Origin of the sequence: Jidongwangia harbinensis (genome assembly GCF_020216025.1) — a bacterium.
Lineage (GTDB): Bacteria > Actinomycetota > Actinomycetes > Mycobacteriales > Micromonosporaceae > Actinoplanes > Actinoplanes harbinensis.
Genome location: NZ_JAIWNC010000021.1, coordinates 1 through 113,303 on the forward strand (window position 1 = coordinate 1; position 113,303 = coordinate 113,303).

Sequence of the window (113,303 nt, forward strand, 5' to 3'; positions counted from 1 at the left end):
GGCTCTCGGTCGCTACGGACCAGATGTAGTGGGGTGTCCCGGGGCTGTCCGGGCCCGGTCACACCGCCTCGTACTCGGCCGGGTTACTTGCCGAAGAAGACGTAGAGCGCCCCGTACCGGACCGAGGCCTTCTCGCCGTCGGTGCAGGCGCCGGTCGGTGCCAGACCGCCGGTGGTCTGCAGGCGCTGGATGTGGGTGGCCCGGGCCAGCTGGCCGCGCGGCGAACCGCTGTGCGAGGTGACCTCCAGCAGCAGCTCGGGGATCGCGCGGGCGCGCGTCTTCTTGGCGACCACCTTCGCGGTGACCAGCGAACCGTCCCGCTCGTGCTCCCAGGTCGGGCCGCCGTAGTGGTGGATCCGGCCGGCCGGTCCGGCGAGCCGTGCCTCCGGCACCGACGCGCCCTCGAACGAGCCGTTGGCGCAGGTGTACGTCTGGGTGCCGGTGACCACCCGGTAGTTGCCCACCGGGCGCAGGCCGGCCGGCGGCGCGATCGACGTGGGGGTGGGTGCCGGGGTGGCCGACGGCGCCGGGGCCGGCGCGGACGGGGTGGCACTGGGCGAGGCCACCGGGCGCGGCCGGCCGGGGCGCCGCGTCTGCTCGGCTGCCGACGCCTGGAACGTGACGGTGCCGAGGCCGACGACCACGGCGGCGGCGCCGACCGCGGAGATGGCGCGAAGCCGGGTACGGGTAGAGCGCATGGCGGTAACTCCTCGTAGCAGTGACTCTCGCTGTCGAGCGGCCATACGGAAACGCTCCCAGCAGCGGATGAACGCTCCGTGATCGAATGCCCGATCGTCCACCCGAGGCTGCCTCAACGGTCAGAACGTGAAACTTGCTCCCGATGCCTGGCCAGCCGAGGTACGGCCGTTGCGGGCGTACTCCCAGCTCACCACCACGGCGTACCGGTGTCCGCGGCGGACGGACACGGTGCGTGGCCCACAGGACCCGGTCTGGTTGCCCTCCGTGAACGACAGCCGGCACGTGTGCGGTCCGCCGACCGTGCGCCCGCCCTCCTGCACCGAGATCCGGACCGTGGCCCGGGCGCCGGCCGACGCGGTGAGTTCGGCGGACATCTGCACCCCGGTGCCGACCGCGTGGCAGGCCCGGACCAGAACCGGGTCGTCGAAGTCGAACTTCAGGCTGCGCCGGCACTCCTGCGGCCCGTACGGTCGCGCCTCCGGGACCGGCACCCGGCGGGACGGCGTGGCGGTGCCCGGTCCGGCGGACCGCCGGACCGGCCGGGCCGACGAGGTCCTGGGTGACGGGTCGGCCGCCCGGTCCGCCCGGCTGGCGGCGCCGCCGGTCCGGGCCCGGGATCGCGCCGGCGCCGACGCGCTCCGCGGGCTCGGCGCGACGGTCGTCGGGGCGGGCGTGACCGTGGCGGCGACGGCGGCGGCCACCTGCCGCGGTCCGTCGCCGGACCGGCCCAGATGCCAGGCGGCGGTGGCCACGCCCGAGGCCAGCATGGTCCCGGCCAGCACCACGAAGATGCCGCTCGGGCGGGCCCACCGCCAGCTGGGTGCGCGGTTGCGGGGATACGGGCGGCGCGGGCCGGGCACCATCAGCGACGGGTGTGACCGCCCGGCGGCGCGGGCGACGGGCGCGGCGTGCTCTGCCGGCGACACGACGGCCGGCGGCACGGCGACCGGCGGCGGGGCGACCGGCGACCCGGCGACCGGCGACACGACGGCGGGTGACACGACGGCGGGCGAGACGGCGGCGGGGCGGGGCAGCGCCGGGACCTCCGCGGTCTCCCGGGCCACCGTCTCCAGCTCGACCACGAGTTCGGCGGCGGCGGGGCGCAGTCGCGGCTTCTGCGCGAGGCAGGACGTGATCACCTCCCACAGCGCGTCCGGGATGCCCGGCCGTCGCTCCGGACCGCCCTCGAAGTGCCGGCGCATGAGGTCGGCGACGGTGTCGCTGTCGTAGGGCGGGCGGCCGGACACCATCTCGTAGAGCAGCACGCCCAGCGCGTACACGTCCGCGGCCGGGTTCGCGGCGGCACCGTGGAACGCCTCCGGTGACATGTAGTGCGGCGTGCCGACCACGCCGTTCGGGGTGGTCAGGGCGGGCGTGTTGAGCATCCGGGCGATGCCGAAGTCGGTCAGCCGGCTGTCCAGCCTGCCGTCCGTGATCTGCAGCAGGATGTTGTCCGGCTTCAGGTCGCGGTGCACCACCCCGAGGTCGTGTGCCTCGGCGAGCGCCGCGGCCACCTGGGCGGCCAGCCGGGCCGCCTCGGCGGGCGACAGCGTGTGGTGCTGGCGCAAATACTCCCGCAGGCTTCCGCCGGTGACCAGGTCCATCACCAGCCCGAGGGACTCGCCCACGCTGAACAGGTCGCGGACCCGCACCACGTTGCGGTGCCGGAGCATCAGCAGGATGGTCCGCTCCTGCACGAACCGGGTGACCAGCTTGGGCTGCTGCAGCAGGCTCTCGTGCAGCAGCTTGACCGCGACCTGTTCGCCGGAGGCGCGGTCGACGCCGCGCCAGACCGTGCCGGTCGCGCCCTGCCCGATGGGCCGGATCAGGATGTACGAACTGCCGACGCACCGCCCGCTCAGGTCGAGGGTCGACGCGCCGTCGGCATCCGCTCGTACGCCGCTGCTCGTGGGATCCTTGTCCACCGGTGGTCGTGTCCTTCCGCCGTCTGCCCGCCAGCCCGGAATGATGCTGTTTGTCCGGATCAATAGGCAAGCGTGGGCGTCCGAGTTCGCACCTGAGGTACGAGTGCCGCCGCACCCGTCACCGCCGCCGCCGGCCCTCGTTGCCGGCCCGGGGACCACCCGATCGGGGGTCCGGTTGGCCCGGTCCGGCGCACCTGACTACGGTCGGCCACCATGACCTCACCCTGGCCCGACGTGGACGACGAAGAGGACTACGACCTCATCGCCAAGGACGAGGACGCGCTGCGCCCCGGCGTACGGTCGCTGCTCGACGCGCTCGGCGTGCCCGCCCCGCCGCAGCGCTACCCCACCGGATCACTGCCGGTGTACGCGGCCGGCGACCGCGTGCTCAAGCTGTTCCCGCCGATCTACGCCGGCGAGCTACCGGTCGAAGCGGCGGTGCTGCGCGCGGTGCACGGGCGGTTGCCCACGCCCACCCCCGGCGTGCAGGCGTCCGGCGAACACCACGGCTGGGGGTACGTCCTGATGGACCGCCTCGACGGCCGCCCGCTCGCCGACGTCTGGGACGGGCCGGCCGGCCGGGACCGGATCGCCGACCGCCTCGGCGCCACGCTCGCCGCGCTGCACGCGGTACCGGCTCCGGACATCGCGGACTGGTGGCCGGACGACTGGGACGCCTTCGTCGCCGAACAGCGGGCCGGATGCGCGGGACGGCACCGGGCGCTGGGACTGCCGGACGAGTGGGCGGCGCAGATCCCGGCGTACCTCGACGGTGTCGACCTGGCCGGCGGCGAGCCGGTCCTGCTGCACACCGAGATCATGCGCCAGCATCTGCTGGTCGACGCGGACGGCGAGCTGTCCGGGCTGTTCGACTTCGAACCGGCCATCCGCGGCGCCCGCGAGTACGAGTTCGCCGCGGTGGGCGCGTTCGTCGCGGAGGGCGACGCCCGGTTCCTGGGCCGGCTGCTACGAGCCTACGGCTACCGCGACGACCAGCTCGACGCGGCACTGCGCCGGAGGCTGCTGGCCTGGCTGCTGCTGCACTACTACAGCAACCTGCCCGCCTACCTGGCGCGGTTGCCCGCACCGGCCGAGCCCACCCTGGAGTCGCTCGCCGACCGCTGGTTCGCCACCGTGTAACGGGTGGGACCGGGCTGGGCCGATCGGTTGCATTCCGCCGAACCGCCGGTCTGGGCCCGGGATTCCGCAGATCATGTCCGCATGGGTGTCATGGCTTACCCCCTCCGGTACGCGCTCGCCGACCTCGCCCTGGCGCTCAGCCGGGCCGCCGAGGACGCCGTCGAGGTCGGCATCACCGCGGCCCGCGCCGCCGCCGACATGATCGGTGACGGCGCCGGTGTGCAGTTGCTCGGCGACGACGGCAGGTATCGGACGATCACGTTCCATCACACCGACGACGAGCACGCCGAGGCGCTGACCCGGGTGCTCGACCGGGCCGGCGAACTGCCCGACGACGACTTCTCCACCGCGCTCGCGGCCAGCCGGCGCCCGGTGGTGCTGGCCGCCGAGCCGGGCGCGCCGCTCACCCGGATGGTGATCCACTCCGGCCAGGCTCCGGACGTGTACGCGTCGGTGCTCTGCCCGATCATCGTGGACAACACGTACGCCGGCTACCTGGTGCTGATCCGGACCTCGCCCGGGGCCGCGTACGCCACCGCCGAGGTGGAACTGGCCCGCGACATCGCCGGCGAACTCAGCCTCGCGCTGTCGTCGGCCCGCGCGCTGGAACGGTTGCGGGCCAGCGAGGAACGGTTCCGCCGGGTACTGGAGACCATCCCCGAGGGCGTGCTGCAACTCGACACCGAGGGCGTGGCGACGTACGCGAACGAGCCCATCGGTGTGGTCCTCGGCCTGCCCCGCAGCCAGCTCGTCGGGGTGTCCCTGCGCGGTTTCCTGGACGCGCAGGGCCAGCGTGAACTGGCCCGCCGGCTGACCGAGTGCAAGGCCGGGCGGTCCACCGTCGGCGCCACCCGGTTGCTGCGCGCGGACGGCTCGCACCGCAGCGTGCGGGTCAGCATGATGCCGCTCACCGACGAGCACGGCCAGTACAACGGCGTGCTGTGCATGGTCACCGACACCACCGACCACATCGACGCCCGCGGACTCAAACGCCAGCTCGACCACCTGCGCCGGCTGGACAGCCTGGGCCAGCTGATCGGCGGCATCTCGCACGACTTCAACAACCTGATGACCGTGGTCGCCGGGTCCGCCGACATGATCGCCTCGACCACCGCGGACGGCTCACCGCACCACCAGATGGCCCAGGACATCCTGACCGCGGTCACCACCGGCCGTACGCTCACCCACCAGCTGCTCGCGTTCGGCCGTACCGACGGCAACCGCCCCGAGATCATCCCCATCCCGGACCTGCTCACCGACGTGCAGAGCCTGTTCAGCCGGACCCTCGGCGAGCACATCGGCCTGGACCTGGCGTTCGGGCCGGACGTGTGGCCGGTCCGGGCCGAACGCGGCCCGCTCGAACAGGCCCTGGTGAACCTGGCCGCGAACGCCCGCGACGCGATGCTGCACGGCGGCATGCTGCGGGTCGCCGCCACCAACGAGGTGGTCGAACCGGGCCAGCTCGCCGAGGGCGCACCCACCGGCCGCCTGGTGCACATGGTGATCACCGACACCGGCGTCGGGATGAGCGACGAGACCCGCCAGCGCGCCCTGGAGCCGTTCTTCACCACCCGGCCCACCGCCGCCGGGCTGGGCCTGGCCACCGCCGCCGGCATCGTGCAGAGCTTCGGCGGCCACATCACGCTGGAGTCCGAACCCCGGATGGGCACCACCGTGCACCTCTACCTGCCGGCCGCCGAGGAACGCTCCCCGGGCGTCGACCGCGAGGCCACGCCGTCGGTGATCGGCCGCGTCCTGATCGTCGAGGACCAGCCCGAGGTGGCCCAGCTGGTGCAACGCATGATCGCCCCGGCCGGGTACGAGATCACCGTCGCCACCGACGCCCTGATGGCGGTCACCCAGGTGGCCGCCGGCGCCCGCCCCGACCTGCTGATCACCGACGTGGTGATGCCGACGATGACCGGCCCGGAACTGGCGTCCGCCCTGCGCACCCACCAGCCGGACCTGCCGGTGCTGTTCATGTCGGGCTACACGGCGGCGTCGCTGGGACCGCAGCTCAACCTGGACGACAACAGCATGCTGATCGAGAAGCCGTTCACCCGGTCCGCGATGCTGGGCGCCATCCGCCGCCTATGCGGCCCTCAGCCCCCACTCCCGACGACCTAGCTCTGACCTCCCGGCGGCGCCCGCCTCCGTGATCGCTCGTTGCCGGGCTGCGGCCACCTCCGGCGACGCCACGCCGGTCAGCGCCTGCGCGATCTTCCGCAACTCCGTCACCTGCTCGCGGGACAGTACGTCGAGGACCGCCGCCGCGCCTCGCGGACGTGACCGGGCGCCGCAGCCACCAGCGCCGCCACGCCCTCCTCGGTGAGCACCAGCTCGGTGACGCGCGACTCGCCGTTGGCCACCCTCCGCCGGACCGGTCCTTGCTGCTCCAGCCGGCTCACGGCGTGCGACAGCCGGGACAGCGTGTCCCCGACGAGCTGGGCCGGCCGGGTCCTCTGCAGGGCCTGGTTCGGCGGCACGGACAGCCGCGACAGCATCGAGTACTCGAAGAGATTCATGCCGGAATCGCGCTTGAGTTGTGCGTCGACCGCCGGTGGAACGCTCATCAGCATCGCCATCAGCGACATCCCGGCGGCCCGCTCGTCATGGGTCGGGCCACGGCGTGGGACTGGTCACAACGATCATCGTAACCGGCGACTTGAACATTCACGTTGTTCCTGGCACCCTCGACTTGAACGTTCAACACCGACGTAACCAGAGGATTCCACCCATGTCCGTCCTGCGTATCGACGCCAGCATCCAGGGCCCGCGCTCGGCCAGCAGCGAACTCGCCGACATCGCCGAGGCCGAGTGGTCCGCCACCCATCCCGGCACCACCTTCGTCCGCCGCCACCTCGGTGCCGAACCGTTGCCCGCCGACGCCTGGGCCGCCGCCGTCCACGGCGGATTCACCCCCGAACAGCAGCGCACGCCCGCCCAGCGCGACGCCATCGCTCTGGCCCGCACCCTGGCCGCCGAACTGCGCCAGGCCGACGGCGCGATCCTCGCCCTGCCGCTCTACAACTGGGGCGTCTCCCAGCACGTCAAGACCTGGATCGACCTGACCATCGCCGGCGGTGAGAACGGCGAGCGGCTGCTCGACGCCAAGCCGGCGATCGTGCTCACCACCCGCGGCGGTGGATACGGCCCCGGCACCCCGAGGGAGGGATGGGACCACAACACCGCGTTCCTGCGCCGCGTCGTCGCCGACGTGTGGGGCGCCAACCTCACCCTGATCGAGCGCGAACTCACGCTCGCCGGCGTCAACCCCGCCATGGACCCGTTCCGGGAGACCGCCGAGCTGATGCGCAAAGCCGCCCGAGAAGCCGCTTCGCACGCGGGCCGCACCGCGGCCGCGTACTAGAAGAGGCCGGAGGAAACCGTCATGACCATAACCCTCGGACTTGGCCGGGGCGCTTCCCCACTCCTTCGACCCGAAATGAGTCTGATGAGCCACATCGAGTTCGTTCAGCAATACAGCACGTTCATCGAATCCACGATGCTCGACGAGCAGGCGTTCCTCGCCAAGCTGCCGCACTACATCACCGATGAGTCCGTTCTGGTCGAACCCGACAGTCTTTTCGGCCGCCTCGTGGGAATCAACGGATGGAACCAGTGGCGCACGGCCGCGGCCGACATGGCGATGCGGACCGGTGTCCGGTTCGTGACCGGCGGATCACAGTTCTTCGAGAACGGCGACACCGTGCTGCACTACTACGAGATCGACTTCTCCGCACGCGAAGGCTATCCGGACGGCTGGCGCACATCGATTATCGAACGGTACGACTTCGCCGGCGGGAAAATCGCCACGCTGACTGCCTACTACGCCGACACGACAGCATTCCTCAGGTACTTCTCCTGACCACCGTCTCGCCGGTGGGTACGCGTTGGCCGACGTCCGGCGTCGACCTCGACGTGATCCGCGGCGGCGGGTCAGAGACGGTCGCGGGCCGCCGTGGCGAGCAGGTGAAACGCCTGCGCCTCCGCCGACGTGCCACTCCTGTCGAAGGACGGTGACCCGCACGCCCCCCGCACCCAGCCCGACCCGTCGACCCGGGCGGTCGCCGCGGCCAGCAGGTCCCGTCCCACCTGCGCGTACGACCGGGGCAGCCACCCGTCGGCCACGCCGGTGAGGGCCGCGTACGCGAACATCTGCGCCGCGTTGGTCTCCACGAACGTCGCCGGATCGTCCAGCACGTCGTGGAACAGCCCGTCCGGCCGGCGCAGCGCCAGGCAGGCGTCCAGCACCTCCCGGGCGTGCCCGGCCAGCGGCAGCGACGGCGCCGCCCGCAGCGCCCGGGCGATGCCGGCCACCACCCAGCCGTTGCCGCCGCCCCAGAGGTCGGCGCGGCGCAGCGAGCCGGTCTCCTCGGACCAGATCGCCGCATACCGCCCGTCCCGGCAGAGCCGCTGCCGGTGGCCCTCGACCTGCTGCACGGCGAGGTCGGTGCGGCCGGACCGGGCCAGGAACGGCACCACCATGTAGACCGTGTCGGCCCACATCTCGCGGCCGTCGAGCAGGTGGTAGAGCGTGCCGTCGGCGGCCCGGGGCGCGCCGTGGGCGAGCCAGTCGAGCTGGCGGCGGGCGGCGTCGGTGAAGCCGGCGCGCAGGACCGCCTCGCCGCAGGCGGCGCCGTTCACCGAGCCGGTCTCGTCCGCCACGGTGCCGAGCCGGCCGTCCGCGGACTGCCGGGTCACCGCGGCCTCGGCGAGCAGGGCGGCCAGGTCGGTGCGGCCCAGGTCGAGGGCGGCCTGCGCGGCCACGCCCTGCTCCCAGCTCTGCCGCTGCACCGCCAGCAGGGCGGTGAGCACCCGTTCGATCATGCGAAGAGCGCGCTGACGGATTCGCCGTTGTGGATCCGCCGCATCGCTTCGGCCAGGGCCGGGGCGACGGACAGCACGGTGAGTTTGTCGGTACGGGTGCCGAGTGGGATAGGCACCGTGTTCGTACAGACGATCTCCTCGATGTCCTTCTCGGCGGAGAGCCGAGCCACCGCGTCGTTGGAGAACAGCCCGTGCGTGCAGGCCACCCGGACACTGTTCACGTTGCGCTCGCGCAGCCGGGCCAGCAGCTCGAACACGGTGCTGCCCTTGGCGATCTCGTCGTCCAGCACGATCACGTCCCGGTCGGTGACCTCGCCGATGACCGAGCTGATCACCACGCGGTCGTCGGGGTACCGCTGCTTGGCGCCGGCCGCCACCTCGATGCCGAGGATCCGGGCGAACGCCGCGGCCTCCTTGGCGTTGCCCAGGTCGGGTGAGACCACGACGGTGTTGCTCAGGTCGTACCCGCGGAAGTGGTGGGCCAGCTCGCGCAGCGCGTGCAGATGGTCGACCGGGATGCTGAAGAACCCGTGCACCTGCGGCGAGTGCAGCGTCATGGCGAGAATCCGGTCGGCGCCGGCGGTGGCGAGCAGGTCGGCGACCAGGCGGCCGCCGATGGAGATGCGGGGCGCGTCCTTCTTGTCGCTGCGGGCGTACGCGTAGTGCGGCAGCACCACGGTGATCCGGCCGGCCGAGGCGCCCCGGGCGGCGTCCAGCATGAACAGCAGCTCGACCAGGTTCTCCTGCACCGGCGGGACGAGCGGCTGGATCAGGAACACGTCCCGTTCCCGGCAGTTGCCCTGCAGTTGCACCTCGATGCAGTCGTTGGCGAACCGGGAGACCCGGGTGGGGAGCAGGGGCACGCCGAGGTGGTCGCAGATTTCGGCGGCCAGCTCGGGGTGGGCACTTCCGGAGAAGACGGCGATGTCGCGCACGATGCCCACCCTAGGCGGCGACGGGCGTACCCGTCCGGGTGACCTATCCGGCCCGGGTCCAGGTCGCCTCGCCGTCCAGCAGGTGCAGTTCCCGGTCGCAGACCGCCGCGGCCTCGGGGTCGTGGGTGGCGAACACCACCGCCGCGCCCCGTTCCGCCTCGGCCCGCAGCAACTGCATCACCCGCTGCCGGTTGGCCGCGTCGAGTTCGCTGGTCACCTCGTCGGCCAGCACCACGTCGCCGCGCAGGGCCAGGCCGCGGGCGATCGCGGCGCGCTGCTGCTGGCCACCGGAGAGTTCCTCGATCAGCTGGTCGCCGTGCCCGGCGAGGCCGACCCGGTCCAGCGCCGCCACGGTCACCCGGCGCGCCTCGGCGGGCGTGCTGCCGGTCGCGATCAGCGCCACCGCGATGTTCTCGGCCGCGGTGAGCACCGCGGCCAGCCCGTTGTCCTGCGGGATGAGCACCACCCCGGAGGCCACCGCGCGGTCCCGGTCGCCCACCGGTTCGTCGTCCACCAGCACCCGGCCCGTCTCCGTGGGGAGCATCCCGGCCATGGCCGCGAGCAGGGTGGTCTTGCCGGCGCCCGAGGGGCCGGTGACGGCGACGATCTCGCCGGGCCGGGCGGTGACGGTCACGTCCCGCAGGACCGGCTCCCCGGTCCGGTAGCCGATCGAGGCCGACTCCACCGCCAACGTCCTCATCGGTTCTCCTTCCGGGTACGGATCATGGGAGACGGTACCGCGATCACAGCCAGCCGCGGCGCTTGAGATACCAGTAGAGCCCGCCGGCGGTGACCACGATCAGGACCAGGCTCACCACGAAACCGGACACCTTCTGGTATCCGGGATAGGGCACGTTCTGCCCGAAGTACCCGGTGAGCGCGGTCGGCACCGCGATGATCGCGGCCCAGGCGGCCAGCTTGCGGGTGACGTCGTTCAGCGCGTTGCTCTGTTCGCTGAGGTCCGCCTCGATCACGCCGTTGATCCGGTCCCGGGCGTGGTCGATGGTCTCGGTGGCGCGCCGGGCGTGGTCCTCGACGTCCCGGTAGTACGGCGCCAGCCGCTCGGTGACCAGGTGGTTGCCGGTCCGGGTGAGGTCGGCGAGCAGGTCCGGCATCGGCGCCACCGCCCGCCGCAGCACCGCCAGTTCCTTGCGCAGCGCGAACGCGTACCGGCGGGCGGCGACCGGCGCCCCGCCCTCGTCGAGCAGCTCGTCCTCGGTACGGTCCATCGCCTCGTCCAGGATGCGGACCGCGGCGAACTGACTGTCCATCACCACGTCGAGCAGCCCGTAGACGAGGAAGCCGACGCCCGCGGACGTGTCCAGCTCGGCGTCGGCGTCCCAGCGGTCGGTGAACGTCGCGACGTCCAGCGGCGACTTGCGCACCGTGATCAGGGCCCGGTCCGTGACGAACGCGCTCACCTCGGCCTTGCGGTGGGCCGGCTCGGGGCGGTCGCCGAGCATCTCGATCGCGTACACGTTCAGGAACAGGTGGTGCGGGTACCGGTCCAGCTTGGGGCGCTGGTGGTCGTGGACGGCGTCCTCCACGGCCAGCGGGTGCAGGCCGAACTCCTCGCGGATCGCCTGCAGGTCCGCGGTGTCCGGGTCGTAGAGGTCCAGCCAGAGCACCGCCTGCGGGTGTTCGCGGAGCTTCGCGCCGGCCTCCTCGGCCGGAAAGTCCTCGGCGACGACCTTTCCGCCGGCATAGAGGCGGGTGCGGGTGGGTCTGGGGATGGCTTCCACGGATCTCACTATGCCGGGCCGGGGCCGCGATCGGCCGGTGATCAGCAAACGAAGCAGTTCGTCGTCAACAGAAAGTGATGAGTTGCTCACGTAGCTGCTTGGCATCGATATTTGTTGATCATAGTGTCCCCACCAGGCAGCCGGCGTGACCCGTCCGGCGCGCGGGAGGAGACAGCATGTCGAGAAGTCCACATCGGAAACGCGTGGCCAGATCCCTGGTACACGCGGGGGTGGCGGCCATCGTCGCCGCCGCCGGGCTGGTCGCGAACGGTGCCGGCGCACAAGCCGCACCGGCCGCGCCGGCCAAGGACAAGATCCGCCCCGAACTGGGCGCGCAGATGGCGGCGAAGGGCAGCGCGGACTTCTGGATCCGATTCGGCGCCAGGCCGGACCTGGCCAAGGCCAGTGCGATCAAGGACTGGGCCGAGCGGGGTACGGCGGTCGCCGCCGTCCTGAAGAAGACCGCGACCGACACCCAGGCCGGGGTACGCGGTGAACTCGACCGGACCGGCACGAAGTACCAGGTGTTCTGGGCCACCAACGCGATCAAGGTGAGCGGTGGCTCGGTCGCGATGGCGCAGAGCTTCGCCGGGCGCGCCGAGGTCGCCGGCCTCTACGCCTCGTTCGACTACCAGCTCCCGAAGATCGCCGAAGGCACGGACGAGAAGACCGTCCAGTCCCTCGAGTGGGGCCTCGCGAACATCAACGCCGACGACGTGTGGTCGCAGTACGGCACCACCGGCGAGGGCATCACGATCGCGAACCTCGACTCCGGCGTGCAGTTCGACCACCCGGCGCTGGTCCGCTCGTACCGGGGCAACAACGGCGACGGGACGTTCGACCACGACTACAACTGGTTCGACGCGGCCGGCGACTGCTCCGGTGCGCCGTGCGACGGTGACGGCCACGGCACCCACACGATGGGCACGATGGCGGGCGCGGACGGCGCGAACCAGATCGGGGTCGCGCCGGGCGTCCGGTGGATCGCCGCGAACGGCTGCTGCCCCTCGGACACCGCGCTGATCGAATCCGCGCAGTGGTTCCTGGAGCCGACCGACTCGGCCGGCCTGAACCCGGACGCGAGCAAGCGCCCGCACATCATCAACAACTCCTGGGGCTCGCGGCTGCCCTCGAACGACCCGTTCCTCGAGGACGTCACGCTGGCCTGGGCCGCCTCCGGCATCTTCGGGGTCTGGGCCAACGGCAACAGCGGCTCGGCCTGCCGGACCAGCGGCTCCCCGGGCAGCCTGGCCAGCAACTACTCGACCGGCGCCTACGGCGTGGACAACGTGATCGGCGACTTCTCCGGCCGCGGCGTCGGCCAGAACAACGAGATCAAGCCGAACATCGCGGCCCCCGGCGTGAACGTCCGGTCGAGCGTGCCGGGCAACGGGTACCGCAGCCTGAACGGCACCTCGATGGCGGCACCGCACGTCGCCGGCGCGCTCGCCCTGCTGTGGTCCGCGGCGCCCGCGCTGGTCGGCGACGTGGCCGGCACCCGCGCGCTGCTGGACGGCACGGCCACCGACACCGACAACGCCCAGTGCGGCGGCACCACCGACGACAACAACGTCTTCGGCGAGGGCCGGCTGGACGCGCTGGCGCTGCTCGGTGCCGCGCCGATCGGTGACACCGGCACCCTGGCCGGCACGGTCACCGACGCGGCCTCCGGCAAGCCGGTCGCGAACGCCACGGTGGCGGTGACCGGGGCGGCCGAGCGCACCGTGACGACCGCCGCTGACGGCTCGTTCTCCCTCCTGCTGCCCGCGGGCGACTACCAGGTCGCGGTCTCCGGGTACGGCTACGAGAGCAGGACGGTGGCGGCGGCGATCACCCTCGGCGACACCACCACGCTGAACGTGGCGCTGACCGCGGTACCGACCGTCACGGTCGGCGGCACGGTCACCGACGGCTCTGGACACGGCTGGCCGTTGTACGCGAAGATCACCGTCGCCGGACCCGGCGGCGTGTCCGACTACACCAACCCGGTCAACGGCCGCTACAGCCTTGCGCTGCCGGCCGGTGCCACCTACAGCGTCACGGTCGACCCGCAGTACCCGGGCTACCAGACCGTCACCAAGGACGTGGTGGTCGGCACGCGCAACGTCACGCACAACGTGGCCGCGACCGTGCCGGAGAGCGACTGCACCACGGCGCCGGGATACGTCAACGGCTCCGACGGCGAGTACGAGACCTTCGACGGCACCGGCACCCCGGCCGGCTGGTCCGTGGTGGACCACGCGGGCAGCGGCCAGGTGTGGAAGTTCACCGACAGCGGCCGGCGCGGCAACCTGACCGGTGGCTCGGGCGGCTTCGCGATGATCGACAGTGACGCCTACGGCGCCGGCAACGCGCAGGACACCTCGCTGGTCAGCCCGGTGGTCGACCTGACCGGCGTGACCGCGCCGGTGATCCGGTTCCAGCAGGACTACCACTGGCTGGGCACCGACCGGGCCGACGTGGACCTGAGCATCGACGGCGGCACCACCTGGACCACCGTGCTGCACCAGGCGAGCAGCGTACGCGGACCGAAACGTACCGAGATCGCCATCCCGCAGGCGGCCGGCCAGAAGCAGGTGCAGGTCCGGTTCCACTACTACGACGCCACGTACGAATGGTGGTGGGAGGTCGACAACGTCCTGATCGGCAGCCGGGTCAACTGCGAGCCGACCGACGGCGGCCTGGTCGTCGGGCACGTCCGGGACGCCAACGACTCCAGCTACGTCAACGGCGCCACCGTCACCAGCGACGACGCGCCGGCCGACACGGCCACCACGGTCGCCACGCCGGACGACACCGACCTGCCGGACGGCTTCTACTGGATGCTGTCGACCAAGACCGGCAAGCACCGGTTCACCGCGAAGGCGGCCAACTACGTCCGCCAGCGCAAGCAGGTCGACGTACAGCCGGACGCGGCCACCGCGGCGAACTTCCAGCTCGCCGCCGGCCGGCTGGAGATCACTCCGGCCGAGGCCACCGCGGACGTGCCGATGCCGGCCGGCACGGCCACCCGGAAGTTCACCGTCACCAACACCGGCGCGGCGCCGGTCGAGGTGAAGTTCGGCGAGCGCGACAACGGGTTCACGATGCTCCGGGCCGACGGGTCCCGCAGCAGCCGGCACCAGATCCTCGGATCCGCCGGCGCACCGGCCCAGCGGCTGACCACGCCGACGTCGTTCGCGGCGAAGGCACCGGCGGGCGCACCCGCGGCAACGTCTCCCGCCACCGGCCCGCAGGCCGCGCCGTGGGCCGACATCGCCGCCTACCCGGCCGTCGTGATGGACAACCGGGTGGTCAACCTGGACGGCAAGGTCTATTCGATCGGCGGCGGTGACGGCTCCGAGTCGCGCACGTCGAACTTCGTCTACGACCCGGTCGCCCAGGCCTGGACGCCGATCGCCGACCTGCCCGAGGCACGCAACGCCATGACGGTCGGCGTGGTGGACGGCCGGATCATCGCCACCGGCGGCTGGGGCGACGCCGGCCCGTCCGCCCTGACCTGGTCGTACGACCCGGCCACGAACGCCTGGACCCGCAAGGCCGACAATCCCGCGCCGCGGGCCGCGGCCGGCCAGGCGGTGGCCGACGGCAAGCTGTACGCCGTCGGCGGCTGCACCACGGCGAACTGCGTACCGATGTCGAACGACGTGGTCCGCTACGACCCCGGCGCCGACGCCTGGGAGACCCTGCCCGACTACCCGAAGTCGGTGGCGTTCGGCGCCTGCGGCGGCGTGAGCGGCGTCGTCTACTGCTCCGGCGGCAACGACGGTGATGCGGCCGTCAAGTCCGGGTACGCCTTCGACCCGGGCGCCGGCTCGTGGACGGCCATCGCCGACTCCCCGGCCGACCACTGGGCGGCGTCGTTCGCCTCGGCGAACGGCAAGCTGCTCGTGGTGGGCGGCTCGCAGGGCGGCGCGATCACCAACGTCGGCTTCGCCTACGACCCGGGCACGAACTCGTGGGCGGCGCTGCCGAACGCCAACGCACCGCGCTACCGCGGCGCCGCGGCGTGCGGCTACTACAAGGTCGGCGGCGCCTCCGGCGGCTTCAACGCCACCGCGACCGGCGAGATGCTGCCCGGTCTGGAGGAATGCGCCGAGGGCGGCGACGTCAGCTGGATGACGATCGACACGACCGGAACCACCCTCGAACCGGGTGCCAAGGTCACGGTCAGCGTCGGCATGACCGCCGCCGTCGACCAGCCGGGCGCGTACACCGGTGCGGTCACGATCTCCGAGGACACCCCGTACACGGTGTCTCCGGTGGCGGTGACCATGAACGCCCAGCCCCCGAAGACGTGGGCGAAGCTGACCGGCACCATCACCAGCACCGCCTGTGGCGGCGGCGGCAGTCCGCTGCCCGGCGCGACCGTGCAGGTCGACTCGTGGGCGTCGTCGCTGACGTTCACCACGGACGCCGCCGGCCGGTACGCGCACTGGATCGACCGCCGGAACAACCCGCTCACGCTGATCGTCGCCAAGGACGGGTGGAAGCCGCAGACCCGGGCTTCGAAGGTCAGTCCCGCCGAGCCGAAGGTGGAGGACTTCGCACTGGCACCGACCCGCTGCTGACCAGCGGCCGACGGACCGGCCCGGCTGCTTCGGCAGGCGGGCCGGTCCCGTTTCCGGGATCAGAGTTCGGATCGCTGCTCTGCCGGGCCACGTGGCCGGCCATGCTCAGGGCCGAGCCCACATCGGCGATCCCGGTGTACGCCATCCTTGGAGCGAAACGGGCCCCAGGAGGGCGGCCCTCAGAAGGGCGCGCCGCCTCCAATATCTGCCCTTCCCTCCAAGCTGCCGGGGCGCTGCGCGTCGCCCGTGATGGTGGAAATGGATCGGTGGGGGTGCTGTCCCAACGGTTTTACCGAGTTGTTGGTGGGTGCGGCAGGGGCGGATGCTCTTGGCGATCGGACGCGGATCTTGAAGGCGCACGACAGATCTTGGAGGCTGACGCAGATCTTGGAGGCTCAGGCGGATCTTGGAGGCTCAGGCGGATCTTGGAGGCTCAGGCGGATCTTGGAGGCGAGATGCCCCTCTGGGGGCAGTGCGGCTCCAAGATTCGTGCAGGCCTCCAAGATCCGCCGGAATAAGGCCGCATACCGGGCGAAGCCGCCCGGCGGAAAGGTCAAAGCCGCCCGGCGGAAAGGTCAAAACCGCCCGGCGGAAAGGTCAAAACCGCCCGGCGGGAAGGCCGGGAGCCGGGGCAAGGCCGCATTCCGGACATGCTGGGGCCCCGCCGATCCGTCGAACCCGCGGCTTTAGGAGTAGCCCACCCGCAGCAAGCCGTTTCAACCGACAGGGAGCCGTTGCAGCCGCCTGAACCCGGGACCGCCGCCGGACGGTCACCCCATTTCGGACCAAATCTGCCGCAGCGCCGCTCGATGGGTCGAGCGCGCCGTTGTCTGCTCGCCGGGTTCGGGTGGCGCCGCGTGTGGTTTCCCGGTGCACAGCGCACCGCAACTCTGCACGCGACGCTCATCCAACAGGACCGTGTGGAACTACGGCGAGCAGCGCGCCACAACTCCGCACACGACGCACAGCCAACAAGGACGTGTGGAACCACGGCGAGCAGCGCACCGCAACTCTGCACGCGACGCTCATCCAACAGGACCGTGTGGAACCACGGCGAGCAGCGCGCCGCAACTCCGCACACGACGCACAGCCAACAGGGGCGGATGGGCCGCCAAGATCCACGGAAGGGCCGGTCCCCTTTGCCCGACGGCAGGGAACGCGATGTCACCGTGGTCGAGGAGACGCCGGACCCACCCGCGCGTGGGACGCCCCTCCGCCCCGGCGTCAGACCGGAGCGTTCAACCGGAAACCGACGCCCCGGATGGCGTGGATGGTCGCCTTCGCGTTCAACAGCGCGAGCTTGCTCCGCACCCGGCGCACCACCGAGTGGATGTCGGACCCGCGGCCCACGTGCTCGTTCCCCCAGACTTCGAGGTGCAGCCGCTGGTAGGTCCACACCCGGCCGGGCGCACCGGTCAGGCACCGCATGAAGTCGTGTTCCAGCGGGGTCAGCGGGATCTCGCGCTCCTGCCAGCGCAGCACCCGCCGGTCCGAGTCGACGGTCAGCCGGGGGCCGGGGGTCGCCGTCACCGGCTCGGGAAGCACCACCGGGGGTACGACGCCGGACCCCGCCAGGACCACCGGGGGGACCAGGTCGCCCGGTGCCGCGACCACGTTCAGGAACTGCCGGGCCTGATCGACGGTCGACACGATGAGGAAAGCGTCGGTGGCGCCGAGCAACTGGGCGAGTCGTTGGCGATCGTCCGGCGAGGAAGCGATGCCAATGGCCAAAGAGGCGACCGGGCTTGCCGTCATGTACCCACCCTTTCCGGATATCGTATGCCCTCGATCGGTACCTGACCCTAGTGGCGGTTTGTCACGGTCTCGTTAAAGGACTTCTCGAGTGCCCGGCGTCGGCGTTCCGGCCGCCGGCTCGGTGCCGGCCGGCGCAGCCGTCACCGACGGCGTGACCAGGGTGGACACTCCCGACGCTCTGTCCGGAAGCCTAGGTGGGGCGTGCGGGCGCCCACCGGAGCACCCGTGGCGATCTTGCGCCATGTCGTATTTACGCCACCGCAACCAATCCGCGACGGCACCCGGCAACCATTTCCTGGAACCGCTCCCACAATGGCACGAATCGTTGCCGGAATTCACCGGAAAGCGCGGGCCGCACCGATCATCATCAATGCTCGGCAGGGCACGTCAGCGGCGGTGGCCCAGTCCGGGCCGCGCCGGGCCGCCCAGCCGCGCCGACACCCGGTCGAGGACCGCCCAGTACGCCGAACCGTCCGGCATGACGTCCGGTTCGGTGGCCTCGTCGGCGACCTCGTCGGCCTCGTTCGCCCGGGTCGCCAGGTCGGTCGCGAGGCTCGCCCACTGCCGGCCGGTCAGCGTGACGGCCACCGGTCGGCCCGGACGCGCCGCGGCGTCGCGGATCTGTTTCCGGACGGCGGCGTCGATCTGTTCCGTCCGGCGGATCGCGTCCGCCTGATCCGGATCCAGGCCGTCGAGCCCGGGCTCGGTCGGCACGCGCTCGCCTCCGGGCCCGACCGCCACGACCTGGTGCACGGCCAGGACCCGGGCCTGGTCGCCGGCCGCGCGGAACGGCTTCCGGACGGCGCGCCACTGCCGGAGGGTCAGGGTGACGGTGTAGCGGCGGGCGGGGTCCAGCCCGAGTTCGCGTACCGCGTCCGCGTCCGCGCCCAGCCCGCGCAGGTCCGGCACGTCGGCCGCGACCGTGAACTCGCACCACGGCGACCATCCCGGCACGATCGCGCCGGCCGGGGTGCCGCGGACCCGCCACCGGTACGACTCGCCGGGCCCGAGGGGGTCCCCCTCGAAGTCGAGGGTGGCCGGGAGCGCGGCGGCGGTGGTGGTGACCCCGCTCGCCACCACCACCCCGTCCGACCCGCGCAGGGGTTCGTACTGGAAGGTCGCGTCCACCGGCAGGGCGGGCGGCACGGCGGCGAACGTCACCGACAGCGTCGGCGTCGTGGTGGCGACGACCGGCCGCCCCGGTCCGGTCACGCATCCGGCCCGGCCGCCGGTGGCCAGCGCCGCCGGTTCCGGCACCCGCAGCAGACCGGGAGACAACGCCACCGGAAGCGGCTCGGTGAGCGGATCGGACGGACTCACCACGCTGAACCCGGTCGGCGAACCCGCCCGCTGAGCGGCACGGACCACCACACAGTCGACCCGCATCCCGGCGCCCAGGTCCGCGTACCCGGCCTTGACGGACTCGCACTGGTCGACGATGGTCGGGAGCGCCGGGCCAGGAGCCGGATGCCCGGCGGGTGCCACGGCGGCGAGCGCGATCGCGGTGGCGGTGAGCGGCAGCCGCGCCCACCGACCGCGTGACGCGATCCGGACCATCTGATCCTCCTGGCAGGCCGGCCGCGGGTCACGCGACGAACGCCGGCCCGATCGGCACGGTTCCGGGCCACCTGAGACAACACACGTCGTGTTCACGACCACACGGCACGTGACGACGGGGTACGGTCGCCGCACCACCGACCGTGCCGGAGGAGCCATGACCACCACCAGCGCCGCAGCCGACGCCGCCGCAGTCGTTCGCGCGTTGCGGCCGCGGTTCGCCGACCGCCTGCTGACGCCGGACGACACCGGGTTCCCCGCCGCCCGGCAGGTCTGGAACGCCGCCGTGACCCGGCAGCCGTCGGTGATCGCCCGCTGTGCCGACGCGGCGGACGTCCGCGCCGCGGTACGGGTCGCCGCCGACGCCGGAATGCCGCTGTCGGTGCGGGCCGGCGGCCACGACTGGGCCGGACGGGCGCTGCGCGACGGCGGCCTGGTGGTCGATCTCACCGGCCTGCGCGAGGTCACCGTCGACCCGGTACGCCGGACCGCCACCGTCCAGGGTGGTGCGCTCGCCACCGACCTGATCGCCGCGACCGCGCCGCACGGGCTGGTCACCGCGACCGGCGTGGTCGGTTCCGTGGGCCTGGCCGGGCTGACCACCGTCGGCGGGTACGGGCCGCTGATCGGCCGGTACGGCCTGGCCCTGGACAACCTGCTCGGCGCCGAGGTGGTACTCGCGGACGGCACCACGGCCACCGCCGGCCCGGACGACGACGCCGAGCTGTGGTGGGCGTTGCGCGGTGGCGGCGGCAACTTCGGGGTCGTCACGAAGCTGCGCTACCGGCTGCACGACCTGCCGTCCGTCCTCGCCGGCATGCTGCTGTTCCGGTACCCGGAGGCCGGCGCGGTGCTGCGCGGCTACGCCGAGATCGTGGCCGGCGCGCCCGACGACCTGACCGTGATGACCGGGTTCCTGCCCGGCCCGGACGGCCGGCCGCTGGTGTTCCTCTGCCCGTTCTGGTCCGGCACCGATGCCGCCGCCGGCGAACGGGCCGTCGCGCGGCTGCGTTCCCTCGGGCATCCGGTGGTCGATCAGGTCGGTGCGATGCCGTACGCCGCCGCGCTGCGGATGTTCGACGCCAGCGTGGTCGACGGCAACCACTACCTGCTGCGGAGCCGGTGGCTGACCGACCTGTCGCCGGATGTCGCCGACGCCCTGGTGGCCGGCGCCGGGGCGGTCACGTCGCCGTACTCGGCGCTGATCGTGAACCGGTTCCACGGCGCCGCGGCCCGGGTCGACCCGGGTGCCACCGCGTTCGCCCAGCGGGTGCCGCACCAGGTGGTCGAGGTGATCGCGGCGTGGCCGCCCGGCGAGTCGCCCGATCCGCACCGGGCCTGGGCCGACTCGGTGGCCGCCGCGCTGGATCCGGTCGCGTTGCCCGGCGGGTACCCCAACCTGCTCGGCCCGGACGACGACGAGCGGGCGCGGGAGTCCTACGCCGGGAACCTCGGCCGGCTGCTGGCCGCCAAGCGCCGCTACGACCCGGGCAACGTCTTCGCCTCCGCGGCGCCGGCACTGGTCGACGTACCGCGGCAACCGATCTAGATTGCTCGATGTGGGGGTCACCGTCCGGAGAGGAAACACATCGTGGTGTCTGGCTCGTTACGACGTCTCGGCGGCGCGGCCGCCGTGGCGGTCCTGCTCGGCACGTTCGCCGTCGCCGCGCCCGCCCGGGCCGGATCCGGCACCGTCGACGCCCGGAAGCTGACCCGGTCGGTCACGCTGGGCGGGGTGCTGCGGCACCTCACCGCCTTCCAGGCGATCGCCTCCGCCAACGGCGGCAACCGGGCGTCCGGCCAGCCGGGGTTCGACCGCAGCGCCGACTACGTGGCGACGCTGCTGCGGCGGGCCGGGTACCAGGTCACCCGCCAGCCGTTCCAGTTCACCTTCTGCGAGGTCAGCGGCTCGTCCTTCGCGCAGACCGCACCCACCCCGACCACCTATGTCGACCAGGAGGACTACGACGTCCTGGACTGCTCCGGCGCGGGCACCGCGTCCGGCGCGGTGGTGCCGGTGGACCTGCAGCTGACCACGCCGAACACCAGCACCTCCGGGTGCCAGCCGGAGGACTTCACCGGCGTGGCGGGCGCGATCGCGCTGCTGCAGCGCGGCGGATGCCCGTTCGGACAGAAGGTGGCGAACGCCGAGGCCGCGGGCGCGACCGGGGCGATCCTGATGAACCAGGGCGACACGACCGCACCGGACCGGCAGGACCTGTTCTCCGGCACGCTGGGCGAGCCGGTCGGCATTCCGGCGGTGTCCGTCTCGTACCCGCAGGGCGTCGCGTTCGCCGGCACGCCGGGACTGACCGTCACCCTCACCACCGACACGATCGCCGAGGTACGCGACACCGAGAACGTCATCGCCGAGTCCCGCCACGGCAACCCGGACGAGGTGGTGATGGTGGGCGCCCACCTCGACTCCGAACCGGACACCGCGGGCATCAACGACAACGGCTCCGGCAGCGCCGGCATCCTCGAGGTGGCGCTGCAGATGCGTCACCTCCGGCCCACCAACAAGGTGCGCTTCGCGTGGTGGGGTGCCGAGGAGTCCAACCTGGTCGGGTCGACGTACTACGTGAACAACCTGTCCGAGGCGGACCACGCCAGGATCGCGCTGTACCTGAACTTCGACATGATCGGCTCGCCGAACTACTCCTTCGGCGTGTTCGACGGCGACGACTCGGCGGCCACCGGCGCCGGCCCCGGACCGGCCGGTTCGGCCCAGATCGAGGCGGTGTTCCAGGCGTTCTTCGCGTCCCGCGCGGAGGCCACCCGGGCGGCGGACTTCACCGGCCGGTCCGACTACGGTCCGTTCATCGCGGACGGCATCCCGGCCGGCGGGCTCTTCACCGGTTCCGACGTGCTCAAGACCGAGGCCGAGGCGGCGCTCTGGGGCGGCGTCGCCGGTGTCCCGTTCGACCCGTGCTACCACGAGCCCTGCGACAGCCTGGCGCCCGAGCGGAACGGCGCGGACGCCGCGGTCTACGCCCAGCTCCGCCGGGAGTACCGCCTGTTCGGCAACGTCAACAAGCACGCGATCGACACGAACGCCGACGCGGTGGCCACCGCGGTCGCCACCTTCGCCTCGGACACGTCCGCCATCCCGCCGCGCGGCCCGGCGGCGGCGTCGGCCCGATCGGCCGGGCCGGCCGCGGCACAGACCGCGCAGGGCGACTGGCTCCGCTGACGACCCGCCCCGCGACCCGGCCTATCCGGCCGGGTTGCGGGGCGGCACCGGGGTGGACACCACGAACGAGCTGGTGGTCTGGCCGTACAGCAGGAACTGGTCGAGTACCGCCTCCAGCGCGTCGATCGCCGGCACGTGCACCTTCAGCAGGAAGCAGTCGTCGCCGGAAATGCGGTGACACTCGCTGACCTCGGGAGTCCGCCGGGCCAGCTCGGCGATCCTGGGTAGCTGGCCCGGGCCGGGACGGACCCGGACCCACGCGGCGACCGGCAGGCCGATGGCGGCCGGATCGATGTCCAGGCGGTAGCCGCGGATGACGCCGGCCTCCTCCAGCCGGCTCACCCGCTCCCGGACCGCGGGCGCGGACATGCCGACCCGGCGGGCCAGTTCGGCGGCGCTGAGCCGCGGGTCGGCGCTGAGCGCCTCCAGCAGGCGCCGGTTGACCGGATCGAGCGGCGACCTTCCGTCCGGAAAGCCAGACCGCGATGGTACGGACGACGACGTCATATTCGGTGGCTCCCACCTTCGATCGCGCATGGTGATCCGCCGGGGACCTTTCGAGAATAGACACATGGTCTCCGGCCGCTCCCCCGCCCGCCGCCTGCCGCCGCACGCCTACTTCGTGGTGAGCGCCGTGTTCCACTACCTCGGTCCGGCGTTCGCCGTGCTGCTGTTCGCCCGGGTCGACGTGCTCGGCGTGGCGTGGCTGCGGATCGCCACCGCCGCCCTGGTCTTCGCGGTGTGGCGGCGCCCGTGGCGGCGGTGGCGGCAGCTCGACCGGCCCGCGGCCCGGGTACTGGTGGCCTGGGCGGCGGTGCTCGCGGCCATGAACAGCGTGTTCTACCTGGCCCTGGAACGCCTTCCGCTGGGCACCGTCGCGGCCGTCGAGTTCCTGCCGGTCGTCGCGCTCGCCGCGGTGGCCGCCCGCACCCGGCGCAACCTCGCCGCGCTGGTGTGCGCGGTCGCCGGGGTGTACCTGCTCACCGACGTGCGGCTGGTCGCCGAGCCGCTCGGCATCGGGTTCGCGGTCGCCAACGCCGTCCTGTTCGCGCTGTACATCGTGCTCGGGCACCGGGTCGCCCGGGACGGGCACCTTCCGGGCATCGACGGTCTCGCCCTGTCCATGCTGTTCGCCGCCGGGTTCGCCCTGCCGATCGGCGCCGGGGCGGCGCTACCCGCCTTCGCCGACGTGATCACGGTGGCCGCCGCCGTGGGGGTGGGCGTCTCGTCGTCCGTCATCCCGTACGTCAGCGACCAACTCGCCATGGCCCGCCTGCCGCGGGCCACCTACGCGCTGATGGTGTCGCTGCTGCCGGCCACGGCCACGGTGATCGGCGTCCTGGTGCTGGCCCAGATCCCCAGCGCCACGGAGATCGCCGGGGTGCTGCTCGTCGTCGCCGGTGTCGCGGTACACCGGGAACGCGTGGCACCCGCCCCGGCGGCGGACCCGGACCATACTGAGGGCATGACTGCCGGTCCGGCGCCCGTGCCGATGCTCCGCTGCCCCCGATGCGGGCACCTCACCCGTGCCGACCGCATGGTCAAGGGTTACGGGCGGGACTGCGCCACCCAGCTCGGGCTGGTCGGCCGGACGGTGGACACCGGGCACGCCGGACCCGACCTGCTCGACCTGCTCGACGAGGAACCGGACGACTCCTGCGACGGCGGGGACCGGCCCGCCGACCTGCGGTAGGCACCGGTCACCGGCCCGGCGGACCGGCCAGCCCGGTCTCGTAGGCGACGATGACCAGCTGGGCCCGGTCCCGGGCGTGCAGCTTCGCCAGCAACCGGCCGATGTGGGTCTTCACGGTGGCCATGCTGAGCCGCAGGTGCGCGGCGATCTCCTGGTTGGACAGGCCACCGGCGACCAGCGCCAGCACCTCGCACTCGCGTTCGGTCACCCCGTCCAGCGAGCCGGCCGGCCGGGTCGCCGGTTCGGGGCGGCCGGCGAAGTGGGTGATCAGCCGCCGGGTGACCGTGGGCGCGAGCAGCGCCTCGCCGGCCGCCACGATCCGGATCGCGGCGAGCAGGTCGTCCGGCAGCACGTCCTTGAGGACGAAGCCGCTGGCCCCGGCGCGCAGCGCGGCGAAGACGTACTCGTCGATGTCGAAGGTCGTCAGGATCAGAACCCGGCTGTCCGGTGTCTCCGGCGACCGGCAGATCTGCCGGGTGGCCTCGATGCCGTCGACGCCGGGCATCCGGATGTCCATCAGGATCACGTCCGGCCGTTCCCGCCGCGCCGCCGCCACCGCCTCGGCGCCGTCGCCGGCCTCGCCCACCGCGACCAGGTCCGGGGTGAGGTCGATGAGCAGCCGGAAGCTCGCCCGCAGCAGGGTCTGGTCGTCGGCGATCAGCACCCGGATCGGATCGGCCGGTGCGGTCATGCCGGCCGCTGGTAGGGCAGGGTGGCCAGGACGGTGAACCCGCCCCGGTCGCGCGGACCGGCGGCCAGCGTGCCGTGGTGCAGCGCCACCCGCTCGCGCATGCCGGACAGGCCGACGCTGCCGGCGGCCGCCGGCCGGGCCGGCGCGCCGTCGTTGGTCACCTCCACGCGCAGTTCGCCGGGGGTGCCGACGACCTCGACCCGGCAGGTGGTCGGCCCGGCGTGCTTGACCACGTTGGTGAGCGACTCCTGCACGATGCGGAACGCGGTGAGCGCCACGCCCTCCGGCACGTCGCACTCGCCGTGCACCTCGAGCCGGACCGCGACGCCGGCCTCGACGGCCCGGTCGGCGAGACCGCGCAACTCCGCCAGGCCGGGGGCCGGGGCGAAGTCCGCTTCGGTACGCAACGCGCCCACCGCCCGGCGCAACTCCGCCAGGGCACCGCGGCTGGCCGAGGCGATCACGTCCAGCGCCGCGCCCGCCTCCTCCGGCCGTTCCCGGGCCACGTGCCGGCCGACCGCGGCCTTGACCGCGATCAGGCTCAGGCTGTGCCCGACGATGTCGTGGATCTCCCGGGCGATGCGTAGCCGTTCCTCGGTGACGGCCTGCGCGGTGGCCTGCCCGGCCGCCCGGGCCGCGTACGCCCGGCGCTCGCGCAGCGTCACGCCGACCACCCAGCAGGCGCCGAGGACCAGGACCACGAACGCCACCTCGGTCGGCCCCGGCCCGGCACCTGAGTCGTCGCCGGCCAGCATCCCGGCCGCCACCGCGGTGATCGATCCGAGCAGGACCGCCGACCCGCGGCGACCGGCCACCGCCGCGCCGACCGTGTAGAGCGCCACGCCGGCCGCGACCAGTGGTCCGCTGGAGGCGTAGTCCGGGACGACGCCGGTGGCCAGGCAGGCGGCGGCGGCCACGGCGACGGCCACGGCCACCGCGGTCGGCCACCGCCGTCGGGCCGCGACCGGCGCGCCGAGGACCACTCCGGCGAGCACGGTCAGCCAGGCCGGTTCGTGCACCCCGGTGGCCGGGGGCAGCGGCGCCTCGGTGGCGGCATACCAGCACAGCAGCCCGGTCCCGGCGGCCAGGACGACGTCCACCGCCCACCGCCGCGCCCCATCGGACCACCAGCGCGGCCCACCGGCCCAACCGGCGACCCCGGACCCGGCGGCAGCACCGGGGCGGCGGCGCGGGATCGGCGGCAGGGCGGGCACGCATCGACCCTATTCGGCGCGCGTCGCCGTGACATCCGACCGCGGTCGGTCATCCCCCGGTATGACCGGCGGCCGGGCGTACCGCGCCGGGTGGAACGCACCGCCCGGCCCGGGGCCTGACGACAGATCGGCGCCGGACCGCGATCGTCGTCGGCATGACAGTCACCCTCCGCGACGTGCGGATGATCTACGGTACCGGCACCCGCCAGGTGCGCGCCCTCGACGACGTGACGGTGGACTTCCCGCCCGGGGCCTTCCACGCCGTGATGGGTCCGTCCGGGTCCGGCAAGTCGACGCTGCTGCACTGCGCCGCCGGCCTGGAGCGGCCGACCGCCGGTGCGGTGTCGGTCGGCGGCACCGATCTCGGCGGCCTGAACGAGACCGCGCTGACCCGGCTGCGGCGGGACCGGATCGGCTTCGTGTTCCAGGCGTTCAACCTGGTCTCGTCGTTGAGCGCGGCGCAGAACGTGGCGCTGCCGCTGCGGCTGGCCGGGCACCGGCCGACGCCCGAGCGGGTGGCCGGGGCCCTGGACGCGGTGGGTCTGGCCGACCGGGCCGGGCACCGCCCCAGCGAGCTTTCCGGCGGGCAGCAGCAACGGGTGGCGATCGCCCGCGCGCTGATCACCGCGCCGGCCGTGGTCTTCGCCGACGAGCCGACCGGCGCGCTGGACAACCGCAGCTCCCGCCAGGTGCTCCACCTGCTGCGCCGGCTCGCCGACGAGCACCGGCAGACGATCGTGATGGTCACCCACGATCCGGTCGCCGCGGCGGTCGCGGACCGGGTGCTGATGCTGGCCGACGGACGGTTGGTCGACGAGGTCGCCGACCTGGACGCCGTCGCCATCGCGGCCCGGGTCACCGAACTGGAGCTGGCATGCTGACCCGGGACCGGCTGGGCACGTTCGTCGCCGTGCTGCTCGGCACCGCCATCGTGGCCGCGACGCTGGTGCTGTTGACGTCGGCGCGCCCCCGCCTGCCGGACCGGTTCGCCGATCTGGCGGTGCTGGTGCAGAGCCCGGCGGCGGCGAACCGGCCGGACGCCTTCGCCGAGCCGGTGCCGTGGCCGGCCGGCACCGCGGAGCGACTGGCCGGACGGCTGCGCGCGGTGCCCGGCGTGCGCGCGGTGGTCGAGGACCGCCCGTTCTACGCCCAGCCGGTCCGGTCCGGCCGGCCGGTTCCCGGGCACACCGTCGGGTACGGCTGGAGCGACGTGACCGGCCGGCTGCTCGACGGCAGCCCGCCGGCCGGCGACCGGGACGTGGTGGTGGACCGGGCTCTCGGGGTGCCGGTGGGCGGGACGGTCACGCTGCTCACCGCGTCCGGGCCGGCGCCGTGGCGGGTCACCGGGCACGTCGGCACGGCGGCGGTGTTCGTGTCCGGGCCGGTCGCGGCGCGGCTGAGCCCGGGCGTGCGCGTGCTGGGGGTGGCCGGCCGCCCCGACCCGGCCGCCGTCCGGTCGGTCGTCGGGGGCGACGGCACCGTGCTCACCGGGGACCGCCGCGCCGAGGTGGAACCGCGCGCCGACGCCCGTACCCGATGGATCGGTCTTCAGGTGCTCACCGCGACCACCGCGCTGGCCGGCTTCGCCGGTGTCTTCCTCGCGGCCTCCACCTCGGCGTTCGCGGTCAGCCAGCGGCGCCGCGAGATCGGCCTGCTGCGGGCCGTCGGCGCGACGCCGCGCCAGGTCCGGGCCATGTTGTACCGCTCCGCGCTGCTGGTCGGCGCGGCGGCGTCCGCTCTCGGCGTCGGCCTCGGCGTGCTCGCCGCCCACCTGCTCGCCGGCCGGCTGGTGCACGCCGGGATCGAACCGGCGGGCTACACCGTGCGGTGGTGGACCTGGGCACCGGCCGCCGCCTTCGCCGCCGGTCCGCTGGTGGCGCTGCTCGGCACGGCCGCCGCGGCGCGCCGCGCGTCCCGGATCGGCCCGCTGGAGGCCATGCGCGCCGCCGAGGTGGAGAAACGCCCGATGACCCGGCTGCGCTGGCTGGCCGGGCTCGCCGCGGCCGCCGCCGGTACGGCCGCCGCCGTCGCCACCGCGGTCGCCTCGGACGTCTCCGACCTGGCCCAGTACTCCATGCTCGGCGCGATGGCGCTGGTCGTGGCGGCCACGCTGCTCGCCCCGGTGGTGATCCCGGCGCTGGTCGGGGTGCTGCTGCGCCCGGTCCGCGGGGTGCTCGGAATGCTGGTCCGGGAGAGCGCCCTGACCGCGGTCCGCCGAACCGCCTCGACCGCCGCCCCGGTGCTGCTCACGGTGGCCTTCGCGGTCTTCGTCACGGGCACCGTGCAGACGTCCACCGCCGCGTACGCGGCCCGGCGCGCGGCCACCGTGGACGCCGCCGCCGTCCTGGTCCCGGACGGCACCCCCGGCCTGCACGACGCCGCCGCCGGCCGGGCCACCCTGCGCACCCAGGTGTACGTGGCCGGAACGGCCGTACCGGCACTGGGTTCGGCGGACCTGCCGCCCGGCACCGCGCTGGCCGCACCGACCGGGGCCGGCCGGGTCACGGTCACCTACCCGGACGGGGTGGCGGAGACGCTGCGGGTCACGGGTCCCGCCCCGCCGGAGACCGAGCTGGTCCTGCCGCGCGCCTCGGTCCGCGCCCACGATCCGTCCGCGCTGGCACCCGCGGCGTTCCTGCCCGCCCGGCCGGCGGTCACCGCACCGGGCGCCGAGGTCGTCGACGCCGCCACGTACGCCGCCCGGACCGACACCGAGGACGACCGGCTGGTGTGGACGTTCACGCTGCTGCTGCTCGCCGTCTCGGCCGGCGCCGGCGCGCTCGCCGTGGCCAACACGCTGCTCATGTCGGCCCGGCAGCGGATCGGCGACTACCGGGTGCTGCGCCTGTCCGGGGCCACCCCGGGCCAGGTGGCGCTGACCGCGGCGCTCGAATCGGCGCTGGTCGTGGCGATCGGCTCGCTGCTCGGCATCGGCACCGCCCTGCTCGCGCTGATCGGATCGGCGCAGTCCCTGGCCGCGCAGTCCGGGCGGGCGGTCCCGGTGGTCGTTCCGTGGCCGCTGGTGGCGTGCGTGGTGGCCGGTTGCCTGGTGGTGGCGGTGGCGGCCGGCGCGCTGCCGGCCCGGGCGGCGCGTGGCTGAGGCGGCCGGCCGGGCCGCGTCAGGGCAACCGGCGCCGGCCGGCGAAGCCCAGGTCGCGCCGGTGGTACCAGCCGAGTTCCGGGTCGCCCTCCAGCCAGCACAGCAGCACCGGGACACCGTCCAGGTCGGCCGGAAAGTCGATCAGCAGCGGTGCGATGCCCTTGAGCTCGGCGCCGGTCTCCTGCACCTCGGTCATCATCTCGTTCAGCCGGGCCTCGGCGGCCTTCCACTCCGGCAGGCCGCCGAGCGCGGTCGGTGCGCCGCCGCCGTTCACCGCGGCGGCCAGTTCCACCACGTCGGCCCGCACGGCCACGATCTCGTCCAGCAGCGGCCGGAGCCGGGCCAGCTCCGTGCGCGCCTCCGCCGGTGTGAACAGCCCCATGGGAGCAGTCTGTCATCCCGGATGTGGCGGGTGACGGCGGCTCGACGGTGGACGTTCCCCGGCCGCCGCCACGAAGGGGATCGCCGGATGGGGGGTAGCGGCGGGGGTGACGTCGAGTGCACGCTTGATGCCCCCGGTGACGGCTCCCCTCGCGGAGCGTGACCAATATCGGATCAGTCTGGGTGACGATGACCTTCCAGGAACTGCCGGCTCCGCGTACCCGATCGCCCCGCGCGGTGGTGACGCTGGCGGTGGCGACGCTGGGCCTCGGGCTGAACCTGCGGGCCTCGATACTGCTCGGCCCGCACCTGCACGGACGCTTCAAGGTCGGGCTCGGGGCGTACGCCGTCCTGGTCGGACTGCCGCTGCTGGTCGCCGCGCTGGTGCGGCTGCCGGTCGGGGTGCTCACCGACCGGTACGGGGCGCGGGTGATGTTCCCCGCGGTCAGCCTGGCCGCGGCCGGGGCGGTGATCGCCTCCGGTCTGGCCGGTTCGCTGCCGGCGGTGATCGTGGCCGGCGCGGCGGCCGGCCTGGCGGGGTCCGCGTTCGTGGTCGGCGCGGCGCTGGTGTCCCGCACCCAGCCGTACGGGCGGCGCGGCCGGGCGCTGGGCACGTTCGGCCTCGGCGTGACGGTCGCGATGGGCCTGTCCGGCATGTCGCGGGGTCTCGATCCCGGCGGGCGGCTGGGTGCCCTGGTGCTCGGCGGGCTGCTCGTCGGCTTCGCCGTGCTGGCCGCGGTGGTGCTGCGGGACCCGGTGGGTACGCGGCGCACCACCTCGGTCGCCCGCACCTGCGCGGAGATGATCCGGGTGAGCGGGTCCACGTCGCTGTCGTTGCTGTACCTACTGGCGCTGGGCGGCATGGTGTCGATCGCGGTGTTCCTGCCGGTGTACCTGGTCGCGGCGTTCGGCACCGAGTGGTTCACCGCCCTGGCGATCACCGGTGTGGTGGTCGGCCTGGCCGCGGCCGGCCGGCTGGCCGGTGGCTGGTGGACGGACCGGCGGCCGACCGCACGGCTGCTGATGTTCTGCTACGGCGCCGCCGCGGTGCTCTGCCTCGCCGGCGCACTCCTGCCCCGGGCGTGGTGGCTGATGGCGCCGGTGATCGCCGGGATAGCCGTGTGCGACGGCATCGCCTCCGGTGCGCTGCTCGCGCTGATCGGCAAGAGCGCGCGGGCGGACCACGTCGGTGCGGTGATGGGGGTGACCGGTGCGGCGGCTTCGCTCGGGGCGCTGCTGCCCCCGTTGCTGCTGACCGGCGTGACCGGGCTGACCGGTTCGTACTCCGTGGCCTGGCTCCTGCTCGCCGCGCTGCTGCTCGCCGCGGCGCTCTATGTGCGCGCCCACGACCTGCACATCGGGCTGGGGCTCGCGGTGCGCTTCGAGCCGGAGCCCAGCCCCACCGCGATGACCATCGCCCTGGTCGGCGAGGCGGACACCCTGCTGGGCGCGGCGGCCGTCGTGGCACGGCTGGCCGAGCTGGCCACCAGCGACGAACTGGTCGTCGTGTACGGCGCCGACGAGCGGGCCCGGACCCGGACCGGGCCGCAGGCGATCGCGGCCGGGCTGCGCGGGCGGCTTCCCCGGCACAGCGTGGTGGCGGTCCGGGTCGGCCGGGACACCGCGGAACTCGGCCGGGACGCGCTGGAACTCGGCGAGTACGTCGATGCCGGCGCCCTGGCGATCGCCGTCACCCCGACCGCGCAGATGTCCATGGTCGCCGCCGACCTCTCCCTGTACCTGCAGGCCGACCGGGTGCTGCGGGTGTCCTACACGCCGGCCGAGGGTGCGGCGCTGCGTCCGCTCTGAGCCGGCCGATCAGTGCAGGAACGGCCGCCAGTCGCGGATCTGCGCCACGGTCACGCCCGGGGTCCGGAAGTACGGGTCGGCGGCGAGGAACTCCTCGACGTCCGCCCGGCTCGGCGCGTCGATGACGATGACGGCGCCGCCGTCGCCGGCCAGCGGCCCGGCCATCCGGACCAGGCCCTGCCGGTGCAGCTCGGCGAGGCGGTCGCGGTGCGCGGCCCGGGCGGCCAGGCGGGCCGGATCACCGGTGAAGTGCAGTTCCACCATCCACATGGCGGCAGGCTACGCAGACCCCGTGCGGCCGCGCTGTATCACTGGATACATGACGTCGTTGGGCTCCATCCCGGCGCTGCGGGTGCTGTCCGGGTCCGCGCTGGCGGCGGTCGAGCGGGACAGCCGGCCGGCCCGGTTTCCCGCGGGGGCGATGCTGCGGCCGTACGGTGAGCCGGCCCGCGCCGTCGTGCTGCTGTTGTCCGGCACGGTGGCGGCGGCGCACCTCGCCGCGTCCGGGGTGGAGGTGTGGCCGGAGCAGTGGACCGGCCCCGCGATCGCGGACAAACCGGCGGTCCTGGACGGCGGGGTGCCGCCGACCGGGCTGGTCGCCCTCACCGCGGCGACCGCGCGGCTGCTGCCCCGGCAGGATTTCCTGCGGTTGCTGGATCAGGAGCCGGCGCTGCGGGCGCATGTGTTCGGCCGCCTGGCCCGGGACGCGCTGACCGCCCGCCGGCGCCTCGCCCAGGCGACCACGTTGCCCGCGGTCGCGCGGCTGGCGGCCTGGCTGGACGCGCCGGAGCGACCACACCCGGTCGCCTGGTCCGGCACCCAGGAGCAGTTGGCCCGGATGCTGGGCCTGAGCCGGGTCAGTGTCAACCGCGCGCTCGCCAGGCTGGCCGGTTCCGGCGCCGTCCGGCGAACCGGTCAGGGCATCGTGGTGGCCGACCGGGCCACCCTCCGCGCCGTCGTTAATGATTACTCTGAGTAGTCGCCTCCTGACTTCTCAGCCTATCGGTCAGCGCAAGTCGGACTTATCCCCCTACAGGTTTCACGCTGAGTTACCTACCGTGAGTGACAGCAACACCCCTCCGGTAGGAAAGGCATCCCCATGCCGCTGCTCCCCCGCCGCCTCCTGGCGGCCGGCCTCGCCGCGCTCGTCCTCGTCGGCGGCTACCCGGCACCCGCCCAGGCGGCCGGTGCCGCCGCGACGTCCGCACAGACCACCGCGCTGGAGAAGCGGCGCGTCGACCGGATCGCCACCCCGAAACTGCGCTGGTACAAGTGCTACGACTGGGCCCAGTGCGCGACCGTACGCCTCCCGCTCGACTACGACCGCCCGTACGGCGCCACCACCGAGGTCGCCGTGCTGCGGGTCAAGGCGCGGAAGCCGAAGAAGCGCATCGGCAGCCTCTTCGTCAATCCGGGCGGGCCGGGCGGCTCCGCCACCACGCTGGCCCTGCTGAGCCCGCTGGTGCTCAGCGACTCGCTGCTCGACCGGTTCGACATCGTCGGCGTCGACCCCCGGGGCGTCGGTTTCAGCGAGAACGTGCGTTGCTTCTCCTCGGCCCGGGCGCAGACCGTCGCGCTGCGGCCGATGCTGACCGTGCCGTTCCCGGTCGGCGCGAAGCAGGAGAAGAGGTACGTGGCCGCCGCGAAGAAGCTCGGCAGGGCCTGTTCGACGACCGGCCGTCCGCTGACCGGGGCGGCGTCCACCGCGCAGACCGCCCGGGACATGGAGGTGCTGCGGCGCGCCGTCGGTGACCGGAAGTTGTCCTACCTCGGCTTCAGTTACGGCAGCGTCCTGGGCGAGGTGTACGCGAACATGTTCCCGGACCGTACCCGGGCCATCGCCATCGACGGCGTGATCAATCCGACCGCGTGGACCGGCACCGATGCCACCCGGAACCTGATCCTCGACGACCGGTTGCGCTCCGCGGACGGCGCGTACCGGGCACTGCGGGAGATCTTCCGCCGCTGCGACGCCGCGGGTCCGCGGTACTGCGCGGCGGCACCGCACTCGGCCGCCAAGTTCGGCCGGGTCGCGGCCCGGCTCAGGGCCCACCCGATCGTGATCGGGGACTTCCCGCCGTTCGGCACGCTGACCTACACCTACGCGGACTTCGTCGCGGAGACGCTCGGCGGCCTCTACGGCATGGGCGCCCCCGCGGACGTCACCAGCCTCACCGGCGCCCTGTGGACGCTGACCAGCGAGTCGGCCGGCGCCGCCGCCGTCGCCGCGGCCCGGCGGGTGGTGGCCGCCCAGCCCCGCCGCCGCGACTTCCTGTACGCCAACGACGTCGAGGCGTACAGCACGGTCACCTGCACCGACGCCCGGCACCCGGCGAACGCCGGGAACTGGCCCGCCCGGGTCGCGAAGGCCGACAAGCGGGCACCGTACTTCGGCCGGATCTGGGCCTGGTCCAGCGTCCAGTGCGCCCGCGACACCTGGACCGTGCGCGACGAGGACGCCTACCGCGGGCCGTTCAACCGCCGCACCAGCGCCACCGTCCTGGTGATCGGCAGCTTCCACGACCCGGCCACCGCCTACGCCGGGGCCCGGCAGACCGCCCGCAAGATGCCCAATAGCCGGCTGCTCTCCAGCGACAACTGGGGGCACACCGCCTACGGCACCAACGCCTGCGCGACCCACGCCATCGACCGCTACCTGCTGCGCCGGACCCTGCCGGCCAAGGGCACGGTGTGCCGCTCCCCCGAGCGACCGTTCACCGTCCCGCTCGACGACCCGGCCGACAAGGAACTGAGCGTCCGGGCCACCGGCACCAAGGAGGAGATCGCGGCCGGGGGCCTGCCCGCCCCGGGACAGCCCAAGCAGCTGCCGCCGATCTCGACCGGCCTGCCCGGGGTCGTCGTCCGCTGACCGCTGGTGACCTCCGGTGGTATCGATTATCTTGAATATATCGAGCCCACCGGAGGTATCACCATGTCAGCACGGGTCACCGTTCGCCGCGCCTCGCTCGCGAGGTTGCTCGCTCTGGCCGCGGCCGCACTGGCCGTCGTGGCCGTCACGGGCACGGCGCCGACCCCGGCGTACGCCCACGGCAACATCATCGACGCGCCGAGCCGCAACGTCGGCTGCTGGCTGCGATGGGGCAACGACTTCAACAATCCCGCCATGCAGACCCAGGACCCGATGTGCTGGCAGGCCTGGCGGGCCAACCCCAACACCATGTGGAACTGGATGGGCCTGTACCGCGACGGGATGGGCCGCAACTTCCAGTCCGCGGTGCCGGACGGGACGCTGTGCAGCATGAACCGCGCCCAGAACGGGCTCGGCACCTCGCTCGACGCGGTGGGCAACTGGCGGGCCAAGGACGTCGGCCGGAACTTCCGGCTGACCCTGCTCGACCAGGCCAGCCACGGCGCGGACTTCATCCGGGTGTACCTGACGAAGGCCGGCTTCGACCCCACCACGCAGCCGCTGGGCTGGGGCGACCTGGACCTGGTGACCACGGTCGGCAACACGCCCGCGTCGCAGTGGCAGCGGGTCACCACCCCGACCAGCGGGGTGCAGCTGTCGTTCGACGTCGCGGCGAACCACTCCGGCCGCGCCGTGGTGCTGACCATCTGGCAGGCCAGCCACAACGACCAGGCGTACTTCATGTGCAGTGACGTGAACATAGCCTGACCCACCGGCACACCCGCGGGTCGCGTCCGCCGGACGCGGCCCGCGGCTGGTCTCAGCCGGCGGCCACCCGGCCGACGAAGGCGTGCAGGTTGGCCATCGCCCGGTCGATCCGTTCCGGCAGGGTGAGCGTCTCCTCCGGCCGGACCAGGCGCATCTTCGGCTGCCGCTTGCCCCGCAGGTACTGCGAACACGCCAGGTCGGCGCAGAGGTACTCGCCGACCGAGTTGCCCTTGCGCCCGGCGGCACCGGCGAGCGGCGCGACGAACAGCGTCACCCCCGACGCCACGTGGTCGGTCAGGCAGACCCGGCACATGCTCGACCGCATGGCGCTGACCTTGCGGGCCTCGGGCCGGCGCAGGACCACCCCGGTCGGGCCGTCCGGGCCCGGCACCACCAGCAGGGCGCGTAACGGCGCCCCCGGGTCGGTCCAGCCGAGAAAGTCCAGGTCGGCCCACGGTACGCCGCCGGCGCTGAACGCCGCGGGCATCCTGATCCGGCTCGCCTCGCCCTTGCTGCAGTTCACGAAGCAGGCCCGGATCTCCTGCTCGCCCAGTGGTTCCATCTGCGCGAAGCTAGCCGACCGGCCCGGACTTCTCACCCGCATTTCGCTTCCCGGCGGTCGCCCGGCTCGCCGCGCCGGCACAGTTCCGGCTGGTCAGCGTGACCGAGTACTCCCGGTCGTCGGTGGTGATGCCGGACGGCGCACCGGCGAAGTGGGTCTCCACCTTCTCGCCGGCGCGGAGCTGCTCGTGGTGCAGGTGGGGCGCACCCGACTTGCCGGTACTGCCCACCTTGCCGATCTGATCCCCCTGCTCCACCCGCTGGCCCCGCCGCACCGACGGCGGCTCCAGCATGTGCAGGTAGAGCGTCTCCCACTTACCGCCATGATCGATCTTCACCCAGTAGCCACCGCTGGTGCCCCGGGGGCCGTCCGGATTCTGCGGGGTACGGCCACCCAGCGTCCCGCTGATGCCCGCCTCGACGACCGTGCCGGCGGCCGCCGCGAGCACCGGCCGGCCCCACGCCTGGCCCTTGTCCGGGAACAGGTCGATGTCGAAGTCGTCGTGGCCGGGATACGTGCCGACCTGCCACTTCTCGCCGCAGGCCACCGGCAGTTGGAAGGCCGGGCGCGGCCCCGGCGGACGCAGCACCGGAACGGCGTACACGCCGACGAGGAGAACGACGACGGCGACCACGCCGAGGCCGAGGACGGCGGCGACGACGCGGCGGCGGACCGGGGTGAGCTGTCGGGACGGCACCACCCCACGATGACAGACGGCCGCTCGCGGCCCGGTCAGCGTTTGCGGGCGATCCCGCCGATCATCGTGTAGTAGCTGTCCTTCTGTTCGGCCCCGGGCTCGTCGTCGGGCCGCCACTCGGCGAGCGGCACCAGTCCGGGTTCGATCATCTCGAAGTCACCGAAATACTGCTCGATCTCGGCACGGAGCCGCCAGCGGCCGGTGCCCAGGGTCTCGTTGAACACCCGCTCGGCGTCCTTCACCTTGACCGAGGTCTCCGGGTGCTCCTCGGCCGGGTCCCAGAAGTGGATCACCGCCAGGTGGCTGCCGGACGGCAGTGCGTCGCGCAGGGTCGCCGCGATCCGGCCGGGCTCCTCGGCGTCGTGCAGGTGGTGCAGGATCGACAGGAGGAGCAGGCCGACCGGCTGGCTGAAGTCCAGGTACTCGCGGACCACCCGGTGCTCGAGGATCTGCTCCGGCGAGCGGATGTCGGCATCGATGATCGTGGTGGTGTCCTTGTCGGAGAGCAGCGCGCGACCGTGCACGAGCACCATCGGGTCGTTGTCCACATACACCACCCGGGCCGTCGGATCGACGTCGTGCGCGACCTGGTGCACATTGGTCTGGGTGGGCAGGCCCGACCCGATGTCGAGGAACTGCCGGATGCCCGCCTCGGCGGCCAGGTAACGCACGGTGCGGCGGAGGAACGCGCGGCAGGCCCGGCCGGCCTCCTGCGCGTCCGGCATGATGGCGAGCGCCCGGTCAGCCGCCATCCGGTCCACCGCGAAGTTGTCCTTGCCGCCCACCATGAAGTCGTAGACGCGGGCGATGCTGGGCTTGGTGACGTCCACGCCCCGGGGGGCTACCTCGTCCTCGGCCACTTCGGCGAACCCTCTCCTGTGGACCCTGCACACGGATGATGCGGCAGCCTAATCGACGGCGGCACATCAGTCGATCGGGTGAACGGGAAGTTGGCGGCTTCCCGCAACATTCACCCGGTCCCGGGCGGCTGTCCCGGGCCGCCCAGCCGGAAGTGCCGGACGATGGTGGACGGCACGGCCCACGCCGCCGCGGCGGCCTCCGGGATCAGGCCGGGCAACGACCACGGCCACTGGTGCCAGCCGGTCACGGTCACGTCGGCCGGGGCCGGCGGCGCCGGCGGCAGGTCCGCACGCGACGCACCCGGCTCTTCGCAGCGCCGGACCTGCAGCCCGGCCGGGAGGGCCGCGCGCAGATGGTCGCCGGGCGTGTGCCGATGGTTGGGGACCAGACCGGGTTCGCCGTCCGGGCCGGGCGCCTGCGGCACGGAACCACGGAACGTGATCTCGTGGTGCACGTCGGAGACGGCCAGGTGACCACCCGGGCGCAGCACCCGGGCGAACTCGGCCATGACGGGCGCGAGCGCCGGCACGTGGCACAGGGCGAGGCCGGACACGACGAGATCGGCGGAGTCGTCCGGCAGGGGAAGCGCACCGAGGTTGCCGCGGAGGAACGTCCCGTCCGGTACCCGGACCCGCGCCCGGTCCAGCATGTCCGGTGAGCTGTCCACCCCGACCACCCGCTGACCGTGTCACGGCGTTCGACCGCGACGCCGTCGTGCCCGGCCAGCGCCCGGGCGTCGAGCAATCGGCGGACCTCGGCCAGGCGCCGGTCGATGAAGGCCGCGTCGAAGTCGCCGCCCCAGGCGCGCAACAGCGCGACACCCTCCAGCCCCAGCAGGTACGCCAGGGGATGCTGATAGATCAACGCGGTACGCCCTTCGATGGTCGGTCAGCCGTCGGCGCAGCAGGCATGCCGGCTCTCCGCCAGATAGTGCGGGTCCTGCCACCAGTACCCGTCGTCGGCGGCGTGCCGGAGCACGGTCACCGGAGACGCCGGCGCGGTCACCGGGCGCGGTCCGGCGAACGGGCGCAGCAGCTCCGCCACCGTCAGCATCTCGCCGTTGGTCATCACCTGCCGGACGTTCGCCGCCTGGCGGATGTCGGTGAGCGGGTCGCCGCCCAGGACGGCCAGGTCGGCGTACCGGCCCGGCGCGATGGTGCCGAGCGGCTCGCCCAGGTAGTCGCCGGCCGCGCGGGTGGCGGTGGTCAGCGCCTCGTACGGGGTCAGGCCGTAGGTGACCATCGCCCGGAGGTTGAGGTGGGTGCTGACCGCGTTCGGCGCGATCGGGGAGTCGGTGCCGGTCACCACCCGGCCGCCGCCCCGGACCAGCGTGCGGACGTGCGCGACCTGGCGGGCGAGGTTGGCGCGTACCGCGGTCTGGTCCGTGGTGGCGGCCGTGGTGCGCAGCGTCTGCAGGTTCGCGTACTCCCAGCTCGGGTACAGCGTGCGGACCCGCTCGTCGGTGACCAGGCTGTCGTCGTCGCCGAGCAGGGTGACCGCGTTGAACAGCGTCGGGGTCAGCGCCGCCCGGGTGGTGGTGAAGATGTCGGCGACGTCGCGGTAGACCGCGCCGATTCCGGTGACCGTGCGCGAGTAGCCGAGCCGGTTGGTCGCGCCGACGTGTTCCATGCCGTCGCCGCCGACCGCCAGGGCCGGGTGGTGGTAGTGCGAGGTGCTGGGGATGCCGTGCCGGTGCGACCAGGCGATGACGTGGCGCTGCCAGCTCGCGCGCAGCCGTACGTAGCACTTGGTCAGGTCGTAGTCGAGCGCCGCGGCCCGCTGGAGTTCGCGGGCCAGCTGGTGCTCGTCGTACGTGGGCCGCATGAAGTTGTAGAAGATCCGGGCGCCGTCGATCGCCTCGCCGGTGCCGAAGTACCGGGGCCCGGTCCGGGCTCCGGACTGGATCGCCTCGCGCTCCTCCACCATGTGGTACGCCGGGCTGCCCGGGGACCGGGTGGTGGTGACGCCGAGGGCGAGCCACAGCCGGCCCTGCCGGTCGCCGTACCCGTAGCCCTGCATCTCCCGGTGGTGGTGCATGTCGATCAGGCCGGGGGTGACCACCGCGTCGCGGGCGTCGATCCGGCGCCCGTCGCGTCCCGGGCGGTGCGGCTCGACGGCGACGATCCGGTGCCCCTCCACGACGATGTCCACGTCCTCGCGCAGCCGGGGCGCCACGCCGTCCCAGACCCGGCCGGCGTGGATCACGATGCGCCCGCGCGGCCGGGTGTTGGCCCAGGTCAGCGTCATCGGCACGGTCCGCGGCGGGCCGCCGGCGGCCGGGACCAGGCGCAGCCGTCCGTTGTTCAGGTAGAGCAGGGTGGTGGAGTCGCCGCTCCAGCTCGGCGCGTCGGTCACCTCGTCGGTGATCTGCCGGGGCGTGCCGGCGAAGCTGCCGTCGGGCCGCACGTCGACCACCCAGAGCACGCTGGCCAGCACGAACGCGAGCCGGGTGCCGTCCGGCGACCAGACCGGGCCGTCGTCGCCACGGGTCTGCAGGGACCGGTGCGGCAGCGGGTCGACGTAGCGGCCGGCGCCGGTGTTCCGGTCCACCAGCAGGATCTTGCTGAGCCCTTCCCGGAACCGGGCCGAGTACGGCACGATCGCGGCCAGCGCGATGGTGTTGCCGTCGGCGGACCAGGTGGGCCGCCCGGGCTCGAACGTCGCCGGATAGATCTGGCGCACCGCGCCGGTGGCGACCTCGACGGTGTACAGCGCGCCGGTCTGGTCGAGGAAGGCGAGGTGGCTGCCGTCGGCGGACCAGCTGCCGGAGACCGCGGCGGCACCGGGCAGCGCGGTCAGCTGACGGTCCGCCCCGGTACGCAGGTCGCGCAGCCAGATGTCCAGTTTGCCGCCGCGGTCGGTGGAGTAGGACAGGTACCGCCCGTCCGGGGACCACGCCGGGTCGGACTTCCACCACCGGTCCCGGGTGAGCGGCTCGGGACGGCCGCCGAGGGTCATCGTCCAGATGTCGTTGAGGGCACGGAACGCGATCCGGGTGCCGTCCGGCGAGAGGACCGGGCTGCCGATGCCGCGCACCGGCTTCGGGGTCACCGAGTCGAAGTCCCGCCGCCGCTTGCGGTAGCGGGCCGGGGTCACCGAGATCGGTGCGACGAACCCGATGCGCCCGGACGTGGTGCCGCCCAGGGTCCGGCGGCGGATCTCGCCGGTGGAGGTGTAGACGAAGTCGCGGCCGGTGCGCCAGGACACCCGGAACGGGAAGACGTCCTCGCCGGTGACCTCGGGTGTCCCGTTCCGCCACAGCTCGCTGCGACCGCCGGCGAGCAGGTGGTAGACCAGCTCGGTGCCGTCCGGCGTCCACTCGGGCGCGCGCAGGACCTGGCCGGCCGGCACGCTGACCGCGGTCTCCCGGGCGCCGCCGGCCACGTCCACCACGTCGATCCGGGTGCTGGTGACCACGAACGCGACCCGCCGCCCGTCCGGGGACCAGGCCGGCTCGTACTCCTGCTCGGCGGAGTCCGCGAGCGTGCTGACCGCGCCGCTCGCCAGGTCCAGCACCCGGATGCCGTAGCTGCCGGACTCGTCGGTGGAGTAGGCGATCCGGGTGCCGTCCGGCGAGAACCTGGGCTCCCGGTGGTCGAACGGGCCGCGGGTCAACCGCCGCAGCCGGGAACCGTCGGCGCGGACGGTCCAGAGATCGAAGACCCCGTCCCGGTACGCCTGGAAGACCAGTTCCGCCGAGTCCGGCGCCCAGTCCGGCTGGGCGATGTCGACGAAGTCACCGGTCAGCCGTCGCGCCGGGCCGCCCGCGGCCGGCAGGACCCAGAGCACGCCGGCCAGGTCCATGGCGATCCGCCGCCGGTCCGGCGACAACCGGGCGGCGAGGTGGGTGCCCTGCCGCAGGGGTACCCGGGCGGGTGCCGCCGCCGCGGGCGAGGCACGCAGGGCCGTCCCGCCGATGACCGCCGAACCCGCGACTCCCGCCATCAGTTCCCGCCGGCTGATTCCCGTCATCGCCCGTCCTCCCCCGCGTCGACCGCCCCACCATTGACTACCATAAATGTCAGCGGGCGGTGTTAACGTCCACCCGTGACCGATCGCGACATGCGGGCCGCCCGCCTCCACGGCGCCGGGGACATCCGGCTGCACACCGAGGACCGTCCTGGGCCGGCGGGTGCGGACGACCGGCTCGTCGAAGTGACCTCGGTCGGGGTGTGCGGCTCCGACCTGCACTGGTTCACCGAGGGCGGGATCGGCGACGCGGTCCTGGACCGGCCCCTGGTCCTCGGGCACGAGATGGCCGGCGTCATCCGCGGCGGGCCGGACGACGGCACCCGGGTGGCGATCGATCCGGCCATCCCGTGCGGCGCCTGCGAGCCGTGTGCGGATGGGCACCCCAACCTCTGCCCGAACGTGGTGTTCGCCGGGCACGGCACCTGCGACGGTGGCCTGCGCCAGTTCATGGTCTGGCCGGCGCACCGCCTGCACCCGCTGCCCGACGGGCTCTCCGACGACGACGGCGCGCTGCTCGAACCGCTGGGTGTCGCGCTGCACGCGATGGATCTGTCCCATCTCCGGATGGCCTCGACGGTGGCGGTGGTCGGCTGCGGCCCGATCGGCCTGCTGCTGATCCAACTGGCCCGCCGGCACGGCGCCACCCGGGTTCTCGCCGCCGAGCCGTTGCCGCACCGGATGGCGGCCGCGACCGCGTTCGGCGCCGAGCCGGCCGACGGGTCCGACACCGCGGACGTGGTCTTCGAGGTCTCCGGCTCGGACGCGGCGGTGGACACCGCGCTGCGACTGGCCCGGCCCGGCGCCCGGGTCGTGCTGGTCGGCATCCCGGACGGCGACCGCACCTCGTTCCGCGCGGGGCCGGCCCGCCGTAAGGGCCTGACGCTGGTGATGGTGCGCCGGATGGGCGAGGTCTACCCGCGGGCGATCGACCTGGCCGCGCGGGGTCTCGTCGATCTGGCACCGCTGGTCTCGGACGTCTTCCCGCTCGGCGAGGTGACCGCGGCGATGGCCACCGCGGCCGCCCGCACCGGGCTCAAGGTGGTCATCCGCCCGCGGTGACCGGCGGCGCCCCGGCCAGCACCGCGCGGACCGGGGTGGCCGCGCGGCCGAGGAGGTCCGCGAGCGCCGGCCCGGTGGTGGCGAACTCGCCGCGGCGCGCCGCGCGGAACATGCCGAGCAGCAGGTGCGCCCGGTCCGCGGGTACGCCGTGGCCGATCGCGGTGGCCGTCCACTCGTCGTCGTCCGCGACCACCCGGCGGACCGGCCGCCCGGTCAGCTCGGCGGCGACGGCCGCGACCTCGGCGAGGTCGAGCGTGTCCGGCGCGGTGAGCGGCGGGGTCGGCCCGTCGTACCGGCCCTCGTCGGCCAGGATGATCGCGGCTGCCTCGGCCAGGTCGGCGTGCGCGGTCCAGGACACCGGCCCGTCGGCCGGCGCGACGAGTTCGCCCGTCTCCAGCGCCCGGCCGAGCAGGTGCCGCAGGGTGCCGGCGTAGAAGCCGTTCCGCAGTGCGGTGTACGCCGTGCCGCTCGCCGACAGGTGGTCCTCGGTGGCGGCGTGGTCGGGCATCGGCGCGAACACCGAGTCCGCGGCGGCGCCCTGGTGGCTGGTGTAGAGGATGCGCCGGGCCCCGGCACGGCGGGCGGCGTCGATCGCCGCGACGTGCTGGGCGACCGCCGCGCGGCCGGTCTCGCTGGTCGAGACGACCAGCACCTGGGTGGCGCCGGCGAAGGCGTCCGCGAGGGATGGCGGGTCGGTGAAGTCGCCGCGCCGGACCCGCACGCCGCGGGCGGCGAGGCCGGCCGCGCGGCCGGTGTCGCGGACGCTCACGCCCACCCGGTCGGCCGGCACCCGGTCGAGCAGGCGGTCGACGATCTGGGAGCCGAGCTGACCGGTACCGCCGGTGACGATGATCATGGCAGATCCTCCTGCTAACAATGGAAGTACTTTGACGCTACCACAGTTAGCAACACCGTTAGCAAGAGTGCGGTATCGTCGGAAGCGTGGCAGAGCTGAGACCGGACAGTGCCAACCGGCACCGGACCCGGGTGAAGATCGTGGAGTGCGCGGCCCGGCTGCTCCGGGCCCAGGGCGCGGGCGCGGTCACCACCCGCGCGGTCGCGCAGGCGGCCGGCATGCAGGCGCCCACCATCTACCGGTTCTTCGAGGACAAGGAGGCGCTGCTCGACGCGGTCGCCGAGCACGTCTTCGCCACCTACGTGGCCGGCAAGTCGCTCGCCGACCCGAGCGGCGACCCGGTGGCCGACCTGCGGGCGGGCTGGGACACGCACATCGGCTTCGGCCTCGCCAACGCGGCGTTGTTCGGCCTGTTCGCCGACCCGGGCCGCGGCGCCCGGTCCGCGGCCACGACCGCCGGGCTCGACGTGCTGCGCGCCCGGGTGCACCGGGTGGCGGCGGCCGGCCGGCTGCGGGTCCCGGAGCGGCGCGCCGTCGAACTCCTCCACGCCGCCGGCACCGGCACCGTGCTGACCCTGCTGTCCGTCCCGCCGGAGCACCGGGATCCGGGCCTCGCCGACGCCATGTACGACGCGGTGATGCGGGCCGTTCTCACCGACGTGCCGACGCTGCCCGCGGACGACGCGACGGCGGCCGCGGTCGCGTTCCGGGCCGTCGCGCCCGACCTGACGGTGCTCAGCGACGCGGAACGGGCCCTGCTGTCCGAATGGCTGGGCCGGGCCGGGACCGGCGGAGACCGCGGTCAGCGCGACGCATGATCTCGGCCCTGTCCGGGTTCGCGCTCATCGGAATCATCGTGCTGGCCGGGTGGGCGACCGGCCGGTGGGGCCGGCTGCCGGAGAACGCGGAGGCCACCCTCGGGCGGCTGGTCTACTCGGTCCTGACACCGTGCCTGCTGTTCACCGGGGTGGCGGGCGCCGACCTGCGGGCCCTGCTCAGCGAGCCGCTGCTGGTCTCCACGACGGCCGCGCTGCTCTGCTTCGGACTGCACGCGCTGCTGATCCGCCGCCGCGACCGGGGCGCCCGGATCGTCGGCGCGCTCGCCGCCGGCTACACGAACGCCAACTACATCGGCATCCCGGTGGCCACGTACGTGCTGGGCGACGCCGCGCTCGTGGTGCCGATCGTCATGCTGCAACTGCTGATCGTCACGCCGGTCGCGCTCGCCCTGCTCGAGTCCGCCACCGCGGGACACGCGTCGGTGCGGTCCGCGGTCACCATGCCGCTGCGCAACCCGTTGATCATCGCGGTCGGGTCGGGCGCCCTGCTCGCGGCGACCGGCCTGCGGCTGCCCGCGCTGCTGGCCGACCCGGTCGCCACGGTCGGCGCCGCCGCGGTACCGGTGGTCCTCCTCGCGTTCGGCATGTCGCTGTCCCGTCGCCCGGTCCTCGAGCCCGGCACCGACCGGGTCGCCACCGTCGCCGCGGTCGCGCTCAAGACGACCGGCATGCCGGCGCTCGCGTTCCTGCTGGCACTCGCCCTGGGACTGCCGCGCGACGCGGCGTTCGCGGTGACGGTCCTGGCCGCCCTGCCGACCGCGCAGAACATCTTCCTGTACGCCCAGCGCTTCGACGCCGGGCTGCTCCTGGCCCGGGACGCCGTGTTCCTCTCCACCGTCCTCTGTGTACCCGTGCTCCTGGTGATCACCGTGCTGTTCACGCTCTGATGGAGATCCCGGATTTCCCGCCCAAACCGGCGCGGCTGACTCAATACTTTCGACGGCAGTATCAGTAGAAACGTCACCGGTGTCCGCCGGTGGCCTGATCGTCGGAAAGGCACTTGATGAGAGCCTCTGTCCGGTTCCTCGCGGGAAGCCTCAGCGGCCTGGTCCTCGCCGGGCTGACCGCCGTACCGATCGTGGCACTCGCCGCGGCCGCACCCGCCCCCACCGCTGCCGCGGCCGACCGCACCCGCGCCGACGAGGCGCGCCGCGTCGACCGCGTGCCGACCCCGAAGCTCGGCTGGTACCGCTGCTACGACTATGCCGAGTGCACCACCGCCCGCCTGCCGCTGGACTACGACCAGCCGAACGGGCCGCACACCGAGATCGCCCTCCTCCGGGTGAAGGCCCGCGACCAGGCGAACAAGGCCGGCAGCCTGTTCCTGAACCCGGGCGGGCCCGGCGGCCCCGGCACCGCCATCGCGCTGGCCGCACCGTTCTTCCTCAGCCCGGACGTGGTGCGGACGTTCGACCTGGTCGGCTTCGACCCGCGCGGCGTCGCCGCCAGCGACCAGGTGTCCTGCTTCCGCAACACCCGGGAGCAGACCGAGAAGCTGGCCGGCATGAACGTCTTCTTCCCGTACGGCGCGGCCGAGGAGAAGGCGTACGTGGCGGCCGCCCGCACGCTCGGCAGGGCCTGCTCGACCACCGGCAGGCCGCTGTCCGGTGCGATGTCCACCGCCCAGGCCGCCCGGGACATGGACGTGCTGCGGCGCGCCGTCGGCGACCCGAAACTGACCTTCCTGGGCTTCAGCTACGGCACCGCGCTCGGCCAGTACTACGCCAACATGTTCCCCGACCGGTTCCGGGCGATCGCCATCGACGGTGTGCTCAACCCGGTGAGCTGGACCGGCACCAAGCGGCCGAACGTGACCCTGGACGACCGGCTGCGCAGCGCGGACGGCGCGTACCGGGCACTCACCGAGATGTTCCGGCGGTGCGACGCCGCCGGCACCCGGCTGTGCCCGCTGGCCGGCCGGTTCGCCGCCGGCTTCGCCCTGGTAGCCGAGCGGCTGCGGGCCGCACCGGCCGAGCTGGAGGACGCGGCCGGGGTGTACTACTTCCGGTACTCGGACTTCATCGGTTACACGCTCAGCATCCTGTACGGCGCGGACGTCGCCGACTTCCTGGTCCTCGTGCTCCAGGACCTGCTCACGCTGACCGATCCGGAGACGCCGCCGGCCGGACGCGACGCGGCCCGGGAGCGGCTGGCGGACCGGCTGGCCGAACACGGCGAGCGCCCCGGGCGCGACTTCCCGTACTACAACCACGCCGAGGCGAACGCGGGCGTGGTCTGCACCGACGGCGCGCACCCGGCGAACGCCGCGGACTGGATCACGCTGACCGCCAAGGCGGACCGGCGGGCACCGTACTTCGGCCGGGCCTGGGGGTGGAGCGACGCGATGTGCGCCCGGAACACCTGGACCGTCCGGGACGAGGACGCCTACCGCGGACCGTTCACCCGGAACACCGCCGCGCCGGTGCTGGTGGTCGGCAACTACTGGGACCCGGCGACCAGCTACCGCGACGCGGTCAGTACGGCGGCGCTGCTGCCGAACAGCCGGCTGCTGTCCAGCGACAGCTGGGGGCACACCGCGTACGGGACCTCGGCGTGCGTGACCGGCGCCGTCGACCGGTACCTGCTGACCGGCGCCCTCCCGGCGAACGGCACGCTCTGCGTGGGCGACGCGCAGCCGTTCCGTCCACGGCCCCAGGAACCGCGCCGGGCCACCACGATCCGCACCGAGCGGGCACCGGCCGAACTGTCCGAGGTGGCCGAGCTGGGCAGGCCGTCCGACGGCGAGCCGAGGCTGCTGCCGCCGGTCCGGCCGCCGCGCTGAGCTGAGCGGGTCCCGGGACCACGCGCCTGCCGGACACCGGCGTCAGGTCAGCCCGTGGTCCCGGGCGTACAGCGCCGCCTGGGTCCGGTCCCGCAGGCCGAGCCGGCTCAGCAGGTGCGAGACGTGGTTCTTCACCGTGCCCTCGCTGACGAACAGTTGCGCCGCGATCTCCCGGTTGCTGGCACCGCGGGCGATCAGCCGGAGCACCGCGAACTCCCGGTCGGTCAGCTCCGGCCGCGCCCGCCCGGCCGGTGGGCTCCGGTCCAGCGCGGCGACCAGGCGCCGGATCGCCGCGGCGTCGTGCTGGTCCACGCCCGCGTGCGCCAGCCGCACCGCCTGCGCCAGCTCCCGGGCGGGCAGATCCTTGAGCAGGTAACCGCCCGCGCCGGCGCGCAGTGCGCTCACCACGTACTCCTCATCGTCGAATGTGGTCAGCATCAGCACCCGGCAGGACGGCAGCCGCTCGCGCAGCAGCCCGGCCGCCCGAATCCCGTCCAGCTGCGGCATCCGCACGTCCATCAGCACCACGTCCGGCCGGGTCTGCAGGGCCAGTTCCACCGCCGCCGCGCCGTCCGCCGCGGTGCCGACCACCGCCAGGCCCGGCTCGATGCTCAGCAACGACGCGATACCGTCCCGGATCAGGGCCTGATCGTCGACCACCAGCACACGCACCGGCTCGGGCTCCGCCATCACGACCCGCCCACGCGGGCCGTGACCCGGGTGCCGCGACCCGGCGCGGAGTCGATGGCGAGCCGGCCACCGAGCGCGGCCAGCCGCTCCCGCATGCCCGCCAGCCCGCTGCCGGTGACCTCGTGCGTCCGGAAGCCCCGCCCGTTGTCGGCCACCTCGAGCACCGCCGCGTCGGCGAACCGCAGCGCCACCCGGACCAGGTCCGCGCCGGCGTGCCGCCGGGCGTTGGTGAGTGCCTCCTGCGCCACCCGGTACAGCGCCTCCAGCCCGGCCCGGGGGTGCCCCGACTCGCTGCCGCTGCACTCCACCGACACCCGGAAATCCGCGTCGTCCAGCCCGCCGGCCAGCGCGGTGACCGCGGTGACCAGCGAGAAGGGCTCGGTACGCAGGGCGCTCACGGACTCGCGTACCTCCCTCAGAGCCCGGCTCGCCGCCTGGCTCGCGTCGCCCACCGCGCGGTCCGCGACGGCCGGGTCGCGGTCGCGGAACGCCTGCGCCTTCGCCAGCTGGACGCTGATCGCGGTCAGGTGGTGCCCGAAGCTGTCGTGCAGGTCCCGGGCCATCCGGTGGCGTTCGGCGGCCGCGCTCAACTCGGCCACCCGCCGCTGCGCCGCACTCAGCTCGGCGACCAGCCGTTCGGCGTGCATCCGGCTGCGGTGCTGCTCGACCGCGACCGCCGCGGTGGCCACCGTGATCACCATCCCGATGAAGAGCATCAGCAGGTCGGAGATCCGCTCCGGATCGGCCGACCAGCCCGGCGTGCCGGCCGTCCGCAGCACGCCCACCAGCAGGTAGGCCGCCGCGAGCCCGAGGCTCCAGCGGCGGCCCAGCGCGAAGTACGCGAAGAACGGCATCACGATGGCCAGCGCGCCGCCGAAGCCGGTCGCGTCGCAGGCCGCCACGATCCCGAGCAGCACCACCCGCGCCGCCAACCGGCGGACCCCCGGCCCGGGACGCGGGATCTGCTCAATCGCCAGCAGCCCGAGCAGGCCGGCCACGAAACCGCCCAGCGCGGCCGGCGACCAACCCGGCGCCAGACCGGCGGCCTGGTAGTAGAGCCCGGTCCCCAGAACCGCGGCGTACAGCGTCGACGCCATCCAGCGCAGCGGAGGCGCGGTACCGACCATGGCACTCAGGCTAGGCATCCGCGGCCCCGTTGCCCATCGCCGCGGCGACACTCTGGCCGGTCGTCATGTGTCGTCCGGCCTAGCCGGGCCGCCCGCATCCTGGTCCCGCGGCACTGTCCCGGCACGATCCGGCTCCGGCACGGTATCGGCACCACGAGAAAGGGGCCGCACATGTCCGACCGTCACCTCTACCGTCTCGCCGGCCTGGCCGGGCTGATCGGCGGTGGGCTCACCCTGCTGGCCGTCGCCCGCCGCGCCGGCCTGCTGCCGGACAACGGGCTGACCCACGCCCTGGCGCCGCCGGCCACCGCCCTGCTGCTGTTCACGCTGACCGCGTTCTTCCTGTGCCAGCGATCCCGGCTGGGCCGGCTCGGCCTGATCGGCTTCGGGCTCAACCACCTCGGCCTGAGCGGCCTGTTCGCGGTCGAGTTCCTGACCCACGCCGTCCTGCAGTACCAGGACGCGGCGACCCGGGAGCAGATCCTGACCGGGCCGGGCCGGCCGTACTTCCTGGTCGTGGCACTGGTCTTCCTGGCCGGGGTGGTGACCTTCGGCGCGGCGTCCTGGCGGCCCGGAATCCTCCCCCGCGGCGCGCTCGTGCTCTATGTGGCCGGTCTCGGCACGGCCGCGCTACGCACCGCGGTACCCGAGGCCGCGTACCTCGGCGGCCTGCTGGCCGGCACGGCCGGTGTGCTGTGGCTGGCCACGACGCTGCTCCGGCTCCCCGAGCCGGCCGGGACGCCGGCGCAGGAGGCGCTGCGCTGACCGTCAGCCGGTCCCGGCCGCGTACCGGAGGATCTCGTCGATCAGCGGGCCGGTCGACGGGTGGCGCAGCGAGTACGTCACCACCCGGCCCCGGCGGCGGCGGCGCACCAGTCCGGCGTCCAGGAGGGACCGCAGATGGTGCGCCACCGCGGTCGGGTGCACCGGCACCGCCCCGGCCAGCGCCGCCGGAGTGCACTCCCCGGCCCGCAGCAGCACGAGGATGTGCAGCCGGTGCTCGTACGCCATGCCCCGCAGGATCTCCACCGCCCGGCCCAGCAGCACGGCGTCCACGTCGGCGCTCACCGCACCGGTGGCCGAAGCCGGGTCAGCACCCAGGAGACCAGCAGCACGCCGGTGGCGAGCAGCGCGATGCTCGCGCCCGCGGCCACGTTCCAGCGGGCGGACGCGTACAGGCCACCCAGGCCGCTGGTCACGCCGAAGACGACCGCCAGCCCGGTGATCACCGAAAGCCGGCCGGACCACAGCCGGGCCGCCGCGGCCGGCGCGACGATCAGCGAGAGCGCGAGGATCGTGCCGACCGCCGGCACCACGGTCACCACGACCAGCTGGACGGTGAACAACAGCACCACGTCCCAGACGCCGGTGGACACGCCGGCCGCCGCGGCGGCACCGCGGTCGAAACCGGTGAACAACAGCGGGCGGGAGCACCACGCCAGGACGATTGCCACCACGCCCAGCACCGCGGCGGTGGCGACCAGATCCGGCCCGTCGACGGTCAGCACGGAGCCGACCAGGAACGCCGACAGGTCCCGGCTGAACCCGCTCTGCGTGGCGACCAGCGCGGTACCGAGCGCGAACCCGGCGGAGAGCAGCACCCCGGTGGCCGCCGCGGCGTCCTGTCCGCGCCGGCGGCTCAGCGCCGCCACCCCCAGCGCGACCACCGCACCCGCCGCGACGCCGCCGACCAGCAGGGGTACGCCGATGATCGAGGCCACCACCACGCCCGGGAAGGTCGCGTGGGTGAGCGCCATGGTGAAGAACGACAGGCGGCGCAGCACCACGTGCACGCCGATCAGCCCGGCCAGTGCCCCGGCCAGCACCACCTCGGCGGTGGCCCGGTGCAGGGCGTCATCCCACCAGTTCATGCGCGGAGTTCCGTTCCGTGGTCGGCGGCGCACCGGCCCGGCGGCCGGACCGCCGCAGGCGCACCGGAAGCAGCGCGAGGTACGCCAGCACGAGCAGCAGCACCACCGCGGACGCCGGGGTCAGCGCCGTGCCGTACCGCACCGACGCGTGCCAACTGGCCAGCAGCCCCGCATAGCCGGCCACCACGGTGAGCACCGTGCCCAGCGCCGCCATGCCGGCGAGCCGGCCGGTCACCAGGCGGGCCGCCGCGGCCGGCACGATCAGCAGCGCCACCACCAGGATGGTGCCGACCGCGCGCACCGCGGCCACCACCACCAGCGCGACGAGCAGGTTCAGCCACAGGTCCAGCCGGCCGATCCGGAAACCGGCCGCGGTCGCCCCCACCGGATCGAACGCCCGGAACAGCATCGCCCGCGCGCCGATCAGCAGCGCCACCAGGATGACCACCGCCAGCACGGCGGTCTCGGCGAGCTGCCGCGGGGTCACGGTCAGCAGCCGGCCGAACAGAAAGGACGTCAGATCGGAGGTGTACGACGACCGGCGCGACACCAGCACCACCCCGATCGAGAACATGGCGGTGAGCACGACGGCCGTGGCGGCGTCGTCGGACAGCCCACCGGCACGGGTCAGCACGGTCAGCGCGACCGCGGTCACCACGCCGGCCACCAGCGCGCCGAGGAACAGGCCGTCCAGACCGCCGGCCAGGAACCCGATCACCACGCCCGGGAAGACCGTGTGGGTCAGCGCGTCGGACACGAACGCCAGCCCGCGGACCAGGACGAAGACGCTGACCGGTCCGCAGATCAGGGCCAGCAGCGCGATCTCGGCGAGAGCCCGCGCCATGAACGGGACGGTGAACGGTTCGATCACGGCTCGATCAGCACCAGCCGGCCACCGGGCCCGTCGATCGCCTGACCGCCGTACGCCCGGCGCAGCGGTTCCGCGGTGAGCGTCTCGGCGGGCGGGCCGACCGCCCACTGCCGGCCGTTGAGCAGGCACACCAGGTCGGCCAGCTCGCGGGCGACGGTCAGGTCGTGGGTGCTCAGCACCAGCGCGGTACCGGCCCCGGTGAGGTCGCGCAGCACCCGCACGATCGCCTCCTGGCTGACCGCGTCGACACCGTTGAACGGCTCGTCGAGGAGCAGGAGCCGGGGTTCCGCGACGATCGCGCGGGCGAGCAGCACCCGCTGGCGCTGACCGCCGGAGAGCGTGCCGAAGCGGTGCCCGGCCCGGTCGGCCAGCCCGACCCGGTCCAGCGCCTCGGCCACCGCCCGCCGGTCGGCCGGCCGGGTCGGGCGCCACCAGCCGATCCGCCGGTACCGTCCCATCAGGACCACCTGGCGGGCGCTGACCGGGAACCCGGCGTCCGGCACGTCGTTCTGCGGTACGTACCCGGCCAGCCCACGGGCCGCGGCGGGACTCCGGCCGAGTACCGTGACGGCACCGTCGAGGACCTGCGCCAGCCCGAGTACCGACCTGATCAGGGTGGACTTCCCGGCACCGTTCGGTCCGACCAGCGCCAGCCGCTGCCCGGCCCGCAGCTCGAGGTCGACGTGGGTGAGCACCGGCCGGCCGTGGTAGCCGACGCTCACGCCGGCGTACCGCAGTGCGGCGTCGCCCATCTCAGCCACCCAGCGCGGACACGATGACGCGGGTGTTGTGCCGCTCGGCACCGAGGTACGTGCCCTCCGGGGTGCCCGGCGCGCCGAGGCTGTCGCCGAACAGGGCGTCGTCGCCACCGACCACCTTCACGCCGGCCTGCTGCGCGATGGCCTCGGCGGCCTTCGGTGGCAGCGAACTCTCCGTGAAGATCGCCCTGGTGCCGGTCGCCCGGATCTTCGCGACCAGGTCCCTCAGCTGCTGGGCGGACAGCTCTGCGGAGGTGTCCAGGCTGGGGATCACCGACCCGACGAACTGCAGCTGGTACCGCTGGACGTAGTACCCGAACGCGTCGTGGTTGGTGACCAGCTTGCGCTGCGCGGCCGGGATCCGGGCGAACGCCGCGGCGTTCTCCCGGTCCAGCCGGTCCACCTCGGCGGCGTAAGCGGCGAGGTTCTTCCCGAAGGTCGCGGCGCGCGCCGGGTCCGCCGCGGCGAGCGCCTTCTCGATGGTGCCGACCATGATCCGGACGTTGCGCGGGTCATGCCAGATGTGCGGGTCGTGCTCCTCGCCCTCGTGCTCCTCTCCGGCGCCGCCCTTCGCAGCGCCGCCCTTCGCAGCGCCGCCCTCCGCAGCGCCGCCCTCTTCGTGACCGGGCTCGCCATGGCCGGGCTCCTCGTGGCCGGGCTCCTCGTGGCCGGGCTCCTCCGCGTGGCCGCCCTCGCGCAGCGTCACACCCTTGCTGGCGTCCACCACGGTGCCGGTGAACCCGGCCGCCTCGATGGTGCGGTCGAACCACTCCTCGAGACCCACCCCGTTCTTCACGACGATCCTGGCGGTGGCGATCGCCTGGATGTCGGCGGGCGTGGGTTCGTAGTCGTGCGGGTCGACGTTCGGCTTGATGATCTGGGTGACCGCGACGTCCGGGCCGCCGATGTTGCGGGTGAGGTCGGCGATCTCCGGGGTGGTGGCCACCACCGGGATGGCGTTGCCGGCCGGCGCCCCGGCACGGCCCGCGCCGTCGCCCTCACCGTCGGATCCGCATCCCGCCAATACGGTGACGGCCGCGGCGATGGCGGCCGTCCAGAACGTGCGCTGCCGCTGATTCATGAGTTCCGCTCCTGTCACTGAGGAGCGAAACGATAATCGTTGTCGAAAACTATCGTCTAATTCTGAAATGACGATGTGTGCAGGTGATACCGGCTCATACCCGCCTCACCCACTCCCCCGGAAGCCGGGTTGCTCCGGGGCTGCGATGCATTGCGGCCCATGCCGTCGCCCGGATTGCGGGACACGGCGGGCGTCCCGGCCTGCGATGATGGGGTTATTGCGCGCATTTCAGGTGGCGGGTTCGAGTTTCGCATCATTGGTCTCGCGTCCGCCTCGACGGCGCCGCCGTTCCCCCAGCTCAGCCCGGCTCGCCACGACGCTGGAGCTGCTCGAGGAGGCGGGCGGGCTGGATGCTCTGGTCGCGCGGAAACCGGCACCGAGGCCTCCGCGAGATCTCTCGCTCGGGCGGCGCCCATCGGCAACCGTCCGGTGCGACAGTGTCCGGTTCGCCGGCTTCGCTGTCGACGCCCCCACCAGATGGAGGCTCCGCCGCTCCTCCGTCGAGGAGATCGGGTAGAGCTGGTTCGTACTACGGCCACAGTTATGCGACTTCGTCGCAGCGTGAGCGCGCTACCACCGGAGACGGTTCACGTGTGGATTCCCGGCACCCACCGCCCCGGAACTCCACACGCCCCAACGGCCGCCTCCAGACCGTGCGGATTTGCGGCACCCATCGCACCCCAACTCCACACCCCGACCGCGGCTCGCAGACCGTGTGAACTTACGGCACCCACCGCGCCGGAACTGCACACGCTCCGTGGTGGCCACGAGCTGTGCCGATCTGCGGCACCACCGCATCCGGCTCCATGCGCACCGACGGCGCCCGCAGACCGTGCGGCACCGCGGCCGCCCAGCACCGCGGCCGCCCAGCACCGCGGCCGCCCAGCACCGCGGCCGTGCAGCACCGCGGCAGCCGTGCGGGACTGCGACCGTGCGGGACTGCGACCGTGCGGGACTGCGACCGTGCGGGACTGCGACCGTGCGGGACTGCGACCGTGCGGGACTGCTGACTGCTGACTGCGGACTGCGCGAGCGGCGCGGACCTGCGACCGCCCGGGCTCAAAGTGCGAAAGTCGAGGTCGGCTCGTGGCGGGAATGCTCTGGGCCGCCGGCTCCAAGGTCCGATTCCTCCTCCAAGCTTCCGGGGCGCTGCGCATCGCCGCGATGGTGGAAATGATCGGCTGGATGCCGCCCGAGCCGAGTGGCGCATCAGGCGAGACCGGCCGTCGAGACAAGGTCGCATCTTGGGCGAACTTTGGTGGTAGGCAAGGCCGAGGAGCGGGGTCGAGGCGCATCTCGGGCGGCACGAGGCCGCCGATTCGTCGCGGTCCACGACCTCCGCGCCCCGAACGAGTCGCCCAGGAAGCCTCTGCCGGAGACCCCCCGCAGGAAGCCGAGTCAGCCACCCGAGCCCGGCACCCACACCGCCGGCCGGCCACCCCTTCGGACCAAGATCTGCCATGCCCTCCAAGCCACCGGGCGCTGCGCGTCGCCCGCGATGGTGGCTGACCCGGTCGCACCTTGTTGATCTTGGAGCTTGGCGGGGCCGATAGGGGTGGCGCCGTTCGGAGATCCACGATGACCGGTGAGCTGTTGGTAACTGGTGGACTCAAGCGCCGTGGCGTGGTTGCCGGAGCCCTGCCGAGGTGGCTCCGGCACCCGCCGTACCGGATGGATCCGGTCCCGGCCCTCGCCCCGCTAAGGCGTAACCGTGATCTCGACGAGGTCGACCGGGTAGGTCCGCGGCGTCTCCCAGGTGGCCGAGATGCCCACCGCCACGAAGATCTTCTCCTGGTCCTTGTTGGCGAAATTCCGCTGGAACTTGTACTTCGTCCAACCGGCCATCTCTTCGGTCTGGCCGATGATCGCCAGGTCCTGTTCGGCCTTGGGATCGTCCGGACCGGCGTAACCGACGACCGGCCAGGTGTTGATCGTGCCGGCGGTCATGCTCCGCAACCAGAACGACACGTCGACCCGGACGTCACCGGCCGGGATGTCGATGGTGCGTTCGATCCAGATGGTGCCGTCGTCGAACGTGCCGTCGAGGTAGTAGGAGAGCTGCCAGAAGCCGTCGACCGGCGGCACCATCGTCTGGATCGCGAGCTCCCGCTCGATGCTCCAGTCGCGGGCGTTGCCGTCGGTGTCGGGTTTCCACTCGCCGAAGCCGGTCTCGAAGCTCTCCCGGTAGGTGACCGAGGAGGACGCGACGACCGGCGCCGAGGTGGCGACGAGCGAGAGGGTGAGGCCGATAGTGAGCAGGAGGGCGCGCAGCAGCGCGCGAGGATGAGTCATGATTCCCCCGTCCGCTTGCATCGGAACAGACGCAGATTTTATCGCCGTCGATGCCGCCACGCTGTCCCGTACCGGACCGGACGCCGCGATCGCGGCCGCGTCGCCGGAGGCCCGCGTCGCCCGTCCGCGGGGCCGGGCCGGACCGGCTACCGTGACACCGGTGAACCCGGGCGACGCGGAGTGGGTGCGGCTGCAGACGCTGCGCGCCGAGGCGGAGTACGACTCGGTGAAGAAGGATCTCCGGGTGGCGTACGGACTGTGGTGCCTGGTCGGCATCCTCGGCGGCCACCGCTTCTACCTGGGCGACACCGGCCGGTCGATCGCCATGCTGTTCACCCTCGGCGGGCTGGGCCTGTGGACGCTGCTCGACGTGTTCCTGGTCGGCCGCCGGGTGCGCGCGGTCAACCGGTCCCGCCGCGCCGCGGTGATGGCGCGGTACGGGATCATCGACGGCCGGTCCTGACCCGCGACCGACGGGCCGCACGCCGGCGCGGGTTGCGTCCCGGCGGCCGAGTGGGTACAGATGCAGCGATGAAGACGATCGTGCGTGCGGTGTTCGCCGGCGGCCTGGCGCTCACCCTGGCCGCGTGCACCCCCGACGAGCCGGCCGCCACCGCGCCCGCCGACACCCCGGCGAGCGGGCCCGGGTCGCCGGGCGGCGCCTCGGCCGCGGTGCCGGCGCTGGCCGACACGGTGGTCCGCCCGCTCGACGGCACCGCGGCGGAGCCGTTCGACCGGACCCGGCGGCTGCAGGCACCGCCCGGCTGGACGGTCACCGTCTGGGCCCGGGTGCCCAGCGCCCGGCTGCTCGTCTGGAGCCCGGACCGGCGCCTGCTGGTGTCCCGCCCCAAGTACGGCGACGTCGTCGAGCTGGTGCCCGGCCGGGGCGGTGCCGCGCCGGCGCAGCGCACCCTGATCGGCGGCCTGAACCAGCCGCACGGGCTGGCCTTCGCCGGCAGCACGCTCTATGTGGCCGAGAGTGACCAGGTGGTCGCCTTCACCTACCGGGCCGGCGCGGTGTCCGGCAAGCGCGTGGTGATCGACGGCCTGCCCGACGCGAAGAGTCCCGAGCTGCGCGGTGCCTACGCGCACGCGCTGAAGAGCGTGGCGGTCGGCAAGGACGGCGCGCTGTACGTCTCGGTCGGCTCGACCGGCAACGTGTCGGCCGAGGACCGGGAGTCGGACCCGGAACGCGCCTCCGTTCTGCGGGCGCCGGCCGGGGGCGGGAAGCCGTCGGTGTTCGCCCGCGGCGTGCGCAACGGCACCGGGCTGGCGGTCGACCCGGACGGCGCGGTGTGGACCGCGGTCAACCACCGGGACAACGTCGAGTACCCGTACGACCGCGACTACGACGGCGACGGCTCGTCGGACCGCGGTCAGGTCCTCCAGGACTACGTGAACGACCATCCGTTCGAGCAGTTGTCCCGGCTGACCCAGGGCAGCGATCTCGGCTGGCCGTACTGCAACCCGGACCCCGACTTCGAGCCGGGCCGCAAGGACTCGCCGCTGACCTACACCCGCCGGCCGTACGTGCGCGACGTCGAGAACAACCCCGACGGCACGAAACTCGACTGCGCGGCACTGCCCCCGGTCGAGCAGGGCATGGGTGCGCACTCGGCGCCGCTGGGGCTGAGCTTCGCCACCTCACCGGGGCTCGCCGGACCGTACGGCGCGGGCGCCCTGGTGGGTATCCACGGCTCGTGGAACCGCAGACCGCCCCGGGCCCCGGAGGTGTCGTTCTTCGCCTGGCGCGGCGGCGCCCTCGGCCCGCAGCAGACGCTGCTGACCGGGTTCCAGGCCGAGGACGGCTCGCGCTGGGGCCGGCCGGTCATGGCCGTACAGGGCCCCGACCGTGCGCTGTACGTGAGCGACGACTTCGCCGGTGCCGTCTACCGCGTCACCGCCCCGTGAGGAGAGGACGACGAATGCGCGCCCGGAAGATGTTCTCGGCCGCCCTGGGCACGGCTGTCGCGTTGGCGCTCGCCACGGTGACCTGGTCGGCGGCGGCCGGCGCGGGCGGGCAGTCCGGCGTTCCGGCGCCGTCGGACGGTCCGTCCTGGCCCGGACACCCGATCCCCACGGGTACGGTCGAGCCGCCGCCCGCGCCGGTGGATCCGTCCCGGGTGCCGCCGTCGATGCCGGCGTACTCCCCCGATCCGGCGGACACGGACCCGCCCCGGCGCTGACCGGGCCGGCCGCGTCAGCCCTGTTCCACGTACCGCGTCGTGCCGTCCGCGTGCGCCCGCAGGACCTCGCTCATCAGGATTTCCTGGGCCGGCGGCAGCATCGGGCGCGCCTGCTCGGCCGTGACGAAGGCGTGCCCGGCCAGTTCGCCGGGGCTCAGCGTGATCGCCGCCCGCTGGTCGGCCGGCAGCACGCCGCCGTCGAAGACGAAGTAGAGCTTCGCCGGCGTCCACGCGGTCACCAGCAGCCGGCCGATCGGCGGGGTCAGGCCGAGTTCCTCGCGCACCTCCCGGACGCACGCCCGGAACGGCGTCTCGCCGTCGTCGACCCCGCCGCCCGGCAGGTTCCAGTACTCCTTGTAGGTCGGGTCGACCAGCAGCACGCGGCCCTCGTCGTCGAAGAACACCGCGCCGGCGGAGACCCGGGGCCGGGCCGGTTCAGGTCCGGTCAAGTTGCTGCTCCTGCGCGATCCGGGCGTACGAGCGGCTGACCGCGACGAGCCAGTCGAGTTCGCCGTCCACGGCGCCCGGGGCGGGCCCGGTACCGGCCGGCGGCGCGCCGTCCCGCCGGCTGCGCAGCGCCGCGATGATGGACCGGGCCTCGGCGTCGGCCCGGGCGGACAGTTCGTCGGTGGCGCCGGTCTCGTCGGCGTGCCGGTACGGCCGCAACGCCAGCTGCCCGTCCCAGATCTCCACCATCCGCCGGTAGAGCCGGTAGTCGAGGTCGCCGACCGCGGTGGTCCCGCCGGTGGCCGGGGTGTGCAGCGCGATGTCCGGGAACTCCGCGCGCAGCGCGGACCACAGCGGCTCGAGTGCCCGGTACGCGCCGATCTCGTCGACCCGGGTCTGCGGCCCCCAGCTCGGCATGGTCAGACCGGCCACGAAGACGACCTGGCCGAGGCCGGCGAACGGCATGGCGATGTCGACCAGCGCGTCGGCCCGGATGTCCGCGCCGAGCAGGATCAGGTAGCTGCCGCGGCAGGCGCAGTAGCCGAAGCTGAGGAGCGCGCCGGCGGTGGTCAGCCGCAGCCCGCGGCGCAGCCACGGCAACTGGCCGGCGAGCGCGGAGAACCGCCACGCGCGGTAGGCGATGGCCAGCAACCCGGTGCTGAGCGCCACCAGGAAGATCGTCAGGTACCAGAGCATCAGGCTCTCGCCGGCGTGGGTCTTCCAGAAGTGCACCGTGTACCGGTCGTGCACCGGCGCCAGCAGGATCAGCGCCGACATCGCCGCGACCACGACCAGGCCCAGTGCCATGACCGCGCGGGTCCGGCTCCGGGCCCGCCGCGCCGGCCACTCCCAGAACGCCAGCAACTGCAGCACGAAGACGCTGAACATGACCATCGACGAGTGGACCAGCAGTTTGGTCAGGTTCGGCACGCCGAGGGCCGCGTCGACCGGCTGGTAGACCGGGCCGAGGGTCAGCGTGAAGGCCACCGCGGAGAAGCCGAACGCCGCGCACATGGCCCGCAGCGCCGGGTTGGACCAGTCCCGGCGCAGGTGGTTCATCTTGTAGAGGAAGGCGATCCAGCTCGCCAGCGCACCGGCGCCATAGACCAGATCATGCATCGGTACGTCCTTCGCGGTGGTGCGGCGGCAGCAACGCCTGCGCCACCCGGGACGTGAGATCGGCGTGGCCGCCGGGGGCGGCGTACCGGCGGCTCAGCCGGCTCAGCAGCAGCGATGCCATGACTTCCGCCTCCTGTTCCTGATCGTCGGAGTAGTGACTGCGTTGCAGGAAGGCCCGGACCAGTCGGGGATCGAGGTCCGGGAACAGTGCCCGGGTGTCCAGCCGCGGCGCGCCGGCGAGGTTGGCGTGGCCGCAGATCAGGTGGGCGAGTTCGTGCGCGACGATGTGGTCCTGGTGCAGCCGGTTCGTGCCGGCCTCGTACGCGATGAGGTCCGCCTCGGGCAGCGCCAGCCAGACCCCGCACGGCCGTGCCTCGTGCAGCGGCATCGGCAGCAGACGGATCGGGCGGTCGCGCCGGCGGGCGACGTGTTCACACAGGACGGTGAGATCGGCCGTCGCCGGGAGGTCGAGCGATGCCAGCCGGGATGCACAGTGTCGTCGCAGTCGCCGGAATCGTCGCGACACCAGGACCATGGAAGTCAGCCTCGTCCCAGCCTGAGTGGTGACGGGAATGGGGTAACTGTGCCGGAAAAGATGTAGCCGGCTCCCACGGGGGAAGGAGTCGGCTACATCGGGTTTCACCGTACAGCAGGCATCCACGATGGACAATCACCCCTGCGACGCGCCGGCCCTATCGGGCACCCCCGTGTTGCCGATGCGGACCGGCACGCCGCAGGGGTGAGTTCGCCGCCGAGGGGCGGTGCAGGTGTCCGTCCACGTCAGTTGACGACTAAAGTCCACAATAGCGAGACGCATCCTCGTGTCAACTCAATGCTACGGTCCCCTGCAAGGGCGAGCGTCCACGACAGCGAACGCAGGGAGTCACCGTGGTGGCGGAAGCGAAGGGCGGTTCGCTGGCGCAGCGAATCGATCACCTGTTCAAGGCGGTCCAGCCGCACGGTCGCGAGTACAGCTACGACGAGGTCGCCCGCGGGTGCGAGGCCCTGACGGTCGGCACCTTCTCCAAGACGTACGTGTGGCAGCTGCGCACCGGCCAACGGGACAATCCGACCAAACGGCATCTGGAGGCGCTCGCCGCCTTCTTCGGGGTGCCCGCCGCGTACTTCTTCTCCGACGAGGTCGTCGACAGCGTCAACTCCCAGCTCGCGCTCGCCGCCGCGCTGCGCGACTCGGACGTCCGGGAGATCGCGCTGCGCGCGCTGCGGATGGACGACGCGACCCGCCGGTCGCTGGCCCGCATCGTGAACGAGATCAGCGAGATGCAGCGCGGCACCGCCGGGCCGGACGCCCGCCCGAACGGGTGACCGGTCAGCCCAGGATCGCCCGGACGACCGCTCTGCGCCCGTCCAGTTTCCGCAGGTGTACGGCGTACCCTCCGGGTTCGGGCCGGGATTGGGGTTCGTCGCATCCGAGCCGCCCGCCGCCGTCGGCGTGAAACTCCACAGTGCATCCGGGCCCGGCGAGGAAGCCGCCACCGCCGCCCAGGCCATTGGGTTTGGTCAGTCGCACCCGGACCCCGCCCTTCTCCACCGAGGCCGACACCGTGAACCCGCGGAGGGGGAAGGTGACCGAACCGGAGAACGACACGGTGCAGTCGCCGTCGGCACACTTCGGATATTTTGTGCCGCCTCCGCTCGGCGCCTTCGTCTTCCGTCGAGCTCGGGGCTTCCGTACCGTCTCCGCCTTCCGCGACTCGCGCACGCTGGGGGACGACGATGCGGAGGGCTCGGCGGCACGGGTTCGCGGGGTGGCCGGAGCGCGGGAGTCGGTCGCGGCAGGGGCGGCGTCCGGGCTCGACGGCACGGCATCGGCGGACGATGCCGCCGGCGAGTCGCAGCCGGCCATGGCCAGGACCAGGAGCGCGCCGATCGCGGTGCGTTTTGGGAAGGAAGGTGGGCAGTGCCGCATGCGCGGAGCTTAGCGACCCGGCCTTCCGGAGCTTCGGGTCGGGCACGCGGCGCCGGCCTCCGCCGGGAGTGCCCCGGAAGCGGCCGCGCCCGTCAGCACAGCCGGTGCCGCACCTCGTCCCACGCGGCCAGCTCGGCAGTCTGGTGGGGCGCGGTGGCGTGGTCGCGCAACCGGTTCGCCGCTTTCAGCAGTGCCCGGGTCAGCCGGGAGCGCCGGACGTCCTCGGGGGCGAGTTGCCGCCAGTCGGTCGGCAGGGCGCGCGCCCATTCGCGGGTGCCCGGCAGCGCGGCCAGGCAGCGGTCGATCAGCACGTCCGAGGGCGGCCGGCCGGGGCGGGCGGGCAGGGGAAAGAGGACGGCGTTGCCGGCGCACTGCGCGGACAGCAGGGCGTGCACCGGAGCGGACCAGACCCGAGCGGATTCGGCCTGGCCGACGAGCCAGTCGTGCAGCGCGACGGCCGGTTCCGTCCGCTCGGGATGCTCACCGACCACCATGTGGACGGCCGAATGGGCGAGCAGGAACCATTCCGGGTCGGGTTCCGGCTGATGTGCCGCCAGCCATCCCGCCCAGAACCGCTCGGGCCTGACCACGGCCTGGTAGACGGCACGGTGCACGGCGTTGAAGTCGTGCGTCCCGATGTCCGGGCCCAGCGGCAGCCAGTCTGATGCGGAGATCTTCGCGAGGTGGCCGCGTCGCCAGTTGCGGCCGGTGTCCTCGCCGTTCACGACGGCTCGCGATCCGGACGCGTCGACGCGGTAGAAGTGGTCCTCGAGGGTGGGCTGCGGCACCCGCGTGACCCGATACCCGAGCTTGCGTAGCTCTCTCGCGACGAGCGTCCACCTCAGCGGCTTGGGCATCCGGTGCAGCTGCCCCATCAGCAGCGTCCCGTGCCACGGCGCGTGGTCGTCGGCCCGCTCGTAGTACGCCTCGAGGAGACCCCAGTCGCGCACCAGGTTGCCGGAGAAGGTGGCGATCCCCTCGTCGGTGGGGCGGCCGAGCACCCGTTCGAGCTCGTCCGGCCGATGGTCCGCGGGCACTCCGGCGACCCGGCCGGTGGCCAGCAGCTCGAGGGTGAGTTCGATCGCCCGGCCCCGGTCGCGCGGTCGATAGCTCATGATCAATCAGGCTACGGCACGCACGTTTCCCGCACACCTCACCCCAATACATCGCTTTTCCGGTATCTCGTAGTGCCGCATAAATGCGCAGCAAGCCCGATTAAAAGCGATTGCCCATATCGTCCTGGGCGCGTCATACATTTGAACGATGAAATCTTTTCGAGCGCATGTCATTCCCGATGAAAAGAGCGTTGTTGATCTGTCCGGAGATTGACACAAACCTATGCCGTTTCGACGTTTCGATTTCTTCTGAGTGAGTCCTCGGTAACGGACCGTGGCACGCACTAGGGGGAACACATGCTCGCGATGAAGAGACGCCTCGTCGGCGCCGTCGTGGCTGCGACGGCAGCCGCCGTGGCCTTCGGCGGAGGTGCGGTCCAGGCCGCGCCGGACGGTGGCAAGGAGCCCGCACGCACCGCAGTCGCGCCGGGCCGCGCGCCGGACCAGGGCGCGAAGGCCGGCGTCGCCACATCATCCGCCGCACAGTCGGCCATCGCCACCCTGCAAGGGCGGATCGCCGACTACGTCGCGAAGCACGGCACGAAGCACACCTTCGGCAGCTACCTGGACCGCACCACCGGCAAGATCGTGCTGCTGACCGACGCACCGGCCGCCGTGGTCACCTCACTGACCGCCACGTCCGGCCTCAGCGCCGCGAAGGCACAGGCGCTGACCGGTGCGGAGGTACGCCGCAGCACGATCACCGACCGGGCCCGCCGCAGCGACACGGCTCCGTACTGGGGCGGCGCGGGGCTGCTCTCCGGCAACGGCCTGTGTTCCGCCGGGTACCCGGTGGTGAACTCCGCCGGCACCCGCTTCATGGTCACCGCCGGACACTGCTACGCCAACGGCGCCACGGTCTCGACCGAGACCGGCGGCCGTACCGTCGGCGTGGTCTCCAACCGGCGGCTGCCCACGGTCTCCGGGCACGCGGAGGACATGGAGCTGATCGGCGGGCAGTCCTACGGCACCCGGATCTTCACCGGTGGCGTGGACAGCAGCACCAGCCTGCCGGTGGTGGGCGCGGGCAGCGCGGTCGTCGGCTACACCGACTACTGCCACAGCGGCCGCACCACGGGTGAGAACTGCGGGCACACCGCGACCGCCCTGGACGGCCAGACGTGCACCCAGACCGGCTGCAAGTCGCCGGTGGTGGTGTTCACCGGCGGCACCCAGCCGGCCGGCGGCGACTCGGGCAGCCCGTTCTACGCCAAGACCACCACCAGCACCTGGATCCGCGGGCACGTGATCTCGGGTGACGGCACCACCAGCTTCGCCCAGGGCTGGCCGTCGGTGGCGGCCGCGTACGGCGTCAGCATCGTCACCGGCTGACCCACCGCCACGCACCATCGGGGCGTCTCCCGGGCACACCGGGAGACGCCCCGGACCCGGTCAGGTGATCTCAAACGGCCACGGCCCGGCCAGCGACGCGACGCCGGGACCGTCGTCCGGCGTGACCACCAGCCGGGTCCAGAGTTCGTACCGGCCGGGCGGCAGCGGCGCGCCGCCCGGCTCGCAGGAGACCAGCACGACATCGGCGGGCAGCCGTTCGGTGCCGCCGGGCGCGACCGCCCACCGCCGGCCGGACAGGTCCTGGGCCATCGGCATGCTCACCACCCGGCCGTCGCGGACCAGGAAGGCCTGGGCGCGCGGGCCGGCCACGCCGCGGACGGCGCGCTCGGCGGTCACCTCGACCGTGCCGGTCACCGTCCCGGCAGCGGCCGCGGCGGTGGCCGGAAAACGCGCGACCATGGTCAATTCTCCGCCGGCCGTTCCGCGGAACGGCCGGCCGCACGCGATGTCGTCAATGCCGGGCTTGGATGCCACGGTCGCCTCCCCGGTCGATTTCCCGTTATCCGGTGCGCCGCGCGAACCGGTGCCCGCACAACCCCCGGTCGCGAGCACGGCCAACGACACAAGAAACAATTTCCGTACGACCCGCATGACCACCTCCGAACGTCGTCACTTGGATGCGCCGAACGCCGACATCGTTCCACTCCGCGCGCAATTCCACCCGCCGATCGTGCCGGCGCCGGACCGGACCGTGACTCGACCGGGTGCGCACCGCCGGGCCCCCGGTGCGGACGGGCAGGGATACCGCCCGAAGGATCACGGTGCGCGGGCCCGGCGGCCACGAACCTCGCGCTGGTTGGCGGTGATTGATTAGCCTCCATCCGGTGAAAAAGTCATCTTTCCGGCGGCGACGATGGGCGACCGGCACGGTCGCCCTGATGCTCGGCCTGGCACCGCTGGCGGCACCGCCGCCGGCCGGCGCCGCGCCGGTCCGGGCCGACGTCGCAGCCGCCGTGCACGACCAGCTCAGCCGCGGTGGCCGGGCCCCGTTCTGGGTCCTCCTCGAGGATCGGCCGGCACTGCCCCGGAGCGGTTCGACGCCCGCCGCCGTACACCGGGCGCTCACCCGGCGTGCGGCCACCACTCAGGCCGGGCTGCACACGCTGCTCACCGCGCGGAACGCGGAGTTCGAGCCGTTCTGGATCGCCAACGCGATCCGGGTGACCGGCGATCGGGAACTGCTCGACGAGATCGCGCGCCGGCCGGAGGTGGCACGGATCGCCGCCGAACCGTCGGCTCCGGCGGTGTCCGCGCGGGCCGCCCGCGCCGCAGACGTGCCGCCCCCGGTCGACGGCGTGGAGTGGAACCTCCACCGGATCGGCGCCGACCGGGCATGGCGGGAGTCGGGCACCCGCGGTGAGGGCATCGTGGTGGCGAACATCGACAGCGGCGTGCTGGGCGGGCACCCGTCGCTGGCCGCCACCTACCGGGGCCGGCACAGCAGCGGCGCGGTCCAGCACGACTACCACTGGTACGACCCCACCGGCGTCTGCGCGGGACCGTGCGACGTGGACGGACACGGCACCCACGTGATGGGGCTGGAGGCCGGACGGGCCACGGACGGCGGCACCGAGATCGGCGTCGCACCCGGCGCCCGGTGGATCGCGGCGGTCAAGGGCTCCGAGCCCGCCGAGGCGCTCCGGGCGGCTCAGTGGATGCTCGCCCCGACCGACGCCGCGGGCGAGAACCCCCGCCCCGATCTCGCCCCGGACGTGGTCAACATCTCCTGGTACCTCAGTCGCGGCGGCCAGGAACTGTTCGGCGACATCCTGGACGCGTGGGTGGCCGCCGGGATCTTCCCGGTCGTCGCGGCGGGCAACAACGGCGACGGCGGCAGGTGCTCGACCAACACCTGGCCGGCGTCGTTCGAGTCCGCGTACGCGGTCGGCAACACCACCGAGGCGGACGTCGTGTCGCCGGAGTCCAGCCGCGGTCCGACCGCGGACGGGCGCACCACGCCGGACATCTCCGCGCCCGGCACCGCCATCCGCTCCAGCTTCATCGGGCCGGAGTTCGCCCTCCGGGACGGCACGTCGCAGGCGGCACCGCAGGTGGCGGGCGCGGTGGCGCTGCTCTGGTCGGCGGTGCCGGAACTGGACGGCGACGTCGCGGCGACCCGGAAGCTGCTGGACGACACCGCACGCGACATCGACGACACGACGTGCGGCGGCACCGCCGCCGACAACAGCGTCGCCGGCGAGGGTCTGCTCGACATCCCCGCCGCCCTGCGGGCGGCGCCGAAGAGCAAGGTCGGCGCGCTGTCCGGTACCGCGGTGCCGGACGCGGCCATCCAGCTCAGCGGGCCGAAGCTGAAGAACCTGACGGCGGACGCGGACGGCCGGTTCACCCTGGCCCGGATGGTGCCGGGCAGCTACACCTACACCGCCCGTGCCTTCGGTTACCGGGACGCCACCGGCACCGTCACCATCGAGCCGGACGGCACGACCACGCTGCCCATCGCCCTGCAGCCGGTGCCCGGCGCGACCGTGTCCGGTGTGGTGCGGTCCGCCGAGGGCCCGGTGGCCGGGGCGACCGTCACGGTGCAGGGCACCGCCGCCCGGGCCCGCACCGGTTCCGACGGCCGCTATCGGCTGACGCTGCCCACCGGCGGCAGCTACCGGCTGACCGCCGAGTCGCCGGGCCGATGCGCGGACCAGGCCGAGCAGCGCGTCGAGGTCACCGCCGACACGACGCTCGACATCGACCTGCCCGCGCGCACCGACCTCGGCGGGTACGGGCACACCTGCACCCGGCCGGTCACCGGCTACCAGGCCGGCACCACCAGGCTCGACCTCTCCGGCAGTGCCGGCGAGGTCGCCGAGATCCGGTTGCCGTTCCCGGTGAAGGTCTACGACACGTCGTCGACGACCGCGTGGATCAGCACGAACGGCGCGCTCAGCGTCGCCGGGCCGGTCCCGCCGCCGTTCTTCGACGTGCTTCTCCCGCTGCCCGACTCGTCGCTGCCGACCGCGGCGATCATGCCGTTCTACTCGGTGCTGAACGTCGACGACGCGGCCGGCGTCTACACCACGATCGGCGCCGACCAGGTCGTCGTCGAGTGGCGCAACGTCGAGGTGCTGCGGCCACTGAACCGGACGGCGGAGGGGCGGATCTCGGTCAGCCTGGTGCTGCGCCCGGACGGCTCGTTCACGGTCAACTACCGCGACGTGACGCCGAACTGGTACGTCCGCGGCGGCAACGCGCTGATCGGTCTGCAGAACGCCGACGGCACCGACGTGTTCGCGTACGGCAACCTCGAGCGCGTGGTGGAGGACGGTCTCGGGTTCACCATCCGGCCGCCCGCGGCGTAACGCGCCGTTCCGCCACCGCCGCGAGGCCGGCGGCGCTGGACGCAGTGCCGGGCCACCGGAAGGCCCGGCCGCGCGTCGGTTCCGGCCCCGACGGACCGGGTCCGGTCGCCGGAACGGCCGATCGCCCGCGCCGGATCGGACGGCCCGGGTGACCGCAGGGGCAGTCGGATCCACCCGACTCGATCGGGTGTCTTCCGGCCGGGCACCGCCCGGCCGGAAGACAATGCCGGAAGCATCCGACGACAAGGAGACTCCATGCGTTCGCTCGGCATCGTCACCACCCTGGCCGTCGCCCTCGGCGGCGCCGTGACCGCCGCGGCTCCGGCATCGGCCGCCGCCGTCCCGCCGCTGCGCTTCCACGGCGCCCAGTACGACTCGCCAGGCACGGACAACCGCAGCAACGCCAGCCGCAACGCCGAGTGGGTCTCCCTGATCAACAGCGGCAGCAGCAGCGTCAACCTCCGGGGGTGGACCGTCCGGGACGCCGCCGGTCACGTCTACACGTTCGGCTCGATCAGCATTCCCGGCCGGGGCGGCCGGCTCTGGCTACACACCGGCACCGGCACCACCAAGGCGCCCAACGCGCACTGGGGCAGCGGCAACTACATCTGGAACAACACCGGTGACACCGCCACCCTGCGCAACGCCGCCGGCCGGCAGATCGACACCTGCTCGTGGCGCAGCAAGGCGGGTCGTACCTGGGTCGGCTGCTGACCGGGCCGGCGTCAGGACGCGACGTCCACCAGCACCTTGCCCACCGTGCCCTGCTCGACCGCCCGATGCGCGTCGTCGGTGCGGTCGAGGGGGAACCGGACCAACGGCAGACCGTGCTCCTCCCCCACCGGCAGAGCGCCGTCGCGGACCGCGGCACTCACCTCCTCGGCCGCCGCGGTCAGCTTCGGGAAGCCCACCGTGTACAGCACCAGGAACTGGAACCGCGTGTTCAGCATCATGTTCTGCCGCACGTCCAGTTCGACCGGCCGGCCACCGTCGTTGGCATAGGTGGCGATCGTGCCGCGGGTGCGCAGCACCGCCAGATCCAGCGCCAGATTCGCGCCGAGTGCCACCTCGGCCACGATGTCGACGCCGTCCGGCGCGATCGCGCGGATCTCGGCGGCCGGATCACCCTCGCGGTAGTTGACCACGTGGTGGGCGCCCGCGGCGGTCGCCAGCCGGGCCTTCTCCGGACCGCTGATCGTGCTGATCACGGTGGCACCCGCCCACCGCGCCAGCTGGATGACCGCGTGCCCGACCGCACCGGCCCCGCCCGCCGCCAGCACCACCCGGCCGTCGAGCGCACCCGGTGCGAGCCGGCGCGGTCCGTCCTCGGACACGGTCAGCGCGCGGTGCGCGGTGAGCGCGGGCACGCCCAGTGACGCACCCACCTCGAACCCGGCCCCGTCGGGCAGCGGCACCGCCCGCTCGGCCGGCACCACGGTGAATTCCGCGGCCGTCCCGGTCGGCCGGCCGGCCGCGGCCATGAACACCCACACCCGCTCACCGACCCGGCCCTGGTCGACGCCCGCACCCACCGCGTCGATCACCCCGGCGCCGTCGAGGTGCGGGGTGACCTCGGGGAACTGCTTGGGATTGGTCGCACCGGACCGGGTCTTCCAATCCGTCGGGTTCACCCCCGACACCATGATCCGGACCCGGACCTCACCGGCGCCGGGCGCCGGCAGGTCCCGCTCGACCAGCTCCAGCACCTCCGGGCCGCCGTTGTCGCGGTAGATGATCGTCTGCATAGTCCGTCCTCAACGCCGGGTGGATAAGGGCCTGCCGACAAGCTACGCCGGGAGCTGACAGATTTCAATAATTGTCAGCCAGATAGCTTTCGTGGGCCCGGTGCCCTACGTTCGTCCTGAACGACACCGCGACAAGGAGGGCCGATGCGCGCCGAACCGCTCGACGCGGAGACGATCGTGTCCGCCACCGAGGAGGTGCTGCGCCGGTACGGACCGGAGAAGGCCACCGTGCTCGACGTCGCGCGGATGCTCGGCGTGAGCCACGGGAGCGTGTACCGGCATTTTCCGTCCAAGGTGGCGCTCCGCGAGGCGGTGATCCGGCGCTGGCTCGACCGGGTGCGCGAGGATCTCGCCGCGACCGCCGAGGACGCCCGCCTGACCCCGCCCGACCGGTTACGCCGCCTGCTCACCGCCATGTTCACGGCGAAATGGACGAAGGCCCGGGAGGACCCGGAACTGTTCGCCACGTTCCGGGTGCTGGCGCGGGAGCACAGCACCGTGTCCTCCGCGCACGTCGCCCACCTGCTCGATCAGATCCGGGCGATCGTCGCCGACGGCATCGCGAGTGGCGACTTCGCGCCCGGCGATCCCGCCGCGATCGCGCGCGGCGTCCTGCACGCGACCACCCGCTTCCACGACCCGGCACACGCAACGGCGTGGCACTCCCCCGAGGTCGACGCGGACGCCGAGAACGTCGTCTCGCTGCTCTTCCAGGGCCTCCGGGCCCGGTGACCGCACCGGACGGTCAGCCGGGTTGAAAGGCGCAGCCGCTGTCCGGGTCGTGGGAGATCGCGATCACCTCGTCGAGCCGGTCCCGGGCCCGGGTCAGCTCGGCGATCTGCGCCTCGATCCGGACCCGCTCGGCGATCAGGCGGGTCCGGGCCTCGGGCGTACTCGTGCCGGTCTCGACATGGACCATCAGCTCGGCGATGGTGCGGCCGGACAGGCCCGCGGCGAACAGATGCCGGATGAGCGCGACGCGCTCGGCCGCCGCCTCGGGATAGTGGCGTTGGCCGCCGCTGCTGCGTTCCGCGGTCAGCAGGCGCTGTTCCTCGTAGTAGCGCAGGGACCGCACGCTCACGCCGGTACGGGTGGCCAGTTCGCCGATGCGCATGATGACCTCCGCCACAACCCCTATATCTCACATCAATGTGAGGTTCTAGCGTAACCGGCATGCAGACTTCTGAAGCCGTCCCGGCGACCGTGCGCGCGGTCCGCTACGACGAATTCGGGCCGGCCGAGGTGCTGCGGGTGGTCGACCTGCCGGTGCCCCGGGTCGGGCCGGACGAGGTACTGGTCAAGGTCCGCGCGGCCGGCGTGGGCGGCGGGGAGGCGCCGATCCGCGCCGGCCGGCTCCGGCGGGTCATGCGGACCCGCCCGCCGGCGGGTGTCGGCAACGACTTCACCGGCCACGTCGCGGCCGTGGGGGCCGAGGTGCGGCGACTGCGGGTACGCGACGCGGTGTGGGGCCTCATGCCGCATCTGACGTTCGGCAGCACCGCCGAATACGTGGCCGTTCCCGAGCGCCTGGTGGCACCGGCCCCCGGCACCGTCGACCTGGTCGACGCCGCGGCGCTGCCGTCGGCGGGCACCACGGTGCTGACCGCGCTCACCGAGAAGGCGGAGTTGCGGCCGGGACAACGGCTGCTCGTCCGCGGCGGCAGTGGCGGCGTCGGCACCGTCGCGGTGCAGCTCGGCCGGAGCCTGGGCGCACACGTCACCGCGCTGGCCAGCGCCCGCAACCTGGCCTGGGTGCGGGACCTCGGTGCCGATGAGGCGGTGGACTACCGCGGAGACGCCGCCACCCGCCTCGCCCCGTTCGACGTCATCGTGGACACCGTCGGCACCGACCTGCCGGCCGTCCGCCGGATGCTGGCCAGGCGCGGCCGGATGGTGGCGCTCGCCGTCGATCCCGGACACCTGGCGGCGAACGTCCTCTTCCTGGCCCGCGGCACGCTCAGCCCCTCTCGCCGGGTGGTGGCCTTCAGCAACAACCCCGGCACGGAAAGGCTCGTGGAGCTGACCCGGTACGTCGAGGACGGCACGCTCCGGCCGGTGGTCGACACGGTGTTCCCGATGGACCGTACCGCCGAGGCGCACCGCCGCATCGAGGCCGGCGGCGTGCGCGGCAAGTACGTCATCGACGTGGCGCGCGGATGAGGGCCCGGCCCCCGGTCAGCGGCGCGGAGCCGCGCGTTTCTGCGGACCGGTCCCGGTCGCGGCCCGGGCCGCCGCCCACCACGTCTCCACCCGGCCCGCCGGCCGCGGCGCCGGCGTCGTCGGTCCCGCCCCGGCGCCCGCCCACGCCGCCGCGGCGACGGCCGACTGCCCGGGCCCGGCCGGCCGGTCCGCGCCGGGCCCGGGGCCGACGCCGCCGGTCTCGGACCGCGCCTCGTACCTGACCTCGACCGCCCAGTCGACCCGGATGCGGTCCGCCGGTGGCCCGGCCGGTGCGCGCCGGTCCGTCCCGCCGGACGTGCGGCCCAGCGACCGACGCGCCCACTGCCGGGCGGTGTCGAACAGTGCCGCCACCCGTCCCGGCCGGGGCCGCGGTTCGATCGCCTCGCGGCCCGCCGGAACGACCGGTGCCGTGACCGGTGCCGCGACCGGTGCCGCGACCGGTGACGGTGGATGCCGGGCGGGCGGCGGGGACGGCCGGCGGCGCGCCGCCCGTTCCGCGGCCAGCGCGTCGGCGAAGCGCCCGTAGTGCTGCTCGGTGTCCGCCCACACGGCCCGCACCACGGCCTCCGCGACGGCCTCCGGGACGGCGCCGCGCATCCGTTGCGCCTCCACGTACCCGTCGACCCGCTCCGCCATGGTCCTGGGCAGGGCGGCGTGGGCGGCCCGGCGGATCTCGCGATAGCCCAGGTCAGCCGGTTGCGTCATGCGCGGCAGAACGGAGGATCACCCGTCCCGGTTCACTCTGGGAGGTGGATCACTTGGCCGGCTCTGTCACGATCCATGGATGGGCGTCCGAGGCGAACCGGCGGCGCACCGGACGGCGACCAGCGGGATCGTCTGCGGACTGGTCACCGCCGGGGCGATCGGCGCGGTGCTGGGGCTCCTCGGCGAATACCAGGTGCACGACTTCGCCGACACGGACGCGACCTACGGAATCGCCGGCGGGCTGGTCGCATCGGTCGGTGCGGTCGCGGTCCTCGCCGCGGCGTGCGGGATCGCCCGGTGGCGGCGCGCGCCCTGGCCGGCCCCGCACGTCGTCGTGCCGCTGGTGCTGGTGCCCGCGGCGGTGCTGCCGCTGGTGACCGGGGCGGAACGCAACCGCCTGGAGGCCGGCCTGATCTGGGGTGCCGCCGCCGTCGCGGTGCACGTGCTGCTGGCGTACGCGATGGCCGGCGGCCGGTGGCGTCGTCGGACGGCCGTCGCCCTCGTGCTGCCCTGCGCCGTCGCCGGCCTGCTCACGTTCGCGTGCCAGCACCGCTGGCGGACGCAGAAGTTCGAGGCGGTGGGGCTCCCGCTGTACGTACCGCAGGCACCCGGATACCGGCTGACCGGCAGCTGGGCCGGTCGCTACAGCGTGAGCATGGCCCTGGCCGGTCCGTCCGGTGCACGGCTGTACGCGCGCATCGAGGGCCCGGACTCGCACGGCCTGGTCTGCACGGCGCCGATCGACCGGCCGCGGCTGTCCACCGAGGTCTGGTTCGACACCGAGAGCGCGCTGTTCTGCCTGCCCGGCGGCGCCGTACTGGCGCTGGTGCCGGGCGGCGACTCGGGCAGCGTCGCCGGCCTCCTGCCGTCCGTCACGCTGCGCGCGGTCGACGCCGCCGTGCTGGCGGACCACCCCGACAACTCGGCGATGGCCGAACCCGACTGACGGCACCTTCGGGCAATGCTGTCCACCGTGGCCGATCTCCCGGGCCCGAGGTGCCACCCCGGGCCCCTCCGGCTCCGTCTTCCCTACGACATGCCCACTTCCTGCCTGGGGGACGGATGCGACACCCAGTTCTGGCCGCGGTGGCGGCCACCAGTATCGGCGTTCTGACCGCCGTGGTCAGCCTGCCCGCCTGGGCCGACGAGCCGGCCACGATCGTGGTGAAGGACGGCGCCACCCAGCCGGTCTTCGACTACGCCAAGGCGATCAACGAGGAGATCTGGGTCGAGGTGCCGTTGGACACCGACGGGGACGGCACCAAAGACCGGGTACACCTGGACATCACCCGCCCGGGCGAGACGGAGACGGCCGGTCTCAAGGTCGGCTCGCTCATGATCGCCACGCCGTACATGGGTGACTTCGTGGATGCGCCGTACCACTCGGTCGATCCGGACCGGCTGCCGCAGGAGAAGGACGCGCCGGCCGCGCGCGCCCGCCGGGCGCTCGGCGACAGCCGCGCCGCGGACACCCGCGCCGAGGACGCCCGGGCCGGCGGGAAGGTGGGGGACGACGACGAGGCGGGCTACCCGGAGGAGGGCAACTGGGAGTATTTCGTCAGGCGCGGCTACGCCATGATCACGATGGAGAGCCTGGGCACCGCGCGTTCCACCGGCTGCCCGGACTCCGGCGGTCCGCACGAGGCGGCCGCGACCCGCGCGGTGATCGACTGGCTCGGCGGTTCCGGGCGGGCCTACGACGCCGCGGGGACGGTCGTCGCGGCGGACTGGTCGGCCCGGGCGGTCGGCATGTACGGCGTGTCCTACAACGGCACCCTGCCGCTCGCCGCCGCGGTGACCGGCCGGTCCGCGCTGAAAACCGTCATCCCGATGTCCGCGGTCTCCAACTGGTACGACGAGTACCGCGCCAACGGCCTGGTCGTGGCGCCGTACCAGTGGCAGGGCGAGGACGTCGACATCCACTCCCGGATCATCCTGTCCCGGGCGAACCCGGAGGTCTGCGCGGCCGCCATGGACCGGTTGACCCGGGAGCAGGACCGGGTCACCGGCGACTACTCGCCGTTCTGGGCGGAGCGGGACTACGCGTCGAAGGCCGCGCAGATCGAGGCCAGCGTCTTCATCGTGCAGGGCATGCGGGACTGGAACGTCAAGACCAAGCAGGGTATCCAGCTGTGGGAGGCGCTCGGCCGGCACGGCGTCGACCGCAAGCTGTGGCTCTACGACGGCGACCACGGTTCCGCGAGCGCGCCGTCGTTCTTCCCCACCATGCGCCGCTGGATCGACCACTACATCTACCAGGTGGACAGCGGCATCTCCGACGAGCCGCCGGTCATCCGGGAGGACTCCGCCGCCACCGTGGTGGAGAAGGGCCAGGCCTGGCCGGTTCCCGGTTCCGCCCCGGTCATGCTGCCGCTGGCGGAGGGCAGGAAGCGGACGGACACGTTCGTCGACAACGGCCGCGAGGTCGTCGCCGAGAAGCTGCTCGAGCCGGCCGGGAACTCCCTGGCCTACCGGACGCCCGCGCTGACCGCCCCGGTCCGGCTCAGCGGCACGCCCCGGGTCGCGCTCGACGTCAGCATCGACAACCGGACGGCCGCGAACCTGACCGCGCTGCTGGTCGACTACGGCCCCGCCGGCACCGAACCGGTGATCGTCACGCGCGGCTGGACCGACCCGCAGAACCGCACGTCGCTCACCCGGTCCGAGCCGGTCACGCCCGGCAGGTCCTACCGGTTGCGCTGGGACATGCAGCCGCAGGACCACACGTTCGCGGCCGGGCACCGGATCGGCGTGGTGGTGCTCTCCACCGACTACGACTACACGTTGCGGCCGCTGCCCGGCACCCAGGTCTCGGTACGGCCCACCGCCAGCACGGTCCAGCTGCCCCTGGTCGGTGGTCGCGGCGCCCTGAAGTTCTAGTCGAGGGCACGGGGGTCGGGCGGCATTCCGGCGTACTCGTCACCGGCTCGGCACACGCGACGGGTATTGACCTTGATCGAAGCAGCGTAGAGTTTCGCCCCGACTACACAATGTGGAGGTTCGGGATGTCTCTGCCCGCGTTGCCACTGCCCGACGAGGACCGTCAGCCGTTCGGCCCCCCACCCGAGTACGCCGCACTGCGCACCGCACCCCGGCTCACCCGGGTCACCTGCCCCACCGGGCTGGACGCGTGGCTGGTCTCCGACTACGCGGGCGTCCGCGAGGTGCTCGGCGACGGCCGTCGCTTCTCCACCCGGCCCGGCCAGGCCGCGCACGTGCTCGCCGCCTTCCGCGGTCCGGACTCGCCCGTCGAGGGTGGCTTCAGCCAGCTGGACGGGCCGGAGCACATCCGGATCCGGCGCAACTTCGCGCCACAGGTGTCGAATCCCCGCCGGCTGGCCGAACTTCAGCCGCTGGTCGAGCAGATCACCGACGAGGCGGTCACCCGGATGCTCGGCTCCCCGCAGCCCTTCCCGCTGCACAGCCAGTTCTCCACCGCGATCACCACCGCGGTGATCGCGGAGCTGATCGGCGTACCGCCCGACCGGCGTCACCTGCTGCACGAGGCGGCCACGGCGCTGTTCACCACGTCGACCACGCCGGACGGGCTGCGCCGGGCACTCGAGCCACTGTGGGCCTACCTGTACGAGCTGGTCGCCACCCGCCGGGCCCGGCCCGGCGACGACGTCCTCAGCCGGATGATCGAGCACAGCGCGGACAGCGAACGCCCGCTCACCGATGCCGAGCTGACCCAGATGAACGGCGCGCTGCTGATCGCCGGCTTCGACACCACCGCCTCGATGCTCACGTACGGCCTGGTCTGCCTGCTCAACACGCCCGGACAGTGGGCGAAGCTCTGCGCCCGCCCGGAGCTGGCCGCCTCGGCGGCCGAGGAGCTGGTGCGCTACCTGGGCGTCGGCATCGGGCTGCTGCGGCAGGCCACCGAGGACACGGCGATCCACGGGCAGCCGATCCGGGCGGGCGACTACGTGGTGGTGGCGGTGCAGTCCGGCAACCGGGACACCGCACTGCACCCGGACGCCGACAGGTTCGACGTGACCCGGCGGCCCGGCGCGCACCTCGGCTTCGGGCACGGCGCGCACGCCTGCGTCGGGCAGCAGATCGCCCGGATCGAGCTGACCACGGTGTTGCGCGCACTGGCCGAGCGGGTGCCCACGTTGCGGATCGAGGTGCCGCTCCACGAGATCGAGTGGAAGCGGGACTCGGTGGTCCGCGGCCCGGCCGAACTGCCGGTGGCGTGGTGATCCGGGTCGCCACCGACCGGGACCGGTGCATCGGCTCGGGGATGTGCGTCCTGATCGCGCCGGCCGTCTTCGATCAGGACCCGGACGACGCCGTCGTGGTGCTGCTCGACGAGTCGCCGCCGGAGACCGCACGACCGGCGGTGGAGCAGGCGGTCGACCGCTGCCCCGCCGCCGTCATCCGGCTGCTGCCCGAACCGGCGGACCGGGTTTGAGCAGGGACGCGGTGAGGATGGCGGCGGTGCGCTCCTGCCACTCCTCCGGCGTCCATCCGCAGACGTCGGTGAACTGCAGGTAGGTCTCGACGCTGGCGATGGTGAAGGCGATGTCGCGGGCCTGCTCGAGGTCCAGCCCCGGCCGGAGCGCATCCCGCGCGGCGAGCAACTCGACGAGCAGGCCGTAGGCGGCGCGGGCCTGCTGCTGGTGGGTCTGCCACTGGGCGGCCAGGTCCGGATCGGTGCCGGTGGCCCCCCGCATCACCCGCATCAGCGGGGCGGTCCGGTGCAGGATCTGGCGGCCGCTGGTCAGCCACAACTCGATGATCCGCCGCGGTTCGGGCTCCTGCTGGAGCCGGGTGAACCATGGGCGTTCGAGCAGGGGTACGGGTTCGTCGTCACCGACCGCCGCCACGTCCATGACGTGCCTGAGCAGCGTGCGCTTGTTCCCGAAGTGGAAGTACACCGTCTGCACGGCGACTCCGGCCTGGTCGGCCACCTGATCGAGCAGCGTCGCACCGTAGCCCCGCGCGACGAACTGCTCGGTGGCCGCCGCGACGATGCGCCGGCGGGTGGCGCGCGCCTGCTCGGCCCGGGTGACCCGGCGGCCCCGCTGCGCGCTGTCGAACTCCGTCGCCCGCTCGGCCCGGTCACTCATTCGCTAGAGCCTACTCTAGCCAGTCATTGGAGGTGTCTATAGTGGAGTCGTGTTCTGCAGGACGGCGCGGTGACCGGCCACCGACCCCGAGGAGGCATCACATGACCGAACCGACCTCTGCCCCGTCCCGCCCGGAACCGACCCGGTGGCAGACCGGCGGCGTTGAAGTCGCCTACACCGACACCGGCGGTGACGGGGAGGCCCTGTTGCTGATGCACGGCGGCGGACTCGCCGACTGGTGCACGCCGCTGGCGGCCGACCCGGCGCTGCGGCGCCACCGGGTGATCCGCATGGTGCGCGCCGGCTACACCGGTGCGCAGACGCCGGGCGGGCTGACCGTCGCCGACCACAGCGAGCACGCCGCCGCGCTGCTCCGGCACCTCGGCGCCACGCCCGCCCACGTGGTCGCGCACTCGGCCGGCAGCACCGTCGGGCTCCAGCTCACCATCGACCACCCCGCCCTGGTCCGTACGCTCAGCCTCTGCGAACCACCGCTGGTGGACACGCTCGCCGCCCCGGACGACCGTGAACTGCTGCGCGCGCTGTTCGCCCCGGCCGTCGGCACGGTGCTGGCGGCCACCGTCCGCGGCGACCTGCCCGCCGCGTTCGACACGTTCATGACGCTGGTGTGCGGAGCCGGCTATCGCCGCGTCATCACCGACGCTCTCGGGGCCGACGCGGTCGAGGAGGCGGTGCACCGCTGCCGGTACTTCTTCACCGACGAGACACCCGCGGTCCGCGCCTGGACCGTGGACCCGGCGGTCCTGGCCCGCCTGCCCCAACCGGTCCTGCTGGTCCAGGGCAGTGCCAGCCCGCCCCTGGTGCACCGGCTGGTCACCCACCTCGCCGGCCTTCTCCCGCACGCCACCGTGGCCACCGTGCCCGGCGGCGACCACCTGATGCCCCTGTCCCGGCCCGCCGAACTCGGCCGGCTGGTCGACGACTTCGTGTCCCGGGCCGGCGGCCCGGCGGTGGTCGAAGCGGGACAGCGTCGGCCGTAACTCCCCGTGCCGGCCCTCGCGCAGCGGATCGCCGCCGCACCGGACGTCCGGCAGGCCGCCGATGCCCGATGCCCGCCCTCAGCCGGGCCGGGGCTAGTTTGCTGGGATGAGTCTTCTCGATGACGTGGCGAAGCGTGACGGCTGGCGCTGCTGGGTGTGCGACGAGCCGGTCGACGCCGACATGTCGGTGAACGATCCCCGCGGCCCGAGCGTCGACAGCCGCACCGCCGACCGGAAAGCCAAGGTCACCGAGCGGCTGGCGCACCGTGCGTGCAACACCCGAAAGGGCGCGGTGAAGGTGGTGATCGCCTGGCCGGACCGCCTGCACGTGGTGGAGCCCGCGCCGCTGATCACCGTTGCCGAGCGCCTCGAACGCAAGGGCGGCCGCGAACTGGTCGCCCGCTGCCCGACCCGGAAGGACGCGCAGGAGGCGGCGGACTGGCTGGTCGACCGGTTCTCCCGGCTGGTGCCCGGACTCCCGGTGACCGCGAGCGTCGACGCCGGCGGTGGCCAGTTCCTGGTCGCCCTGACCACCGGTCGCCGCTGATCCGGCAACGCCGAGCCAACGAGGCGGTGTCCGTCGGCTCACCCGGGCAAGGACTGCGGTTGGAGGCGGTCAGGTACGGCGTGCAGACCGGCGCCATCTGCGGCAACGCCTATGTGCCGGACGTCGGCTGCAGGGCTGGTACTGCGGTGTCGACGGTGACTGCAACGCGGCGGGCGCCACCGGACAGAACAAGCGGATCGAGGCCGTGTCGTTCATGGTCCGGTGACCGAGCGGCGCACGAGTGAGCCGCGGAGTTCGGTGCTACTTGGCCGAACTCCGCGACCCGCCTAAGATCTCCGTCGCGTCGGTTGACCATCATGAATACCGGCGAAGCGGACCGGAGGTCTGGCATGGCACTGACGCCACGTGGTCTCACCGTGATCAGCCTCGTCGTCGGGGCGCTCGGCAATGCGCTCATGTGGGCGGCCGGCGCGGTCTTCCCGGTCTATCCGCCGCCGAACCTGGTGATCCTCACCGTGGGCGCGCTACTCGCCGGCCTGGTGCGGCGGAGCTGGGCGCCCGGCGTCGGCGCGTTCCTGGGCCTGGTGATCATGGTCGCGTTCGCCGTGGTCAGCCTGGTCAACGGCGCCGGGACCGGGCACCTGACCGGCACCGCGGGCGCCGTCGGCGTGGTCGGCACGGTCCTGCACCTGAGCGGCTCGGCCGCCGCCGCGGGCTCGGGCGCGGTCGCCACCGCCCTCGAGCGCCGGGCCGGCCGCTGAGCCCGCCGGTCCCCGGCGATCAGCGGTCCTCGTCGGCCACCACCTCGGCGCGCAGCCGGGTCCAGACCCGGTCGTGCATGCTCGGCTCGAACACCGCCTGACCTCCGCTACGCCGCGACTTGGCCCAGTACATGGCCGTGTCCGCGTCCCGGACCAGCGCCTCCGCGTCCGCCGCCGGCGTTTCGTGGGCCAGCGCGACACCGATGCTGGCGGTGACCACCAGTTGCTGCCCGGCCAGCCGGTGCGGGCGGTTGAGCGCGGACTGCAGCCGGTGCGCCATCGACACCGGGGTGTGGCCGTCGTCGAGCGCGTCCAGCAGCACCAGGAACTCGTCTCCGCCGAACCGTCCGGCGGTGCCGTGGCCGCCGAGCGCCGACCGCAGCCGCGCGGCGACCTCCACCAGGATCCGGTCGCCGACCGCGTGCCCGAACGTGTCGTTGATCAGCTTGAAGCCGTCCAGGTCGACGAAGAGCACGGCCACGTCCGGCCGGCGGTCCGGCCCGGGCGTCACCGCCGCGGCCAGCAACTGCAGGAAGTGCCCGCGGTTCGGCAGCCCGGTGAGATGGTCGTAGAGCGCGCTCTCGCGTAACTGCTCCTCCTGCTCGCGCAGGGTCTGCAGCACCGCCTGGTAATCCAGCGCGACGGTGAGCAGCGCCGCCCACTGATTGATCGGCTCGCGTCCGGTGGCCGCCTGCAGGTCCACCCGGTCGACCGTGGCGAGCAGCCCCCAGTCACGGTTGCGCACCCGCACCGGTACGACGAACGTCAGCAGGCCGGGCGCGGCGCGGGCGGCGTTGAGAATCTCCACCGGCGGGAACCCGCTGGCCCGCACCGGGGGCAGCGGGGTGGTGGCGCCGAGACCCGGCCGGGAGTGCGGCGCCCGGTGGAAGTGGCCGACCACGTCCAGGGTCTGGTCGCCGGAGCCGGGCGTCTCGGTCCACAGCCCGAGGCAGCCGGCCCGCGCCGAGGTACGGCGCAGCCAGCCCAGCTGCCGGGGGTCCTCCTCGTGGCTGCGCAAAAGGTCGAGGCTGATGTCGTACTGGTTGCTCAGCGCGCGCTGGAGCCGGGTGCGCTCACGGTACTGCGAGCGGCCCTCGGCGCGCAGTGCCTCGGGCGAGCGCACGGCGTCGGCCTCGCTGTCCGGGAACTCGGTCGCCGGGCAGCCGCACGACTCGCGTACCACCAGGTGCGTCGCCACCTGGTGCCGGACCGGCCCGGCGCCGGTGCCGTCGATCGCCGACAGCAGCACCTGGGCCGCGGTGGAGCCGACCTGGAAGAGCGACTGCCGCACGGTGGTCAGGCGCGGCTCGGAGAACGACGCGTCGGAGAGGTCGTCGAAACCGACGATGGCCTGGTCTTCCGGCAGCCGGCAGCCGGCGGCGGACAGCACCCGGATCATGCCGATCGCGTTGAGGTCGGTACCGGCCAGCACCGCGGTCGACGGCATGCCCGCGGTCAGCATCGCGTGGGCCGCGCCCTCGCCGCCGGCTTCCTGGTTGTCGACGGCCTCGAAGAGCAGGTCCGGATCGGGCGCGATGCCGTGCGCGAGCAGTGACTGACGGTACGTCTCGTAGCGTTCCCGCTGGTCCAGCGCGCCCATGAAGCCGGCGAACGCGATCCGCCGGTGCCCGTGCCGGATCAGGTGCTCGACCGCGGCCCGCGTCCCGACCCGGTTGTCCGGGAAGACCGTCGGGCAGTCGAGTTCGGGGTAGTCGTGGCTGATCACGACGACCGGCCGGCCGGTGGCCTGGATCTCGTGCAGGTACTTGGCGCTCGCCGCGTTCAGGATCACCACGAAGCCGGTGGCGTGCTCCCAGGCCAGCGGATGCGGCGGGTGCGGCGGGTCGATCAGCTCCAGCTGGTCGGTGCCGGCGTCCAGGGTCTGCACGGCCACCATCGCCGCGCCGGCATCCGCCGCGACCTGCGCGATCCCCTCGAGGAGACCGCCGAAATACCACCCACCGAGAAAGGGGGACAGCGCACCCAGGACGAGCCCACCACGGGAGCTTCCTCCACTGTCGACCATCGTCCCCCCTTCGCGAGCCGTGGCGGGCGCGCTGACGCACGGACACCCGTGCGGAGGAGACGATACCGTCATGGGCCCACGTAACGGACGGACCCGAGCCCGAGGATCTCCATCGATCTCGCATAGCGGAAGATCCGTGCCGGTATGATCCCGCCGATTCCATCAAGCACGGGGGGCTGCAGTGGACGGTCGTCGGCACCACACCTCACGACGGGCTCGGATCGCGGCCGCGCTGACGGTCACGCTGGTCGCCTCGGCCGCACTCGGCGGGGCCCATCCGGCGTACGGCGTCGCCGGTGGCACACCCGCCGCCGACGGCCAGTACGGGTTCGTCGCCCACCTCGCGATCGGCGAGCACGTGCGCGCCTGCACCGGTGCGCTGATCGACCCGGAGTGGGTGGTCACGGCGGCCGGCTGCTTCGCCGAGAACGGCCGGCCCGCGCCGGCCGGCCGCCCGCCGACGGCGACCACGGTGACCGTGGGCCGGGCGCAGCTCGCGTCGGCCTCCGGCGGCGCGGTACGCAGGGTCACCGAGCTGGTACCGCACGCCACCCGTGACGTGGTGCTGGCGAAACTGGACAGTCCGGTCATCGACGTGGTTCCGGTCGCGGTGGGCGCGACGGCACCGGCCACCGGCGAGGCGCTGCGGGTGGCCGGCTTCGGCCGTACCGCCACCGAGTGGACACCGGGCCGTCTGCACACCGCGGCGCTGGACGTCCAGGCGACCACCGACGCCACGATCGACCTGGCCGGTCCCGTCGCGGGCGCGGTCTGCAAGGGCGACGCGGGCGGCCCGACCTGGCGGGTTCGGGCGGACGGCGGCATCGACCTGGTCGGCGTGCACGCGGCGTCGAACCAGTCCGGCTGCCTCGGCGTCCCGGAGTCCGGCGCACCCGCCCGGGCCACCGACACCCGGCTCGACACCATCGCCGACTGGATCGGCCGGACCGTCCGGGGTGGATACTTCGTCCGCCTCCCGACCAGCACCGCGGTCCTGGACACCCGCAGTGGCCTCGGGACGAAGGCCGGGGTGCGCACCGCCGGCAGCGTCACCACGTTCCCGGTCGCCGGGGTCGGCGGCGTGCCGGCCACGGACGTCACCGCGGTGCTGATCGACGTCACCGCGATCACCAACACCTCGGACACCCACCTGACCGTGTTCCCGGACGGAACTCCCCGGCCGTCGCCGCTGACCATGGTCCACGCCCAGGCCGACCAGATCATCTCCAACAGCGCGCTGGTCAACGTCCCGGCGAGCGGCAAGCTGTCGGTGTGGACCGCGGAGAGCACGAACATCGCGGTCGACGTGCAGGGCTACTACACCCGGGCGGCGAACACCGGCGGCGGGTACGTACCGGTGACGCCCACCGCGCTGGTGGACACCCGCTCCGGCCTGGGCGGCAGCACCGGTCCCGTACCGGCCGGCGCGAGCCGGACGTTCACCCTCACCGGAGGTGTGCTCCCGGCCGGTGTCACGTCCGCGTACTTCAACCTGATCGCGGTCGGCGCCACCGCCCGGGGCTACCTCGGCACGAGCGCCACCGGCAGCACCACCCGCAGCGTGCTGAACTACGTGCCCGGCTACACGGCGCACGGCATCACCGCGCGGCTCGGCACGGACGGGCGCGCCACCTTCACCAACGGCGGCACCGAGCCGGTCAACCTGGTGCTCACGGCCAGCGGCTACTACAGCGCGGCGGTCACCGGCGGCGGGCAGCGGACGCTGTCCGCGCGGCGGGTCATGGACACCCGCTCGGCCGGCAACCGGACGCCGATCACGCCGAACGACACCCTGGACATCCCGGTCGGCCTGCCGCCGGGGACGGTCGCCGCGGTCAACCTCATCGTGGTCGGCAACGACACCTCCGGCTACCTGCGCGCCTGGCCGGCGGGCGGCGCGGAGACCACGACGTCGCTGGCCAACTTCCCGGCCCGGGGTACCGGCCCGCGCTCGGCGATGGCGATGGTGCCGGTGGGCGCCGGCGGCAAGATCCGCGTCCGGAACATCAGCGACGGGGCCACGCATCTCGTGGTCGACCTGCAGGGCTGGCAGGCGAGCCCGGTGGGCACCGGGGGGTGACGCCGCGCCGCGCGGCTCCGGCGCTCCGGAACGGAACGGCATCCCCGCGTCCGATACGGCCATGATCGGCGGCAATGGGCGGTTTGTCCGCCAGTGGGACCGCTTCGCCCCCTGAAGATCTCGGGATGGCCGGACGGGGGGCGGGTCGAGATGTCAGATTGGAATACCTGTCGGAATGGCCTGGACGTGGCAATTCGCGGATTGGTGATCCTCTATCTCGATGGCGGGTGCGGACCAGGGTGAGCGGCATGCTTGGGCGCTGCGGCGGATGAGCTTCATATGGTGCTAGGCGATCAGGCAACGGACGGCGCCGAGCGCACCGGTGGCTCCGGGGAACGCCGGACCATCGGGTACTTCGCGCCGAACGTCCACGGGTACTTCTTCGGCAGCACCCTCAGCGGGGTGCGGCAGGCCGCCGCGGCCCGCAACGCCCGGGTGGTGGCGCTCCAGACCCACGACGCCGGCATGCTCACGTTCCGGGACGAGCGGTTCACCGCGGCGATCGCGTGGGACCAGCTCGACGGCATCGTCGTGGGGCAGGCCGGCGTGGACGGCGCATACCTGCGGGACTTCGCCGCCAGCGGAAAGCCCGTGGTGACCGTGTACGAGACGCCGGAGGACTTCGTCTGCCCGACCGTGGTGCCGGACAACCGCCAGGCGATCGAGGCGGCCGTCGCGCACTTCGTCGAGCACGGCCACTCCCGGATCGCGTTCGTCGGGCGGGACCCGGCCAACGCCGACGACTGGCTGCGGTACGGGGCGTACCGGGACGCCCTGATCGCGCACGGCCTCGAACCGTGGGAGGCCGTCCTCGTACCGTGCCTGCTGAACGAGTTCTACCTCGGCGCGGCGGTCATCGAGTCGCTTCGCGCGGACGGTGCGATGCCGACGGCGATGGTGGCGTGCACCGACGCGACCGCGATGGCGCTGATCAACGCGCTCAGCGGGGCCGGCATCCGGGTGCCGGACGACGTCGCGGTCATCGGGTTCGACGACCTCACCGAGGCGGCCGTCTTCCATCCGCCGCTGACCACGGTGGCGCAGAGCTTCAGCCTGGCCGGCGCGCGGGCGGCCGGTCTGGTCTTCGACGCCCTTGACGGCGCCACCGTGGCGCCGGGTCTGTACTTCACGCCGGTGACGCTGGTGGTGCGTCAATCGTGCGGCTGCCAGGAGGTGGCCGACGACGAGATCTCGGTGCCGGCGGGCACCGACGCGGCCCGGGCACGGTTCGCCGCGGACCTGGACGCCCTTCTCCCGTCCCCGTCCGGCGAGCTGCTGCCGGCTCGCGAACGGGAACTGGCCGCCGTCGGACGGCAGCTCGCCAACCTGTTCGGAGCCGCCGTGCTCACCCCCGGGGCCGACCTCGGCGCCACGCTGGACCGGAGCTTCTCCGTACTGCGCCGGATCACCAGCAGCGCGCCGAACGTGTTGTCGGCGGTCGCCCCGGTACGGGCGCTGGCCCGGGACGTGGTCGAGCGGTTGCGCCCCGGCGATCCGCTGGTCGCGGCGCGGGCCGAGCGGGCCGTGTTCGACCTGGCCGTCCGGCTGTTCGAGCACCACCGGTGCGTGAGCGGCAAGGCCGTCGTCAACGTCGAACAGACCCGCCACTACCACACGATCAGCGCCGAAGTGGTCCGTCAGGACCTGGACCCCGCATCGTTGTCCTGGCTCGCGGACACCGAGGTACGCTCCGGCACGCTCGGGTTGTGGCGGTCCGGTCGTCAGATGACCGACGATCCGACGCTCCGCATCGTCGGGTCGTTCCCCTACCAGGACACCGGCGCGGGCCCGGAGACGGACCGGGACCCGTCGTCGAGCGGTGCGGTGTGCCCGCTGCGGTCGTTTCCGCCACGCGCGTTCCTCGACGAGGTCGACCGGCATCGGGGTGACCTGACCTTCCTGCTGCCGGTCCGGTTCAACGGCAGCGCCTGGGGGTTCCTGGCGCTGAACGGGTCGTTCGACGAGCTGGAGGAGGAGCCGTTCGAGCGGTTCAACCACTGGGCGGTGCTGCTGACCGTCGCGTTGGACCAGAGGCTCGCGCTGCGGGCCGAGCACGCGCTGCTGGAGGAGATCCGGGTCAGCGAGGAGCGGTACGCGATCGCGGCCGAAGCGGCCAACGACGGACTGTGGGACTGGAACCTCGACGCGGGCACCATCTACTACTCGCCCCGCTGGAAGGTGCTGCTCGGGCACACCGACGAGACCATCGGCGATTCGCCCTCCGAATGGTTCGGCCGCATCCACCCGGACGACCGCGCGGAGGTCGACCGGCTGATCGCCGCGCACCTGGCGAGCCGGTCCTCGACGATGGACTTCGAGTACCGGATCCAGGCCGCCGACGGCACGTACCGGTGGATGGTCTCGCAGGGCCGGTCCGTGCTGGACGAGAACGGGCGGGTGGCCCGGCTGGTGGGGTCGATGACCGACATCACCGAACGTCAGCGCCTCGAGGAGCAGCTCCGGCACGACGCCCACTTCGACGCCCTGACCGGATTGCCGAACCGGTCCCTCTACCTGGAACGGCTCACCCGGGCGGTCACCCGCGCCCAGCGGAGCGCGGAGGCGTCGTTCGCGGTCGTCTTCCTCGACCTCAACGACTTCAAGACCATCAACGACAGCCTCGGTCACCAGATCGGCGACGACGTGCTGGTCCAGGTGGCCGAGCGCCTCACCCGCCACATCCGCGCCGAGGACACGGTCGCGCGGTTCGGCGGTGACGAGTTCGTCCTGCTCATCGAGGATTTCGGCGAGGTACGCGACCTGCTCGGAGTGGTGCACCGGATCCTCGCCGAGGTGGCCGAGCCGCTCGTGCTCGGCGACCAGACGCGCTCGGTGAGCGTGGCGGCGGGCATCGCCGCGAGCGATCCCGCCGGCGAGACCGGCATCCGTTCCGCCGACGACTATCTCCGCGACGCCGACACCGCCATGTACCAGGCCAAGGGGCTGGGACGCGGCGCGGCGGTGCTGTTCGACGAGTCGATGCACGCGGACGCCATGGCCCGCCTCAGGCTGGAGTCAGACCTCGACCGGGCCGTCGCCGACCACGAGTTCGAGCTGTTCTACCAGCCGATCCTGCGCCTGGCCGGCCGGCAGCCGGTCGGCTTCGAGGCGCTGATCCGCTGGCGTCACCCGGAACGCGGCACCGTCGCGCCGAACGATTTCCTGCCGATCGCGGAGACGACCGGGCACACTCGGCCGATCGGGCGCTGGACGATCCGCGAGGCGTGCCGGCAGATCCGTACGTGGCTGGACGAGAACGCCGACTGCCTGGCCTTCACCGTCAGCGTGAACCTGTCCAACCGCCAGTTCTGGGATCCGGACCTGCTCGCCACCGTCCGGTCGGCCCTGGCCGACTACCGGGTGCCCGCCTCGATGCTGATCATCGAGGTCACCGAGCTCATCATCATGGACAACCAGTCCGCCGCGAACGGCGTCATGCACCAACTCGGCCAGCTCGGCGTGAAGCTGTACCTGGACGACTTCGGCACCGGATACTCGTCGCTGTCGGCGTTGCACACGTTCCCGATCCACGCCCTGAAGATCGACCGCTCGTTCGTGGTGGGCATGATGACCGACGCCCACCGCCGCGAACTGGTCCGCATGATGATCACGATAGGCGCGAATCTCGGCATCGCGGTGATCGCCGAAGGCATCGAAACCGAGGACGAGGCGGCGGTGCTGAGCGACCTCGGCTGCGAACTGGTGCAGGGTTACCTGTTCGCCCGCCCGTTGCCGGCCGGCCAGGCAAGCCTGTTCCTGCCGATCGACCACGAGGTATCCGCCTGACCGCCCGGCATCCGCCCGGTCACCCCTCCGGCTCGCCGTACGGCACGCCCCGGCCGGCCTGTTCCTCGAACACCAGCCAGGTGCGGGTGGCGCGTACCCCGGGGATGTCCTGGATGCGGTTCAGCACCACGTCCCGCAACGCGGTGTTGTCCGGCGCCCGGACCAGGGCCAGCACGTCGTGGTCGCCGCCGATCAGCGCGAAGTGCTCCACGTACGGGATCTCGCTGATCCCGGCGGCGACCAGGCGCCAGGCGGTCTGCTCGATGGTGATGGCGACGTAGGCGGTGGTGCCGAGGCCGACGCGCTGCGGGTTCAGCTGGGCGGTGAAACCGCGGATCGTGCCGTCCGCCACCATCCGGGCGACCCGCGTGTACGCGTTCGACCGGGAGATGTGGGTGCGCTCGGCCAGGGCCCGGACGGAGAGACGCCCGTCCCGCCGCAACTCGGCGAGCAGCGCGGCGTCGGTCGGGTCCAGCGGCCCGGCCGAACGTCCAGCCGGACCGGCTCCGGAAGTCGTATCCGAGGACACCCGCGTTCTCCCGCCCGCCGGTTTCAGCCATCCGTCCGCGATCATCCGGCACTCTTGACCGTACCTGCCGCCGAAACGAACGCTGATGGGACGGGCGTCTCCAGAAAGCGAGTGTCGCCATGCGGCTTGAGGATCTGCTGCCGTCTCCCGAACCGGTGCGGTTCGTCGCGGCGGACGGCACCGGAACGGCATCGCACGGCGCCTGTCCGCGGCCGGCGGACGACCGGCTCGTCGAGGGCTACCGGCGGATGGTGCTCGGCCGGCGCTTCGACACCCAGGCCACCGCGCTCACCCGGCAGGGCCGCCTCGCGGTGTACCCGTCCAGCCGCGGGCAGGAGGCGTGCCAGATCGGCGCGGTTCTGGCGCTGCGCGACGACGACTGGCTGTTCCCCACGTACCGGGACAGTGTCGCCCTGGTCGCCCGCGGTCTCGACCCGGCCGAGGTGCTGACCCTGCTGCGCGGCGACTGGCACTGCGGCTACGACCCGGTGGCCACCCGGGTCGCACCCCAGTGCACGCCGCTGGCCACCCAGACCATCCACGCGGTCGGGCTGGCCGAGGCGTTGCGCCGCAACGGCACCGACGGCGTGGTGCTGGCCCTGATCGGCGACGGCGGCACCAGCGAGGGCGACTTCCACGAGGCGCTCAACTTCGCCGCCGTACGGCGCGCGCCGGTCGTCTTCCTGATCCAGAACAACGGGTACGCGATCTCGGTACCGCTGGCCCGGCAGAGTGCGGCGCCCGCGCTCGCCTACAAGGGCATCGGGTACGGCATCGGCTCGGAGCAGGTCGACGGCAACGACCTGGTCGCGGTACTCGCCGTCCTGGACGCGGCCGTGGCGCACGCCCGGTCGGGTCACGGCCCCTACCTGGTGGAGGCGCACACCTACCGGATGGAGGCGCACACCAACGCGGACGACGCCACCCGGTACCGGGACGACGACGAGGTGACCCGGTGGGCCGCCGCGGATCCGCTCGCCCGGCTGCGGACGTACCTGAGCGATCGGGGCCTGATCGACGACGAGGCCGTGCGGACCGCCGAGGCCGGCGCCGAGGCGTTCGCCGCGCGGGTCCGCACGGCGCTGAACGCGGACGTGCCGGCCGACCCGCGCACCCTGTTCGACCACGTCTACGCCGAGCCGACCGCGCAGCTCGAGGAGCAGCGCGCCCAGCTGGTCGCCGAACTCGACGCCCGGGAGGCCTGAGATGAGCACGGCGACCGGACCGGGCGAGCTGAGCCTGGCACAGGCGTTGAACGCCGCACTGCGCGACGCGATGGGTGACGACGACCGGGTGCTGGTCTTCGGCGAGGACGTCGGTGCGCTCGGCGGCGTCTTCCGGATCACCGACGGCCTCACCGCCAAGTTCGGGGAGGAGCGGTGCTTCGACACGCCACTGGCCGAGGCCGGCATCGTCGGGCTGGCGGTGGGGCTGGCCATGGGCGGCCTGCGGCCGGTGGTCGAGATGCAGTTCGACGCGTTCGCGTACCCGGCGTTCGAGCAGATCGCCTCGCACGTGGCGAAGCTGCGCAACCGGACCCGCGGCGCTCTGCCGATGCCGATGGTGATCCGGGTGCCGTTCGCCGGCGGGATCGGCGGCGTGGAGCACCACTGCGACTCCAGCGAGGCGTACTACGCGCACACCCCCGGCCTGAAGGTCGTCACGCCGGCCACCGTGGAGGACGCCTACTGGCTGCTGCGCGATGCGATCGCCGACCCGGACCCGGTGGTGTTCCTGGAACCCAAGCGCCTGTACTGGAGCAGGGAGCGGGTCGATCTCACCACCCGGTCGGCCGGTCCGATGGGACGGGCCGCCGTCCGCCGGGCCGGCACGGACGCGACGCTGGCCGCCTACGGCCCGACCGTGCCGCTCGCCCTGCAGGCGGCGGAGGCCGCCGCGGCGGACGGGATCAGCCTGGAGGTGGTCGACCTGCGCACGATCGTGCCGTTCGACGACGAGACCCTGATGCGATCGGTACGCCGCACCGGCCGCTGCGTGGTCGTCCAGGAGGCGCAGGGTTTCGCCGGCGTCGCCGCGGAGATCGCCGCCCGGGTGCAGGAACGGTGTTTCCACTCGCTGGCCGCACCGGTGTTGCGGGTGACCGGGTTCGACATCCCGTACCCGCCGCCGAAACTGGAGCACGCCCACCTGCCCACCGTGGATCGGATCCTCGACGCCGTGGACCGTCTGCAGTTCGACGACGAGCCGGACCTGCGGCACACCGGGATGGCGGCATGAACGAGGAGTTCGTCTTCCGGCTGCCCGATCTGGGCGAGGGCCTCACCGAGGCGGAGGTCGTCGGGTGGCGGGTCGCGGTCGGTGACCCGGTCGCCGTCGACCAGGTGGTCGCGGAGGTGGAGACCGCCAAGGCGGTGGTCGAGGTGCCCGTCCCGTACGAGGGCACCGTCGCGGTCCTGCACGCCGAGGCCGGCGCGGTGGTCGCCGTGGGTGCGCCGCTGATCTCGGTCGCCGCGGTTCCCGGCCGCACCGAGCAGCACCGGACCGAGGAGCGGGCCGGATCGGGAAACGTCCTGATCGGGTACGGCACCGGCCGTCCACCGGCCGCCCGCCGCCGGGCCCGCCGGAGCCGGACTCCGGAGGCGGCGGCCGGTCCGGTCGCGCCCCGGGTCATCTCGCCGCTGGTACGCAAGCTGGCCCGCCGGCACGGACTGGACCTGGCCACGGTCGTACCCGGCGCGCGGGACGGGGTCATTCGGCGCAGCGACGTGGAACGGGCGATCGGCGCGCCCGCACCCGTGGCCGACACCGACACCGACGCCGACGTCGACGTCGTGCCGTTGCGGGGCGTGCGGCGGGCGATCGCCGACAAGCTGACCCGCAGCCGCACCGAGATCCCGGACGCGACCACCTGGGTGGACGCCGACGCGACCGGCCTGGTCGAGGCGAAGGACGCGCTCGCCGACCGCGGCGTCGGCCTGCTGGCGCTGCTCGCCCGGATCTGCGTCGCCGGCCTGCGGCGCTTTCCGGAGCTGAACTCGACCGTGGATGTGGCGGCGGGTGAGATCCGCCGGCTCGGGTACGTGAATCTCGGCTTCGCCGCGCAGACCGACCGGGGCCTGGTGGTGCCGGTGGTCCGGGGTGCCCACCGGATGAGCGCGGCCGAACTCGGCGCCGAGCTGAGCCGGCTCGCCGGGCTGGCCCGCGCCGGAACCCTGCCGCCCGGCGCGCTGACCGGCGGCACGTTCACCCTCAACAACTACGGCGTGTTCGGCGTGGACGGCTCGAACGCGATCATCAACCATCCGGAGGCCGGGATTCTCGGCATCGGCCGGATCGTCGACAAACCGTGGGTCGTCGACGGACAGCTCGCGGTCCGCAAGGTCACTCAGCTGTCCCTCACGTTCGACCACCGGGTGTGCGACGGCGGCGCGGCGGGCGGCTTCCTGCGCTACGTCGCGGACTGCGTGGAACGGCCCACGACCCTGCTCGCCGACCTCTGAACGCGGCCGGCCGCCCGAGTGTCACCAGGTGAAACGGCCCGGGTACGTGACGTCGGCGATGCGCTTCTGGCCTTCCGCGTTCGGGTGGAAGTAGTCGAGCTTGCTGACCAGATCCAGCTTGAACCGCACCGAGTGGACCGCGCCGCCGTCCCAGCGGCACCGTCGGCCGTAACTCTTGCAGGCCTGCTGCAGCTGCTTGTTGTAGGCGTCCAGCCGGTCGCGGACCCGCTTGCGGCGCTCGTCGTCGGCGTCCGCGGTCGAGGTGGGGTTGGCCAGCAGCGACTGGCACACCCCGCGGCGCCAGACCCGGACCGCGCGCTCGTTCTCCTTGCCCAGCTCCCACAGCCGGTAGACGTCCGGGACGCTGACCACCAGGATCCGCGACTTGGGCAGGCGCTTCTTGAGCCGGGCCAGGCCGGCGTCGATGTCGCCACGGAACGCGCGCACCGAGGTCATGTCGTCGACCCGGTCGGTGCAGGCGTCGTTGACCCCGATCATGACGGTCACGTACTTGGCCTTGGCTCGGACCGCGCGGTCGGCCTGCCCGGCCAGGGACTCGGCGCGGGCGCCGGGCACCGCGTAGTTGTCGTTGTTGCCCTTGATGCTGTTGTTGGCCGCCCGGATCCGGCGGTAGTGGCTGTCCACCGACGAGCCGGTGGACCAGGAGTTGCGGCTGCACGCGACCAGGGTCAGGCAACTGCCGATGCCGGCCGTGATCGAGTCACCGAGTGCGGCCATCGACGCCGGATAGCCCGGCTTGGGACGGCTGGTCCGGTCCGGCGTGGCGGCGCCACTGCCCTCGCAGGCCAGCGCCAGCGCCGCGAGCAGGGCGAAGCAGACCAGGTGCCAGCGACGCATACGAATCCTTCACGAACACAAAGGGCAACGACGGAACCACTGTAAGCCATTGCCTGCGTCTCGCGCTGACCCCTCGGACTGTCCTCTCTGGACCCCGCCTAGCGGCGCTCGTAGAACACGATCAGGACGCCGCCCCCTTGCAGCTGCGGATCGCTGCTCAGGAACCGGCCGGTGTTCAGGAAGTGGTACGGACCCGCCGCCCGCGCCTCGAACACCGGGATGAGCTGCCCGAACGCGCCGCAGTTCCGCACCACGATGTACTCGCCGTCGTTTGTGCGCAGCAGGTAGCGGGCGTCCAGCCGCGCGGTCGAGCCGATCAGCTGGTAGTCCGCGCCACCGGGCACGATGGTCCCCGCGACCCGCCCGCTCACCGTGCCGCCGGTGATCGGGATGACGTTCCGCGTACCCCGCTTGCTCGCACCCACCGACAACGATCCACCCAGCGTGACCGCCTCGCTGAACACGGTCGCACCCCGTGCGCCGGTTCCGGTCACACAGTCCCAGCTCTGGTGCGGCACGCCGGCCGGATCCGTGACGGTCACGGTCGGCCCGTCGGCCGGGACACCGGAGATGTCGTAGACCGCGAGCCGCACGGTGCCGCTCGCCGCGTCGACCGTCCGGACACCGGCGAACCGGCCCGTGTTGAGCCAGGCGTTGGCGCTGGAGTTGGCCACCTCGAAGTCCGGCACCACCACCGTCACGTCGCCGGCGGTCACCCCGCACGTCCGCAGATAGCCGATCGAGTTGTCGGCGAAACGGACCATGTGCAACTGCTCGATCTCGGTGGTGCCGGTGGCCAGCGTCAGCTCGTACTCCAGTCCGCCGGAGAGGACCGTGCCCGTGACCCGGTCACCGGCGAGCGTGCCCCCGCTGACGTCGAGCACCCGTCGGTAACCCGACGGCGTCACACCGACATCGTGCACGGCGCCGAGCCGCAGCGTGGCGGTGAGGACCGGGGTGCCCCGCTCCGGCCACGGGATGCCGGCCGGCATTCCGCAGCTCCACGACGCGTCCGGCACTGTCGTCTCCCCACTCGCCGCCGCGGCGCGGCCGGGCACCGGAGCGCCGGACACGGCCGCGAGGACGCCGGTCAGGCCGGCGATGAGGACCATTGTCAGCGGGTGCCGCGACTTCGTCATCCCCCCAGTCTGGAAAGGCGGCGAAGCACTGTCAATTGATGTACATCGATGGGTGGTGGGCGTTCGCGATACCGGAAGGGTGCTTCGCGAGCGGACGACGGAACCGGTGCGCGGTCAGTCACCCGGGGGCGTCGAATAGATCATGTGCAGGTAGTCGCCCACGGCGATCGCGGTGCAGGCCACGGCGCACACCCCGACCGCCACGCCGGCGGCGACCGCGGCGCGACCGCGCAACCACCCGGCCGCGGCGAGACCGGCTCCCCACGGCAGGGCGTACGTCAGGGTGAAGATGTGCGCGAAGCCGGTGCTGTCCGGGTACCCGGAAGGGTCCCACGCCACCGGCATCAGCACCGCCAGAGCGACTCCGGCGACGACGTACCCGGGGCGGGGCGGGCCCAGACCGCGCCAGCCGCCGGCCGGTTCGCGCCACGCCAGGGCGACGGCCGCCACGGCCGCGGCGGTTCCGGCGAGCACCACGGTTCCGGCGTACGCGTGCAGCTCCACCAGGTGGTACCGCTGCCCGTCCAGTCCGCCCAGGCCGTTGAAGGTGAACCAGTTGTGGATGGCCCGTATCCCGTTGCCGGCGACCTGGGCCGCCAGGATCGCGGCCACCACGGCCGCCGGGCGGAACCACCGGTGCCGCGTGGCCATCACCGTCCCGGCCGCCGCCAGCGCGAACGCCAACGGCAACAGCACCGGCGAGTAGTGGCCGTCCGGTCGCGGGGCGTACGTCTCGACCACCCGTTCCGGCGCCAGCACCGACACCACGGCGGCCACCGCACAGCCCACGACGAACACCCCACCCACCACCGCCGTCACCGGCCGCCGCGCCGGCATCACGGCCGCCGTGGTCCCGTCTGTCCGCAGATCGCTCACCGATGATCAACCCGGCCGCCGGCGAAATGGTCACGCACCCGGCCGGGCCGCCTCAGGGCCAGCGCGAAGTGCAGGCCGGCGAGGTGACCGCGATCTTGATTTTCCGGCCGGTCCGGCCCTACCATCGGGTAATGTTGAACACGTTCAAAAGTCGGCTGGGGGGATCGTGAAGATCGTCATTCCCGGCGGGACCGGGCAGGTCGGGACGATCCTGGATCGGGCGCTGACGGCGTACGGTCATGAGGTTGTGCTGTTGACCCGCTCCCCCGAAGGTGCGCGTCAGGTCCGCTGGGACGGGCGCACGCTGGGCGACTGGGCGGCGCAGATCGACGGCAGCGACGTGGTGGTCAACCTGGCGGGGCGCAGTGTGAGCTGCCGGTACACCGCGGCCAACCTCGAAGCCATGATGAGTTCCCGGGTGGACTCCGCGCGGGTGGTCGGCGAGGCCATCGCCGCGGCGGCCCGCCCACCCCGGTTGTGGCTGCAGATGAGCACCGCGACGATCTACGCGCACCGCTTCGACGCGGCCAACGACGAGTACGGCGGCCTGATCGGCGGCGGCGAGCGCGAGGTGCCGCGATACTGGGACTACAGCGTCGACATCGCCCGCAACTGGGAGGAGGCGCAGGAGAAGGCGCCGACCCCGGGCACCCGCAAGATCGCCCTGCGGTCCGCCATGGTGATGAGCCCCGATCGCAGCGGCGTGTTCGACGTGCTGAGCCGGCTGGCGCGGCTCGGCCTCGGCGGACCGGTCGCGGGCGGCGCGCAGTACGTCTCGTGGATTCACGACCGGGACTTCGTCCGCGCCATCCGGTTCCTGATCGAACACGACCACCTCGCCGGCCCGGTCAACCTGGCCGCACCCGGCCCGTTGCCGCAGCGGCGGTTCATGCGCGAGCTGCGTTCGGCCTGGCGCGTGCCGGTCGGCCTGCCGGCCACCCGGTGGATGGCCGAGATCGGTGCGTACGCGATCCGGTCGGACACCGAACTGCTGCTGAAGAGCCGGCGGGTCACCCCGGGCCGGCTGCTGGACGCCGGCTTCGCCTTCGACTTCCCGCAGTGGCCGAGCGCGGCCGCGGACCTGGCGGCCCGGCGGCGCCGGGCCTGACCGGATCTACTCGACGACGGCGCGGTCCAGGGTCACCCCGGTGCCGGTCGACGCGGGATTGCGGTTCCCGGTCACCCGGATTCGCAGGGTGTGGGTGCCGCGGGTCAGCGTCGGGCTGCTCCACAGGAGGACGTCCCCGGTCTTGGTCGCACGGTGCAGGTCGATCATGGTTTCCGGTCCGCCGTCGACCGACACGGCGGCGACGCCGTGGTGGCTCGCGGTGACGCCGTGGTACCTGACCCGGACGCCGGTGAACGTCAGCGTGGCGGTCCGCCCGGCCACCGCGCTCCAGCTCTGCGACCGTTCGTGGTAGGCCACCGGCGGCGCGGCCTCGTCGCAGTCCGTGCAGTGCGTCCACCCGTCGCTGTAGGTCCACCCCCCGGCCCCGACCACGGCGTCGTCCACCACGGTCGGCGTGTTCTTGGCGCGCATCCGCGCGGCCTCGGCGGCGAACACCGGGTACGCCGGGTCGGTCGGCCCGTTGATGCCGAATCCCTCGCCGTTGTCCGGCGGCCAGACGAAGGTGCCCGGATCGGCCGCGTCGTCGAGCGGGTGCGGCCGCGTCGGCTGCGGTTTCACCTTGCCCTCCAGCCGCCAGTAGAGCCAGCCGGCGCAGTCGTCGTTCGCGTGCACCGCGGCCAGCCAGGTGCGGTACAGCTCCGCACGGCTCCGCCGCGCGCCTTCGGTCGCCGCCGGGTACGCGAACTCCTGCAACAGGACCGGCTTCTGCGCCCGGCGCGCCGAGGCGCAATGCCGCTCGACCAGGTCGACGACGCCCGCGGGGGACACGTCGTGGTAGGTCGGGTAGGTGTGCCAGGTCTGGAAGTCGACGGCCGGAACCGCCAGCGGTTCGGTGTCCGGGTCGCTGCCCGCCCGGCCGTCGTAGAAGCCCTCGCTGCCGCTGCCCACCAGTTGCCGGGCACCCTGCGCCTTCAGGTGGACGGCCATCTCCTGCATCCAGCTCTGGGCGAGCGCGACGGAACTGACCTCCGGCTCGTTCATCAGGTCCCACGCGAAGATCGTCGGATCGTCGGCGTAACGGATGCCGGTCAGCGGGTTGACCCGGTTCAGGACATGCGCCGTCCAGTCCCGGTAGAACTGCCGGGCGCGCGGATCCTGGTAGAAGAAGGTGTACCGGCGCGGATCAGCGGCGGCGTCGTACCCGTCGAGATACCACGCGTTGACCTGCTGCGAACCGCCCGCCCACTGCCAGAAGTCCAGCATCGCGAGGTTCAGGCGCAGACCGAGCCGGCCGGCCCGGTAGATGACGTAGTCCCACCGGCCCAGGCCGTCGACCTCGCTGTCGTTGAAGGCGTACGTGTTCCGCGCCGGGTCCCAGTAGGCCAGGTAGGTGCCGTGCACCCCCATGTTGGACGAGTCGGCGGTGCTGCCGGGGTTCCACACGTGCCGCTTGACGGTCCCGTCCGGCGAGCCCTTGACCGAGTGCAGGATGCCGCGCACCACGTTGTACCCCGACGCCGCGGCCGACTCCAGCACCGAGTCGACCTCGGCGCGGGTACCCCAGCCGAGATAATGGTTGTTGGTCCCGGCGACGTAGAACGGCCGGCCGTCGAGGACGAACCGGGTGCCCTCCGCGGTCACATAGGACGTCCCGGCCGCGGCCGCCCGCACCGGCGCGACCAGCCCGACCAGCATCAGCAGCACGGCGACGAGCCGGACCGGCCTTCGCACGACGACGCCCATGGCACTCCCCCAGACCTCGTGCGCCGCGACGAGCCGACCCGGCACCCGCCGCCGACGATGCCGCTACCGAGTCGCCCGAGAAAGGCTCACGTCCGCAACCGGCCACGCACGGGGCGGCCGGGGCGAGGACGCTCTGCCGAGCAACGGATGCCGAATCGTGCGGCGACCTCGGCGTGAAAGGGCTACCCGGCCATCGCTTCCGCCGACTGCGTCTGGGTCAGAGACTGCCTGAACTCCAGGGCTTCCGGCAGATCCTCATACTGCAGAAGGTTCCCCGCCAGCTGCGACAGCAATGCCTTCGCTTGCGCGGGCGTCGCCGGCCCGGATGTTCGCCGCCCGATAGTCGACGTCCTGGATCGCGGCGTCAATCTGCGCCAGCCGCTCCTGCAACTGTTCAGCACCACCGGTATCGCCTTTGGCCTGCAACGCGACTAACGCGTTGAGGTAGTGAGCGCGCTCCTTGTCAAGGCGGGCCCGCTCTTTCTCGATCTCCGGATGTCCATCGTCTTGCCGAGCCGGGCAATCGCGGTCGCCACCTTTCCCAGCCGGTCGACGGCCGAGTCCAGCTTGTATGGCTTCATCCCGCGAACGAGGTTGTCGGCTTCCGCGTTGTAGGCACGCAGCATCAACTTCGAGAAGTCCCGGATCATCGTTCGGCCCTGCGCCTCCGAGCCGTTGACGGTCCATCCGCGCGCCGCCTGGACCGCCCCACCGTCGGCCCTCGCCATCCTCTTGATCCGGTCCTGGATGCGCGCCAGAGCCGCCTGGTAGGCAACGGCATCAGACAGCGGATGCCGGTACTCGTACACGCCGACTTCCTGCAGAATAGCCGTCTCCTCGGTGACAACTACCTGCTGCCGCACCTGCGCCAGCCGGGTGTGCGCCTCGGCTTCCTGCCGCATCAGCTCGCCCACTCGCGCCTGCGTCTGCGCAATCTGCTCGGCGAGTTGCGTTTTGCTGCGGGCCGCCTCGTCGGCAGTCTCCTGTCGGACCCGTTCCCGATATCGCTCCAGTTCCACCGCGGACAACACACCGAGACGCTGCATGTCCGCGTGCAGACCGTTGAGCTCCGCCGTAAGCCGTTCGACCTCGCCGGCAAGTTCCCGGGCTTTGCCTCTCGCACCGAAGAATCCGATGCCCGACTCCGCCGGAGCGGATCCGGGTGGATCCGGTACCGGGGGCGGAACCACAGGTGGTGCCGGGGTATTCATCCCCGGTACCACCGGCGGCAGGGGGGCAGATGAAGCAGGAGCTTCCATCACGTCCGGCACCCAGAATTGCCAGCCCTCCGGCGCCGGCCCCCACATCGGATCGGGCTTCCATCCCTCAGGAGGCACCCACCCCGCGGGCGGTCTGGGCCAGTTCCGATGACGAGCCAGGGTGCTCCAGACGGTACGGATCGGGTGATGCGGGTACGCCTACAAGAATGCGTGGACACGATCTGCTTCCGTCGTCGCAAGGAGAAGGCATGCAGCACCGCATCGGCGAGATCACGCTGACCGTGCTCGGACCGGACCACCGGCCGCTGGCCGACCGGGTCGTCACGGTCGAGCAGCGGCGCCACGCGTTCGCGTTCGGCAACATCGGTTTTGACTTCGTCCACCTGGTCGGCGGGCCGAACCCGGCCGAGGAGGGCCGGGAGCAGAACTTCGGCGGCGCGACGGACATCGACCTCGACCAGTTCGCCCGGGACTGGCTGGGTCTGTTCAACACGGCCACGCTGCCGTTCTACTGGGGCAGCTACGAGCCGACCCGCGGAGCACCCGACACCGCCCGCCTTCTGCGGACGGCACGATGGCTCACCGAACGCGGCGTGGTCGTCAAGGGGCATCCGCTGGTGTGGCACACCGTCCAGCCCCGGTGGTTGCTCGGTCTCGAACTGGACGAGGTGGAACGACTGCTCCGGGAGCGCATCCGGCACCTCGTCGACGGCTTCGCCGGCCTCATCGACACCTGGGACGCGATCAACGAAGCGGTGATCATGCCGGTCTTCGCCAACGGCGACAACGCGGTGACTCCGCTGGCCCGCGCCCGCGGGCGGATCGCGATGGTACGGCTGGCGTTCGAGCAGGCGCGGGCGGCCAACCCGGGTGCGACGCTGGTGCTCAACGACTTCGACCTCAGCTCGGCGTACGAATGCCTGATCGAAGGTGTTCTCGAGGCCGGCATCCCGATCGACGCGATCGGCCTGCAGACCCACATGCACAAGGGCTACCGCGGCGAGGAGTACATGAACGCCATGCTGGACCGGTTCGCCCGCTACGGACTGCCGCTGCACCTGACCGAGAGCACGCTGGTCTCCGGGCACCTCATGCCCCGTGACATCGAGGACCTCAACGACTACCAGGTTCCCGACTGGCCGACGACGCCCGAGGGCGAGGCACGCCAGGCGGACGAGATCGTCCGGCACTACCGGTCGCTGGTCGCCCACCCGGCGGTTCAGGCGATCAACTACTGGGGGCTGACGGACCGGGGCTCCTGGCTCGGCGCACCGGTCGGCCTGATCCGCGCCGACGGCACCCGCAAGCCGTCGTACGACGCCCTGTCCGCCCTGATCAAGGGCGAGTGGTGGCTCCCGCCGACGGAGCAGCGCACCGGCGCCGACGGGACACTGACGGTACGGGGCTTCCACGGTGACTACGCGGTCGCCGGTGCACCGTTCCGGATCGGCCCGGAGCAGCAGAGCACCACGGTGACCGTCGACCCGGTGGCGCGGTAGCCGGCGGAACGCGGGATCCCGGGCGGGCGACGGTTGCGCTTCGCCCGCCCGCGATGATTGCATGTGCCGCGGCTGTCCCTCCGGCGCCGGTCAGGAGGACGTCATGCTCGCCGCGCTAGGTCGTACCGTCTACCTCCGGCGCCACGCCGTCATCGCGGTGTGGGTGGTGGTCGCGCTGGCCGGTGCCGTGTTCGGTGGCACCGTCTACGATCGCACCCGGTCGATCGACACCCTGCCTCCCGGCGCGCCGTCCACCGTCGCGCAGGACCGTCTGGATGCGCTGTCCCCCGAGGGCGAACGCCTGGTAGCCGTGATCTCCGGCCGCGATGTCGGCGCGATCGAACTGGTCAACAGCGTCAGCCGGATCGCCTTCGAGATCCGCGACATCCCCGGGGTGGCCGAGGTCGAGGACTCCTACACCTCGGCGGCGCGGCAGATCTCCAGCGACAACCGCAGCTCCCTGGTCACGGTGGAGTTCAAGCCGGGCCTCAGCGACGCCGAGGCGTTGCGGGTCGCCGACCGGGTGAGCGCGGCCCTGCGCCGCATCGACGCCCCCGAGATCCTGATCGGCGGCGAGCTGCGGGCCGAACAGGAGTTCGGCGACCAGGCCGTCCGGGATGCGGCCGTGGGCGAGTCCGTCGCCCTGGTCTGCGTGGCGCTCCTGCTGATCGTGCTGCTGGGCGGCCTGGTGGCCGGCCTGCTGCCGTTGGCGGCCGCGCTCGGCGCGGTCGCCGCCACGCTGCTGACGCTGACCGGTCTGGCCCGCCTCCTGCCGGTCAGCGAGTACGCGGTCAACGTGGTCACCCTGCTCGGCATCGGGCTGGCGGTCGACTACAGCCTCCTGCTGATCGCCCGGTTCCAGGAGGAACGGGCCGCCGACCCGCGGGCGCCACTGGCCGACCTGACGGCCCGCACGGTGGCGACCGCCGGCCGGGCGGTGCTGGTCTCCGGCTCCGCCGTCACCGCGGCGCTGGTGGGCCTGTTCGCCTTCGGGGACCCGCTGCTGTCCGCGATGGCGATGGGCGGAGCGCTGGTCGTCGTTCTGGCGACGGTGACCGGGCTGACGCTCGTACCCGCGTTGATCGGAACCGCCCACCGGCGCATCCCGGCGACCGGCGGGTGGCGCCGGACCCGGCGGGTTTCCGGGCCGGGGCCGAACCCCGGCCTGCTGGCGCGGCTCGCCGGGTTCGCTCAGCGCCGGCCGGGCCCGGTTGCGCTGGCGGCGACGGCCGGGCTGCTGGTGTTGAGCGCGCCGCTGTTCTTCGTGGAGTTCGCCAACTCGGATGTCCGCGCGCTGCCGCGGAGCAGCGAGGCCCGCCAGACGTACGAGGCGGTGCAGGGCCGGTTCACCGACCCGCCGAAGCAGCCGCTGACCGTGGTGATCGAGGTGGATCCGGCCGCGCCCGGCCTGACCGACCTGTACGACAGCATGCAGCGGCTACCGGGCGTGTCCGATGTCTACCCGCGATCCAGCCTGCCGCCCGGGGTGAGCGTCGCCGACGTGGTGCCGAGCGGAACCGAGGACGGCCCGTCGGCCCAGCGACTGGTGGCGAGCCTGCGGGCACTCGACGCGCCCGCCCCGGTGCTGGTCGCCGGTCCCGCCGCGGAACTGGTCGACGCGAAACGCTCGGTGGCCGAGCGCCTGCCGGTCGCCCTGGCGATCATCGTCGTGGCGACCGGGGCGCTGCTGTTCGCGCTCACCCGCTCGGTGGTCGTACCCGTCAAGGCCATCGCGATGAACCTGCTGACGCTGCTGGCGACCATGGGGGTGCTGGTCGCGGTCTTCCAGTGGGGCTGGGGTGCCGGCCTGCTGGGCTTCGACCCGTGGGGTGCGCTCGACCTGACCACCCCGTTGTTGCTGTTCGTCTTCGCGTTCGGCCTCTCGATGGACTACGAGGTATTCCTGCTGGCCCGGATCAAGGAAGAATGGGACCGGCGGACGGCCACCGACCGCGCGGCCAACGACCGCGCCGTCCTGGCCGGAATCACCGCCACCGGTCCGGTGGTCACCACGGCCGCACTGGCGATCGGCATCGTCTTCCTCGGCTTCGTCCTCGGCGACCTGGTCGCGGTGAAGGAGATCGGTATCGGCATGGCCGTGGCGGTCCTGCTGGACGTCACGGTGGTCCGCGGCCTCCTGCTCCCGGCGACGATGTCACTGCTCGGACGCTGGAACTGGTGGCGGCCGGGCGCCACCACCGGCGCCGAGGCCGGCGAGCCGACCCGTACGCTGGCGCGATGATCGATTTTCGCGCCGCGGTCGAGGCACGCGATCCCGACGCCATCGCCGCGACCCTGGCCGACAACGTGGTGTTCCGCAGCCCGGTGGCGTTCAAGCCCTATCCGGGCAAGGCCATCACCGCGGCGATCCTGCGCGGCGTGCTGCGGGTGTTCGAGGACTTCCGGTACGTCCGCGAGCTGAGCGGCGACGGCGGCCGCGACCACGCGCTGGTCTTCGCGGCCAGGATCGGCGACGTCGCCGTCGAGGGCTGCGATTTCGTGCACCTGGACGAGAATGGCCTGATCGACGAGTTCACGGTCATGGTCCGCCCGTTGTCCGCGGCACAGGCGCTGGCCGCCGCGATGGCCGCCCAGTTCGAACAGATCCAGCGCGAGGCCACCGCCGGCTAAGGCCTGTTTCGGAACCCGGCGGCGCGGCCGGTGACGGTTCCGGTGCCGTGGCGCGTGACAGCCGGTTCGGCGTGCGAGGCTGGCGGGTACGGCCGCGAAGCGTCGCTCGTGGCGGGTGCGCGGGGCCCGTGCCGGCTGACGGTGGAGGTAGCGCGGTGGAGTTCACACGGCTGGGTCGGACCGGGCTGAGGGTGAGTCGTATCGGGCTCGGGTGCATGAGCTTCGGAGAAGCCGCGGCCGGTATGCACCGGTGGACACTCGACGAGGATGCCGCGGCGCCGTTCTTCCGGCAGGCCGTCTAGCTGGGTGTGACGTTCTGCGACACCGCGAACGCCTGTCGATGAGCGGGACATGATCCCGATGTGCCGTGATCAGGGTCGCCGCGCTGGAGGCCCCCTACCGGCCGCAGGACAACTACTGGTGGTGAGCGCGGGCACCCGGCCCGACGGATTCCCACACCGGCATCCCGGGCTCGTCGTTGTGCACGATGATGTCGACGTGCTCGGCCGGGCGCACCGTGGCGAAGTAGAACCGTTGGGCGGGGAGGTACCGCTCGCGCCAGCGCCGTTCGACGGCGGCCCGGGCGGACACCCGGCTCTCCCGGATCACGGCGCGATCCACCGTCTTCTCCGGCGCCGCCGACACGAGGACACGCAGGTCCCACCGGCCGATCAGTTCCGGGCGCATGAGGAAGACGCCGTCGAAGACCAACACGGCGTCGGCGGCGGCGGTCGTGACCGGCGGGGACGTCGCGGTGTCCGTGGCGTGGTCGTAGACCGCGGTTCGGTGGCGCCGGTCTCCGCCCGGGCCGAGCGGATCGAGCAGCACCCGGTTCAGCGCGTCGTGGTCATGGGCGTCGAGGTAGCAGCCTTCGGCCGAGTATTCGCCGCGCGGGTAGCGCTGCGCCCGGGGGACGAGGAAGTCGTCGATCGTCGCGCGGATGACCTCGCGCCCCCGGGTACGCAGGACGGCGGCCAGCTCGTCGGCCAGGGTGGTCTTGCCCGCGGCGGGCGGTCCGTCGACGGCGACCCGCACCGGATGCGGGACGGTGACCGACCCGACCGCCCCGGCCAGGCGGCGAGCACCTCCGCCCGGGTGCCTCGGCCCATGTCCTACCCCGTTCTGGTCTCGCGCACGATCGGAGCCTAGGCGACAGCGCGCCCGGATGCTGCCCGCCACCATGCGGCCGGTCGGGGTCCACGGACAGCCGATCGCCTACGTCTCGGCCAGGGCCGCAGCGTCGCCGCGGTCAGAACGTGGCGATCGGGTTGACCGGGCTACCGGACGTACCGGCGAGGCGGACCGGCGCGACGGCCAGGTGGAAGTCCCACTGGCCCAGCTCGGCGGCCGTCGACGCGCACGCCTCCAGGTCGCAGTTGTCGAGCATCCACAGCCCCATCGCGACGAGACTCACGGCGTGTACCGGCATCAGCACGTCCGCGTACCCGGACGGTTGCACGTCCTGTGGGGTGTCCGCGCCGATCAGCGCGACCTCCCGCTCCCGCAGCCACGGCAGGCAGGACGCGTGCCAGCCGGCCTGCGTGAAGCCGCCGGCCGGGCCGCTCTCGTGCCGGGCACGGCCGTAGCCGGTCCGCAGGAGTACCGCGTCGCCGGGTCGCACCCGCACACCCTGGCGACGCTCGGCCTCCTCGAGATCGTCGGGGAACACGCCTTGCCCGGGCTCCAGCCACGGCACGTCGCGGACCCGGGCGATGTCCAGCAGAACACCGCGGGTGACGATGCCGTTCGCCGCGGCCGTGACGGCGGCCCACGCCGAGCCGGTGCCGGCGCCGACCGACGAGTGCGACCGCCCGTTGTACATCGTGCCGTCCCAGAAGATGTGGCAGGGCGAGTCGAGGTGGGTGACGGTGTTGCCGTGGAACGTGATGCCGAGCCGCTCGGACGAGAAGCCCCAGCGCCGGTCGGCGTGGAACCCGGGCACCGGCATGTTCTCCCCGCCCGGCATGTCGGCCGCGCACGGGCACGTCGTCGTCGACCGCTCCATGTCCCGCGGTACGGCGACCTCCCAGGCGCACGACACGCCCCTGCCGTGCCGCACGGCCCGGGCCGCCGCCAGCCGGACGTCGTCGGTGATGTGGTTCAGCGTCCCGAGTTCGTCGTCGTCGCCCCACCGGCCCCAGTTCGACAGCGTCCGGAAATACCCGAGCACGTCGTCCTGCGTCGGCATCGCCCGCCCCGCCGTCATCCCAGCATCGACTCCTCCGGTCCCGCGGTCGAGGCGCCGCGCGCGACGTGACCTGGCAGGACGCTACCTCACCGGGCCGGCGCGCGGCGGCGCCGGCAGTCACTCGGTCGTGGCCGACGACGTCCGGGTCCCGTTCGCGCGCATCGCGCCGGCGGGCAAGTCCATGACCCGCCCGACCTCAGGACTGGCGGAGGCGACCATGCTGGCGCGGGCCGGAACGATCGACGCGAACGGGCTACGGGCGCTCACTCACCGGCGTGGCCTGAGGGCCCACCTGGTGCGCCTGATCGTCGTGGGCCCGGTCAGCGGCGATCGACGAGCGCGGCCTCCAGCCGCAGCCCGAGCCCGGTGATCACCAGAAGACCCGCGACGACGTAGCCCTCGGCGGGCGTGTCGTCGGCAACCAGCCCGAAGACCGCGACCAGGAGGCCGACCACCACGGCGATGGTGCCCAGTATCCGCGCCGCATAGACCCGTCGTCCCCGATCGTCCACGGCGAAGACCATACGGTGCCGATCCGCCCGGCACAGTCCCCTGTCGAGGGCGGCGCGGAGCCGTGGACCGTCGAAGCTCGTCGGTGGTGGAGCCGATCGGATGCCGGCGGGTCAGCGGAAGTCCCGGATCGGCCAGAGACGGACCGCGCCGTCGGCGTAGGTGGCCGCGAGCATCACGCCGTTCCGGTCGTAGGCGATCGTGTCCGCCGGGTCGGCGCTGCCGATGAGGGTGTGCACGTGCAGGCCGGTGCTGGCGTCGAAGATCTGGACCGTTCCGTCCCGCGGGGCGGCCGCGAGGCTGTTCCGGATCAACGGGTTGAACGCCAGCGAGCCGGCCCCACGCGGAATCCGGACCGGGCGGACCGGGCGCCCGTCGCTGGAGTCCCAGACCCGGATCGCGGCTCCGGTCTCGCCGGTGACGAGGGTGTTGCGGGTCAGGGGGTCGAAGGCGAGCGCGGTCACGTGGCGGAAGGAGCCCTGCAGCCGGCGGACCGGCTGCCCGTTGCTGGTGTCGAAGACGGTGACCGGGCCGTCCCGGCCGGCCACGGCCAGGGTGTGGCGGGTGAGCGGGTCGAAGGCGAGCGCGGTGACCGGCGCGGCCGGCCCGCCCAGCGTGCGGATCCGCCGGCCCGTGTCGATGTCCCAGAACGTCACCGGGCGTCCGGTGACGGCGGCCACCAGCACGTTGCGGTCGTGCGGGTCGAAGGCGAGCACCGCCTTGTCGCCCGGGCCGGCGCCGGGCAGCGTCCGCAGCGGGCTGCCGTCGGTGTGGTCCCAGAGCCGGATCAGGCCGTCCGGCCCGGTGGTGGCGAGAACCTCCCGGTTCAGCGGGTCGAAGGCGACCAGCGTCGGCTGCGGATCCCCGGTGTCGATCGTCCGGGTCACCTCGCCGGCGGCGGTGTCCCAGATCCGGACGACGCCGGCCGCGTCCGCCGTGGCCAGCCGGTCCGCGAAGAACCGGGGGAAGCTCAGCGTCACCGGCCCGGAGGGATGTCCCGGGGTCAGCAGCCGCGGGTCGTCCGGATCCCCCGAGGTCGCCTTCCGGACGACGAACAGCGTGGCTGCCCCGCCGGCCAGGACCGCACCGCCGGCCAGGACCGCACCGCCGGTGATCACGGCACGCCGGGACAGCCGCCCTCCGGCGTCCGCCGCGCCGAGGTCCGCCTTCAGCCGTTCCCATCGGCCGCGCCATTCCTCGACGTTGCCGTCACAGGCCTGCACATAGGCCTCGACGGTCGGCCACTTGGGCAGGTGCCGGCCACTGGCGGCATCGGACAGAGCCGTGGTCGACCGGTCGGTGCGGGCCGCCATGGTGCTGTACTTGGGGGAACCGGCGGCCACCCGGAGCGCACGCAGTGCGGCGGCGAACTCGGCGAGCGGGCCGTCCGCTGGATCAAGGGGACGCTCCGGACGTGGCATGTGGCTCAGCGTCACAGTCGTCCGCCGACCGGCGCAAGAGACCGTCGGATGTCCGCCGGGGAGCCGCGTTGTCCGCCGCAGGACCACATTGTCCGCCCGGGCACCGACGGCTACCGCAATCGGCTACGACGGATACCGGCCCGGTGTTCCGCCGGGTGACTCCCCACTCGGAGGTCTGGCGAGATGACCACGGAAAATCCGGATGACCCGACGGCCGCCGATCCGTCGGCAGAACCGAAGCATCGCCGGCCGGAGGACCCCGCGCCTCCGGAGCCCCCGCCCGTGCCCGAGCAGGCGCGTGCTGCCCGGCAGGCACCGGCCACGGCGGACGTACCCGAGCAGGTCCGTGCGGCCGGCCAGGCGCCGGCCGCGGTGGACGTACCCGAGCAGGTAACCGCGCTGCCGGACCAGGCTGGCGGCGGCCCGGAGAGCCGGGCCGGCCGCAGTGCCGTGGAGAAGGTTCAAGCCTGGAGCGCCGTCGTGTCCGCGGTGCTCTCGGTGGCCGCGATCGTGCTGTCCACGATGGCGTTCGCGGATCAGCGCGGCCGGCAGCAGAAGCAGATTGCGGCACGCGTCTCGATCGTCGAGGGCCTGTTGCCCACCCGGGTGGAAGGACAGCTCGGCGCACCCGGGATCGTGATCCGGAACCGGGCGCCGTCACCGATCTTCAAATCATGGCTCCTGGTCGACCGGGCCGGCCGGACCGGACTCTTCTACCTCGACGCGATTCCACCCTGCGTCGTACTCGGGCTCCCGAAGGAGATCTTCACCGGCAAGCCGGTCCCGGACCGCAAGGTGGTCGTGGCGTTGTGGTTCGCCGACGACGAGGGACGCGGCTGGCAACGGCTGGCCGGCGGGGAACTCGATCCGTTCGCGGTACCGATCTACCAGGGCGCGGCGACGGCACTCCCGGGTGGCCGGGGCCTGCCGCCGGCCACGGCCATCGACGCGACTCTGAACTCCGAGCCGGCCCGGCTGGCCCGCGGGATGGTGATCCGGGACGCGTCGGACTGCAGCGAGGCGAACTGACGCCTCGCCCGCGTGCCGCCCCGTGGCCGGGATGCTGCCGCTCTGCGCCTGGCGATCTACCACCCGGTGAAGGGGACGCCGGAGGCCAGCGCCTGGCTCAACTACTCGCGCGTGCCTGGCCGGACGGCGCCGTTGCCTTCCGCAGTTCGCTCAGCCACTCGATGCCGAGCCGGCGGCCGTCCGGGAACTGGTCGTCGCGGTCCCAGCGCCACGCTGTGATCATCGCCAGCACGAGGGTCCGGCAGTCCCGGAGCAGCTGGTGATCGATGCCCGGGTAGTGGTCTTCAACCCCGTCGGGTGCGTGCGCCAGGTCGAACTCGATCGGCCCCCGGCAGCACGTCTCGAAATCGATGAAGAGCGGGCCGGTCCCGGTCGGGAGCAGGTTGCCCGGATGGGGTTCGCCGTGCAGGAACTGCTCGGGCCGGCCGCTCTCGCTGACCGCTCGGCGCAGGCGGTCCACCATGCCGGCGAGAAAGACCCGGTCCGCGTCCGCCAGTTCCGGCGTCCGGACGTGGTCGGCCACGAGCGTCCGGGCCTCGGCGACCCGGTCCGTGAAGTGCGGGGAGGGCAGGTCGACCCGGCGCATTCCGGCGTGCAGAGATGCGAGCGCTGCCGCGTAGTCCGCGTGGGGTATCGCGGGAGAGGTGACCGGTTCGTAGTAGGCCCACAGGGTGACCTCGTAGTCGCCCCGCACAAAGACCTCGGGCACGTGCAGCGCGGCCACCGGGCTCCCGGCCTCGGCCAACCGCTGAGCGACATCGACTTCGAACTGGGCGCACCGGCTCGTCACCGGCGCCACCCGGGCCAGCACGTCACAGGGCTGCAGACGGAGGGTCAACTTGTTCGAGTTGTGCAGCACGGCGGCGTCATGGACGGTCAGGCCCAGCGATGCGGCGCTCGAGATGGCTGCCTGGGTTGCCCGCTGAGCCTCGTACTCCTGCATCGCAGCACCGTAGCTCAGCGTTCGTGGCGCGGCCGCCGCATTTCGGTCTCCTGCGCTCGGATATTCTCCGGGAGGTGGATGCACCGGCGATACCGACCCTGCTGATCGACACCTCAACGCTGTTGCGGCTCCAACTGGACCGGTTCTCCCCGGGTCGGCGCACCACCGCACGAGAGGCCGCCGCCCTCGAATGTCTGGTGCTTTTCGACCGCGTTCTGCTGGACGGGCCGACCATCCGCGCAAACCGCGACAGGCTGCTGTGGACCACCGACATCGGCGCGGGAGTGGAAATACTTGATCTTGAGCCGCCGAACGTAGCCGGCCTCTATGTGCGCGGTGCCGAGTTGTTCGCCCAGATGCGCCGCGGGTCCCTGGGAGGTGTCCTGCCGCGTGGGCAGATTCCGCCGGAACTCTCCCGCGAGTTTCCCCCGGCCCACTTCAACCCATCCACCGATTGGCAGGACGTCGCCGCTTTCCTGGAGGGGAATCCGGAGACGCGGCCCGTTCTGCACGCATTCGTTTCGGCGCACGGGGAGCGGCCGCGACACGTCAGTCGTGGACCCCTGATGTTGATGCGACTCTTCTATTACCTCGCGCTCCAGGAGAGCGCAGCCTCGGCACTCCTGCTCGATCCGGCCAAGGCCTACGACGAGGCTCCGCGGTACGGCCAGGCTTCTCGCCTGCTCGACGTCTTCAGCACCGAAGTGCGGACCGGCTACCAGCAGCGTAAGCAGAGGTGGCTCGGAGTGCCCCAGCCGTCGATGCCGACCCCGCTGCTCACCACCTTCGTCAAGGCAACCGCCGAAGAGCGGGACTGGAGTACGGGACGCGTCGTCGCGTGGCTGCGCGAGCAGCCCGAAGTTTTCTCCTTCCGCGCCGGCATGGCTGCCCTGCTCGACGCCGCCGAGCAGGGCGACGCCCACGCCACGGACGCGATCATGGGGGAACTCGAAGAGGCGGCCGCGCAGTGGAGCTCGCGGCTCGGCACACCGGTAAACCGCCGAACCATCCCCATCACCGTGGCGCTCCCCTTTCTGGAGGGTAAGTTCGAGGTTCCCTTACCGGCACTGTCGCGCACACCGGGCGCCAAGCTTCTCGTATTCATCGACATGCTGCTAGGCAAAGAGCATCGCCAGCCCCCGACTTGACCTCCAGGGATGTCGGCCCTCCTCTGCAGGCGGTATCGGCCCGCCCGGCGTCCTGGACTGCCGTGCGGACGTCGACCGACGCGAGACCCGAGTCCGGCCGACGCTGATTGCGGGTGTCCTGATCTCGTATCGTCTGCTCGTGCAGGTTGCTGAGATCCGTCGATACCCGGTGAAGTCGATGCTGGGCGAGGTGGTGCCGGCGGTCGAGGTCGGTCATCGCGGCTTGGCCGGAGACCGGTTGTGGGCCGTGCGCGACGCGGATGGCAAGTTCGGCAGCGGCAAGAGCACCCGCCGATTCCGGCGGATGCCGGGTCTATTCCAGTTCCGCGCGTACGCGTCCGAGCCGGTCCCTGTGGTGGAGTTGCCCGACGGTCGCCGTTTCCCTGCCGACGATGCCATCGGGCACCGGGCAGTCAGTGCAGCGCTCGGGCGCACGGTGACTCTCGCTCGGGAAGCGGCTGTCCCGCATCACGACGAGGGCCCGGTCAGCCTGCTGACGACGGCCTCGATGCGCGCCCTGACAAGGCTTGCCGGCGGGGAAAGGGGCGCGGCGGAAATCGATCCGTTGCGGTTTCGGGCCAACCTTCTGATCGATCTGCCGGGGAGCGGCTTTGCGGAGGACAACTGGCCGGGGCGTCGGCTGCGGGTGGGGACGGAAGTCGTTCTGCGGATAGTCCGACCGCTCACCCGGTGCGTCATGATCGATATGGCGCAGGAGGGGGCCGGCGAACGGAAGGACCTGCTCAAGGCTCTTGCTGAGCATCACGAGACGACGTTCGGCGTCTTCGCCACGGTGGAACAGCAGGGTCGGGTCGCTGCTGGCGACAGGTGCTCGTGGGTGTGAGCTCTCGATCGTTTCCTCGACGGAGATGTCGGCGTGACACCGACCGGATGAGCCTTCGCACGCTCGTGCCGAAATGAGCGGGCTGGGAAGCCGGCCCGGCGACAAGCCCGATGCCGGCTTCCTGAGCCCGATCAGCGTCCGTCAGGAGCGGCGGCACTGAATCATTTGTCGACGACGTGCGCCGCGAAGATGCGCTCGAAGATGGCGTCGATGACGTCGTTCTTGGCCATGGTGTAGTCGTCGTCACCCGCCTCGCGGGCCAGGCGCCGCTTGGTCGAGGCGTAGAGTTCGCGATCCTCGGCGTGGGTACGAAGCCAGTCACGCAGAAGCAGGTGCCGGGTGATCTCCGGCGCGCCCTGCGGCCAGACGTGCAGGTGGACGTCCTCGCCGGCGTCGATGAGCATGCGGTGCCCGTGCCACCAGGGCTCGCGCAGGATCAGGACGTACCCCAGCTTCTCGAGAATCGGGATGTACCGCGACTCGTCGTCGGTGTCGGCCAGGGTGAGATCGATGTCCACGATGGGCTTGGCCGCCAGCCCGGGCACCGAGGTGGACCCGACGTGCTCCAGCCCCAGGGCCCGATCACCCAGCGCACCGAGCAGCGCGGCAGCAGCGATTTCGTAGCGGTCAGCCCATGCGGGGTCGTAGTCCTCGATGACGACCGGCCGCCAGCCGTTGGGCGGGTCCCGCACAATGCGCGACGCATCCTGTTCCGGCGTACCCAGCAGCCGCTGACGGACATCCTGCGAGAACTCGGGCATCGTTCCACCTCCTGGTCGAAACAAAGTCCACCAGGATACGGCGTAATCTGTTCCGGTGCTTGGTGAGCCGGCGATTCGCATGGCGGACCAGATTCGCTCCGGCGCATGGAGCGCGTCGGATGTGGTCGAGCAGGCGCTGGACGCGGTGGCGAGGCTGGACCCGATACTGCACTTCATCGATCAGCTCGATGCGGTGTCCGCCCGGGAAGCGGCTCGCCGGCTGGTGCCTTCGGGGCGGTTGGCCGGGGTGCCGTTTCTCATCAAGGCGCGTACGCCGGCGCACGCCCCGATCGTCACCCGGCTGGTCGCGGCCGGAGCGATTCCGATCGGAACCTCGACCCGAGCCCGGGTCGGCGCCCAGGCGCAGACCTACGGGTGGAACGGCAGTGACTACACCCGCAACCCTTGGGACCCGACACGGTCGCCGGGTGGGTCGTCGGCGGGTTCGGCAGCCGCCGTCGCGGCCGGCGTCGTTCCGTTGGCCACCGGAGGAGACACCGGTGGATCCCTCCGGATCCCCGCGGCGTTCTGCGGCGTCGTCGGGTTCAAGGGCAGCTACGGCCGGGTTCCGCGCACCGGGCGGTCGCTGGGAGGTCTGACCACCGCCGGGATCATCGGCGCCGATCTGCACGACGTGGTGGCGGCGACGAGCATCGTGAGCGGCCCGGATCGGCGGGATCCGTGCGCGTTACCGCATTGGCCGACACCGGACCTCCGGGACAGGCAATGGCGGGTCACCTATCAAGCGGGTCTTTGCGGTAGCTTCGCCGAGCCCGGTGTCGATCGGGTCGTCCGTGACCGGCTCGTCGCCAGCGGTCTCACCGTGGTGGACGCGCCGGTCGAGCTTCAGGCCGTGGACGCGGCGTGGGAGACGTTGTGGGCGCTGGACACCGGCCGGGGCGTGGACGGCGCCGCGATTTCCCACGCCACCGAGGTACGCAACCACAACGACACCGTCCTTGCCGACCTTCTGCACGAGGTCGACGCGCTGGTCACCCCCACCACCCTCACCGTGGCGCACGGGTACGACCGATACGAGGAGTCGATCGTGGTCGGGGACTTGTGCTGGGGATTCAACGTCACCGGACATCCCGCCGTCACGGTCCCGGTGGGACTTCTGGACGGCCTGCCCGTCGGCGCGCAGGTGGTGGCCGCCCACGGCCGCGACGATATCGCCGTCTCCATCGCCTCGCAGCTGGAGGTGGGACTGCCGCCGGCACCGGTCCACGCCGGACGCCACTCGTCGTTGAGTCCGGACGCGGGCGACGAACGCAGATCCGTCTGACCAGGTCAGCCCTCGGCACCTTGCTCGGCCGGCAGGGTGTGCCAGATGTCGAATGCCGCCGACGCGGCTCCCTGCACGTCTCCGGCCGCGATCAGTTCGATGAGTTGCGTGTGCAGCTCGACGGACGCGTGGCCGTCCATGCTGAAGCGCAGCCGCTCGGCGCGGCGTACCAGGGGATCGAACTGGTCGAGCACGGCCTCCAGGGCGTGATTGCCCAGCGCGGTGACCGGGATCCGGTGTATCTCCTCGTCGGCGTCCAGTGCCGCACCGATGTCACCCGCGTCCACCGCCTCGGCGAAACGGCGATTGGCGTCCCGCATGCGTTCGAGGTCGTCGTGGCCGAGCCGGCCCGTCGTCTGTCGTACGGCCAGTTCGTGCATGGCCGCGATGACGTCGCGGGCGTCCCGCACGGCCGGCGCGTCGACGGTGCTGACCCTGGTCGATCGGCCGGGTAGTGCCACCACCAGTCCGCTGCTCCCGAGGCGCAGCAGGGCTTCGCGTACCGGAGTACGGCTCACTCCGAGCCATTCCGCCAGCTCGCCGTCCTTGAGCTGCTCCCCGGGCAGGAACGTGCCGTCGACGATGGCGTCGCGCAGGCGCCGGTAGACGTCGTCGCGGAGGAGCGAGCGGTCTACGGCGGAGCGGTCCGAGGGAATCGGCATGCAACATATTGCACACAGTTCGGGCGTTGCGACAAATCACCGTAGCTTGCTGGCATCTTCTACATGCAATATATTGCACATCAGAGCGGCGGATCGCCCGCTCACCGAGGACTCGCCCCGGGGACACCGGCGCGACGACGGAAGGAAGAGCCTCATGAGCACCGGCCGAGAGATCAAGAACGTCGTTCTGGTACACGGTGCGTTCGCTGACGGTTCGAGCTGGCGCGGCGTGTACGACAAGCTCACGGCCCTGGGCTACCGGGTCACCATCGTGCAGAATCCGCTCACCTCGCTGGCGGACGACGTCGCGGCGACCACCCGGGTGCTCGACCTGCAGGACGGCCCGACGATCCTGGTCGGTCACTCCTGGGGCGGCACGGTCATCACCGAGGCCGGTGTGCACCCGAACGTCGCCGGACTGGTCTATGTGTCGGCACTGGCGCCCGATGCCGGCGAGACCACCGCCCAGCAGTACGCGGGCTTCGCCCCGACGCCCGACTTCGTCATCGACGTCGTCGAGGGCGGATACGGCTTCCTCCGTCACGACAAGTTCCAGGCGGGGTTCGCCGCGGACGCCGACGCCGCCGACGCCGCCTTCCTCCGCGACGCGCAGGTGCCCATCAACATGGCGGTGTTCGAGACGCCGGTGAAGGCGGCCGCCTGGCGCGACAAGCCGAGCTGGGCCGTCATCGCGACCGAGGACAAGGCGTTCGACCAGGCGATGCTCCAGCACATGGCCGAGCGCATCGGCGCGAGGATCACCAACGTCTCGGCCAGCCACGCCCTGTACCTGACCCGGTCGGGCGTCGTCTCCGACGTCATCGTCACCGCCGCGCGGAACGCCGCCGGCAGCGCTCGCTGACCCGCGACCACGTCACCCCGGGCCGGCTCGCACACGTCACGTGAGCCGGCCCCGAGCTCCCCGGAGTGTGGACCGGATGTCCGTCCCGCCGTTCCAGGTGACGCTG

At 72.8% G+C, this 113,303-nt stretch carries 101 protein-coding genes and 2 pseudogenes; 51 read left to right on the forward strand and 52 right to left on the reverse strand.

All coding sequences use genetic code 11. From position 1 onward, the window contains the following. Positions 1-83: 83 nt before the first annotated feature. Both LDL48_RS24165 and LDL48_RS24170 read right to left on the reverse strand, forming a co-directional pair. A complete protein-coding gene (locus tag LDL48_RS24165; protein WP_225257498.1) occupies positions 84-698 on the reverse strand; it encodes a DUF3455 domain-containing protein in 615 nt (204 codons plus the stop codon). A 120-nt stretch (positions 699-818) separates the two neighbouring features. After that, positions 819-2,624 carry a serine/threonine-protein kinase gene (locus LDL48_RS24170; protein ID WP_225257499.1) on the reverse strand — a complete coding sequence of 602 codons (1,806 nt, stop codon included), beginning with the start codon at positions 2,622-2,624 and terminating at the stop codon, positions 819-821. 213 nt (positions 2,625-2,837) lie between these two features. Here LDL48_RS24170 and LDL48_RS24175 point away from each other — a divergent pair, with 213 nt between their 5' ends. Together LDL48_RS24175 and LDL48_RS24180 are read left to right on the forward strand one after the other, a co-directional pair. Then, entirely contained in the window at positions 2,838-3,764 is a 927-nt protein-coding gene (locus LDL48_RS24175) for an aminoglycoside phosphotransferase family protein (protein ID WP_225257500.1), read from the forward strand. Positions 3,765-3,854: 90 nt separating this feature from the next. After that, the gene (locus tag LDL48_RS24180) at positions 3,855-5,891 is read left to right on the forward strand and encodes a response regulator (RefSeq protein WP_225257501.1); all 2,037 of its coding nucleotides are present in this window, start codon (positions 3,855-3,857) and stop codon (positions 5,889-5,891) included. Positions 5,892-5,998: 107 nt separating this feature from the next. Here the strand turns inward: LDL48_RS24180 and LDL48_RS24185 are convergent, their stop codons facing one another. Further along, positions 5,999-6,337 carry a winged helix DNA-binding protein gene (locus LDL48_RS24185; RefSeq protein WP_225257502.1) on the reverse strand — a complete coding sequence of 113 codons (339 nt, stop codon included), beginning with the start codon at positions 6,335-6,337 and terminating at the stop codon, positions 5,999-6,001. Positions 6,338-6,501: 164 nt separating this feature from the next. On the opposite strand from LDL48_RS24185, the gene LDL48_RS24190 reads away from it, so the two are divergent. Further along, positions 6,502-7,134 carry an FMN-dependent NADH-azoreductase gene (locus LDL48_RS24190; protein ID WP_225257503.1) on the forward strand — a complete coding sequence of 211 codons (633 nt, stop codon included), beginning with the start codon at positions 6,502-6,504 and terminating at the stop codon, positions 7,132-7,134. An 84-nt stretch (positions 7,135-7,218) separates the two neighbouring features. Then, a complete protein-coding gene (locus tag LDL48_RS24195) occupies positions 7,219-7,632 on the forward strand; it encodes a hypothetical protein (protein WP_225257504.1) in 414 nt (137 codons plus the stop codon). Between the two features lie 71 nt (positions 7,633-7,703). Here the strand turns inward: LDL48_RS24195 and LDL48_RS24200 are convergent, their stop codons facing one another. Genes LDL48_RS24200 through LDL48_RS24215 form a run of 4 tightly spaced genes read right to left on the reverse strand, consistent with a single transcriptional unit; the run spans position 7,704 to position 11,271 of the window. Next, positions 7,704-8,594, reverse strand: a complete 891-nt coding sequence (locus tag LDL48_RS24200; RefSeq protein WP_225257505.1) for a glycoside hydrolase family 88 protein — start codon at positions 8,592-8,594, stop codon at positions 7,704-7,706. Continuing rightward, positions 8,591-9,529 carry a ribose-phosphate diphosphokinase gene (locus tag LDL48_RS24205; protein ID WP_225257506.1) on the reverse strand — a complete coding sequence of 313 codons (939 nt, stop codon included), beginning with the start codon at positions 9,527-9,529 and terminating at the stop codon, positions 8,591-8,593. The genes LDL48_RS24200 and LDL48_RS24205 overlap by 4 nt, the downstream gene beginning before the upstream one ends. A gap of 43 nt (positions 9,530-9,572) precedes the next feature. Continuing rightward, the gene (locus LDL48_RS24210; RefSeq protein ID WP_225257507.1) at positions 9,573-10,229 is read right to left on the reverse strand and encodes an ABC transporter ATP-binding protein; all 657 of its coding nucleotides are present in this window, start codon (positions 10,227-10,229) and stop codon (positions 9,573-9,575) included. A 43-nt stretch (positions 10,230-10,272) separates the two neighbouring features. Further along, positions 10,273-11,271, reverse strand: coding sequence for a magnesium transporter CorA family protein (locus tag LDL48_RS24215; protein WP_225257508.1), 999 nt, complete (start codon positions 11,269-11,271; stop codon positions 10,273-10,275). 203 nt (positions 11,272-11,474) lie between these two features. Between LDL48_RS24215 and LDL48_RS24220 the strand changes: the two genes are divergently transcribed. After that, the gene (locus LDL48_RS24220; protein ID WP_225257509.1) at positions 11,475-15,842 is read left to right on the forward strand and encodes a S8 family serine peptidase; all 4,368 of its coding nucleotides are present in this window, start codon (positions 11,475-11,477) and stop codon (positions 15,840-15,842) included. A gap of 1,224 nt (positions 15,843-17,066) precedes the next feature. On the opposite strand, the gene LDL48_RS24225 is transcribed toward LDL48_RS24220, so the two are convergent. Together LDL48_RS24225 and LDL48_RS24230 are read right to left on the reverse strand one after the other, a co-directional pair. Further along, complete coding sequence (locus LDL48_RS24225; RefSeq protein ID WP_225257510.1) at positions 17,067-17,597, reverse strand: winged helix-turn-helix domain-containing protein; 531 nt, start codon at positions 17,595-17,597, stop codon at positions 17,067-17,069. Between the two features lie 387 nt (positions 17,598-17,984). Further along, the gene (locus tag LDL48_RS24230) at positions 17,985-19,154 is read right to left on the reverse strand and encodes a hypothetical protein (RefSeq protein WP_225257511.1); all 1,170 of its coding nucleotides are present in this window, start codon (positions 19,152-19,154) and stop codon (positions 17,985-17,987) included. Positions 19,155-19,311: 157 nt separating this feature from the next. Between LDL48_RS24230 and LDL48_RS24235 the strand changes: the two genes are divergently transcribed. Continuing rightward, on the forward strand, positions 19,312-20,703 hold the full coding sequence (locus LDL48_RS24235) for an FAD-binding oxidoreductase (RefSeq protein WP_225257512.1): 1,392 nt from the start codon (positions 19,312-19,314) through the stop codon (positions 20,701-20,703). A gap of 42 nt (positions 20,704-20,745) precedes the next feature. Then, the gene (locus LDL48_RS24240) at positions 20,746-22,347 is read left to right on the forward strand and encodes a M28 family peptidase (protein WP_225257513.1); all 1,602 of its coding nucleotides are present in this window, start codon (positions 20,746-20,748) and stop codon (positions 22,345-22,347) included. A 21-nt stretch (positions 22,348-22,368) separates the two neighbouring features. Here LDL48_RS24240 and LDL48_RS24245 read toward each other — a convergent pair whose 3' ends face one another. Continuing rightward, complete coding sequence (locus LDL48_RS24245; protein WP_225257514.1) at positions 22,369-22,854, reverse strand: Lrp/AsnC family transcriptional regulator; 486 nt, start codon at positions 22,852-22,854, stop codon at positions 22,369-22,371. A gap of 64 nt (positions 22,855-22,918) precedes the next feature. On the opposite strand from LDL48_RS24245, the pseudogene LDL48_RS24250 reads away from it, so the two are divergent. Next, a pseudogene (locus tag LDL48_RS24250) lies at positions 22,919-23,770 on the forward strand (EamA family transporter); the annotation flags it as partial. A gap of 277 nt (positions 23,771-24,047) precedes the next feature. Here the strand turns inward: LDL48_RS24250 and LDL48_RS24255 are convergent. Continuing rightward, the gene (locus LDL48_RS24255; RefSeq protein ID WP_225257515.1) at positions 24,048-24,731 is read right to left on the reverse strand and encodes a response regulator; all 684 of its coding nucleotides are present in this window, start codon (positions 24,729-24,731) and stop codon (positions 24,048-24,050) included. Then, positions 24,728-25,945 carry a sensor histidine kinase gene (locus LDL48_RS24260; protein ID WP_225257516.1) on the reverse strand — a complete coding sequence of 406 codons (1,218 nt, stop codon included), beginning with the start codon at positions 25,943-25,945 and terminating at the stop codon, positions 24,728-24,730. The genes LDL48_RS24255 and LDL48_RS24260 overlap by 4 nt, the downstream gene beginning before the upstream one ends. A 155-nt stretch (positions 25,946-26,100) precedes the next feature. Between LDL48_RS24260 and LDL48_RS24265 the strand changes: the two genes are divergently transcribed. Together LDL48_RS24265 and LDL48_RS24270 are read left to right on the forward strand one after the other, a co-directional pair. Further along, on the forward strand, positions 26,101-26,826 hold the full coding sequence (locus tag LDL48_RS24265; protein WP_225257517.1) for an ABC transporter ATP-binding protein: 726 nt from the start codon (positions 26,101-26,103) through the stop codon (positions 26,824-26,826). Beyond that, positions 26,820-29,045, forward strand: coding sequence for an ABC transporter permease (locus LDL48_RS24270; RefSeq protein WP_225257518.1), 2,226 nt, complete (start codon positions 26,820-26,822; stop codon positions 29,043-29,045). The genes LDL48_RS24265 and LDL48_RS24270 overlap by 7 nt, the downstream gene beginning before the upstream one ends. Before the next feature lie 19 nt (positions 29,046-29,064). Here the strand turns inward: LDL48_RS24270 and LDL48_RS24275 are convergent, their stop codons facing one another. Continuing rightward, on the reverse strand, positions 29,065-29,427 hold the full coding sequence (locus LDL48_RS24275; protein ID WP_225257519.1) for a DUF2203 domain-containing protein: 363 nt from the start codon (positions 29,425-29,427) through the stop codon (positions 29,065-29,067). Positions 29,428-29,615: 188 nt separating this feature from the next. On the opposite strand from LDL48_RS24275, the gene LDL48_RS24280 reads away from it, so the two are divergent. After that, a complete protein-coding gene (locus LDL48_RS24280; protein WP_225257520.1) occupies positions 29,616-31,235 on the forward strand; it encodes an MFS transporter in 1,620 nt (539 codons plus the stop codon). A gap of 9 nt (positions 31,236-31,244) precedes the next feature. On the opposite strand, the gene LDL48_RS24285 is transcribed toward LDL48_RS24280, so the two are convergent. Beyond that, the gene (locus tag LDL48_RS24285; protein ID WP_225257521.1) at positions 31,245-31,505 is read right to left on the reverse strand and encodes a YciI family protein; all 261 of its coding nucleotides are present in this window, start codon (positions 31,503-31,505) and stop codon (positions 31,245-31,247) included. Positions 31,506-31,554: 49 nt separating this feature from the next. Between LDL48_RS24285 and LDL48_RS24290 the strand changes: the two genes are divergently transcribed. The 3 genes from LDL48_RS24290 (at position 31,555) to LDL48_RS24310 (ending at position 34,872) form a co-directional block, all read left to right on the forward strand. Next, positions 31,555-32,214 carry a Crp/Fnr family transcriptional regulator gene (locus tag LDL48_RS24290; RefSeq protein WP_225257522.1) on the forward strand — a complete coding sequence of 220 codons (660 nt, stop codon included), beginning with the start codon at positions 31,555-31,557 and terminating at the stop codon, positions 32,212-32,214. Between the two features lie 120 nt (positions 32,215-32,334). Continuing rightward, positions 32,335-34,104, forward strand: coding sequence for an alpha/beta hydrolase (locus LDL48_RS44230; RefSeq protein ID WP_272493089.1), 1,770 nt, complete (start codon positions 32,335-32,337; stop codon positions 34,102-34,104). Between the two features lie 63 nt (positions 34,105-34,167). After that, positions 34,168-34,872: a lytic polysaccharide monooxygenase gene (locus tag LDL48_RS24310; RefSeq protein ID WP_225257523.1), complete on the forward strand. Its 705-nt coding sequence runs from the start codon at positions 34,168-34,170 to the stop codon at positions 34,870-34,872. A 52-nt stretch (positions 34,873-34,924) separates the two neighbouring features. On the opposite strand, the gene LDL48_RS24315 is transcribed toward LDL48_RS24310, so the two are convergent. From LDL48_RS24315 to LDL48_RS24335, 5 genes are all read right to left on the reverse strand, one after another. Further along, entirely contained in the window at positions 34,925-35,434 is a 510-nt protein-coding gene (locus LDL48_RS24315; RefSeq protein ID WP_225257524.1) for an FBP domain-containing protein, read from the reverse strand. A gap of 10 nt (positions 35,435-35,444) precedes the next feature. After that, positions 35,445-36,131, reverse strand: coding sequence for a M23 family metallopeptidase (locus LDL48_RS44645; RefSeq protein WP_225257525.1), 687 nt, complete (start codon positions 36,129-36,131; stop codon positions 35,445-35,447). A gap of 35 nt (positions 36,132-36,166) precedes the next feature. Then, the gene (locus LDL48_RS24325; RefSeq protein WP_225257526.1) at positions 36,167-36,991 is read right to left on the reverse strand and encodes an SAM-dependent methyltransferase; all 825 of its coding nucleotides are present in this window, start codon (positions 36,989-36,991) and stop codon (positions 36,167-36,169) included. Positions 36,992-37,101: 110 nt separating this feature from the next. Further along, positions 37,102-37,668: a class I SAM-dependent methyltransferase gene (locus LDL48_RS24330; protein WP_225257527.1), complete on the reverse strand. Its 567-nt coding sequence runs from the start codon at positions 37,666-37,668 to the stop codon at positions 37,102-37,104. 212 nt (positions 37,669-37,880) lie between these two features. Further along, positions 37,881-40,964, reverse strand: coding sequence for an amidohydrolase family protein (locus tag LDL48_RS24335; protein ID WP_225257528.1), 3,084 nt, complete (start codon positions 40,962-40,964; stop codon positions 37,881-37,883). Between the two features lie 75 nt (positions 40,965-41,039). On the opposite strand from LDL48_RS24335, the gene LDL48_RS24340 reads away from it, so the two are divergent. After that, the gene (locus LDL48_RS24340) at positions 41,040-42,023 is read left to right on the forward strand and encodes a zinc-dependent alcohol dehydrogenase (RefSeq protein WP_225257529.1); all 984 of its coding nucleotides are present in this window, start codon (positions 41,040-41,042) and stop codon (positions 42,021-42,023) included. Here the strand turns inward: LDL48_RS24340 and LDL48_RS24345 are convergent. Continuing rightward, positions 42,007-42,879 (reverse strand): NmrA family NAD(P)-binding protein, encoded by an 873-nt coding sequence (locus LDL48_RS24345; protein ID WP_225257530.1) that lies wholly within the window; start codon positions 42,877-42,879, stop codon positions 42,007-42,009. The two genes, LDL48_RS24340 and LDL48_RS24345, sit on opposite strands and share 17 nt — an antisense overlap. Before the next feature lie 86 nt (positions 42,880-42,965). Here LDL48_RS24345 and LDL48_RS24350 point away from each other — a divergent pair, with 86 nt between their 5' ends. The 3 genes from LDL48_RS24350 to LDL48_RS24360 all read left to right on the forward strand — a co-directional run bounded on the left by LDL48_RS24350 (position 42,966) and on the right by LDL48_RS24360 (position 46,500). After that, positions 42,966-43,697 (forward strand): TetR/AcrR family transcriptional regulator, encoded by a 732-nt coding sequence (locus tag LDL48_RS24350; protein WP_225257531.1) that lies wholly within the window; start codon positions 42,966-42,968, stop codon positions 43,695-43,697. Beyond that, complete coding sequence (locus tag LDL48_RS24355) at positions 43,694-44,605, forward strand: AEC family transporter (RefSeq protein WP_225257532.1); 912 nt, start codon at positions 43,694-43,696, stop codon at positions 44,603-44,605. Before LDL48_RS24350 ends, LDL48_RS24355 begins: the two co-directional genes overlap by 4 nt. A gap of 116 nt (positions 44,606-44,721) precedes the next feature. Beyond that, positions 44,722-46,500: an alpha/beta hydrolase gene (locus LDL48_RS24360; protein WP_225257533.1), complete on the forward strand. Its 1,779-nt coding sequence runs from the start codon at positions 44,722-44,724 to the stop codon at positions 46,498-46,500. 42 nt (positions 46,501-46,542) lie between these two features. Here the strand turns inward: LDL48_RS24360 and LDL48_RS24365 are convergent, their stop codons facing one another. Beyond that, positions 46,543-47,190, reverse strand: a complete 648-nt coding sequence (locus LDL48_RS24365; RefSeq protein WP_225257534.1) for a response regulator — start codon at positions 47,188-47,190, stop codon at positions 46,543-46,545. After that, a complete protein-coding gene (locus LDL48_RS24370) occupies positions 47,190-48,317 on the reverse strand; it encodes a sensor histidine kinase (RefSeq protein WP_225257535.1) in 1,128 nt (375 codons plus the stop codon). Before LDL48_RS24370 ends, LDL48_RS24365 begins: the two co-directional genes overlap by 1 nt. Before the next feature lie 171 nt (positions 48,318-48,488). On the opposite strand from LDL48_RS24370, the gene LDL48_RS24375 reads away from it, so the two are divergent. Further along, entirely contained in the window at positions 48,489-49,082 is a 594-nt protein-coding gene (locus LDL48_RS24375) for a hypothetical protein (protein ID WP_225257536.1), read from the forward strand. A gap of 3 nt (positions 49,083-49,085) precedes the next feature. Here the strand turns inward: LDL48_RS24375 and LDL48_RS24380 are convergent, their stop codons facing one another. The 6 genes from LDL48_RS24380 to LDL48_RS24405 all read right to left on the reverse strand — a co-directional run bounded on the left by LDL48_RS24380 (position 49,086) and on the right by LDL48_RS24405 (position 55,190). Continuing rightward, on the reverse strand, positions 49,086-49,385 hold the full coding sequence (locus tag LDL48_RS24380; RefSeq protein ID WP_225257537.1) for an ArsR/SmtB family transcription factor: 300 nt from the start codon (positions 49,383-49,385) through the stop codon (positions 49,086-49,088). Beyond that, entirely contained in the window at positions 49,382-50,188 is an 807-nt protein-coding gene (locus tag LDL48_RS24385; RefSeq protein WP_225257538.1) for a metal ABC transporter permease, read from the reverse strand. The genes LDL48_RS24380 and LDL48_RS24385 overlap by 4 nt, the downstream gene beginning before the upstream one ends. Continuing rightward, positions 50,172-51,059 (reverse strand): metal ABC transporter permease, encoded by an 888-nt coding sequence (locus tag LDL48_RS24390; RefSeq protein WP_225257539.1) that lies wholly within the window; start codon positions 51,057-51,059, stop codon positions 50,172-50,174. The genes LDL48_RS24385 and LDL48_RS24390 overlap by 17 nt, the downstream gene beginning before the upstream one ends. Continuing rightward, positions 51,056-51,811 (reverse strand): metal ABC transporter ATP-binding protein, encoded by a 756-nt coding sequence (locus LDL48_RS24395; protein WP_225257540.1) that lies wholly within the window; start codon positions 51,809-51,811, stop codon positions 51,056-51,058. The genes LDL48_RS24390 and LDL48_RS24395 overlap by 4 nt, the downstream gene beginning before the upstream one ends. A gap of 1 nt (position 51,812) precedes the next feature. After that, complete coding sequence (locus tag LDL48_RS24400; protein WP_225257541.1) at positions 51,813-52,898, reverse strand: metal ABC transporter substrate-binding protein; 1,086 nt, start codon at positions 52,896-52,898, stop codon at positions 51,813-51,815. 1,698 nt (positions 52,899-54,596) lie between these two features. Continuing rightward, on the reverse strand, positions 54,597-55,190 hold the full coding sequence (locus LDL48_RS24405) for a hypothetical protein (RefSeq protein WP_225257542.1): 594 nt from the start codon (positions 55,188-55,190) through the stop codon (positions 54,597-54,599). Here LDL48_RS24405 and LDL48_RS24410 point away from each other — a divergent pair. The 3 genes from LDL48_RS24410 (at position 55,189) to LDL48_RS24420 (ending at position 57,376) form a co-directional block, all read left to right on the forward strand. Continuing rightward, positions 55,189-55,653: a TM2 domain-containing protein gene (locus LDL48_RS24410; RefSeq protein ID WP_225257543.1), complete on the forward strand. Its 465-nt coding sequence runs from the start codon at positions 55,189-55,191 to the stop codon at positions 55,651-55,653. The genes LDL48_RS24405 and LDL48_RS24410 overlap by 2 nt on opposite strands. Before the next feature lie 68 nt (positions 55,654-55,721). Next, positions 55,722-57,101: a PQQ-dependent sugar dehydrogenase gene (locus LDL48_RS24415; RefSeq protein WP_225257544.1), complete on the forward strand. Its 1,380-nt coding sequence runs from the start codon at positions 55,722-55,724 to the stop codon at positions 57,099-57,101. A 14-nt stretch (positions 57,102-57,115) separates the two neighbouring features. Further along, a complete protein-coding gene (locus LDL48_RS24420; protein WP_225257545.1) occupies positions 57,116-57,376 on the forward strand; it encodes a hypothetical protein in 261 nt (86 codons plus the stop codon). Between the two features lie 14 nt (positions 57,377-57,390). Here LDL48_RS24420 and LDL48_RS24425 read toward each other — a convergent pair whose 3' ends face one another. Genes LDL48_RS24425 through LDL48_RS24435 form a run of 3 tightly spaced genes read right to left on the reverse strand, consistent with a single transcriptional unit; the run spans position 57,391 to position 59,468 of the window. Further along, positions 57,391-57,825, reverse strand: a complete 435-nt coding sequence (locus LDL48_RS24425) for an NUDIX domain-containing protein (RefSeq protein WP_225257546.1) — start codon at positions 57,823-57,825, stop codon at positions 57,391-57,393. Continuing rightward, positions 57,812-58,942, reverse strand: a complete 1,131-nt coding sequence (locus LDL48_RS24430) for an MAB_1171c family putative transporter (protein ID WP_225257547.1) — start codon at positions 58,940-58,942, stop codon at positions 57,812-57,814. The genes LDL48_RS24425 and LDL48_RS24430 overlap by 14 nt, the downstream gene beginning before the upstream one ends. Continuing rightward, entirely contained in the window at positions 58,935-59,468 is a 534-nt protein-coding gene (locus LDL48_RS24435) for a hypothetical protein (protein ID WP_225257548.1), read from the reverse strand. Before LDL48_RS24435 ends, LDL48_RS24430 begins: the two co-directional genes overlap by 8 nt. 362 nt (positions 59,469-59,830) lie before the next feature. On the opposite strand from LDL48_RS24435, the gene LDL48_RS24440 reads away from it, so the two are divergent. Both LDL48_RS24440 and LDL48_RS24445 read left to right on the forward strand, forming a co-directional pair. Further along, positions 59,831-60,268 (forward strand): helix-turn-helix domain-containing protein, encoded by a 438-nt coding sequence (locus LDL48_RS24440; protein WP_225257549.1) that lies wholly within the window; start codon positions 59,831-59,833, stop codon positions 60,266-60,268. Positions 60,269-60,528: 260 nt separating this feature from the next. Beyond that, positions 60,529-60,885, forward strand: a complete 357-nt coding sequence (locus LDL48_RS24445) for a hypothetical protein (RefSeq protein WP_225257550.1) — start codon at positions 60,529-60,531, stop codon at positions 60,883-60,885. Between the two features lie 79 nt (positions 60,886-60,964). Here the strand turns inward: LDL48_RS24445 and LDL48_RS24450 are convergent, their stop codons facing one another. Further along, complete coding sequence (locus tag LDL48_RS24450; protein ID WP_225257551.1) at positions 60,965-61,987, reverse strand: hypothetical protein; 1,023 nt, start codon at positions 61,985-61,987, stop codon at positions 60,965-60,967. A gap of 306 nt (positions 61,988-62,293) precedes the next feature. On the opposite strand from LDL48_RS24450, the gene LDL48_RS24455 reads away from it, so the two are divergent. After that, positions 62,294-63,319: a chymotrypsin family serine protease gene (locus LDL48_RS24455; RefSeq protein ID WP_225257552.1), complete on the forward strand. Its 1,026-nt coding sequence runs from the start codon at positions 62,294-62,296 to the stop codon at positions 63,317-63,319. 60 nt (positions 63,320-63,379) lie between these two features. Here the strand turns inward: LDL48_RS24455 and LDL48_RS24460 are convergent, their stop codons facing one another. Further along, complete coding sequence (locus LDL48_RS24460; protein ID WP_225257553.1) at positions 63,380-63,814, reverse strand: hypothetical protein; 435 nt, start codon at positions 63,812-63,814, stop codon at positions 63,380-63,382. A gap of 350 nt (positions 63,815-64,164) precedes the next feature. Between LDL48_RS24460 and LDL48_RS24465 the strand changes: the two genes are divergently transcribed. Further along, positions 64,165-66,651: a S8 family serine peptidase gene (locus LDL48_RS24465; RefSeq protein ID WP_225257554.1), complete on the forward strand. Its 2,487-nt coding sequence runs from the start codon at positions 64,165-64,167 to the stop codon at positions 66,649-66,651. Positions 66,652-66,906: 255 nt separating this feature from the next. Continuing rightward, positions 66,907-67,365 (forward strand): lamin tail domain-containing protein, encoded by a 459-nt coding sequence (locus tag LDL48_RS24470; protein WP_225257555.1) that lies wholly within the window; start codon positions 66,907-66,909, stop codon positions 67,363-67,365. Positions 67,366-67,376: 11 nt separating this feature from the next. Here LDL48_RS24470 and LDL48_RS24475 read toward each other — a convergent pair whose 3' ends face one another. Continuing rightward, positions 67,377-68,396 carry an NADPH:quinone reductase gene (locus LDL48_RS24475; protein WP_225257556.1) on the reverse strand — a complete coding sequence of 340 codons (1,020 nt, stop codon included), beginning with the start codon at positions 68,394-68,396 and terminating at the stop codon, positions 67,377-67,379. Between the two features lie 144 nt (positions 68,397-68,540). Here LDL48_RS24475 and LDL48_RS24480 point away from each other — a divergent pair, with 144 nt between their 5' ends. Continuing rightward, positions 68,541-69,128, forward strand: coding sequence for a TetR/AcrR family transcriptional regulator (locus LDL48_RS24480; RefSeq protein ID WP_225257557.1), 588 nt, complete (start codon positions 68,541-68,543; stop codon positions 69,126-69,128). 13 nt (positions 69,129-69,141) lie between these two features. Here LDL48_RS24480 and LDL48_RS24485 read toward each other — a convergent pair whose 3' ends face one another. Continuing rightward, positions 69,142-69,510 (reverse strand): MerR family transcriptional regulator, encoded by a 369-nt coding sequence (locus tag LDL48_RS24485; protein WP_225257558.1) that lies wholly within the window; start codon positions 69,508-69,510, stop codon positions 69,142-69,144. 59 nt (positions 69,511-69,569) lie between these two features. Here LDL48_RS24485 and LDL48_RS24490 point away from each other — a divergent pair, with 59 nt between their 5' ends. After that, positions 69,570-70,556 carry an NAD(P)-dependent alcohol dehydrogenase gene (locus LDL48_RS24490; protein ID WP_225257559.1) on the forward strand — a complete coding sequence of 329 codons (987 nt, stop codon included), beginning with the start codon at positions 69,570-69,572 and terminating at the stop codon, positions 70,554-70,556. Between the two features lie 15 nt (positions 70,557-70,571). Here the strand turns inward: LDL48_RS24490 and LDL48_RS24495 are convergent, their stop codons facing one another. Beyond that, on the reverse strand, positions 70,572-71,282 hold the full coding sequence (locus LDL48_RS24495; RefSeq protein ID WP_225257560.1) for a hypothetical protein: 711 nt from the start codon (positions 71,280-71,282) through the stop codon (positions 70,572-70,574). A gap of 79 nt (positions 71,283-71,361) precedes the next feature. Between LDL48_RS24495 and LDL48_RS24500 the strand changes: the two genes are divergently transcribed. From LDL48_RS24500 to LDL48_RS24515, 4 genes are all read left to right on the forward strand, one after another. Next, the gene (locus tag LDL48_RS24500) at positions 71,362-72,228 is read left to right on the forward strand and encodes a hypothetical protein (protein ID WP_225257561.1); all 867 of its coding nucleotides are present in this window, start codon (positions 71,362-71,364) and stop codon (positions 72,226-72,228) included. 116 nt (positions 72,229-72,344) lie between these two features. Next, positions 72,345-74,162 (forward strand): CocE/NonD family hydrolase, encoded by a 1,818-nt coding sequence (locus tag LDL48_RS24505; RefSeq protein ID WP_225257562.1) that lies wholly within the window; start codon positions 72,345-72,347, stop codon positions 74,160-74,162. A 125-nt stretch (positions 74,163-74,287) separates the two neighbouring features. Beyond that, entirely contained in the window at positions 74,288-75,487 is a 1,200-nt protein-coding gene (locus tag LDL48_RS24510) for a cytochrome P450 (RefSeq protein WP_225257563.1), read from the forward strand. Beyond that, positions 75,484-75,699 carry a ferredoxin gene (locus LDL48_RS24515; RefSeq protein ID WP_225257564.1) on the forward strand — a complete coding sequence of 72 codons (216 nt, stop codon included), beginning with the start codon at positions 75,484-75,486 and terminating at the stop codon, positions 75,697-75,699. Before LDL48_RS24510 ends, LDL48_RS24515 begins: the two co-directional genes overlap by 4 nt. On the opposite strand, the gene LDL48_RS24520 is transcribed toward LDL48_RS24515, so the two are convergent. Further along, complete coding sequence (locus LDL48_RS24520) at positions 75,662-76,357, reverse strand: TetR/AcrR family transcriptional regulator (protein WP_225257565.1); 696 nt, start codon at positions 76,355-76,357, stop codon at positions 75,662-75,664. The genes LDL48_RS24515 and LDL48_RS24520 overlap by 38 nt on opposite strands. Before the next feature lie 101 nt (positions 76,358-76,458). Here LDL48_RS24520 and LDL48_RS24525 point away from each other — a divergent pair, with 101 nt between their 5' ends. From LDL48_RS24525 to LDL48_RS24535, 3 genes are all read left to right on the forward strand, one after another. Beyond that, positions 76,459-77,358: an alpha/beta fold hydrolase gene (locus LDL48_RS24525; RefSeq protein ID WP_225257566.1), complete on the forward strand. Its 900-nt coding sequence runs from the start codon at positions 76,459-76,461 to the stop codon at positions 77,356-77,358. A gap of 106 nt (positions 77,359-77,464) precedes the next feature. Then, the gene (locus LDL48_RS24530) at positions 77,465-77,905 is read left to right on the forward strand and encodes a hypothetical protein (RefSeq protein WP_225257567.1); all 441 of its coding nucleotides are present in this window, start codon (positions 77,465-77,467) and stop codon (positions 77,903-77,905) included. A gap of 350 nt (positions 77,906-78,255) precedes the next feature. Further along, positions 78,256-78,627 carry a hypothetical protein gene (locus tag LDL48_RS24535; protein WP_225257568.1) on the forward strand — a complete coding sequence of 124 codons (372 nt, stop codon included), beginning with the start codon at positions 78,256-78,258 and terminating at the stop codon, positions 78,625-78,627. A 19-nt stretch (positions 78,628-78,646) separates the two neighbouring features. Here the strand turns inward: LDL48_RS24535 and LDL48_RS24540 are convergent, their stop codons facing one another. Continuing rightward, on the reverse strand, positions 78,647-80,653 hold the full coding sequence (locus LDL48_RS24540; RefSeq protein WP_225257569.1) for a diguanylate cyclase domain-containing protein: 2,007 nt from the start codon (positions 80,651-80,653) through the stop codon (positions 78,647-78,649). Positions 80,654-80,834: 181 nt separating this feature from the next. Here LDL48_RS24540 and LDL48_RS24545 point away from each other — a divergent pair, with 181 nt between their 5' ends. Both LDL48_RS24545 and LDL48_RS24550 read left to right on the forward strand, forming a co-directional pair. Next, on the forward strand, positions 80,835-82,733 hold the full coding sequence (locus LDL48_RS24545; protein WP_225257570.1) for a trypsin-like serine protease: 1,899 nt from the start codon (positions 80,835-80,837) through the stop codon (positions 82,731-82,733). 279 nt (positions 82,734-83,012) lie between these two features. Continuing rightward, complete coding sequence (locus tag LDL48_RS24550; RefSeq protein WP_225257571.1) at positions 83,013-86,519, forward strand: EAL domain-containing protein; 3,507 nt, start codon at positions 83,013-83,015, stop codon at positions 86,517-86,519. Positions 86,520-86,538: 19 nt separating this feature from the next. On the opposite strand, the gene LDL48_RS24555 is transcribed toward LDL48_RS24550, so the two are convergent. Then, the gene (locus LDL48_RS24555) at positions 86,539-87,093 is read right to left on the reverse strand and encodes an Lrp/AsnC family transcriptional regulator (protein WP_372472192.1); all 555 of its coding nucleotides are present in this window, start codon (positions 87,091-87,093) and stop codon (positions 86,539-86,541) included. A gap of 74 nt (positions 87,094-87,167) precedes the next feature. Here LDL48_RS24555 and pdhA point away from each other — a divergent pair, with 74 nt between their 5' ends. Genes pdhA through LDL48_RS24570 form a run of 3 tightly spaced genes read left to right on the forward strand, consistent with a single transcriptional unit; the run spans position 87,168 to position 90,509 of the window. Beyond that, complete coding sequence (pdhA, locus tag LDL48_RS24560) at positions 87,168-88,253, forward strand: pyruvate dehydrogenase (acetyl-transferring) E1 component subunit alpha (protein WP_308016488.1); 1,086 nt, start codon at positions 87,168-87,170, stop codon at positions 88,251-88,253. A 1-nt stretch (position 88,254) separates the two neighbouring features. Continuing rightward, positions 88,255-89,286 carry an alpha-ketoacid dehydrogenase subunit beta gene (locus LDL48_RS24565; RefSeq protein WP_225257573.1) on the forward strand — a complete coding sequence of 344 codons (1,032 nt, stop codon included), beginning with the start codon at positions 88,255-88,257 and terminating at the stop codon, positions 89,284-89,286. Then, a complete protein-coding gene (locus LDL48_RS24570) occupies positions 89,283-90,509 on the forward strand; it encodes a dihydrolipoamide acetyltransferase family protein (RefSeq protein ID WP_225257574.1) in 1,227 nt (408 codons plus the stop codon). The genes LDL48_RS24565 and LDL48_RS24570 overlap by 4 nt, the downstream gene beginning before the upstream one ends. Before the next feature lie 21 nt (positions 90,510-90,530). Here LDL48_RS24570 and LDL48_RS24575 read toward each other — a convergent pair whose 3' ends face one another. The 3 genes from LDL48_RS24575 to LDL48_RS24585 all read right to left on the reverse strand — a co-directional run bounded on the left by LDL48_RS24575 (position 90,531) and on the right by LDL48_RS24585 (position 93,382). After that, positions 90,531-91,367, reverse strand: coding sequence for an SGNH/GDSL hydrolase family protein (locus tag LDL48_RS24575; RefSeq protein WP_225257575.1), 837 nt, complete (start codon positions 91,365-91,367; stop codon positions 90,531-90,533). A 98-nt stretch (positions 91,368-91,465) separates the two neighbouring features. Next, positions 91,466-92,506 (reverse strand): DUF3237 domain-containing protein, encoded by a 1,041-nt coding sequence (locus tag LDL48_RS24580; RefSeq protein ID WP_225257576.1) that lies wholly within the window; start codon positions 92,504-92,506, stop codon positions 91,466-91,468. 114 nt (positions 92,507-92,620) lie between these two features. Continuing rightward, a complete protein-coding gene (locus tag LDL48_RS24585; RefSeq protein ID WP_225257577.1) occupies positions 92,621-93,382 on the reverse strand; it encodes a hypothetical protein in 762 nt (253 codons plus the stop codon). 2 nt (positions 93,383-93,384) lie between these two features. On the opposite strand from LDL48_RS24585, the gene LDL48_RS24590 reads away from it, so the two are divergent. Beyond that, a complete protein-coding gene (locus tag LDL48_RS24590) occupies positions 93,385-93,552 on the forward strand; it encodes a hypothetical protein (protein WP_225257578.1) in 168 nt (55 codons plus the stop codon). Continuing rightward, positions 93,549-94,490, forward strand: coding sequence for an epimerase (locus tag LDL48_RS24595; RefSeq protein WP_225257579.1), 942 nt, complete (start codon positions 93,549-93,551; stop codon positions 94,488-94,490). The genes LDL48_RS24590 and LDL48_RS24595 overlap by 4 nt, the downstream gene beginning before the upstream one ends. A 6-nt stretch (positions 94,491-94,496) precedes the next feature. On the opposite strand, the gene LDL48_RS24600 is transcribed toward LDL48_RS24595, so the two are convergent. The 3 genes from LDL48_RS24600 to LDL48_RS24610 form a co-directional block, all read right to left on the reverse strand. Next, entirely contained in the window at positions 94,497-96,194 is a 1,698-nt protein-coding gene (locus LDL48_RS24600; RefSeq protein ID WP_225257580.1) for a glycoside hydrolase 5 family protein, read from the reverse strand. Between the two features lie 255 nt (positions 96,195-96,449). Further along, positions 96,450-96,620: a hypothetical protein gene (locus LDL48_RS24605; protein ID WP_225257581.1), complete on the reverse strand. Its 171-nt coding sequence runs from the start codon at positions 96,618-96,620 to the stop codon at positions 96,450-96,452. Between the two features lie 5 nt (positions 96,621-96,625). After that, on the reverse strand, positions 96,626-97,240 hold the full coding sequence (locus tag LDL48_RS24610; protein WP_225257582.1) for an SNIPE associated domain-containing protein: 615 nt from the start codon (positions 97,238-97,240) through the stop codon (positions 96,626-96,628). A gap of 422 nt (positions 97,241-97,662) precedes the next feature. Here LDL48_RS24610 and LDL48_RS24615 point away from each other — a divergent pair, with 422 nt between their 5' ends. The 3 genes from LDL48_RS24615 to LDL48_RS24625 all read left to right on the forward strand — a co-directional run bounded on the left by LDL48_RS24615 (position 97,663) and on the right by LDL48_RS24625 (position 101,544). After that, a complete protein-coding gene (locus tag LDL48_RS24615; protein ID WP_225257583.1) occupies positions 97,663-98,913 on the forward strand; it encodes an endo-1,4-beta-xylanase in 1,251 nt (416 codons plus the stop codon). Positions 98,914-99,016: 103 nt separating this feature from the next. Continuing rightward, the gene (locus LDL48_RS24620) at positions 99,017-101,155 is read left to right on the forward strand and encodes an MMPL family transporter (protein WP_225257584.1); all 2,139 of its coding nucleotides are present in this window, start codon (positions 99,017-99,019) and stop codon (positions 101,153-101,155) included. After that, entirely contained in the window at positions 101,152-101,544 is a 393-nt protein-coding gene (locus LDL48_RS24625; protein ID WP_225257585.1) for a nuclear transport factor 2 family protein, read from the forward strand. The genes LDL48_RS24620 and LDL48_RS24625 overlap by 4 nt, the downstream gene beginning before the upstream one ends. A 414-nt stretch (positions 101,545-101,958) precedes the next feature. On the opposite strand, the pseudogene LDL48_RS24630 reads toward LDL48_RS24625, so the two are convergent. From LDL48_RS24630 to LDL48_RS24645, 4 genes and pseudogenes are all read right to left on the reverse strand, one after another. Next, positions 101,959-102,653: pseudogene (locus LDL48_RS24630) on the reverse strand (cytidylate kinase family protein). A gap of 140 nt (positions 102,654-102,793) precedes the next feature. Next, on the reverse strand, positions 102,794-103,732 hold the full coding sequence (locus tag LDL48_RS24635) for a cyclase family protein (protein WP_225257587.1): 939 nt from the start codon (positions 103,730-103,732) through the stop codon (positions 102,794-102,796). 320 nt (positions 103,733-104,052) lie between these two features. Further along, complete coding sequence (locus LDL48_RS24640; protein WP_225257588.1) at positions 104,053-104,244, reverse strand: hypothetical protein; 192 nt, start codon at positions 104,242-104,244, stop codon at positions 104,053-104,055. Positions 104,245-104,355: 111 nt separating this feature from the next. Next, a complete protein-coding gene (locus LDL48_RS24645) occupies positions 104,356-105,663 on the reverse strand; it encodes a WD40 repeat domain-containing protein (protein WP_225257589.1) in 1,308 nt (435 codons plus the stop codon). A 282-nt stretch (positions 105,664-105,945) separates the two neighbouring features. Between LDL48_RS24645 and LDL48_RS24650 the strand changes: the two genes are divergently transcribed. Continuing rightward, a complete protein-coding gene (locus LDL48_RS24650) occupies positions 105,946-106,692 on the forward strand; it encodes a hypothetical protein (protein WP_225257590.1) in 747 nt (248 codons plus the stop codon). Between the two features lie 97 nt (positions 106,693-106,789). Here the strand turns inward: LDL48_RS24650 and LDL48_RS24655 are convergent, their stop codons facing one another. Further along, a complete protein-coding gene (locus LDL48_RS24655) occupies positions 106,790-107,635 on the reverse strand; it encodes an aminoglycoside phosphotransferase family protein (protein ID WP_225257591.1) in 846 nt (281 codons plus the stop codon). A gap of 23 nt (positions 107,636-107,658) precedes the next feature. Here LDL48_RS24655 and LDL48_RS24660 point away from each other — a divergent pair, with 23 nt between their 5' ends. Both LDL48_RS24660 and LDL48_RS24665 read left to right on the forward strand, forming a co-directional pair. Next, on the forward strand, positions 107,659-108,783 hold the full coding sequence (locus tag LDL48_RS24660) for a hypothetical protein (RefSeq protein WP_225257592.1): 1,125 nt from the start codon (positions 107,659-107,661) through the stop codon (positions 108,781-108,783). Positions 108,784-108,922: 139 nt separating this feature from the next. Beyond that, positions 108,923-109,627 (forward strand): MOSC domain-containing protein, encoded by a 705-nt coding sequence (locus tag LDL48_RS24665; protein ID WP_225257593.1) that lies wholly within the window; start codon positions 108,923-108,925, stop codon positions 109,625-109,627. A 161-nt stretch (positions 109,628-109,788) separates the two neighbouring features. Here LDL48_RS24665 and LDL48_RS24670 read toward each other — a convergent pair whose 3' ends face one another. Beyond that, positions 109,789-110,388 carry a GrpB family protein gene (locus tag LDL48_RS24670; RefSeq protein ID WP_225257594.1) on the reverse strand — a complete coding sequence of 200 codons (600 nt, stop codon included), beginning with the start codon at positions 110,386-110,388 and terminating at the stop codon, positions 109,789-109,791. Between the two features lie 79 nt (positions 110,389-110,467). On the opposite strand from LDL48_RS24670, the gene LDL48_RS24675 reads away from it, so the two are divergent. Continuing rightward, positions 110,468-111,673, forward strand: a complete 1,206-nt coding sequence (locus tag LDL48_RS24675) for an amidase (RefSeq protein ID WP_225257595.1) — start codon at positions 110,468-110,470, stop codon at positions 111,671-111,673. Positions 111,674-111,678: 5 nt separating this feature from the next. Here the strand turns inward: LDL48_RS24675 and LDL48_RS24680 are convergent, their stop codons facing one another. After that, complete coding sequence (locus LDL48_RS24680; RefSeq protein ID WP_225257596.1) at positions 111,679-112,335, reverse strand: GntR family transcriptional regulator; 657 nt, start codon at positions 112,333-112,335, stop codon at positions 111,679-111,681. Between the two features lie 154 nt (positions 112,336-112,489). On the opposite strand from LDL48_RS24680, the gene LDL48_RS24685 reads away from it, so the two are divergent. After that, on the forward strand, positions 112,490-113,197 hold the full coding sequence (locus tag LDL48_RS24685) for an alpha/beta fold hydrolase (RefSeq protein WP_225257597.1): 708 nt from the start codon (positions 112,490-112,492) through the stop codon (positions 113,195-113,197). Positions 113,198-113,303: the final 106 nt, after the last annotated feature.

What these genes read in the sequence shown, in the direction of transcription:
- LDL48_RS24565 (WP_225257573.1), top strand. Translation starts at nt 88,255, where the DNA reads ATGAGCACGGCGACCGGACCGGGCGAGCTGAGCCTGGCACAGGCGTTG.
- LDL48_RS24190 (WP_225257503.1), top strand. Translation starts at nt 6,502, where the DNA reads ATGTCCGTCCTGCGTATCGACGCCAGCATCCAGGGCCCGCGCTCGGCC.
- LDL48_RS24670 (WP_225257594.1), bottom strand. Translation starts at nt 110,388, where the DNA reads ATGCCCGAGTTCTCGCAGGATGTCCGTCAGCGGCTGCTGGGTACGCCG.
- LDL48_RS24210 (WP_225257507.1), bottom strand. Translation starts at nt 10,229, where the DNA reads ATGAGGACGTTGGCGGTGGAGTCGGCCTCGATCGGCTACCGGACCGGG.
- LDL48_RS24430 (WP_225257547.1), bottom strand. Translation starts at nt 58,942, where the DNA reads ATGCATGATCTGGTCTATGGCGCCGGTGCGCTGGCGAGCTGGATCGCC.
- LDL48_RS24375 (WP_225257536.1), top strand. Translation starts at nt 48,489, where the DNA reads ATGTCCGACCGTCACCTCTACCGTCTCGCCGGCCTGGCCGGGCTGATC.
- LDL48_RS24530 (WP_225257567.1), top strand. Translation starts at nt 77,465, where the DNA reads ATGAGTCTTCTCGATGACGTGGCGAAGCGTGACGGCTGGCGCTGCTGG.
- LDL48_RS24335 (WP_225257528.1), bottom strand. Translation starts at nt 40,964, where the DNA reads ATGACGGGAATCAGCCGGCGGGAACTGATGGCGGGAGTCGCGGGTTCG.
- LDL48_RS24365 (WP_225257534.1), bottom strand. Translation starts at nt 47,190, where the DNA reads ATGGCGGAGCCCGAGCCGGTGCGTGTGCTGGTGGTCGACGATCAGGCC.
- LDL48_RS24255 (WP_225257515.1), bottom strand. Translation starts at nt 24,731, where the DNA reads ATGACCGCACCGGCCGATCCGATCCGGGTGCTGATCGCCGACGACCAG.
- LDL48_RS24500 (WP_225257561.1), top strand. Translation starts at nt 71,362, where the DNA reads ATGGGCGTCCGAGGCGAACCGGCGGCGCACCGGACGGCGACCAGCGGG.
- LDL48_RS24395 (WP_225257540.1), bottom strand. Translation starts at nt 51,811, where the DNA reads ATGGGCGACGCCGCACTGCGGTACGCCGGCGTGAGCGTCGGCTACCAC.
- LDL48_RS24200 (WP_225257505.1), bottom strand. Translation starts at nt 8,594, where the DNA reads ATGATCGAACGGGTGCTCACCGCCCTGCTGGCGGTGCAGCGGCAGAGC.
- LDL48_RS24620 (WP_225257584.1), top strand. Translation starts at nt 99,017, where the DNA reads ATGCTCGCCGCGCTAGGTCGTACCGTCTACCTCCGGCGCCACGCCGTC.
- LDL48_RS24555 (WP_372472192.1), bottom strand. Translation starts at nt 87,093, where the DNA reads ATGATCGCGGACGGATGGCTGAAACCGGCGGGCGGGAGAACGCGGGTG.
- LDL48_RS24185 (WP_225257502.1), bottom strand. Translation starts at nt 6,337, where the DNA reads ATGAGCGTTCCACCGGCGGTCGACGCACAACTCAAGCGCGATTCCGGC.
- LDL48_RS24175 (WP_225257500.1), top strand. Translation starts at nt 2,838, where the DNA reads ATGACCTCACCCTGGCCCGACGTGGACGACGAAGAGGACTACGACCTC.
- LDL48_RS24535 (WP_225257568.1), top strand. Translation starts at nt 78,256, where the DNA reads ATGGCACTGACGCCACGTGGTCTCACCGTGATCAGCCTCGTCGTCGGG.
- LDL48_RS24575 (WP_225257575.1), bottom strand. Translation starts at nt 91,367, where the DNA reads ATGCGTCGCTGGCACCTGGTCTGCTTCGCCCTGCTCGCGGCGCTGGCG.
- LDL48_RS24370 (WP_225257535.1), bottom strand. Translation starts at nt 48,317, where the DNA reads ATGGTCGGTACCGCGCCTCCGCTGCGCTGGATGGCGTCGACGCTGTAC.
- LDL48_RS24610 (WP_225257582.1), bottom strand. Translation starts at nt 97,240, where the DNA reads ATGCAGCGTCTCGGTGTGTTGTCCGCGGTGGAACTGGAGCGATATCGG.
- LDL48_RS24400 (WP_225257541.1), bottom strand. Translation starts at nt 52,898, where the DNA reads ATGAATCAGCGGCAGCGCACGTTCTGGACGGCCGCCATCGCCGCGGCC.
- LDL48_RS24495 (WP_225257560.1), bottom strand. Translation starts at nt 71,282, where the DNA reads ATGACGCAACCGGCTGACCTGGGCTATCGCGAGATCCGCCGGGCCGCC.
- LDL48_RS24285 (WP_225257521.1), bottom strand. Translation starts at nt 31,505, where the DNA reads ATGTGGATGGTGGAACTGCACTTCACCGGTGATCCGGCCCGCCTGGCC.
- LDL48_RS24600 (WP_225257580.1), bottom strand. Translation starts at nt 96,194, where the DNA reads ATGGGCGTCGTCGTGCGAAGGCCGGTCCGGCTCGTCGCCGTGCTGCTG.
- LDL48_RS24570 (WP_225257574.1), top strand. Translation starts at nt 89,283, where the DNA reads ATGAACGAGGAGTTCGTCTTCCGGCTGCCCGATCTGGGCGAGGGCCTC.
- LDL48_RS24655 (WP_225257591.1), bottom strand. Translation starts at nt 107,635, where the DNA reads ATGCAGGAGTACGAGGCTCAGCGGGCAACCCAGGCAGCCATCTCGAGC.
- LDL48_RS24685 (WP_225257597.1), top strand. Translation starts at nt 112,490, where the DNA reads ATGAGCACCGGCCGAGAGATCAAGAACGTCGTTCTGGTACACGGTGCG.
- LDL48_RS24165 (WP_225257498.1), bottom strand. Translation starts at nt 698, where the DNA reads ATGCGCTCTACCCGTACCCGGCTTCGCGCCATCTCCGCGGTCGGCGCC.
- LDL48_RS24470 (WP_225257555.1), top strand. Translation starts at nt 66,907, where the DNA reads ATGCGTTCGCTCGGCATCGTCACCACCCTGGCCGTCGCCCTCGGCGGC.
- LDL48_RS24315 (WP_225257524.1), bottom strand. Translation starts at nt 35,434, where the DNA reads ATGGAACCACTGGGCGAGCAGGAGATCCGGGCCTGCTTCGTGAACTGC.
- LDL48_RS24265 (WP_225257517.1), top strand. Translation starts at nt 26,101, where the DNA reads ATGACAGTCACCCTCCGCGACGTGCGGATGATCTACGGTACCGGCACC.
- LDL48_RS24505 (WP_225257562.1), top strand. Translation starts at nt 72,345, where the DNA reads ATGCGACACCCAGTTCTGGCCGCGGTGGCGGCCACCAGTATCGGCGTT.
- LDL48_RS24275 (WP_225257519.1), bottom strand. Translation starts at nt 29,427, where the DNA reads ATGGGGCTGTTCACACCGGCGGAGGCGCGCACGGAGCTGGCCCGGCTC.
- LDL48_RS24490 (WP_225257559.1), top strand. Translation starts at nt 69,570, where the DNA reads ATGCAGACTTCTGAAGCCGTCCCGGCGACCGTGCGCGCGGTCCGCTAC.
- LDL48_RS24450 (WP_225257551.1), bottom strand. Translation starts at nt 61,987, where the DNA reads ATGAGCTATCGACCGCGCGACCGGGGCCGGGCGATCGAACTCACCCTC.
- LDL48_RS24485 (WP_225257558.1), bottom strand. Translation starts at nt 69,510, where the DNA reads ATGCGCATCGGCGAACTGGCCACCCGTACCGGCGTGAGCGTGCGGTCC.
- LDL48_RS24420 (WP_225257545.1), top strand. Translation starts at nt 57,116, where the DNA reads ATGCGCGCCCGGAAGATGTTCTCGGCCGCCCTGGGCACGGCTGTCGCG.
- LDL48_RS24385 (WP_225257538.1), bottom strand. Translation starts at nt 50,188, where the DNA reads ATGAACTGGTGGGATGACGCCCTGCACCGGGCCACCGCCGAGGTGGTG.
- LDL48_RS24195 (WP_225257504.1), top strand. Translation starts at nt 7,219, where the DNA reads ATGAGCCACATCGAGTTCGTTCAGCAATACAGCACGTTCATCGAATCC.
- LDL48_RS24310 (WP_225257523.1), top strand. Translation starts at nt 34,168, where the DNA reads ATGTCAGCACGGGTCACCGTTCGCCGCGCCTCGCTCGCGAGGTTGCTC.
- LDL48_RS24525 (WP_225257566.1), top strand. Translation starts at nt 76,459, where the DNA reads ATGACCGAACCGACCTCTGCCCCGTCCCGCCCGGAACCGACCCGGTGG.
- LDL48_RS24615 (WP_225257583.1), top strand. Translation starts at nt 97,663, where the DNA reads ATGCAGCACCGCATCGGCGAGATCACGCTGACCGTGCTCGGACCGGAC.
- LDL48_RS24290 (WP_225257522.1), top strand. Translation starts at nt 31,555, where the DNA reads ATGACGTCGTTGGGCTCCATCCCGGCGCTGCGGGTGCTGTCCGGGTCC.
- LDL48_RS24345 (WP_225257530.1), bottom strand. Translation starts at nt 42,879, where the DNA reads ATGATCATCGTCACCGGCGGTACCGGTCAGCTCGGCTCCCAGATCGTC.
- LDL48_RS24475 (WP_225257556.1), bottom strand. Translation starts at nt 68,396, where the DNA reads ATGCAGACGATCATCTACCGCGACAACGGCGGCCCGGAGGTGCTGGAG.
- LDL48_RS24580 (WP_225257576.1), bottom strand. Translation starts at nt 92,506, where the DNA reads ATGACGAAGTCGCGGCACCCGCTGACAATGGTCCTCATCGCCGGCCTG.
- LDL48_RS24360 (WP_225257533.1), top strand. Translation starts at nt 44,722, where the DNA reads ATGAGAGCCTCTGTCCGGTTCCTCGCGGGAAGCCTCAGCGGCCTGGTC.
- LDL48_RS24225 (WP_225257510.1), bottom strand. Translation starts at nt 17,597, where the DNA reads ATGACGGCAAGCCCGGTCGCCTCTTTGGCCATTGGCATCGCTTCCTCG.
- pdhA (WP_308016488.1), top strand. Translation starts at nt 87,168, where the DNA reads ATGCGGCTTGAGGATCTGCTGCCGTCTCCCGAACCGGTGCGGTTCGTC.
- LDL48_RS24645 (WP_225257589.1), bottom strand. Translation starts at nt 105,663, where the DNA reads ATGCCACGTCCGGAGCGTCCCCTTGATCCAGCGGACGGCCCGCTCGCC.
- LDL48_RS24235 (WP_225257512.1), top strand. Translation starts at nt 19,312, where the DNA reads ATGACCACCACCAGCGCCGCAGCCGACGCCGCCGCAGTCGTTCGCGCG.
- LDL48_RS24550 (WP_225257571.1), top strand. Translation starts at nt 83,013, where the DNA reads ATGGTGCTAGGCGATCAGGCAACGGACGGCGCCGAGCGCACCGGTGGC.
- LDL48_RS24405 (WP_225257542.1), bottom strand. Translation starts at nt 55,190, where the DNA reads ATGACTCATCCTCGCGCGCTGCTGCGCGCCCTCCTGCTCACTATCGGC.
- LDL48_RS24455 (WP_225257552.1), top strand. Translation starts at nt 62,294, where the DNA reads ATGAAGAGACGCCTCGTCGGCGCCGTCGTGGCTGCGACGGCAGCCGCC.
- LDL48_RS24415 (WP_225257544.1), top strand. Translation starts at nt 55,722, where the DNA reads ATGAAGACGATCGTGCGTGCGGTGTTCGCCGGCGGCCTGGCGCTCACC.
- LDL48_RS24410 (WP_225257543.1), top strand. Translation starts at nt 55,189, where the DNA reads ATGATTCCCCCGTCCGCTTGCATCGGAACAGACGCAGATTTTATCGCC.
- LDL48_RS24635 (WP_225257587.1), bottom strand. Translation starts at nt 103,732, where the DNA reads ATGCCGACGCAGGACGACGTGCTCGGGTATTTCCGGACGCTGTCGAAC.
- LDL48_RS24280 (WP_225257520.1), top strand. Translation starts at nt 29,616, where the DNA reads ATGACCTTCCAGGAACTGCCGGCTCCGCGTACCCGATCGCCCCGCGCG.
- LDL48_RS24675 (WP_225257595.1), top strand. Translation starts at nt 110,468, where the DNA reads ATGGCGGACCAGATTCGCTCCGGCGCATGGAGCGCGTCGGATGTGGTC.
- LDL48_RS24680 (WP_225257596.1), bottom strand. Translation starts at nt 112,335, where the DNA reads ATGCCGATTCCCTCGGACCGCTCCGCCGTAGACCGCTCGCTCCTCCGC.
- LDL48_RS24540 (WP_225257569.1), bottom strand. Translation starts at nt 80,653, where the DNA reads ATGGTCGACAGTGGAGGAAGCTCCCGTGGTGGGCTCGTCCTGGGTGCG.
- LDL48_RS24520 (WP_225257565.1), bottom strand. Translation starts at nt 76,357, where the DNA reads ATGAGTGACCGGGCCGAGCGGGCGACGGAGTTCGACAGCGCGCAGCGG.
- LDL48_RS24230 (WP_225257511.1), bottom strand. Translation starts at nt 19,154, where the DNA reads ATGGTCCGGATCGCGTCACGCGGTCGGTGGGCGCGGCTGCCGCTCACC.
- LDL48_RS24480 (WP_225257557.1), top strand. Translation starts at nt 68,541, where the DNA reads ATGCGCGCCGAACCGCTCGACGCGGAGACGATCGTGTCCGCCACCGAG.
- LDL48_RS24590 (WP_225257578.1), top strand. Translation starts at nt 93,385, where the DNA reads ATGATCAACCCGGCCGCCGGCGAAATGGTCACGCACCCGGCCGGGCCG.
- LDL48_RS24245 (WP_225257514.1), bottom strand. Translation starts at nt 22,854, where the DNA reads ATGACGTCGTCGTCCGTACCATCGCGGTCTGGCTTTCCGGACGGAAGG.
- LDL48_RS44230 (WP_272493089.1), top strand. Translation starts at nt 32,335, where the DNA reads ATGCCGCTGCTCCCCCGCCGCCTCCTGGCGGCCGGCCTCGCCGCGCTC.
- LDL48_RS24510 (WP_225257563.1), top strand. Translation starts at nt 74,288, where the DNA reads ATGTCTCTGCCCGCGTTGCCACTGCCCGACGAGGACCGTCAGCCGTTC.
- LDL48_RS24270 (WP_225257518.1), top strand. Translation starts at nt 26,820, where the DNA reads ATGCTGACCCGGGACCGGCTGGGCACGTTCGTCGCCGTGCTGCTCGGC.
- LDL48_RS24625 (WP_225257585.1), top strand. Translation starts at nt 101,152, where the DNA reads ATGATCGATTTTCGCGCCGCGGTCGAGGCACGCGATCCCGACGCCATC.
- LDL48_RS24180 (WP_225257501.1), top strand. Translation starts at nt 3,855, where the DNA reads ATGGCTTACCCCCTCCGGTACGCGCTCGCCGACCTCGCCCTGGCGCTC.
- LDL48_RS24355 (WP_225257532.1), top strand. Translation starts at nt 43,694, where the DNA reads ATGATCTCGGCCCTGTCCGGGTTCGCGCTCATCGGAATCATCGTGCTG.